Raw genomic sequence first — 115,343 nt, 5'->3', positions numbered from 1 at the left:
GCGGGTTCCGTTGGCCGACAGCCAGTTCACCCAGTCCGACGTGGTGGGCCAGGTGTGCTGACCGGCCGAGGAACCGACCACCAGACCGAAGTGCCCGACGGGCAGGGTGGACTCGTAGACCTCGGCGTCGGGTGCGGCGCGCACGATCCCGCGCACCGCGGCGGGCTGGCCGATGTCGTCGGCCTCACCGACGAAAGCCAGTATCGGGCAGGTGATCTCGGTGAGTGACACGAGGTCACCGTTGATGACGAAGCCACCGGAGACCATGCGGTTGTGCGCGACGAACTGGCGCAGCAGTTCGGCGATCGCCGGACCGGACCAGGCCACCCAGCCGTCGGCCTCGAGGAACCGCCGCTGGTCTTCGCGTGGGAGCAGCGCCTCACGGTCGTGGAGACGACGTAGGAAGTCGATGCGGCTGCGGACCGTCTTGACGGGGTCGAGGAGCTGGAAGCCGGTGCGCGCCATCCAGTCCCGGACCCAGAGGTTCCGCACGAAGGAGCGTTCGGCGAGGAACTCCGCGGCCGGCGCAACCAGCCCCGCCGGCAACCCGAGGGGTAGCGCGGCCAGGACGTCGACCGGGCTACCGAAGGTGATGAGGCTCGCGATCCCCTTCGACCGCCGGTACGCCGCGGTCTGGTAGGCGAACATGCCGCCCTGGGAGTACCCGGCGAGGTGGATGTCGCGGCCGGTGGCCTCGACGATCAGGTCGATCGCGCGGCTGATGGCCACCACGTGGTCGGCGAGATTGCGCTCCATCCCGCCCTCTTGGGTGTCCGGGGACCCGAAGTCGACCACCCACGGGGTGATGCCGTTGCGGTGGAGGATCGACACCGCGCCGTTGTGTTCGGTCACGTCATAGACGTTCGCGGACACCATCATCGGCGGCACGAGCACGATGTTCGGGCCGGTGGACGGCTCGTTCGGGAAGTACCGGCGCAGCCGGAACATCTTGTGGGTCTCGACGATCGCGAAGGGGGCCGGTTCGGTCCCGGTCTCGAGACCGCCGAAGCGGAGCACCTCGAGTCCGTTCTGAGCGGTCGCCACCACCCGGCTGACCACACCGCCCAGATCCGGGAGCCCGTCCAAACCCACCATCGCGTCGATTCCTCCCCGTTGTCAGCGAAACGTCCACCACCGACACGTCGGTGACACATGTCACTCTACCCACTCGGCAGTGGTTCTAGCCTCGTCCTCCGGGACCGACGCCCCAGCGTGTCCGCAGGTCGGCCGACTGCGCCGACACCACGTCTATCTGACGTCGTACCTGATCGGGCGCGGTACCGCCATGCGCGTTGCGCGACTCGACCGAACCGCGCACCGTCAGCACCTCGCGGACCGCGGGGGTGAGCGAGGGGTTGATGCCGGTCAGCGTCTCGTCGTCGAGCTCATCGAGGCCGATGCCCCGCGACTCGGCCTCGCGGACACATGCTCCGGCGACCTCGTGGGCGACGCGGAAGGGCACACCCTGCCGGACCATCCACTCGGCGATGTCGGTGGCGAGGGTGAAGCCGGCCGGGGCCAGCTCCTCCATGCGGTCGGTGTGGAACTCGAGCGTCGCGACCAGTCCGGTGACGGCCGGCAGCAGCATCTCGAGCTGCGCGACCGCGTCGAAGACCGGTTCCTTGTCCTCCTGGAGGTCACGGTTGTACGCCAGCGGCTGCGCCTTGAGCGTCGCGAGGAGACCAGTCAGGTCGCCGATCAGGCGGCCGGCCTTGCCGCGCATCAGCTCCGCGACGTCCGGGTTCTTCTTCTGCGGCATGATCGAGCTTCCCGTCGACCAGGCGTCGGCCAGCGTCACGTACCCGAATTCCGGTGTGCTCCAGATGATCACCTCTTCGGACAACCGGGAGAGGTCGACCGCGATCATCGCGAACACGAACGCCGCCTCGGCCGCGAAGTCGCGGGACGAGGTGGCATCGATGGAGTTCTCGGCCGGGGCGTCGAACCCGAGGTCGGCCGCGATGGCGGCCGGATCGAGGCCCAGCGACGAACCGGCCAGGGCGCCGGAGCCGTACGGCGAGACCGCGGTTCGGCGGTCGGCGTCGGCGAGCCGGTCGATGTCGCGGAGCAACGGCTGCGCATGGGCGAGCAGGTGGTGGCCGAGCAACACCGGCTGGGCCGCCTGCAGGTGCGTCTTACCGGGCATGATCGCGTCGGGATGCGCAGCCGCCTGGGCGGTCAGCGCGTCGACGACGTCGAGCAGTCCGAGGGCGACGCGGCGCATGGCGGCGCGCAGCCACATCCGGAACAGCGTGGCGACCTGGTCGTTGCGCGACCGGCCGGCGCGGAGTCGTCCGCCGAGCTCGGGGCCGACCCGTTCGATGAGACCGCGTTCGAGCGCACCGTGGACGTCCTCGTCGGACTCCGCGGGACCGAACGTCCCGTCGGCCACGTCGGCCGCCAGACGGTCGAGGCCGTCCAGCATGCCGGTCAGGTCGTCGTCGGTGAGCAATCCCGCTTTGTTGAGCACTCGGGCGTGGGCCTTGGATGCCTGGATGTCGAAGGGTGCCAGGGCCCAGTCGAAATGGGTCGACTTGCTCAGGGCGGCCATCGCCGCGGCCGGACCGCCGGCGAAACGGCCGCCCCAGAGCGAACCCTCGTTGGTCGTCCCGCCGGTCTGCTCGCCACTCACAGATTCAGGTCCCGCTTGGCCGAGATCTTGGAGGACAGGCCGTGCAGCTCGACGAAGCCACGGGCCGCCGACTGGTCGAAGCTGTCGCCCTCGTCGTAGGTCGCGAGGTTGAAGTCGTAGAGCGACTCGGAGCTACGACGTCCGGTGGCGGCGATGTTGCCGCCGTGCAGGACCAGGCGGATCTCGCCGGAGACGTGCTGCTGGGTCGAGTCCACGAAGGCGTCGAGCGAACGCTTCAGCGGCGAGAACCAGAGACCGTCGTAGACCAGCTCGGCCCACTTGCGGTCGGTGCCGCGCTTGTAGCGGCCGAGCTCGCGCTCGATGGTGACGTGCTCGAGTTCCTCATGGGCGCGGATCAGCACCATGGCGCCCGGGGCCTCGTAGACCTCGCGGCTCTTGATGCCGACGAGACGGTCCTCGACGACGTCGAGGCGTCCGACACCCTGTGCACCGGCGCGGCGGTTCAGCTCCTCGATGGCCTCCAGCACGGAGACCGGCCGGCCGTCGATGCTGACGGGGCGACCCTTGTCGAAGCCGATGATGACCTCGTCGGGGGTGTTCCAGTTGACGGTCGGGTCCTCGGTGTAGCTGTAGACGTCCTTCGTCGGTGCATTCCACAGGTCCTCGAGGAAGCCGGTCTCGACGGCGCGACCCCACACGTTCTGGTCGATGGAGAACGGCGACTTCTTGGTCACGTTGATCGGGATGTTGTTCTCTTCGGCGAAGGCGATCGCCTTCTCGCGGGTCCACGCGTAGTCGCGAACCGGTGCGATGACCTCCAGATCGGGTGCGAGGGTGGCGAAGCCGACCTCGAAGCGGACCTGGTCGTTGCCCTTGCCGGTGCAGCCGTGGGCGACGACGGTGCCGCCGTGATCGCGGGCGGCGGTCACGAGGTGCTTGGCGATGAGCGGACGCGACAGCGCCGAGACCAGCGGGTAGCGGTCCATGTAGAGGGCGTTCGAGGTGATCGCCGGGAGGCAGTACTCGTCGGCGAATTCGTCACGGGCGTCGACGACGACGGCTTCGACCGCGCCGCAGTCGAGGGCGCGCTGGCGGATGACGTCCATGTCCTCGCCGCCCTGCCCGAGGTCGAGAGCCACGGCGACGACCTCCTTGCCGGTCTCCTTCTGGATCCAGCTGATCGCGACCGAGGTGTCCAGGCCGCCCGAGTATGCGAGTACGACACGTTCTGCCATGAGGTGAAGCTCCTGTTCTAAGCGATGACCCGAGTCCATCATCGGCCCCGGGGTTCCGACCACACCGTCCGGGTCTCGGTTGGCGGTGTGTTCGGTTGCGGTACTTGTGCTGTCCGGCCGTCGGCGGGCGCGGCCGGTGGTTCTGCAGCGGGACGGGGGGTTTACACGAGGCCCTCGATCCGTTTGGCGAGTTCGGCGCCGTCGAGCGGCTCGCGGGCGACGACGAAGATCGTGTCGTCACCGGCGATCGTGCCCACCACGTCGGGGAGCCGGGCGCGGTCGAGGGCGGCCGCCAGGTAGTGAGCGGCGCCCGGCGGCGTGCGCAGCACGGCGAGGTTGCCGCTGCTGTCGGTGGAGACCAGCAGTTCCGACACGAGGCGCGAGAGGCGATCGGTCCCGCCCGACACGCCGCGCACTGGCGAACCGTCCTCCGGCACCACGTACACACCCGCGCCGCCGTCGGCGGCCCGCAGCTTCACGGCCCCGAGCTCGTCGAGATCACGCGACAGCGTGGCCTGCGTGGCATCGATTCCGTGCTGGGCCAGCAACCGCTGCAGCTCCGACTGGCTGCGCACCTGGTGGGTCGACAGGATGTCGATGATCCGCGCATGCCGGCCCGCGCGGGTCGCGGCGAGGCGGTTCTCCGTGGGTTCGGCTCCGGCGGTCACAACTCGTCCTGACTCTCTGGTGTCATCTCACTGGTGCTCCCGCAGCCAGATCAGCAGGGCCTTCTGCGCGTGCAGACGGTTCTCGGCCTCGTCGAAGACGACACTGCGCGGACCGTCGATGACCGACGCCGTGATCTCGTCGCCACGATGAGCCGGCAGGCAGTGCAGCACGATCGCATCGTCGGCGGCGTGGGCGAGCAACTCGTCGTTGATCTGGTACGGCCGGAAAGGTGCCGTGCGGTCCCTGCCGTCCTCCTCCTGACCCATCGACACCCAGGTGTCGGTGACCAGGACGTCGGCACCGGTGACCGCTTCGACGGGATCGGTCACGAGGTGAACCGATCCCCCGGTCTCCGCGGCACGACGCTCGGTGTCGGCGATGATCGCCGGATCGGGCTGGAAACCCTCGGGAGCGCTGATCGTGACGTGCATCCCGGCGGTGACGCCGCCCAGGCCGAGCGAGTGGGCCATGTTGTTGGCGCCGTCGCCCAGATAGGTCATCTTCAGACCGCTGGGCGAGCCCTTCTGCTCGATGATCGTCTGCAGGTCCGCGAGCACCTGGCACGGGTGGAACTCGTCCGACAGCGCGTTCACGACCGGCACGGTTGCCGTCGACGACAACGCCTCGAGGCGGTCCTGCCCGAAGGTGCGCCACACGACGGCGTCGACGAAGCGCGACAGCACGCGTCCGGTGTCCTCGAGGGTCTCCTCGCGGCCGAGCTGGGTGGTGCGACCGTCGACGACCACCGCGTGACCGCCGAGCTGGGCGATGCCCACCTCGAACGAGAAGCGCGTACGAGTCGAGTTCTTGTCGAAGATCACCCCGACCCCGCGGGGTCCCTCGAGCGGGCGGAAGGCGAACGGCTGGGCCTTCACCAGGGCGGCGAGGGCGAGCACCTCGGCCTGTTCGGCGGGGGTGAGGTCGTCGTCGCGTAGGAAGTGACGCGTCATGCCTTGTCTCCCTTGTCGTTCTGGGCAGCGGTGTCGAGGATCGCCGGCAGCGCGCCGACGAAGGACTGTGCCTGTTCCTCGGTGATGATCAGCGGCGGTGCGAGCCGCAGCACGTCGGGTGCCGGTGCGTTGATGAGGAATCCGGCGTCGCGCGCCGCGGCCTCGGCGCGTCCGGACAGCGCCTCGGTCAGTTCGATGCCGAGGAGCAGACCGGCGCCTCGCACGCCGGCGATCAGCGGGTGGTGGAGGTCCTCGATGCTGGTGGCGATCGTCTTTCCCACGGCGGCAACGTGATCGGTGAGGCCTTCGGACTCGATGACCCCGAGCACGGCGAGCGCGGCCGCCGCGGCGACGGGATTGCCACCGAAGGTCGTGCCGTGCTGGCCGGGTTCGAACAGCTCGGCGGCCGGGCCGGTGGCGATGCACGCACCGATCGGCAGTCCGCCGCCGAGGCCCTTGGCCAGTGTCATCACGTCGGGCACCACACCCACCTGTTGGTGGGCGAAGAAGGTCCCGGTCCGTGCGACGCCGGTCTGCACCTCGTCGAGGATCAGCAGCGCGCCGCGCTCGCTGGTGATGCGGCGGGCGGCGGCCAGATAGTCGGCGGGCGGGACGATCACGCCGGCCTCACCGAGGATCGGTTCGAGGATGACAGCGGCGGTCTGGTCGGTGACCGCGGCGTCGAGTGCCTCGGTGTCGCCGTAGGGCACGAACCGCACGCCCGGGGGCATCGGCTCGAACGGCGCACGCTTCGACGGCTGCCCGGTCATGGCGAGCGCACCCATGGTGCGGCCGTGGAAGGCCTTCTCGGCGGCCACGATCTCCGGCCGGCCGGTCCGGCGCGCGAGCTTGAAGGCGGCCTCGTTGGCCTCGGTGCCGGAGTTGCAGAAGAACGCGCGACCCGGGTGGCCGAAGCGGTCGAGCAGCTTCTCCGCGAGTTCGACGACGGGCGGCGAGATGTACAGGTTCGACACGTGCCCGAGCGTCTGCAACTGGGTGGTGACGGCCTCGACGATCGCGGGATGCGCGTGGCCGAGGGAGTTCACCGCGATCCCACCGAGCAGGTCGAGGTATCGCTTGCCGTCGGCATCGGTGACGTACGGTCCCGAACCGCCGACCAGGGCGATCGGCGGGGTGCCGTAGTTCTTCATCAGGGACTGGCCCCAACGCTGTTGCAGCGGTGCGGTCACTGGTCCTCCTCACGCGGGTCGACGACGGTGGTGCCGGTGGAGCTCTCGGTCAGCAATTGGGCCAGCACGGAATGGGCGACGCGGCCGTCGATCACATGGGCGCGTTCGACTCCCCCGGTCACCGCACGCAGGCAGGCCTCCATCTTCGGGACCATGCCGGAATCCAGCGAGGGCAGCAGTTCGGCCAGGGAATCGGTGTCGATCCGGGACACCAGCGACCCGCGGTCGGGCCAATCGGTGTACAGCCCTTCGACATCGGTGAGCATGACCAGCCGCGATGCGCCGAGCGCCTCGGCGAGCGCACCGGCCGCGGTGTCGGCGTTGATGTTGTGGACGACGCCGTCGCGGTCGGGGGCGATGGTCGAGACCACCGGGATGCGCCCTGCCGCAACGAGATCGAGCACCGCGGAGGTGTTCACCGAGGAGATGTCGCCGACGAGTCCGATGTCGGTGGCGACGCCGTCGACGAGAACCGTCCGCCGCGTTGCGGTGAACAGATGGGCGTCCTCACCGGTGATGCCGACGGCGTAAGGGCCGTGGGCGTTGATGAGACCGACCAGTTCACGACCGACCTGACCGAAGAGAACCATCCGGGCGACGTCCATCACCTCGGGTGTGGTGACCCGGAATCCTCCCTTGAATTCTCCTTGCAGGCCGAGCTTTTTCAGCATCGCCGAGATCTGCGGTCCGCCACCGTGCACGACGACGGGGTGCATCCCGCAGGCCCGGAGGAACACCATGTCCGCGGCGAACGCCTTCTTCAGCTCGTCGTCGACCATGGCGTTGCCGCCGTACTTGACGACGATCGTGGCGCCGGCGAGTTCCTGCAGCGCGGGAAGCGCTTCGGCGAGGACCTTCGCCTTCACGAGGCCGGCGGCCGGATCGATCTGGTGGGCACCGGAATCCGGTGTCGTGTCGCTCATGACGAGTACGCCGAGTTCTCTTCGACGTACGCGTGCGAGAGGTCCGTGGTCCGGACCGACGCCGAGGCGTCGCCGAGCTTCAGGTCGACGAGGACGTCGATGTCGGCACCGGAGAGGTCGACGTCGCGCGCTCCTTCGACGCCACAACCGTTCTCGCACACGGGGAATCCGTTGAACGACACGGCGATCACGTCCGGATCGATCCGGACCGGTGACGCGCCGACCGTGGCCAGCACCCGGCCCCAGTTGGGGTCGGAGCCGAACAGAGCGGTCTTGACCAGCGAGTCGCGGGCCACGAACCGGGCGACGACCAGGGCATCGTCCTCGGTCGGTGCGCCCGTGACGGTGATGGTGACCCGCTTGGTGACACCCTCCGCGTCGGCCTGCATCTGGGCGGCCAGGTCGTCGCAGACCGCGAAGACGGCCTCGTCGAGATCGGCCTGGTCGACCGGGATCTGGCTGGCACCCGAACTCAGCAGGAGCACGGTGTCGTTGGTGGACATGGAGCCGTCGATGTCGAGCCGGTCGAAGGTCCGCGCGGTCGCGCGGCGCAGTGCGGTGTCGAGCTGGTCGGTGGTGGCTGCGGCGTCGGTGGTGAGCACCACGAGCATCGTCGCGAGCGACGGCGCCATCATCCCGGCGCCCTTGCCCATGCCGCCGACGTTCCATCCCTGTGGGTGGTGCAGCGCAGCCTGTTTCGGCACGGTGTCGGTGGTCATGATGGCGTGTGCCGCGTCGGTGCCGCCGGTGAGTCCGCCGCCCATCTCCTGGACGATCTCGGTGACGCCGGTGAGGACCTTGTCCATCGGGAGGCGGTCGCCGATGAGGCCGGTCGAGCAGACTGCCACCTCGACGGCGCCGGTGCTGGTCCCCCAGTTGCTCAGGGCCTCCGCGACGGCTTCGGCCGTCTTGTGGGTGTCCTGGAATCCGCCGGGCCCGGTGCATGCGTTGGCGCCGCCCGAGTTGAGGATCACCGCGCGCAGCGTGCCCGTGGTGAGGACCTGCTGGGACCACAGCACCGGTGCCGCCTTGACCTGGTTGCTGGTGAAGACGCCGGCGGCCGAGTGGTCCGGACCCTCGTTGAACACGAGGGCGAGGTCGGGGTTACCGGATTCCTTGATACCGGCCGCGATTCCCGCAGCACGGAAACCCAGCGGCGCGGTGACACCCTGTTCGCGGAGGAGCCGCGGCGTGTCGCCGGGGGCCCCGCCCTCGATGCGCTCCGGATCCGGTTGCGCGTTCGGGATTCCGGTTCCGTCAACGCCTGTCATGGTGCAACTCCCACGGTGCTCAGTCCCTCGTTCTCTGTCCAGCCCAGCGCCAGGTTCATCGACTGGACCGCGGCGCCACCGGTCCCCTTGGTCAGGTTGTCCACGGCGCCGACGACCACGAGGGTCTGCGCGCGCTCGTCGACGGTCACCCCGAGCTGAACGGCGTTGGAACCGATGACCGAACCGGTCGCCGGCAGGCGGCCTTCCGGTAGGACGTGGATGAATTCCTCGTCGGCGTAGGCCTTTTCGTAGACCGCGCGCACTTCGTCACCGGTTGCGGTGGTCCGTGCGGTGCACGTCGCGAGGATGCCCCGGGCCATCGGCGCGAGGATCGGGGTGAACGAGACGGTGACGGGCTGCTGCGCCGCCTCCGACAGTGCCTGCGAGATCTCCGGGGTGTGCCGGTGGACTCCGCCGACACCGTAGGCCCGGGCCGACCCGATGACCTCGGAGGCCAGCAGATCGACCTTCGGCGAACGACCGGCACCCGACGCGCCGCTGACCGCGACCACGGTCACGTGCGGCTCGGCCAGCCCCGCGGCGATCGCCGGGAGCAACGACAGGATCGACACCGTCGGGTAGCAACCCGGAACGGCGATCCGGCTGGCGTCCTTGAGGACCTCCCGATTGCCGGGTAGCTCGGGCAGGCCGTACGGCCAGGTGCCTGCATGATCGCCGCCGTAATACGAGGTCCAGTCACCGGCATCGCGCAGCCGGAAGTCGGCGCCGCAGTCGATGATCAGCGTGGTCGGCGGCAGGGCGTCGGCGATGACGGCCGATGCGCCGTGCGGCAGCCCCAGGAAGACCACGTCGTGGCCGCTCAGGATCTCCGGAGTGGTCTCCTCGAGAACCCGATCTGCCAGCGGCAACAGGTGCGGATGGTGGGATCCGAGCGTGGTGCCGGCGTTGCCGCCGGCAGTCAGCGCACCGATCTCGAGCTCGCCGGATCGCAGACGTGGATGCCCGCACAGGAGTCGGAGGATCTCACCGCCCGCGTAGCCGCTCGCGCCGGCCACCGCGACCTTCACCTTGCTGGTTGAGCTTGTCGAAGCCATGCAATCATTATGCAGCAGCCTGCAAATCAATTCATAGACGGGGTGGAGTGGGTCGGCGGTCCGGCCCTCGTGTCAGCGGAGGCGGGCGCCCACTCGTTCGGCGGCGGCGTCGACCGCGGCCAGCTTCGCGGCGTTGGCCTCGTCCTCCGTGAGCGTGCGATCACTCGCGCGGAAGCGCAGCGAGAACGTCAGCGACTTGTTGCCGTCGCCGACCTGCTCGCCGGTGAAGACGTCGAACAGGGCAATGGCCTCGAGCAGCTCACCCGCGCCGTCGCGCAGCGCCGACCGGACGTCGGCGGCCGGCACGTCGGCCGCGACCACCACGTTGACGTCCTGCAGGACGGCCGGGAACACCGACACCGCCGGAGCGGGCAGCACCTCGCGGAGCGGCAGGGCGTCGATGTCGATCTCGACCGCGCAGGCACGCTTGGGCAGGTGGGCGCGTTCGAGCACCGCCGGATGGAGCTCGCCTGCGTAGCCGACCGTGCGTCCGTCGACGGTCAGTCGGGCACAGCGGCCGGGATGCCACGGCCGGTGATCGGCGGCGGAGAGTTCGACCTCCACTCCCGCAGCACGCGCGATGGTGCGAGCCGCCTCGAAGGCGTCGAGGTAGTCGGCGGCACGTCCCGGACCCCACGGCCCCGCGGGGTCGCGCAGGCCGGTCAGGACGACGCCGACGTGCAGCGGCTGATGCGGCAGCGAGGCGTCGAGCGCCTCGATGTCCTCATCGGTGGGGCGCTGCGTCACGTCGAGCGCGGGGACGGGCGCAACGTGGTCACCGGCGATGACGACCTGACCGATGGTGAACAGCGACAGATCGCGCTGACCACGGGCGATGTTGCGCGCGGCCATCTCGAGCAGGCCCGGCAACAGCGTCGAGTTGAGTTCGGGCCGGTCCGACTCGAGCGGGTTGAGGACCTTGACGGTGCGGCGGCGCTCGTCATCGGCGGGCAGGTCCCAGAGGTCGAAGACCCCGGCCGGCATGAACGGGTACGGCAGAACCTCGACATAACCGTCGAGGGCGAGGGTGCGTCCGACGCTGCGACGGCGCCGCTGCACCGGCGTGAGGCCGGTGCCACCCGGAGCGCGCGGCACGACGGCCGGGATGTCCTCGAGACCTTCGAGCCGCAGCACCTCTTCGACGAGGTCGGCACGCTGCTTGAGGTCGGGACGCCACGACGGCGGGACGACGTCGAGGGTGTCGGTGCCGGTGACCACGCAACCGACCTCGGTGAGGCGCGCGGCGGTGGTGCCCGCCGGGTAGCTGATACCCGCGACACGATCGGGCTCGTCGGCGGCGATGCTGATCGCCGACGGGAGCGGCGTCGCGACGCGCGCCTCGGACAGCGGCGACGAGATGGTGCCACCGGCGATCTCGACGATGAGCTGGGCGGCGCGATCGGACGCGACCGCGGTGATCTCCGGGTCGACGATGCGCTCGAAGCGCTTGCTCGCCTCGGAGGTCAGCTTGTGGCGCTTGCCGGTGCGGAAGACGCGGACGGGGTCGAAGGTCGCCGACTCCAGCAGCACGGTGGTGGTCGAGTCGCCCACCTCGGTCGCGCCGCCGCCCATCACGCCCGCGAGGGCGATGGGTCCGGTCGCGTCGGCGATGACGACATCTTCGGGGTCGAGCACACGGTCGACCTCGTCGAGGGTGCGCAACTTCTCGCCCGGCTTCGCCGAGCGGACGGTGACGGTGCCGGTGATGCGGTCGGCGTCGAAAGCGTGCAGCGGCTGACCGAGTTCGATCATCACGTAGTTGGTGACGTCGACGATCGCCGAGATCGGTCGGATTCCGGCGACCAAGAGTCGCTTCTGCATCCACCACGGCGAGATCGCCTTCGGGTCGACGCCGGTGATCACGCGCGCGGTGTAGCGGGTGGCGCCGGAGCCGTCCTCGATGGCGACGGGCCACGGCGTGCCCTCCGCGGTGACGCCGGCTTCCACGACGCCCGGATCCACGAAGGGCACCTCGAAGCTGCTCGCCAGCTCGCGGCCGAGACCGCGGATCGAGAAGGCATATCCGCGGTCGGGGGTGACGTTGACGTCGATGGCGGCGTCGTCGAGTCCGAGGACCTCGCGGGCGTCGGCGCCGGGCTCGGCGGTTCCGGGGGCCAGCACCAGGATGCCGCTGTGGTCGTTGCCGATGCCCAGTTCCGAGACCGAGCAGATCATGCCGTCGGAGACGCGGCCGTAGGTCTTGCGCGAGGCGATCTCGAACGGGCCGGGCAGCACGGCACCGGGCAGTGCGGCGACGATCAGATCACCCACGGCGAAGTTCCGGGCGCCGCAGACGATGCCGCGCGGCTCGGCCTCACCGACCTCGACGGTGCAGAAGCGGATCGGCTTCTTGAACTCGGTGAGCTCCTCGATCGTCTCCACGCGACCGATCACCAGCGGTCCGGTGATCTCCGGGAACTTCTCGATGTCCTCGATCTCGAAACCGACGCGGACGAATCCCGCGTCGATCTCCTCGGTGGTCGCCGACCACTCCGGGTCGCCCGAGCGCAGGACCTCTGTGTACCAGGACTGTGGTGCACGCACTGTGTATCAACTACTTTCGTCGCGTCGTGGAAGTCTGAGGATGCGTGCCGGGCCGCTCAGGCGGCCGGACCGAACGGGAGGGTGAACCGGATGTCGCCCTCGACCATGTCGCGCATGTCGGAGATGTCGTTGCGGAACTGCAGGGTGCGTTCCAGGCCCATGCCGAAGGCGAAGCCGGAGTAGACGTCCGGGTCGATTCCGCTGGCGCGGAGCACGTTCGGGTTGACCATGCCGCAGCCGCCCCACTCGACCCAGCCGGGTCCGCCCTTCTTGGCGGGGAACCAGACGTCGACCTCGGCCGACGGTTCGGTGAACGGGAAGTACGACGCACGCATCCGCGTGGTGGTCTCCGGCCCGAACAGCGCACGGGCGAATGTCTCGAGGGTGCCGCGCAGGTTCGCCAGGGTCAGACCCTTGTCGACGGCGAGTCCCTCGATCTGGTGGAAGACCGGGGTGTGGGTGGCGTCGAGCTCGTCGGTGCGGAACGTGCGGCCGGGGCAGGCCACGTAGATCGGCAGGTCGCGGTTGAGCATGGAGCGCACCTGGACCGGCGAGGTGTGCGTGCGCAGCACCTGACGCGAGCCCTCGGGCGCGATGTAGAAGGTGTCCTGCATCGACCGTGCCGGGTGATCCGGCAGGAAGTTGAGAGCGTCGAAGTTGTGGTGTTCGGTCTCGACCTCGGGGCCCTCGGCGATCTCCCAGCCCATGCCGACGAAGACGTCGGCGACCTGCTCGGCGATCACGGTGATGGGATGGCGCGCGCCGACCGGGCGGCGGCCGCTGGGCAGGGTGACGTCGACCGACTCGGCGACGAGGACCGCCGCATCGCGTTCGGCTTCGAGGACCGCGGTCCGGAGTTCGAGCGACGCGGTGACCCGCCCGCGAACCTGGTTCACGAGCTTGCCGGCCGCCGAGCGCTCTTCCTTCGGCAGGCTGCCGAGTGCGCGTCGGGCCAGCGCGATCGGTGAGCGGTCGCCGAGGTGCGCGGACTTCGCCGCGGACAGCTGCTCGAGGTCGGCCGCCGCCTCGAAGGCCTCGATGGCCGACGCCGCGGCCGCCTCGAGGTCGTCGGGTCCGGGGAATACCGTTTCGTCGGCGGAAGTGGCCACGGTCGGCGAGCTCCTCATGCGTGGGTCGGTGGATGGACGCGTCCTCGTCACGCGCCAGGGCTGCTCGGGCGCGGAAAACCGGCTCGGGACGACCGTCAACGGCGGCGATGACTCTCATCGAGGGTAGTCGACCGCCGCGACGCACTGACCTGCAGGGAGGCGTCGTCTCCGGGAACCGCGTCTCCCCCGCCTCGCGCAGCGGGTCGAAGAGCGAGGACACGACCCGTCACCGCACATCCGATCCCGGAAATCAGCCACCCGATGCCGTCGCCGAGCAGGCCGTACCGCGACACCATCAGGACCGCGATGCCGAGGCACACCAGCGCGGCCAGCAGGGTCAGGTCCCGCGCGCGTCCCGCTCGCCGGGCGACGGGGCCGTCCCACCACGGCAGCGGCCGGTTCTCCAGCGGAGACAGCATCACGACGACGGGCACCATGAGCGCGAGGAGCAGCATCGTCTGGACGCCGACGACGATCGGGAACGACGCGGACTGCACGTCGGCACGGTCCAGGCCCGTCACCGCGCCCAGGACGATGACCGCGGCGAGCACCGGCAGGTGCCAGAGGTACAGCGTCATCGCGCCGCGATTGCCGAGGACGACCCACCACCAGACCCGCGGACGTCCGGCGATCGTCGCCAGTACCCGGCGGACGGCAACGGCACCTGCGCAGAGCACGATCGCGTGACCGGCGAGGAGCAGGCTGGGCGGACTCATGTTGGACAGCTGCTGCCCCGGCACGGTCACGAGCGAGATCTCGTACGGACCCCGGTGCACGAGCCCGGTGTCGAGGATCAGGGCACCGATGGACACGGCCGCGGCGGTCCCCGGACGCAGGATCTGCTTGGCGTAGGCGACTCCGAGCACGGCGGGGATCGTCCACACGGTGAGGAAGTTCAGATAGCCCAGCCACGACGGGCCGGCGTGGAGCCGGATGGCGTCGATGAGTGCCGTACTCCCCCAGCATGTTCCGAGCGCCAAGAACACGTGGAGAGGCGTGCGGATCCGCTGTAGCAGCGGGACGACGGCCAGCACGAGGAGATACGCACCGAGGAACCACAGCAGTTGAACGCCGAGTCGCGCGACTACGTCGGCCGCGGCGTCCAGGCCGGCGGTCGTCAGCCCGGCCAGCACCACCAGCACCACTCCCAGATACCAGCCGAGCGGTCGGAGAAGACGCTGGGTGCGGGTGAACAGCCAGTGCCCCGCGGCGGGAGGGTCGTCGGATGCCCGCGACATCCAGCCATGCGTCGACGCCGCGGCGCCTGCGAAGAAGAACAGCGGCAGCACCTGGAGCAGCCAGGTGGCCGGCTGCAGGATCGGTACCTCGCCGAGGGTGTTGCCGAGGCGGATCGCACCGTCGGAGGTGTCGACGGTCAGCATGATCGAGTGACCGACGACCACCACGAGCAACGAGCAGATGCGGATGAGGTCGACGACCCGGTCGCGGTCGCCGGTGAGCGCCGCCAGTTCGTGTGGCGTCGGCAGCCTTTCCGCCGGCTTTCCGGCGGTCGGTCGAGCGGAGGTCGTGAGCATTCATCGAGTCTCGCCAGGAGCGTCCCGCCGGGCCTGAGCAGAATTACTCGGTCGGGGGCGGCAATCCCCGCAGCACTCGCGTGTGGCACATGTCACGGGCCGCCGGAAAGCTCTCCGGTTGCCCACGCGCACGGGTAGAGACGAAGAGATGAAGCCCTCCAGCATCACCCAGTTGCGCGGCGACGGTATCCGGCTCGCCGCCGACATCTGGGAACCCTCCGGCCCGCCGACCGGCACCGCACTGCTGCTGCACGGAGGTGGACAGACCCGGCACTCGTGGCAGCGGACCGGTGCCCGCCTCGCCGAGCACGGCTGGCGCGCTCTGACCATCGACGCCCGCGGCCACGGCGACAGCGAATGGCCCGACGACGCCGACTACAGCAACGGTGCGCACGCCCGCGACCTGCGGCAGATCGTCGACGACCTGGGTGAACCGCCGGTACTGATCGGTGCCTCGATGGGCGGGCTGGCGTCCCTGCACGCTGCGGGTCACGACCCGTCCATCGCACGGGCGCTGGTCCTCGTCGACATCACGCCCACCGCCGAACCCGAGGGGATCGCCAAGATCACCGGCTTCATGCGCGACGGACTCACCGGCTTCGACAGTCTCCAGGACGCCCTCGACGCCGTCGTCGCCTACAACCCGCACCGGAGTCGCCCGCCCCGGATCGAGGGGCTCCGCAAGAACCTCCGCGAGCGCGACGGCCGCTGGTACTGGCATTGGGACCCGCGAATGCTCGCGCCGCGCGACCACATGGAGCGGACGGCCGCCGAACGCGAGGAACGTGCACGGGAGGCCGCTCGGGCGGTGCGGGTGCCGACCCTGCTCATCCGGGGCAAACAGTCCGACGTTGTCAGCGACGAGGGCGCACGGGAACTCCTCGAACTGATCCCCGGTGCCCGCTACATCGACGTCACCGGCGCCGGCCACATGGTCAGCGGTGATGACAACGACGTCCTGAGTAGCGGTCTGATCGATTTCCTCGACGATCTCGTGAGCACCGAATCCCGCTGAAACGCAACGGTCCCGGCACGCGAAGCGCCGGGACCGTCGACGTGAGAACTACTTGCCGAAGCCGGCGCGCTTGAGCGCGTCGGCCATCGCACCGCTCGGCGCCGGCCGGCGGTCGTTGCGGTTGTTGCCGCCGCCGCGGTTGCCCTGGTTGCCGCGACCGCCCTGGCCGCCCTGGCCGCCACGCTGATCGTTGCGGCGTCCCTGGCCTCCGCCCCCACCGCGGTTGCCGCGCTCGTTGTCGCTGCGCGGCGCACGAGTGCCGCCCTTGCCGCCGGAGTTGCCGGTCCCCGGCTCGTCGTCGAGGCGAAGCGACAGTCCGATCCGCTTGCGTTCGACGTCGACGTCCATGACCTTCACCTTCACGATGTCGCCGGACTTCACGACCTCGTGCGGGTCGGACACGAAGCGGTGGGCCATCGCCGACACATGGACCAGGCCGTCCTGGTGGACGCCCACGTCGACGAAGGCGCCGAAGGCCGCCACGTTGGTGACCTGACCTTCCAGCACCATGCCGGGCGTGAGGTCGGAGACTTTCTCGATCCCGGCGGCGAAGGTCGCCGTCTTGAACTCGGGGCGCGGGTCGCGACCCGGCTTGTCGAGCTCGGCGATGATGTCGATGACGGTCGGACGACCGAAGGTCTCGTCGACGAAGTCGTCGGGACGCAGCTTGGTGAGGGTGGCGGTGTCACCGATCAGCGAGCGGACGTCGGCGCCGACCTTGTCGAGAATGCGGGTGACGACCGGGTAGGCCTCCGGGTGCACGCTGGACGCGTCGAGCGGGTTGTCGCCGTCGGTGATCCGGAGGAAGCCGGCACACTGCTCGAACGCCTTGGGCCCGAGGCGCGGCACATCGGTGATCTGCTTGCGGCTGCGGAAGGCCCCGTTCGAGTCACGGTGCGCGACAATGGATTCCGCAAGTCCGGCGGTGATGCCGGAGACGCGGGAAAGCAGCGGCACCGATGCGGTGTTCACGTCCACACCCACCGCGTTCACCGCATCCTCGACCACGGCGCCGAGCGACCGGGCGAGCAGCGTCTCGGAGACGTCGTGCTGGTACTGGCCGACGCCGATCGACTTGGGATCGATCTTCACCAGTTCCGCGAGCGGGTCCTGCAGGCGGCGGGCGATCGACACGGCGCCACGGATCGACACGTCGAGGTCGGGCAGTTCCTTCGAGGCGTACGCCGACGCCGAGTACACCGATGCCCCGGCCTCCGAGACCACGACGCTCGTCGGCGGCTTCTTACCGGAGTCCTTGATCGCGGCGATCAGTTCGCCGGCCAGGGCGTCGGTCTCCCGCGACGCGGTGCCGTTGCCGATCGCGATCAGATCGACGCCGTGCTTCTGGACGAGCGCACCCAGCACCGCCAGCGCACCGGCCTTGTCGCGACGCGGCTCGTGCGGATAGATGGTGGCCGTGTCGACGACCTTGCCGGTCTCGTTGACCACGGCCACCTTCACGCCGGTCCGCAGGCCGGGGTCGAGGCCCATCGTGGTGCGGGCGCCGGCCGGGGCGGCCAGGAGCAGGTCCTTGAGGTTGGTGGCGAAGACGGCCACCGCGTCGGCCTCGGCGGCCTGGCGCAGACGCATCCGGACGTCGAGCGAGAGTCCGACGAACAGCTTGGTGCGCCACGCCCAGCGGACGGTGTCGGCGAGCCAGCGGTCGGCGGGACGGCCCTGATCGGAGATCCCGAACCGGGCAGCGATGCGCTGCTCGTAGGGACCGGGTCCGGCCGGACGATCGGCCGCCTCGGGATCGGCGTCGAGGGTGACCGAGAGGATCTCCTCGCGTTCTCCGCGAAGCACCGCGAGCACCCGGTGCGACGGGATCGAGGTGAAGGGTTCGGAGAAGTCGAAGTAGTCGGCGAACTTGGCGCCGGCCGCCTCCTTGCCCTCGCGGACGGCAGTCCGCAGCACGCCGGTCTGCCACATCAGTTCACGCAGTTCACCGACCAGGTCGGCATCCTCGGCGAACCGCTCGACGGCGATCGCGCGGGCGCCGTCGAGCTGTTCGGCGGTGAAGGTCGACGGATCGGTGGTCGGATCCGACAGCAGCGCGTCGGCCACCGGCTCGTGCCCGGCCTCGCGGGCGATCTGGGCCTTGGTGCGGCGCTTGGGCTTGTACGGCAGGTAGATGTCCTCGAGGCGGGCCTTGGTGTCGGCCGCGAGGATTCGTGCGTCGAGTTCGGCGTCGAGCTTGCCCTGTGCGGCGATCGACTCGCGGACCGACTGACGCCGGGCCTCGAGGTCGCGCAGGTATCCGAGACGCTCGTCGAGGGTGCGCAGTTGGGTGTCGTCGAGACCGCCGGTCACCTCTTTGCGGTACCGGGCGACGAACGGGACGGTCGACCCGCCGTCGAGTAGTTCGATCGCGGCCCGGACCTGTCCGACGCCGACGCCGAGTTCGGTGGCGATCGCCGACGCGATGCGGGCGTTCACGACCGCGGGGTCGGGGGTGGGCACCGTCTGCGGGGTCGCGGCATCCGATGGGGCGGGGACTGCGGGAGCGGACTCGGGCTGGGGCACGGACGCGGGTGACACGGTTTCTGACACGATCGCCGACCCTACCGGCCGCCTCGGACAGCTGTCAGCCGCGACCCACCGCATTGTGGACACGCGCACTCTCGTACAGACAGATCGCTGCCGCGGCGGCGACGTTGAGACTCTCCGCGCGACCGCGGATGGGGATGGACACCCGGTGGTCGGCGGCCGCCTGGATGTCGGCGGACAGGCCGTGGGCCTCGTTACCGAAGAGCCAGCCGACCCGGCCGGACAACACCTCGGCGGCGTGATCGAGGTTCACCTCGCCGTCGGCGGCCGTCGCGAGCAGCGAGATGCCGGCGCCGGCGATGGCGTCGAGACCCTCGGTCAGGGCGCGCTGACGCACCACCGGCACGGTGAACACGCTCCCGGCGCTCGCGCGGACGCACTTGCCGTTGTGGGGATCGACGGCGTCACCGAGCAGCACGACCGCATCGGCGCCCATCGCGTCGGCGCATCGGATGAGGGTTCCGGCGTTGCCGGGTTCCCGCGGTTCGACGGCGATCGCGAGGAGCCGCGGCTCGTCGGCGAGGACGGCCTCGAGCGGCACGTCGAGGAGCGGGCAGACAGCGAAGATCCCGGGCGGGGTCGAGGTCTCCGCGAGCTTCGACGCCGCACGGGCGGAGATCACGAGAACCGGGACGCCGGCCGCCTCCGCGGCGGCGGTGATCCCCTGATGCCGGAGCTGGTCCTCGTCGGCGACCAGCACCACCTCGGCGCGGTCGACCGCGAGAGCCGAGGACACCGAGTTGGCCCCCTCGGCGAGGAAACGCCCCTGCTCACGCCGCTCGGCAGCGCGATGGAGCTTCGCATACGACACGACCCGCGAGGATCGCTCGGACAGGATCTCCGTCATCGGATCATCCCTCGGGCGACTCGCGGGTCGTGTGTGGTGTGGCGCAATCAGGCAGCCGGGGCGTTGACGTCGGCCGGCAGGGCCTTGCGGGCGACCTCGACCAGGCCGGTGAAGGCCTCGGGATCGGTCACCGCGATGTCGGCGAGCACCTTGCGGTCGACCTCGACACCAGCGGCCTTGAGGCCCTGGATGAAGCGGTTGTAGGTGATGTCGTTGGCGCGGGCCGCAGCGTTGATACGCGCGATCCACAGCTTCCGGAACTCACCCTTGCGGGCGCGACGGTCCCGGTAGGCATAGGTCATCGAGTGGAGCTGCTGCTCCTTGGCCTTGCGGTAGAGGCGCGACCGCTGGCCGCGGTAGCCCTTCGAGGCCTCGAGGGTGGACCGACGCTTCTTCTGGGCGTTCACTGCCCTTTTCACGCGTGCCATGTGTTAAATCCTTTTGCTTGTCAGAGGTCAGGGTTCGCGCGCGTCAGATGTTCAGCAGGCGCTTGATGCGAGGGGCGTCGTTCTCGCTGACGACGGTGGTGCCGTCGAGACGACGGGTGCGCTTGGAGGGCTTGTGCTCCAGCAGGTGGCGGCGGTTGGCCTTCTGACGGACGATCTTGCCGCTGCCGGTCACCTTGAATCGCTTCGCGGTGCCCTTGTGGGTCTTGCTCTTAGGCATGTCTTTCCTTCTGTCGGGCGAACTCCGGCAGCCGAACCTGATCAGGTCCGGCTGGCATCCGGGTTCACGTCTCGTGATCTCGGCCGGGACGGGGCCTTCGCCTGCGTCCGGCCGAACGGCTCAGCTCTCGTCCGGCGCGTTCTTCGGGCCGCCGGAACGTTCGCGGCTCTCTTGCGCCTTCTGGCGGGTCTTCGCGCCCTTGTGCGGGGCGAGGACCATCGTCATATTGCGACCGTCCTGCTTGGCCGAGGTCTCGACGAAGCCGTAGTCGGCGACATCGTTGCCCAGGCGCTGCAACAGGCGGTAGCCGAGCTCAGGACGGGACTGCTCGCGGCCGCGGAACATGATGGTCACCTTCACCTTTGACCCCGCCTCGAGGAACCGGACGACGTGACCCTTCTTGGTCTCGTAGTCGTGGTCGTCGATCTTGGGTCGGAGCTTCTGCTCCTTGATGACGGTCATCTGCTGATTGCGACGCGATTCGCGCTGCTTCTGGGCCGCTTCGTACTTGAACTTGCCGTAGTCCATGATCTTGCATACCGGCGGACGGGCGTCGGGAGCCACCTCGACGAGGTCGAGGTCGGCTTCATAAGCCAAGCGAAGCGCATCTTCAACACGCACGATGCCCACCTGCTCCGAGTTGGGTCCGACGAGTCGGACCTCAGGGACGCGGATGCGCTCGTTGATGCGGGTCTCAGTGCTGATGGGGCCTCCTAGTTCAATCCTGCAGTGGTAACCGTCGCGTCGTGGCGAGGGTCGTGTGCAGGAGAACAGCGCAAACCTCAGCAAACGAGCCCCGGGACAGTTGTCCGCGGGGCTCCGATACCGACCGATTCTCCTACTGCGCCCAAGGGCACAGCGCGGCCGATGTCGCCGGTCGCATCGACGAGGATGCGATCTGCGACGATCGGCGTGAACCGGACCGTACAACTGCGGTGATCTCGCGGGGCGAGCACTGCGTCGAACGGTGGGAGCGGAACTCCACTTACGACCCCGGCGCATACCAGGGCGGTCGTGCTATGGGAGTCTAACAGCCATGGCCGAGAACCCCAATTCGTCACCAGCACCGACACCCCAGGAGGGTGCGACGGGTAGTGGCGCCGACATCGATGATGCGGCACGCACTGACCGCGACAACGTCCGTGACCTGGGAGATATTCCGGCCATCGAGGTCATCACCCGTTCCGTCGTGATGCTCATGAGTGCCGCCGCCGAGAAGCTCGGCCTGGCCGAGGGCACCTCCGAAGACCGGATCGACCTGCCCGAGGCCCGGACCCTCATCACCGCGCTGGCCGGTCTTGTCGACGCGTCGAAGGCTGACCTGGGCATCCACGCCGCACCCATCCGCGACGGCCTCAAGGGCCTGCAGCTCGCCTTCCGCGAGGCCAGCGCCTACCCCGACGAGCCCGGCGAGGGTCCCGGCGAGAAGTACACCGGTCCGGTCCGCGCCCCGAAGAAGTAGGACCGCGGCCCCGCGCCGCTCTACCCTGGTCACATGACGAATCCCGGAGAATCCGACCCGACGAGCACAGCGTCGGAAAGCGCCTCGTCGGACGACACCATCGACGCCGAGATCGTGTACACCGGGCCGGTGCCGGGAACCCTGCCCGATCCCGACTACACCGACAGCGGTGTCCCGACCTTCGACTTCGTCCGCGACAAGATCGAGAACCGCATCACCACCGCGATCGGCTCCCAGGAGCTCGCCGAGGCGAGTGCCGAGGGGCAGAGCGTCGACGAGATGATGCGCAAGCGCGACGAGGCCGCGAAGAAGCGCCTCGAGGAGATCCGGAAATCGATGGGCAAGTAGGAGTACACCCACTCCCCGACATCGCACATCGCCACCTCCGCCCAGATGCGCTACCTGTAAGTAGCTCCGCTGCAACGGAAGTGGCGATTCTCGTCAGGACGTGGCAGCGCCGGCCTCGTTGCTCAACAGCTCCCGGCACAGCAGGTCGACAACCCATTGCTCGATCCGCTCCGAGTTCCACCCCCTGTTCGCGAGGTGTGTCCAGGTCTCGTGACCGAACGCGAGCGAACACACGTCGCACGCCGTGTCGACGTCGATGCCCCCGCGGAGGGTTCCGGCCGGCCAACCCGTGAAGATCCGACGGCGCCCGTCATCGCCGCGACCCTCGCCGTCGCGGTAAGCGGTGGCGAGCACGTCGTTGGTGAGACTGCCCTCGTAGAGCAGCGCGACGATGTCGCCCGGACCGTCGAACATGCGTCGCCGATGACGGACCATGGCCCCGATCTGCTGCCGCGGCGACACACCGGGCGCCTGCAACTCCGCCACCAGCTGCGGCACGTCGGCCTCCTCGTCGACGAGATCGACGAGCGCGGTCGCGAGACCGGCCTTGTTGCCGAAGACCGCATAGACGGTCGGCTCGGCGACCCCCGCGGCTTTCGCGACCTCCTTGAGAGTGGTCTTGCTCCAACCCTTTTCGGCGAACAGTCGACGAGCCTCGGCCGCGAGTCGCGCACGGGTCTCACGCGCCTGGGCCTCACGACGCGGCGACGAGTATGTGCGTTTCCCTTGTCCCATCGGTGCGACCTCCCCTATATTCAGTGAGTCAGACTCAATCAACCGTGTACGACTCACCCAATCTAGGACCACTGATGAAGAATTCCAAACTCTCCGGATATGGGCTCGCACTCGGCGGATTGCTCGTCTGCGTCGGCGGGGCCTCACATCCGCACGGCCCGATGGACTCTCCCGAGAGTCATGTCATCGGAATGCTGGAAGACCCGACCTGGGTGCCGACCCACACGATCGCCCTGGTCGGAACCGCGATCATCGCGGCGTCGCTGATTGCCCTGGCACGTTCGGGCGTCCGACCGGCGAAGGTCACCCCGTATCTCGTGGTGGCGGCGGTCGGGGCGGCGCTCGCGACCATCGAGTACGTCCCGCACATCGCCGCGAAGCTCGAACTGGACGCCCTGAGAGCCGGCGAGGCGGCGCCCATCACGCGCACCCACGAGGTCCTGGCGGTGTACTCGGGGCCCGTCTTCGGATTCGGATCGGCACTGCTGGCACTCGTGGTCGCGATCACCGCCACCCGACGTCGGTCGCTGTGGGCGCTCGTCGCTATCCCGGGCATCGTCGGCGGGATCGCGGGCGGCCTCGCGGTACCCCTGCTCCTCGTGACCCGGGATGTCCAGATGACGCTCCTGTTCCCCGGCGTCGCGGGCGTCGCGGTCTTCTACATCCTGCTGGGCATCGGCGTGGCGAGGGGCGCGGTGCTCAGCACACCCGAACCCGACGACGCGCGGACCGAGGATCTCCCCGCCCCCAACCGGCCCGCCCGTACCCGCGCCTGCCTGACCCGAACGCAGAATCGCCACCTCCGAGCAGCCTCGCCAACTGTAAATGGCGCTGCCGCACCGGAAGTGGCGACTCTGCGTGAATTCGATCAGCCCGCCGAGGCGACCGTCTCGTCGACCTCGAGGATCTCGGACAGGAACTTGCCGGTGTGGCTTCCGGGCGCGACCGCGATGTCCTCGGGTGTGCCCTCGGCGACGACCGTGCCGCCGCCGCTGCCGCCCTCGGGTCCCATGTCGATGACCCAGTCGGCCGTCTTGATGACGTCGAGGTTGTGCTCGATGGTGATGACCGTGTTGCCCTTGTCGACGAGACCGTTGATCACCGCGAGGAGCTTCTTGATGTCCTCGAAGTGCAGGCCGGTGGTCGGTTCGTCGAGGATGTAGACGGTGCGGCCCATCGAGCGCTTCTGCAGCTCGGCAGCCAGCTTCACGCGCTGCGCCTCACCTCCCGACAGCGTCGGTGCCGGCTGTCCGAGGCGGACATATCCGAGGCCGACATCGTCGAGGGTCTTGAGGTAGCGGTGGATCGAGGTGACCGGCTCGAAGAAGTCCGCGGCCTCCTCGATGGGCATGTCGAGGACCTCGGCGATCGTCTTGCCCTTGTAGTGGACCTCGAGGGTCTCGCGGTTGTAGCGGGCACCGTGGCACACCTCGCACGGTACGTAGACGTCCGGCAGGAAGTTCATCTCGATCTTGATCGTGCCCTCGCCGGCGCAGGCCTCACAGCGGCCACCCTTGACGTTGAACGAGAACCGGCCCGGCTGGTAGCCGCGAACCTTGGCCTCGGTCGTGGCCGCAAAGAGGGTGCGGATCTTGTCGAAGACGCCGGTGTAGGTCGCCGGGTTGGAGCGCGGGGTGCGTCCGATCGGCGACTGGTCGACCTGCACGAGCTTGTCGAGGTTGTCGAGTCCCTTGATCCGCGTGTGGCGGCCGGGCACCTGACGCGCGCCGTTGAGCTTGTTGGCGAGCACGGTCGCGAGGATGTCGTTGACCAGCGTCGACTTGCCGGAACCTGACACACCGGTCACTGCCGTCATCACGCCGAGCGGGAACGACACCTCGATCCCGCGCAGGTTGTGCTCACGCGCACCGACGACGGTCAGCTGACGCTTGCGGTCGATCGGCCGGCGGATCTCCGGGATCGGCAGCGAGTCCCGGCCGGACAGGTACGCACCGGTCAGCGACTTCCGGTTCTTCAGCAGATCCTTGTAGCTGCCGCTGTGCACGACGTGACCGCCGTGTTCACCGGCCCGTGGACCGATGTCGACGATCCAGTCGGCGGACCGGATGGTGTCCTCGTCGTGCTCGACGACGATCAGCGTGTTGCCCAGGTCGCGGAGTCGGGTGAGGGTCTCGATCAGTCGACGGTTGTCGCGCTGGTGCAGACCGATCGACGGCTCGTCGAGGACGTAGAGGACGCCTGCGAGTCCGGAACCGATCTGCGTCGCGAGGCGGATGCGCTGGGCCTCACCACCCGACAGCGACCCGGCCGCACGCGACAGCGACAGGTACTCCAGGCCGACGTCGAGCAGGAATCGGATACGTGCCTGGACCTCTTTGAGCACCCGGCCGGCGATCGCGGCCTGACGCTCGTCGAGGTGGAGGTTGTCGAGGAAGTCCGCGCAGTCGGCCACCGAGAGCGCACAGACCTCGGCGATCGACTTCGGGCCGTACTCGGGATGGTCGAGGGTGACCGCGAGGATCTCCGGACGCAGGCGCGCGCCCTGGCAGGCGGGGCACGGGACGTCACGCATATACCCCTCGTAGCGTTCCTTCATCTGCTCGGACTCGGTCTGGTCCATCCGCCGGGCGAGGAACGACATGACGCCCTCGAACTCGGTGTAGTACGAGCGGGTGCGTCCGTAGCGGTTGCGGAACTTCACATGCACCTGGTGGTCGCTGCCGTTGAGCAACGCGCGACGCGCCTTGACCGGCAGCTTCTTCCACGGGGTGTCGACGTCGAAGCCCATCTGGTCGGCCAGGCCGGACATCAGGCGCAGGAAGTAGTCGGCGTTGTGTCCGGTCGACCACGGCGCGATCGCACCCTCGGAGAGGGTCATCTCGGGGTCGGGCACGACGAGTTCCTCGTCGACCTCCTTGCGCACACCGAGGCCGTCGCATTCGGGGCAGGCACCGTACGGCGAGTTGAACGAGAACGAACGCGGCTCGAGGTCGTCGATGGCGATCGGGTGGGCGTTGGGGCACGCCATCTTCTCGGAGAACCGGCGCTCGCGGTTCGGGTCGTCCTCCTCGAGGTCGACGAAGTCGAGCACGATGATGCCGTCGGCGAGACGCAGACCGGTCTCGACCGAATCGGTGAGGCGCTGCTTGGCACTGGCCTTCACGACGAGGCGGTCGACGACGACCTCGATGTCGTGCTTCTCCTGCTTCTTCAGCTTCGGCGGATCGGTCAGCTGGTGGACGACGCCGTCGATCCGGGCACGGGAGAAGCCCTGCGTCTGGAGTTCGGCGAACAGGTCGACGAACTCGCCCTTGCGGGTGCGGACCACCGGGGCGAGGACCTGGAACCGGGTGCCCTCCTCCATGGCGAGGACCTGGTCGACGATCTGCTGCGGCGTCTGCTTGGCGATCGCCTCGCCACAGATCGGACAGTGCGCCTTACCCGCGCGGGCGTAGAGCAGACGGAGGTAGTCGTAGACCTCGGTGATGGTGCCGACCGTCGACCGCGGGTTGCGGTTGGTCGACTTCTGGTCGATGGACACTGCCGGCGAAAGACCTTCGATGAAGTCGACGTCGGGCTTGTCCATCTGACCGAGGAACTGCCGGGCGTACGCCGAGAGCGACTCGACGTAGCGACGCTGGCCCTCGGCGAAGATCGTGTCGAAGGCGAGGGACGACTTGCCCGATCCCGACAACCCGGTGAACACGATGAGGCTGTCCCGAGGGAGGTCGACATCGATGCCCCGCAGGTTGTGTTCGCGGGCACCTCGGACGATCAGACGATCAACCACTGCAGTCCTAACATTCTTCTCGAGTCAGAGTCTTCTCAAACTCACCGGGGCGCACGGGTGGCGCATGGGCACCGTAACGACAGGCACCGACAATTGTGTTCCGTGAGCGTCGGCCCGGATGGGATTCGAGGCCCGAGCGCCGGACGATCGGTCTCGCCATCCGCACATACACCATCGGACCGATGTTCCACGATACCCGCGCCCCGTCCACGCCCGACCGTCGCGAGCGTCACACACCGGCCGAGCGGTGTCATAGCCTTGTCGCATGACCTCATCGACACCGATCAGCGACTCCTACACCGGCGATCTCTCCGAGTCGAAGACCCCGCAGCGACGCACCCTCGACTCGGCCACCATCGTCAAGCTGTCCGTCGGATCGATGGACAACAATGTGTACGTGGTGACCTCGAAGGCCACCGGCGACCAGCTGATCATCGACGCCGCCAACGACGCGGACACGATCATCGCCACTCTCGACGCCATCGGCGGGAAGCCCGCACTGATCTTCACGACGCACCAGCACTTCGACCATGTGCAGGCACTGGCCGCGGTGAGCGAACACACCGGCGTCCCCACCGCGGCCGGCCGATTCGACGCCCCCGAGTTGCCGGTCACCCCCGACCGTCTCGTCGACGACGGTGACGTGATCGAGGTCGGCGACCTCCGGTTCGAGGCGATCCACCTCGTCGGCCACACCCCCGGTTCCATCGCCCTCGCCCTGACCGACGGCGACACCGTCCACCTGTTCACCGGCGACTGCCTGTTCCCCGGTGGCATCGGCAAGACCTGGAAGTCCGAGGACTTCGAGACCCTCATCGAAGACGTCTCCACCAAGGTGTTCGACCGCTTCGGCGACTCGACGGTCGTCTATCCCGGACACGGCAAGGACACCACCTTGGGCGCCGAGCGTCCGTCGCTGCAGGAGTGGCGCGAACGCGGCTGGTGACGTCCCGCAACCCCACCCTCTTTCCGTAAACGCTCCCCCGCGAGGGCGGGCGGGTCTACGGAAAAGGGGTGGGTTTGCGCAGGTTTGGGCGTGGGCCTCTGCGGATACCTGACATCGGAAACGCTCTACCGATCGTGACCTCGGCAGTCCCGAAGTTCCCGAACGGATCACGAAGAGTCGATTCACCTGCATGTATCCGAAGGGCGGGTAGCGTTGATCAGGCCACAAATGCGCTGTATCCCGACGGATCTCGAACCGCACTCGATCGAAGAAGGTTGTGACCGATGATTCTCCGCCGTATCGCCCGCCCGCTCCTTGCGTCTGCGTTCGTCGCCAGTGGCGTCGACGCCATTCGGAGCCCGAAACCGATCGCGCAGTCCGCGGCGCCGCTCGTCGACAAGGCGCGCACCGCACTGCCGCCGGAGGTCGCAGACAAGGTCCCGGAGAACACCGAGACCTTGGTGCAGATCAACGCCGCGGCACAGATCGGTGGCGGCATCCTGCTGGCGACCGGCAAATTCCCGCGCCTCGCCTCGGTCGTGCTGGCCGGAACCCTGATCCCGACGACGGCCGCCGGCACGGACTTCTGGAACGAGGCCGACCCGGTCCGCAAGGAAGCCCAGCGCGACGCGTTCATCAGGAACATCGGTCTCCTCGGCGGCGTTCTGCTGGCCGCGGTGGACACCGAGGGCAAGCCGTCGCTCGCGTGGCGTGGCAAGCAGAAGGCCAGTGCCGTCGCCGCGGCACTCCCGATCGGCGCCGCCGCCGGCCACTCCACCTGGGACACCCTCGTCGAGCGCGGCCATGAGGGCGCCGAGATCGTCGGCGAGCGGTCAGCTGAAGCCGGTGACCTTCTGAGCAAGGGTGCACACGTCCTGTCGGAGCGTTCCGCGGAGTGGACGGCCGAGGCCGCCGCCAAGTTCCGCGAGCACGCTCCTGAACTGGCCGAGTCCGCGCAGAAGCGGTCGCTCGAGATCGCGGAGCGGGCCGCCGACACCGCGGCCGAGGTCGCCGACCGTCTGCGCGATCGTGCACCTGTGCTCGCCGACGCTGCCCTGGTCCGCTCGTCGACCCTGGCCGACGCCGCACTCGATCGATCGTCGGAACTGGCCGAGACCGCCCGCAAGCGGGGACCGAAGCTGGCCAAGCAGGCGCAGAAGCGCGCGAAGAAGGCCAAGAAGCAGGCGGCGAAGAACGCTCCGAAGTTCGCCGACGTGGCCCGCGACCGTTCGGCCGAGTTCGCCGACATTGCACGGGACCGCTCGGCCGAATTCGCCGAACTCGCGCGCGCCCGGTCGGCCGAGCTCGCCGAGTCCGCCCGCCATCTCGCGGCCGCTGCCGAGGAGACCGCGGCGTACACCGCAGACGAGGGCCGCAAGCGCTGGCGCAAGGCGCGCGGCTGACCGTCCTGCCCGGTAGCCGGATGCGAGTACGACGCTGAGCACCACCGACCACCACACGGACGCGGCACACCCACCAGAGAACTATCCCTGGGTGTCCGCGTCCGTTGTGGTCGAGCGGGACCCGCCGACTGCTCCCCCAGCCGGTACGCGTCTGGTGGTCGCGGTCGGCTCGAACGCGGCGCCGAGCGTGTTGCGCCGCAAGCTCGGTCACCTCGACCCCGCCGGCGTCCTGCATCTGACGCCGGTGCGGGTCGCCAACATCACAGTCGGCCATTCCGCACACGTCGCGGCACGTGGATACGTGCCCGCGGCACCCGTTCACACAGGTCACGGCTCGTTGGAGGCGGTGGCCGCCTGGCTCTCACCCCGGCAGACCGAGGCGCTGGATCTCACCGAACCCAACTACGATCGACGGACAGTGAACACGCACGACCATCCCCTCATTCTCGGTGAACCTCGGCTGCCCGCCGACGGTCCCGCCTCTCCGGACGAGTTCGACATCTACGTGTCGCGTCACGGAGTCCTGGCCGACCCCTCGGCCGGGACGCCATTGCCGTTCGGCAGCCAGGCGGGTGTCTTCGGGTGGCTGGCGCGACATCTCGGCGACCCCGATCTACACGGCTCGGCGGCCGAGGTCTGCGCTCGCCTGGCGATCGCGGATCACGCGACCCGGGTCACTGGACTGATCAGAGCTGCCGGACTGTCACGGTCGGCGTGGCCCGTCAATGCGCGAGGAGTTGTGGCGTGACCGCACTGTCCCCCGACACCGACCCTCGGATCAGCGAGGAACAGGAACATCTCGACCGCGTCTACGGCCGTCTCGACCGGATGCGCCGGACCACGCAGCGTCGCCTGTCCTCGACCCTCAGCGAGCGCGGCGAAACCCCGCAGGCGCTCTCGGAGCGCGAGTCCTACGAGCGGATGTACAACGAGGACCTCGCGAAATTCGATGCCGCCGAACACAATCTGTACTTCGGGCGCCTCGACCTCGACGACGGCGAGATCCGGCGGATCGGCCGTATCGGTGTGCTCGACGACGGCCTGGGCGACGACGGTACTCACGACCACACCGCGACCGACGCGACGCTGCTGCTCGACTGGCGCGCACCACTCGCACGTCCCTTCTACCTGGCCACGCCGGCTGCCCCCGAGGATGTCGCCCGCCGTCGCCACATCCGCACCCGCAGCCGCAAGGTCCGCGGGGTCAGCGACGAATCGCTGACCGCAGGCGACGCCCTGCTCGACGACTTCGGTCACGGCGACGTCGTCAACGAATCCGCTCTCGTCGCCGCCCTCAACGCGGCGCGTACCGGCGAGATGACCGACATCGTCGAGACCATCCAGCGGGAGCAGGACCTCATCATCCGGTCGACGCACCGAGGCGTGACGGTCATCCAGGGCGGGCCGGGAACCGGCAAGACGGCCGTGGCGCTGCACCGCGCCGCGTACCTGCTCTACACGCATCGTGAGATCCTCTCGCGCAGCGGCATTCTCATCATCGGACCGAACGACGACTTCCTCAGCTACATCGGTCAGGTCTTGCCGTCCCTCGGCGAGTCCGGTGTCCTGCTCTCGACGATCGGCGACCTGTTCCCCGGTGTCCGGGCCCGTAGCGAGGACGCGCGGGTCACCACCGGCGTCAAGGGCGGCCTCCGGATGGTCGACGTCCTCAAACGTGCGGTGCGGGCCAAGCAGTCGTTGCCGTCCCGGCCGGAGCCGGTGGATTTCGACAGCTACCGGGTCGAGATCGACTCCGAACTGGTCAAGGCAGCACGGGCCAAGGCCCGTTCGACACGTCGCGCGCACAACCAGTCCCAGAACGCCTTCCTCAAGGCCGGTCTCGCCGAGCTCGCCCGACGTCATGCCTCGACCATCGGTTCCAGCCTGCTCGACGGTTCGCAGCTCCTGAGCCCCGCCGACATCGCCGACATCCGCGACGAGATGAGCCACGATCCCGACATCCGTGCGGCGCTGCTGAAGTTCTGGCCCACGCTGACGCCGCAGGACATGCTGCGCGAGTTGCTCACCGACGAACGGGCGATCCGTAAGACCACACCCGGTTGGTCCGACGCCGACCGTGCGGCGCTGCTGCGGGAACCGCGCACCTACTCGACCACCGGGGACGACTTCTCCCCCGCCGACGTGCCGCTCCTCGACGAGCTGGCCGAACTCATCGGCTACGGCACCGACGACGCCGAACGTGCCGAACGCGCACGCTGGCGTCGCCAGCTCGCCGAGGCGCAGGATGCGCTCGACATCTTGACGGGTTCGGCCCCACAGGATCTCGAGGACGAGCTCGATCCCGAGATCCTGATGGCCTACGACCTGATCGACGCCGAACAGCTGGCGTCGCGTCAGACCGAGACCCGCCGCGCCACCACCGCCGAACGCGCCTACGGCGACCGCACCTGGACCTTCGGGCACGTGATCGTCGACGAGGCCCAGGAACTCTCGCCGATGGCGTGGCGAATGGTGATGCGCCGCATCCCGAACCGGTGGATGACCATCATCGGCGACACCGCGCAGACCTCAGACGAGGCGGGCACCCGGTCGTGGGGTGAGGTGCTCGAGACGTACGTCGCCAAGCGCTGGCAGTTCAAGGAACTGTCGGTGAACTACCGCACGCCCAGCGAGATCATGACGTACGCCGCTCGTGTTCTCGACGAGATCGGCAACGGGGAGACCGCGCCGACGTCGTTGCGCAGCAACGGTATCGAACCGGTGGCGATCGCGGTGGGCGACACCGGTGACGCGGAGGGCATCTCGGCCGGCGTCCTCCGCGCCGTCGACCTCGCCGAACCCCAGGGACTCACGGCCGTCGTGGTCCCGGACACGCTGGTCGATGCGGTGAACGCCGCTCTGGACCCGGACGCATTCGACGCGAAGGGCGTCGATGCCCCGAAGGTCTACACGGTCCGCACCTGCAAGGGTCTGGAGTTCGACACCACGATCGTGGTCGAACCGGCCGCGATCATCGCCCAGTCACCGCGCGGTCTCAGCGACCTGTACGTCGCGTTGACCCGTGCCACCCAGCGACTCGTCATCGTGCACGACGAGGCGCTGCCTGCGGTGCTCGCGGACCTTCCGGCCGTCACCGACGCCGCGACTCCAAGTCGCTGAGCGCCGCGTCGATCCGCGGCCCGAACTCCGACAGCGCATCGCTGCCGACGATGCCGAGATGGTCGGTGTCGATGTCGATCCGGGTGATGCCACCGCCCAGGTAGGGCGCCCAGCGGCGCGGGCCCGCATCCGCCGATTCCTCGGTGACGCTGTCGGCGGCGACGATGAGCATGGTGTCGCCGTCGTACGGCCGCGGCCGGTGCGAGATGGTGCGTTCGGCAGAACTCGTCATACGCTTCAGCATCCGATCGAACGACTCCGCATCGAGCAACCCGAGTCCGGTGACCTTGTCCCGGACCGCGGCGGCGATCGCTTCCGGCGCAACCGATCCCGGATCGTCGGGGTCGACGAGCTCATCGACGCCGACGACCTCACGCCAGCCGCCCAGCAACTCCGAGGCCAACTCCCGGGCGTCGATGTCCATCGACATCTCCCCCTCGTCCGTCCAACTCGTCGCCGGCTCGACGTCGTCGGCCGGATAACTGTCGAGCAGACCCAGGAATCCGACGTCCTCGCCGCGCAACCGCAGTTCGACGGCCATCTCCTGTGCGATCAGGCCACCGATCGACCACCCCAGCAGGTGGTACGGCCCCGCGGGCGCGATGCGTCGGATCTCGTCGACGTAGCGCACGGCGAGATCGTGCACCGTGGCGTCGGGGAGATCGCCGGCCACCACGTACGGGTCCTGGATTCCGTACACCGGCCGGTCGTCGAGATGGGGTGCGAGACCAGCGAACAACCACGCCAACCCGTCGGCGGGATGCACACAGAACACCGGGTTCCGTGAGCCCTCCCGGCGCAGCGGTACGACGACGCCGCCGTTCGTCGGATCGGACGTATCCGCTCCGGCGGCTTCCGATTGGAGGTGTGCAGCCAGCCGCGCACCGAGGTCGCGAGGCGTCGGTCCGGCGAACACCCAGGCGACCTCGACCGAAATACCCGTGCGGCGGCGTAGTTCGGCGACGAGACGGACCGCGGACAGCGACGTCCCGCCGACGTCGAAGAATCCCTGCACTGCGCTCGTGACCGCGACGCCGGTGACCTCGGTCATGCACTCGGCGACGAGCACCTCCCACTTCCCGGCCGGCGCCACCGGCTGATCCGCGACGTGTGCGTCGTGAGCGGTTTCGCCGATCATCGTCGACATCCGCGCATGGTCGGGTCGTCCGTCGTCCCCGACCGGGACCTCGTCGACGATGGTCAGAACCGACGGAACACAATGCGGTGCAATCACTTCGACGGCGGCGCGGCGAAGGTCGTCTGTGGTGATCCCCTCGGAGTCGACGCTCACCCACCCGTGGATCTCGACATCGTCGCCGTTCTGGACAGCGACGACGCCACTCGCTCGCACACCACCGAGTTCGGCGAGTGTCGTCTCGACCAAGTCGAGATCGACGCGCAACCCGCCGACCCGGACCTGACGATCGAGGCGGCCGAGGACCTCGATCCGCGGCTCCCCATCACCATCCAGCCACCGTGCGAGCACGCCGGTCGAGGGATCGTCGGTGCGCAGTTCACCGGGGATTCGAGGCGGCAACGCCCGCCCGGCGGTGTCGACGACGGCCGCGCCCGGTGCGTCCACAGCACCGAGTCGGCGGCGATCGTTCTCGGTCACCAGCTCGATCTCACCCAGCACTGTGGTGGTCGGTTCGTCCGCGGTGATCGCATCGATGATCCGGTGGAAGACATCGCGGAACACGGAAACCGTCTGCGGTTCGAAGAGTGCCGCCGCATAGTCGATCTCACCGGTGATGACGATCCCGTCGGGGGTGGTCGTCTCCACGAGCCCGAGGGTGAGGTCGACCTTGGCCGGCGGAGGCCCGTGGTCCACCGGCTGTACCCGCAGTCCGTTCGCGATCTCCGACGGTGCCGGCGGCTGGTCGACCTGCCCTGCAGAGGCGTCGGCCAGGTAGTTGATCATGACCTGCACGAGCGGGGCGTGCGCGGTGGACCGGACGGGCGCGAGGCGTTCGACGAGCGTCTCGAACGGGATGTCCGCGTGGGCGAATGCGGATGCGTCGGTCTCGCGTACCAGTTCGAGCAGATCGGCGACGGTGTCGTCGGCACCGATCTTCGTGCGCAGGACGACGGTGTTGATGAACATGCCGATCATGCGCGCTGTCGCGGCCTGCCCACGGCCCGACACGGCAGCACCGACACTCACGTCGTCGACGTCGGCGAGTCTGGCCAGCGCGGCGGCGAATGCGGCGTGGCACACCATGAACGGCGTCAGCCCGGACGCCCGTGCGGTGCGGGCGACCGCGACACTGCGTTCGGGTCCGAGTTCGATCGGCAGTCGTCCGCCCCGGTGGTCGATCACGGGTGGTCGCGGCCGGTCCGTCGGAAGGTCGAGTGCCGCGGGGACGCCGTCGAGCACCGTCGACCAGTAGTCGTACTGGGCAGCCATCAGCGAGGTCGGGTCGTCGAGGTCGCCGAGTGTCTCGCGCTGCCAGAGCGTGTGGTCGGCGTAACCCACCGGGAGGGGCTCCGGTGCGGGAAGATCCGTTTCCGCCCTTCGCATCTGGTAGGCAACCAGCAGTTCTTCGGTAAGGATCTGCAGGGAGGCGGCATCACCGGCGATGTGGTGGATCACCACGACGACGCGGTAACCGCCGTCGATGGGTGACATCGCCGCGCGCACCGAGAGGTCGACGGTGACGTCGAATCCCTCGGCGCAGACGGCCATCACGGCATCGGGGTCGGTCGTCTCGTCCCACCGCAGACGGGTCGCGGCATCGGATGGGTCGAGGACGAGCTGTACCGGTGTCCCGTCGGCCGTCATCGGATAGACGCTGCGCAGCGGTTCGTGTCGGGCGATGGCGTCGAGCAAGGCCGCCCGCATCGCGGCGGGATCCGGGTCGCCGAGGACATCGAAGGCGACGGGCATGTTGTACACCGGCGACGCCACGTCGAACTGGTTGATGAACCAGATCCGTTGCTGCGCAAACGACAGCGGAATCCGCTCCGGGCGTCGGCGGCGATTCAACGGCTGCGCGGACAGCCTCCGCTGGGTCAGCGTGCGGGCGAGTTCTCGTACGGTCGGCGCACTGAAGACGTCGCGGATGTCGATGTCCACCCCGAGCCGTTCGGCGACTCCGGCGACGACACGCATCGCGGCCAGCGAGTGCCCGCCGAGGTCGAAGAACGGCACCGTCACCGATACCTCGTCGAGCGCCAGGACGTCGGCGAAGACAGCTGCCAGGGCCCGCTCGATCCCATCGGCGGGCGGGACGAACTCGTCCGACACCGCGGTCGGCGCGGGCAGGGCACGACGATCGAGCTTGCCGGTGGAGGTCAGCGGGACCTCGTCGAGAATCACCCACTGCGTCGGTCGCATGTACTGCGGCAGTGTCTCGGCCACGCGCGCCCGTACTGCATCAAGGTCGACGTCGCCGGCGAGGTAACCGACGAGGACCTCGCCCGACGGTTCGCTGCGCACGGTCGCCGCGGCGTGGGTGATGCCGTCGACCTGCGCGAGGATCGACTCGATCTCCGCCAACTCGATGCGCTGGCCGCGGAGTTTCACCTGGAAGTCCGCGCGGCCGAGGTACTCGAGCTCGCCCGCCGCATTCCATCGGACCAGGTCACCGGTCCGGTACAGCCGGGCACCCCGGCGGCCGGTGGGGTCGGCGACGAATCGTTCGGCGGTGAGATCCGGGCGGGAGGCGTACCCGCGGGCCAGCTGCCCGCCGCCGACATACAGTTCGCCGACCACCCCGATCGGTGCGGGTTGCAGCCGGTCGTCGAGGACCCAGGTCGTGGTGTTCGCGATCGGCCGTCCGATCGGCACCGTCACCTCGTCGGTGCCGAGGCGGTACGCGGTGACCTCGACCGCGGCCTCCGTGGGCCCGTACAGGTTGTCGATGTCCGCATCCGGGACGAGCGCACCCATCGCATGCGCGGTGGCGGCGGGCAGCGCCTCGCCAGAGGCGTGGACGCGCCGCAACGTCGCCAGGGCCGCGCGCCGCTCGGGGTCGTCGCCGACGTACTCGGCGAACGCCGCCATCATCGACGGCACGAAGTGGATCGACGTGATCCGCTGACGCCGGACCTCGTCGAGGACATAGGCGGGATCGATGTGCCGGCCGTCCTCGGCGATCACCAGTCGGGCGCCGGCCATCAGCGGGGCGAACAACTCCGGCACCGACACGTCGAAGGTGGCCGGGGTCTTCAGCATCACCACGTCGTCGGCACCGAGCGGTTCCCGGACGTGCATCCACGCGAGCCGGTTGAGGACTGCCCGGTGACTGACCGTGACTCCCTTGGGAGTTCCCGTCGAGCCCGACGTGAACAACGTGTACAGAGCGTTGTCCGGGTTCACCGCCCGACGGAATGCAGTGCGCGACACGGCAGCGACGTGACCGTCGGCGATCGGGGTGGCCGCGTCCACCACCAGCAGGTCCGACGCGACGCCGACGAGGACCTCGGGCCGGGGGTCGGCGGTCAGGATCACCGAGATCGATGCCGCCTCGATCATCGCCGCGAGTCGTTCCACCGGTGTTGCCGGGTCGATGACCACGTAGCCACCACCGGCGGCGACCACGGCATGGATCGCCAGGACGAGCTCGACGGAACGCGGGATGCACACGCCCACCGCGACATCCGGCCCCACGCCGTGGTCGGCCAGCCGCTGGGCCAAGTCGGACACCCGGGTGGTGAACTCCGCGTACGTCAGCGTTCGGTCCCCCGCCACCAGCGCCACCGCGTCGGGTTCGCGTCGCGCCGCGGCGTCGACCGCTTCGGAGACCGTCGACCAGGGCACGGACAGGTCCGGGCCGGAGACCAGTTCGTCGATCCGCGCGCGCTCGGCATCGTCGGCCAGATCGATCTCACCGACCGGTTGACCGTCGATCTCCGGGTCGGCGAGCGCGTCGAGCACCCGGATCAGCCGCGTGATCATCACCTCGATCGTCGACGCGTCGAACAGGTCGGTGGCGTAGACGATCTCGACCGGCCACGACCCGCCCGGGTCGACGCTGACGGCCACGGTCATGTCCAGCCGGGTGGTGCCGGTGGAGACCGCGATGGGTTCGAGGCGGAGTTCGCCCGGTTCGTCGGCACCGCCGGCCGTCTCGGCAGTGCCGGAACCGTGCAGCACCGACAACATCACCTGACTCAACGGGGCGAAGGCCTCGGATCGCGCCGGGGACAGCCGGTCCACGAGGTAGTCGAACGGGACATCCGCGCGGGCGAGCGCGTTGACGTCGTCGATGCGGACGCGGTCGAGGAAATCCCGGACGTCGATGGCCGGGTCGACCTCGCTCCGCAGGACCAGAGTGTTGACGAACATGCCGACCAGGTCGTCGAGATGAGCGTGGCCACGCCCGGCGACCGGCGTGCTGATCGCGATGTCGCGGCTCGCCGACAGTCGGGCCAGGAGGATTGCGAGGGCCGCATGAATGGTCATGAAGTCGGTGATCCCGCGTTGCCGGGACGAGGCTGAGATCCGTGCGGCCAGGCCGGTCGGGATCTCCGCGGTGACGCGTCCGCCACGCTGCGAGGCGACCGGTGGCCGCGGGCGATCCGTCGGCAGCGGGAGGAGATCGGGCAAGCCCGACAGCCGGTTGACCCAGTACCCGACCTGCTTGCCGAGGACCGAGTCCGGGGCTCCGACGTCGCCGAGCGTCTGCCGTTGCCACAGTGCGTGATCGGCGAACTGGACGGGGAGCTCGGTGAACGCCGGTGGCCGTCCCTCGGCACGCGCGAGGTACGCCGTCCACAGGTCGGACAGCAGCGGTCGCATCGACTCGCCGTCGGCCGCGATGTGGTGGACGAGGACGACGAGGAGGTGATCGTCACCGGTTGTGCCGTCGCCTCCTACTGCCAGTAGTCGCACGCGCAGCGGGATCTCGGTGGTGATGTCGAAACCGGGCTCACCGAGGAGCAGGGGCAGATCGTCGGCGGTGAGTGAATCGGCGGTCAGCGTGTCGGTTTCCCACCGCAGTGCCGCACGGGCATCGTCGACGTCCAGGATCCGTTGGAAGGGTTCACCCGCGTCGGCCGGGAAGACGGTGCGCAGGATCTCTTGCCGCGCGAGCACATCGACGACGGAGTCGCGCAGCGCCGACCCATCGAGCGGACCGCGTAGCCGGACGGCCAACGGGATGGTGTAGGCGGCCGACTCCGGCTCGAAGCGGTTGAGGAACCAGATGCGTTGCTGCGCATACGACAACGGAATACGGTGCGGGCGCTCGACGACCCGGACCAGTGGCGCCCGGGGAGGCTCCGAGTCGTAGGCGGTCTCGATCCGGCGGGCGAGCCGACGCACGGTGGTCGACTCGAAGATGTCGCGGACACCCAGGCGGACGCCGAACTGGTCCCCGGCACGCGCGCTCAGTCGGGTCGCCGACAGTGAGTTCCCGCCGATGGCGAAGAAATCCGCGGTGGCCGAGACTTTCTCGAGGTCGAGGATGTCTGCGACGATCGCGGCGAGGATTCGTTCTGTGTGACCCGACGGCGGTGCGTGGGTGCCGGCCGCGTCGTCGGCGGTGTCGATCTCCGGCAGCTGCCGCCGGTCGATCTTGCCGACCGGGTTGCGCGGGAGTTGTTCGAGGACACAGAGACTCGCGGGAACCATGTACGGCGGCAGCTGTGCGGCGAGATGTTCACGGAGGTCCGCGATGTCGAGGTCGGCACTCGGGTCGAGGGGTTCGACGTACCCCGCCAGCCCGGTGGCGGGGTCGCCCACACCGATGACGACCGCGTTGCGGACGGCCGGATGTGCGGTCAGCGCCGCCTCGATCTCGCCGAGTTCCAGGCGCTGGCCGCGCAGCTTCACCTGGAAGTCGCTGCGCCCCACATAGGTGAGTTCGCCGGTGCGCGAACGGCGGACGAGGTCGCCGGTGCGGTACATGCGGCTGCCCGGTGGTCCGAACGGAGCCGACACGAAACGCTCGGCGGTGAGGGCCGGACGGTCGTGGTAACCCCGGGCGAGCTCGCCGCCGGCGAGATACAGCTCGCCGACGACGCCGGGCGGCACCGGATGGAGTCGGCCGTCGAGGACGTGCGCGGAGGCGCCGGGAACGGGACGTCCCAACCGGACCGGCTCGTCGATGCCGATCGCCGGCGAGGTGACGCTGATGATCGTCGTCTCGGTGGGTCCGTAGCCGTTGTGGAAGGCGGTATGCGCAGCCCAACGGTCCTTCTCGGCGTCGGGGACGGCTTCGCCGCCGACGAGCACGTCGGTGAACGGCAACGACGCAGGGTTCGGTAGTGAGGCGGCCACCGAGGTGACCAGGAAAGCGTGCGTGGTGCGATGCGTCGTGAGGAAGTCCGCCAGTTCACGTCCGCCGTAGATCTCCGGCGGGACGACGACGAGGGTGGCCGCGCTTCCGTAGGCGCCGAGGATCTCGAGGATCGCGGCGTCGAAGGCGGGAGAGCTGATGCCCAGCCATCGGGCCTGCGGTCCCGATCCGTGGCGCTCGCGCAGCGCCGTGACCACTCCCGCCAGGCCGCGGTGGGTCACGAGGACGCCCTTGGGCACGCCGGTCGAACCGGAGGTGAAGATCATGTACGCGCCGTCGTCGGGGTGCACGGGGCGTCGAATCCCGGGGGTGGGCCGACGATCTCGGGACCGGAGTTCGGCGGCCCGGTCCGGATCGAGCCGCAGCCAGCACAGTTCCTCGCCGGCCGTCTGGACCGAGCCGTCGGTGAGCCCCACTCTCGCGCGCGCGGCACCCACCACGCGGGCGATGCGATCCGCTGGATGGCGGGGATCGATGGGGCAGTACACCGCGCCGGTCTTGGCGACCGCCCACAAGGCGAGCTGTGCCCGTGCCGACCGTCCGAACGAGCAGACCACGACATCGTCCGGGCCGACGCCCTGCTCGACCAGTTCGGCGGCGAGATGGGAACTGGCGTTGTCCAGCTCCTCGTACGTCCAGGTGCCGAGGTCGTCGACGACGGCAGGATGGCCGCCGCGCGACCGGACGGCGGCGGCGAACAGATCGGGAAGGACCACGACGGCCGGGTCCGGCTCACCGGAGACCAGCGGCGCCATGTCCTCGTCGCCGGCGAGCAGCTCGAGATCTCCGACCGGCGTGGTCGTGTCGGCGACCGCCCCGACGAGGAGGCCGACGAATCGGTCGGCCAGGCGCCGGGCGTCGGCATCGTCGTAGAGGTCGGTGGCGTAGGTGAGGGTGCCTCGCCACGGAGCACCCGCCGCCCCGTCGGTGCGGACCGCCATCGTGAGGTCGAACTTGGCGGAGTCGTCCACCACCGACACCGGACCGATGTCGAGACCGGCCAGCTCTGTCGACAGGTCCGCGGGCAGTGTTGTGGCCTCGGAGGTCGTCAGCAGGACCTGGACGAGCGGTGCGTACGACGCGGCCCGGGTGACCCCGAGCGTGTCGATCACCTCATCGAAGGGAACGTCGGCGTGCGCGAGGGCGTCGAGGTCGCGGTCGCGGATCTCGGCGAGGAGGTCGGCGAAACCGTCTTCGGCCGCGACCCGGCTGCGCAGGACGACGGTGTTGACGAACATACCGATCAGGTCGTCGGTCTCGCCGTCCCGTCCGGCGGTGGCGGTGCCGATGACGACGTCTTCGCTACCCGAGAGACGGCTCAGAAGCGCCGCGAGAGCGGCGTGCAGCACCATGAACGTGGTGGTCCCGGTGGCCCGGGCGAGGTCGGCGGCAGCCAGCGCGGCCCGACCGGGAATCGTGAAGTCGACCGTGGCACCGCGTGTCTCGCGGTTCGCCGGTCGCGGGTGGGTGGTCGGGAGATCGAGAAGCGCGGGCGCACCGGCGAGGCGGTCCGCCCACCACTGCCGTCGGGTGACCGCGGTGGCGTCGCTGTCACGGAGTTCCAGGACGTGGTCGGCGTACTGGCGGTGCAACGGCGTCCAGTCCGGTGTCCCGCCGTCTCGTCGTGCGAGGTAGGCGGTGAGCAGGTCGCGGGCCAGAACCGGTCCCGACGCACCGTCCGCGGCGATGTGGTGAACCGCGATGACGAGCAGCGCACCGTCGGCCGGGTCGGCGTGCAAGCGTGCCCGCAGCGGCCGGTCCCGGGTGAGGTCGTACGGTATCGAGGGAACTGCCATCGCCTCGGCGTCGGAATCGACCACCTGCCAGTCGAATCCGGCATCATCGGCGACGGCCTGGTGCGGTCTGCCGTCCGGGCCGAGCGGATAGGTGGTCCGGAGGATCTCGTGCCGCGCGATCACGTCGCCGATCGCGCGCCGCACGTCCTCGACGTCGAACTGTCCGCGAATACGGAATCCGAACGGGATGACGTACGACGCGACGTCGGGTTCGAACTGGTTGAGGAACCACATGCGTCGTTGCGCACTCGAGAGCGGCAGGACGTCGGGGCGTGACGACGATCCGGCGGACCTCTCGCCCACCTCGACGCCGGGGGCCGCGGCGTCGACGCCGGATCGCCCGACGAGTGCGGCGAGACCGCGCACGGTCGGTTCGTCGAAGACGTCGCGCACGGTCACCGGCACGCCGAGTGTCCGCCCCAACTGCGACGCGAGACGCGTTGCTGCCAGCGAGTTCCCGCCGGCGTCGAAAAAGCTCGTGCCGGCCGAGATCTCGTCGATGCCGAGCACGTCGGCGAAGATGTCGGCGACGGCGGTCTCGACGGGTGTCGACGGGGCGACATACTCGTCGGCAGCGTACGCCGGATGTGGGAGCGCCTTGCGATCGATCTTGCCCGCGGTGTTCGACGGCATCTCGTCGAGGATCACCCAGGAGGTGGGACGCATGTAGCCGGGCAGCTTCTCGGCCACGGTCCGGACGGCGTCGAGGTCGACATCCGATCCGGTCAGGTGGGCCACCAGCTGCTCTCCGGCGGGCAGTTCCATCACGGACACCACGACCTGGGTAACGCCGGGTGCGGTGTGCAGGACCGACTCGATCTCCCCCAACTCGATCCGCTGCCCACGCAACTTCACCTGAAAATCACTACGCCCCAAATACTCCAACTCACCAACACCAGACCACCGCACCCGATCACCCGTCCGATACAACCGCAACCCAGACCCACCAAACGGATCCGCCACAAACCGCTCCGCAGTCAACCCCGACCGCGACGCATACCCCCGAGCCACCTGCACCCCACCCAGATACAACTCACCAACCACACCCACCGGCACCGGCCGCAACCGCGAATCCAACACCCACACCGACACATTCGGCACCGCACGACCAATCGGCACCACCACCTCACCACCCGAGACCACATACGACGTCACATCCACCGCCGCCTCAGTCGGCCCATACAAATTCACCACCCGCACACCCGGCACCAACCCCCGCAACCCCTCCACACCAGCAACACCCAACGCCTCACCCGAACAAAACACCTGCCGCAACGACCCCAACCCAGCCGACGCCGAATCCCCCCGCCCCACCAAATCCCGCCCCGAACCCTGCAAAGCATCAACAAACACCGACAACATCGACGGCACAAAATGACACACCGACACACCAAACCGCTCCACCACCGACGCCACATACCACGGATCCCGATGCCCACCCGGCTCCGCCACCACCACCGAAGCACCAACCATCAACGGCCAGAACAACTCCCACACCGACACATCAAACGACACCGGCGTCTTCCACAACACCACATCATCACCAGTCACCCCGAACAACGACTGCATCCACCCCAACCGATTCACCACCGCCCCATGCGACACCGTCACACCCTTCGGCCGACCCGTCGACCCAGACGTGAACAACGTGTACACACCCACCAACGGCGACAACACCCCCACCTCATCCACCACCGCACCCAACTCCACACCACCATCAACACCCGAAACACCCGACCCCACACCACAATCCACCACCAACCGCTCCACACCAGAAGGCACCACCACCTCCTCAGACCCCCGCGTCAACACCACACCCACACCCGCCGTCGACAACATGTAACCCACCCGCTCCACCGGCGCATCCACCTCCACCGGCACATACCGCCCACCCACAACCACCACCGCATGCACCGCCACCAACAACTCCAACGACCGCGACATCACCACCCCAACAGCAGAATCCACCCCCACACCCACACCCAACAACCGCCGCGCAACCCCCGCCACCAAACCACCGAACTCCCCATACGACACCACCCGATCCCCACACCACACCGCCACCTGCGACCCCGACAACCCCACCCGCTCAGCCACCACCGAACCCACCGAACGACCACCCCACCCCAACTCCACCACCGCACCCCGCGACCACGTCTCGACCGTGCCGCGCATCTCCGCGGGCATCGGGTCGAGCGCCGCAACGGGCGTGTCGGGGTCGTCGGCGAGCAACTGCAGGAGATCGACCAGCGATGCCGCGATCACCTCGGCGACCTCGGCGTCGACGGCGGTCAGATTGGCCTTCACAGTGAGCGACAGCTCGTCGGCGTCCGGGGCGGCGATGAGCGCCAGCGGATAGTGGGTCGCGTCCGAGGTGGTCACGTCGCGGATCTCGAGCCCTGACGTGCGCGATCCCTCCAGCACGGTTCCCGTGTCGACTGGATAGGACTCGTAGACGACCAGGGTGTCGAAGAGCGCGGGATGCCCGGAGGCGCGGGTGATCTCGCCCAGACCGAGGAACTGGTGGTCGACGAGCCCGGTACGGGAAGCGTGGAGCGTCGTCACCAGATCGGCGACCGTCCGGTTCGGGTCGACGTCCGCGACGACGGGCACCGTGTTGATGAAGAGACCGATCATGGCGTCGGCCCCGTCGAGGTCGGCCGGCCGACCCGACACCGTCTCGCCGAAGACGACGCGTTGTTCTCCGGTCAGTCGCGACAGCAGGATCGACCAGGCCGCGTGGAGTGCGGTGCTCGTGGTGCTGCCGAGTTGCCGGACCCGTTCCTCCAGCCGGGCACGGCCGGCGGCGTCCAGGCGCGCGGCGATCTCGTACGGACGGCGCTCCTCCTGGCGGGCGCGGGCAGCGTGGTGGGGCGCGACCACGGTGGGCGTGACGTCGGCGAGAGTGTTCTGCCACGCAGTGAGGGCAGCGGCACGATCTCGGCGATCCAGCCACTCGAGGTAGGACTCCATGTCGGTGGCCGGGGTGACCGCGGGACGGCCGAGATGTGCGGCGAGGAGATCGGCGACGAGGATCGGCCCGGACCACCCGTCGAGGATGATGTGGTGCGCGGTGATCACGACGGTGTGTGCGGGACCGGCGATGCTGTGGTGCGCGACGGCGGTGAACCTGATCAGCGGCGGCGAATCGAGGTGGAACGGCCTGGTGCGATCCTCTTCGGCGAGTTCGGCGATGCGATCCGCCGCATCCGCGAGCTCTGCTGCCGTGAGGTCGATGCCGCGGAAGTCGGGGTCCGTCACCACCGCGTGATCCGCCGGCGGGATCACGACGACGGGTCGGCCCGACCCGGTCCGGGTGAACGCGGACCGCAGGACCCGTTGGCGCGCCAGCAGTTCGCGGACCGCCGGAAGCAACGCGGTCGGCGCGTGCTCACCGGCGAACTCGATGATCGATTGTGTGACATAGGGGTCGGTCGGATGCCCGGCGCCGTCGAACCCAGGGCCGTCGAACTCAGGGGTACCGGCGAGTCGTTCGGCCTCGTAGATCAACCCCTGTTGCAGCGGGGTCGGCGGCCAGATCGCCGGCGCGGTGTGGGAACGACCCGCCGAGTACCTCTCGACCAGATCGTCGATCTCGGTCTGCGAGACTCCCCCGCCGATGACGTCGGTCTCGCTGGGCCCCGGATCCCCCACCGATTCCACGTATGCGGTCAGCGAGGACAGTGCGGCATCCCATCGAGAGGCGATGTCGTCGAGGACGTCGCGACCGAGTACCGCTTCGGGCGCCGAGAGATCCAGTCGCAACGAGCGCCCGCGCGGGGACGGCACCGTCCCCATGGTTGCGGTGAGCGCGGCGAGAGCCGCCATGTCGCCGGTCACCGACGGCGGGAGCACCGGCGCGTCGCCGACCGGAAGGAACTCGGTGGCCGTCGTGTCGGCGTCGTCCTCCGAACCGGCCAGACTCCCCAGGTAATTGACGGTCACCGGCGGTAACGGGCGGTCACGGAGGGGCGACCCAGGCCGTGACCAGCGCAGCGGACCGAACGCGATGCCGTTGTCGGGCATGCGTTTCTGCCGGTCCTTGAGGGACTTGAGGATCGTCGCCAGGTCGCGTCCGGGTGAGGTCCCGGTCTCGGGGATCTCGACGCCGACCGGGACGAAGGAGGTGAACCAGCCGACGGTCTCGCTCAGGTCGGCGCCCGGGGCGACGGACTCCTCGCGCCCATGGTTCTCCAGGAGCACCGACACCGTGCGGGCGTCGTACCCGAGTCGACCGGCGGCCGTCCCGGTGGCGAGGGCGTAGGCGAGGGCCGCGGCGACCACGGTGTCGGCGCGGGCGCCGAACGCATCCGCGACCCGACCCAGCACGGACTCGGTGCGATCGGGTCCGACGACGTGGGTCGTGGAGACGGTGGTTCGCAACCGATCTCGGACGGGATCGAGCACCGAGTCGGACGACGGTGGCAGCTGTTCGGTCCACCAGTCGATCTCGTGCTCGCGGTCGGCGAGTTCGGACAACACCTGCGCCCACCGGCGGAAAGACGTCCCGTGGGCGGTGACCTGCGGCTGGTCGCCGCTGCGGTACTGCCACCAGGCGCGGGCCAGGCCGGACACGATGGTCGGCCACGACACCGCGTCGACGCCGAGGTGATGGATCGCGATCACCAACCGGCCGACCGTGTCCCGGCCGTCGGCGACCCGCACTCCCACGGCCGCGACGAGTCGTCCCCGTTCGGGTGAGAGGGCGCCGAGAGCACGTCGATGCGCCTCTCGCACCGCCTCACCGAGAGTGGCTGCCGCAGAACCGGTGGCCGGCCGCACCGGGTCGAGGATCTCGACCAGGACGTCGTGGGCGCTTCCGGCTCCGGCGATCACGACGGGATCGCCGTCCTCGCCGATCTGCAACGACGCGGTGAGCATCGGGTGCGCTGCCACCACCGCAGCGGTCACGGCGCGCAGGGCGTCTTCGTCGATGTCGGCCGGCAGGGTCAGCACCGTGCTCTGCGAGAAGTCGGCGATGTCGTCGAGCCCATCGGCGAGGTCGAGCATCCACGCCACGCCCGGCGTCGACGCGACCGGTCCGATGCCGCCGCCGGACAGCTCGTCGAGCACCGCGTCGGGTTCATGCCGGGACAGCTGCGCGAGGTCGCGGATCGTCGCGGCGCCGAACACGTCACGCGGGGTGAGACCGAAACCGGCGGCCCGCAGCATCGAGGTCAGGCGGATCGACGCGATCGAATCGCCGCCGAGAGCGAAGAACGAACTGGTCATCGGGACCTGTTCGACACCGAGGACGGCGGCGACGATCCCGGCGACGACGCGTTCGGTGTCCGTCACCGGCTCCGCATCGGACCCGGTGTGCACCAGCATGTCGAAAAGCGGCGCGGGAAGCGCCTTCCGGTCGAGCTTTCCGGCGCTACTGAGCGGCGCATCGGGCAGCGTGACCCACAGCGTGGGCCGCATGTAGGCGGGCAGCGAAGCCGCCACCGCCTCCCGCGCACGGCGGACGCTGTCGGCGCTCTCGGGTCCGATCACGTACCCGACGAGATGCTCCGCGCCGCCCGGGGACCGCGCCAGGGTCACCGCGGCCTGCCGTACCCCGGAGACGGTCGCGAGCACGGACTCGATCTCGCCCAACTCGATCCGCTGGCCGCGGAGCTTCACCTGGAAGTCGCTGCGGCCCAGGTACTCCAGCTCGCCGGAGCGGTTGCGGCGGACCAGGTCCCCGGTGCGGTAGAGCCTGTCCCCTCGCCCGAACGGGTCGGCGACGAAACGGTCCGCGGTCAGATCGGCGCGCCCGGCATACCCCCGGGCCAGCTGGACACCGCCGAGATACAGTTCGCCGGCGACGCCGGTCGGTACCGGCCGTAGACGGTCGTCGAGGACGAGGCTCTGCGTGTTCCAGATCGGCCGGCCCATCGGCACCACCTCGCGGTGATCGCCGAGGGTGGCGGCGGTGACCTCCACCGCGGCCTCGGTCGGACCGAAGAGATTGTGGACCCGCACCCGGGGCAGGACGGCGCGCACCGCGGCGAGGGTGGCCGGCGCCAGCGCCTCGCCCGAGCAGTAGAGGTGTCGCAGGCTCCGCGGCACCCCGCCCCCCGTGTGGTCGAGGACCTCGACGAAGACCGTCAGCAACGACGGGACGAAGTGCACGGTGGAGACCTGCTCGTCGTCTATCAGCCGGGCGATGGCGTGTGGGTCGAGGTGTGCATCGTCGGGTGCGATGACCATCCGGGCGCCGGTGATCGGCGGGGTGAAGAGCTCGGGCACCGACACGTCGAAGGTCGCCGGCGTCTTCAACAGGACCGCGTCGTCAGGGCCGATGCCGAATTCCTGGATGCCCCAAAGCAATCGGTTCATCACGGCCCGGTGGGTCACGGTCACGCCCTTGGGCCGGCCGGTGGACCCGGAGGTGAACAGGGTGTAGGCGGCGTGGTCGGCCAGGAGCGGCGCCCGCCGTTCGGCGTCGGTGACCGGGGTGGTGTCGAGATCCACCGGGTTGGTGGAATCGACGACGATCACCCGGTTCACGACGCCGCCGATCGTCGTACCGTCCGCTTCATCGGGGCCTGCCGCGCCGGGTGCGACGAGACCGATGTCCGCTCGCGCGGTGTCGATCATGTAGCGCACCCGGTCCACCGGCGCATCGGTGGCCACCGGGACGTACTGGCCGCCCGCGGCGAGGACCGCGTGGATCGCGACCACCAGTTCGACCGATCGCGGTATACACACGGCGACACTGTCTTCCGGGCCGACGCCGGCGGCGATCAGCTCTCGCGCGACCACCGCCACCCGGGCGGCGAACTCCCGATGGGTGATCGACCGGCCGGCGCAGCGCAACGCGACCGCGTCCGGTGAGATCCGGGACCCGGCGACCACGGCATCCGCCAGTGTCTCCGGCAGCAGGGTCACGATGCGGCCGAGTCCGAGCTCGTACTGGGCTTGTTGCTGAGCCTCGGTGAGCAGCGGGATGTCCGCGACCGGCACGTCGAGGTCGTCGGCCAGAACGGTGAGGGTGGACTCCAGCGCGGCGGAGATCGTCTCCGCGGTCTCCTGGTCGAACAGAGCGGTGGCGTACGTGATCGACCCGGCGAGCGTCCCGTCGACACCCTCCCGGGAACCGATGGTGAGGTCGAATTTCGCGGTGGTGTCATCGATCTCGACGAACTCGGCGGCCAGGTCGCCCATGGTCACGCCGGCCATCACCGGTTCGGCACCGGCGGTGTGCACCAGCATCACCTGTGCCAACGGCTCGACGTTCTCCGTGCGCGGCGGATCGACGGCGTCGACGACGCGCTCGAACGGCACCTCTGCGTGATCGAAGGCGGCCACGTCGGCCAGCTTGACCCGGTCGAGGAGGGCCCCGCCGGTGAGCTGCGGGTCCACGTCGACGCGCAACACGACGGTGTTGACGAACATACCGATCAGCTCGTCGAGAACGCGGTGTCCGCGCCCCGCCACCGGTGTCGCGACCGCGATCTCGGCGGTCGACGTCAACCGCGCGAGTACGGCCGCCACCGCGGTGTGCAGGACCATGAACAGCGTCGCGCGCTGTTCGGAGGCGCGGCGTCGAAGACCGGCCACCACGGTCGCCGGCAACGACCACCGCACGGTCGCCGCCCTGGCATCGGGTCTGAGGGTGCGCGGCCGGTCCAGGGGCAGCGGCAGCACGTCCGGCAGCCCGCGGAGCTGCTGCCTCCAGTAGGACAGCTGGCGTGACATCTCCGAGTCCGGGTCGGCCGGCTCCCCCAGGCGATGCCGTTGCCACACCGCGTAATCCGCGTACTGGAGGGTCAGCGGCGTCCAGCGTGGTGCCCGGCCGGAGCGGCGTGCGTCGTAGGCCTCGACCACCTCGCGGGCGAGGATCGGCGCCGACTCGCCGTCGGCGGCGATGTGGTGGAGCGCGATCACGAGCACGTGGTCGGTGTCCGTGGAGCTGAGGATCCGCGCACGCAGAGGGAGATCGCGGGTCACGTCGAACGGTTGTGAGATCGTGGCGGTGATCTCCTCGGCGACCAGGCTGTCCGGCGCGATCCCGGAGATGACGGTGTGTCCGACCGGGACCAGGCCGGGGTGAGACTTGCGCACCACCTGGATGGGTTCGGCTGCGTCTGTTGCTTCCGGATCGGTGGGATAGATCGTGCGGAGCACTTCGTGCCGCTCGGCCACGTCGTTGATCGCCTCGTGCATCGCGTCCACGTCGAGGTCGCCGTGCAGTCGCACGACGATGGGGATCACATATGCGGCAGAGCCCGGGTCGAACTGGTTGAGGAACCACATCCGCCGCTGGGCGTAGGACAACGGGACCGGTTCGGGTCGCGCCATCACGCCGGGCACGGGACCGGTTGCGCGACCATCGATCCCGCCGGTGTCGAGCAGCGTCGCGAGGGCCTCGACGGTCGGGGCCTCGAAGATCACCCGCACCCCGATCTCGACACCGAACTCCGCGCCGAGGCGGGCGACCACTCGGGTCGCGGACAGCGACGTACCGCCGAGATCGAAGAACGAGTCGAGCGCCGAGACGCCCGGGCCGCCGGCCGCGCCCTCCATGCCGAGGACCTCGGCGAAGACCGCCGCGACCGCGCGTTCGGTGTCGGTGCGCGGTTCGAGGTGGACGCCACTCGAGAACTCGGGTGCCGGCAGTGCGGCGCGGTCGAGTTTGCCGGTCGCCGCGAGGGGGATCTCGTCGAGCGGGACGATCGCGGTCGGCACCATGTGCGCAGGCAGATGCCGGGCCGCATGGGCGGTCAGCGCCGGCACGTCGACGGCCGCGCCGTCGCTGCCGTGGACCCAGGACACCAGCACGGTCTCACCCGACGTCGGGTGCGCGATGCCGGCGGTGGTCGAGAAGTCGACCGCGGCAGAGCTTTCCAGGACGGCGTCGATCTCGCCCGTCTCGATCCGGAATCCGCGGATCTTCACCTGGAAGTCGCTGCGGCCGAGGAAGTCGAGTTCCCATCGGCCGTCCCGGCGGCGCCGGCGGACGAGGTCACCGGTCCGGTACATCCGCTCACCCGGCCGCCCGAACGGTGCGGCGACGAACCGCTCGGCGGTCAGCGCGGTCTGGTTCAGGTAGCCGACGGCCAGCGCCGGGCCGACGAGATACAGCTCGCCCGCGACGCCGGGCGGGACCGGATGGAGTCGCGCGTCGAGGACGAGTACACCCACACCCGCGATGGGTCCGCCGATGGTGACGGGTTGTCCCGGACGCATCGCGGCGGAGGCGGTCGACCAGATCGTCGCCTCGGTGGGCCCGTAGAGGTTGTACATCGCACGCCCGTCCGACCAGGCGCGGACGAGCTCGGGTGAGCAGGCGTCGCCGGCGACGCACACCACCCGGAGGTCGGGGAACATCTCGGCGGCGGGCACCGTGGCCAGCGCACTCGGCGTGATCGTCAGGTGCGAGACGGACTCGTCGGCGATGACCGACGCCAGTTCGCGGCCGCCGGTGACCCCCGGCGGCACCACGACCATCGTCGAGGCCCCGGCAACCGCGACGAGGGTCTCGAACACCGAGGCGTCGAATCCCGGTGCGGCAAAACGCAGTACCCGTGACTCCGGGCTCAGGTCGAATCGGGACCGGGCGTCGGCGACCAGATCCGCGAGCCCGCGGTGCGAGACCGCGACGCCCTTGGGTCGCCCGGTCGAGCCCGAGGTGAAGATGATGTAGGCGGTGTCGTCGATCCGATCGTCGGGCACCGGGTTGTCGAGGGCAACCGGCTGCGATGCCCACCGGGTGGGATCGGTCAGGTCGACGAGGTCGTCGACGAGGAGCCAGGTCGTGCCGTCGTCGGCCTCGGCCCGTGCGTCCGAGGAGCCCGGCGCACCGGGCGCCGAACTCGTGACGCCGAGCGTCGCGGCCAGCGTGCCGGTCATGTAGCGGATGCGTTCGGCGGGCTGCGACGGGTCGATGAGACCGACCGCGGCGCCGGTGCGGACGATGGCCCAGAAGGCCACCGTGCCTAACAACGATCGCGGCACGGCCAGCGCGATCACCGCGCCCGGTCGTGCGCCCCGCGACCGCAGTTCCACGGCGACCAGTCGTGTGGCGATGTCGAGTTCGGCGTAGGTCAGCGTGGTGTCACCGTCGGTGACCGCGACACCGTCGGGGTTGCGGGCCGCCGCGGCGTCGAACAGCCCGGGCAGCGTGACCTTCTTCTCGGCCAGGGCCGGTGAGCTCAGGAGAGCCGGGGCGTCGTCGGGCTCCCCGGTCGGGAGGTCACCGATCGGGGTCTGCGGCGATTCGACGACCGCATGCGCGATGGACAGCAGACGACGCGCCAGATCGGCGACGGTGTCGGGGTCGAACAGCGCCGTCGCATAGGTGATCACGACCGGGGTGTCCTCGTCGCGGGGTCGACCGGGCGGGTCGACAACGGTCACCTGCAGGTCGACCTTGGCGCTGGTGACCGGGGCCTCGAGTTCGGAGACGACCAGACCGGGGAGTTCGACCCTCGGCCGGTCGGTGTTCTGGAAGGCGAGCGCCACCTGGAACAGCGGCGGGTGTGCGGTGCTGCGGGCGGTCGTCACCTCCTCCACGACCGTCTCGAAGGGCAGGTCGGCGTGATCGAGTGCGGCGATGTCGGTCTCGCGGCAGGCCGCGAGGACCGTGGCGAAGTCCGCATCGCGGCGCAGGGGCGTGCGCAGCGCGAGGGTGTTCACGAACATCCCGATGAGGCCGTCGAGCCGACGGTCGCCGCGCCCCTCCACCGGTGTGCCGATCACCAGATCGGTGCTGCTTCCCGACCGCAGGAGGGTGACCGCGAGAAGCGCGTGCACGCACATGAACATGGTCGCGTCGTGCCGGTCGGCGAGTTCGCGCAGGCGTGACCAGGTCGACGCATCGATCACCGTCGACAGTTCCGCACCGCTCTCCTCGCGCAGAGCCGCCCGCGGGCGATCCAGCGGCAGATCGGTGAGTTCCGGGGCGTCGGCGAGTTGCGTTCTCCAGTAACCGAGTTGGCGTGCTGCAAGCGACTCGGGGTCGGTGAGATCACCGAGGATCTCGTGATGCCACACCGCATAGTCGGCGTAATGCACCGGCAGCGGGGACCATTCGGGCGCATGACCGGACTGCCGCGCCTGGTAGGCCTCGACGAAATCGGCCACCAGCGGCGCCATCGACCCACCGTCGCCGATGATGTGATGGACGACCAGGACGAGCACCCACTCGTCGTCGGCGACCCGGATGAGGCGCGCGCGCACCGGTGCTCCCCGCTCGAGGTCGAAGCCGCGCGTGACGATGTCGGCGACGGTCGCGGTCACCCCGGCAGACCCGGAGCCGCGCATGTCGATCGGCGGATCCACCCGCGCGTCGTGCCGGGCGGTGTCGGGATCGTCGACGATCTGCTGCGGAACGCCGTCGACGGCGACGAACCGCGTGCGCAACGTTTCATGGCGGGCGATCAGGTCATCGAGCGCCGCGGCCACCGAAGCCGGTTCCAGGCGTGGGCCGGGCAGATCGGCGGTGGTTCGCCCGCGCAGGCGCAAGACGGCCGGGATGAGATAGGCCGGTCCGCCCGGGTTCATGGTCTCCAGGAACCAGATCCGTCGCTGGGCAGGCGACAGCGGAAGCGGACCGGTCCGTTCCACCGGACGCAACGGCGGTCGCGTGGACTCCTGCCGGTCGCCCTCGGCGAGACGCGTGTCGATCGCCGCGGCGAGTGCGCGGACCGTGGGGGTCGTGAACAGATCGCGTGCCGCCACCGTGGTCCCGAAGTCCTCGGCGGCGCGTGCGGCGACGCGAGTCGCGGTGAGCGAGTTGCCGCCGAGGTCGAACAGTGATGCGGTGACACTGATCTCGGTCTCGCCGAGGATCTCCGCGAGGAGGGCGGCGAGCCGTTCCTCGGTGGGTGTGGCCGGTGGTTCGTGGGTTCCGGTGTCGTCGGTGGTGTCCGGTTCGGGCAGGACCGCGCGGTCGAGCTTGCCGTTGACCGTGAGCGGCAGCGCGTCGAGCCACACGAACAGGGTCGGCACCATGTACTCCGGCAGCGCGGCAGCGAGCCGGTCCCGGACGGTCGCCTCGTCCGGGGCTCTGCCGGCCGTGGGAACGAGGTAGCCGACGAGATGCTCGGTGTCGCCGCGCATCCGGATGTCGGCGCCGGCCGCGTCGATGCCGTCGATCGCGGACATCGCCGACTCGACCTCGCCGAGTTCGATGCGGAAACCGCGCAGCTTCACCTGTCCGTCGCGGCGGCCGACGAATTCGATCGATCCGTTGCGGGCGACACCGACGTCACCGGTCCGGTACATCCGACTGCCCGGCGGACCGAACGGGTCGGCGACGTAGCGTGTCGCCGTCAGACCGTGGCGTCGCAGGAAGCCCCGGGTGACCTGGAGGCCCGAGACGTACAGTTCCCCGGGCACGCCGTCGGGCAGCGGCGCGAGCCGGCCGTCGAGGACATGCACACGGGAACCCAGTAGCGGCCCACTGATGTCGGAAGCCGTTGCGGTCTCGACGAATTCGCGCGTCAGATCACGGCGCGTCATGTACACCGTGGTCTCGGTGGGCCCGTACATGTTGTTGAGCTGCGGACCGGGGACGTCGGCTCCCGGTCTGGTCGGCGAACCGTCGGCGATGCGGTCGGCCTGCCACTTGCGCACATGCTCGTAGTCGAGGAGCTCGCCCGAGAAGTGGAGTCGTCGAACCGTTTCCGGCAGTGCAGAGCCGTGGGGCGGGCGTACCGCCGCCGCGAACTGGTAGAAGGACGAGGGGGTGAAGTTGACGATCGTGACGCCTTCGCGGTCGAACACCTCGACCACGTCGTCCGGGGCACGGGTGGTGGCGTGGTCGAGCACGACGAGACGTCCCCCGGCGAGAAGTGCGGCCCAGAGCTCCCCCACCGATACGTCGAAGGCGTAGGAGTGGAACATCGACCACACGTCGTCGGGTGTGCTCTCGACCAGCGCGTCGAGCGCGACGACCAGCGAGATCACGTTGTCGTGGGTGACCACGACCCCCTTGGGCACCCCCGTCGAACCGGAGGTGTACATGACGTAGGCACTCGAGTGAGCCCCCACGCGTTCGGGAAGTCCCGTCACCGGGAGAGGTTCCGCCCAGGCCGTCAGATCGTCGGGTGTCGAGATGCGCGCGGGCATGTCCGACCACGCGGCCGCTGTCTCAGGGTCGGCGAGGACGAGCACCGGCGCGGCGTCGTCGACGATGGTGCGCAATCTCGCGATGGGATGCGTCCGGTCGAGCGGCAGGTATGCCGCACCGGTCTTGAGCACCGCGAGCAGCGCGACGATGAGGTCCGCCGACCTCGGCATCGCCACGCCGACCAGGGTTTCCGGCCCGGCGCCGGCGACGGCGAGCGCGCGGGCCAGTCGCTCCGTCCGGTCGTCGAGGTCGCGGTAGGTGATCGTTGCGCCGTGGAGATCGGTGAGGGCGACGGCGTCGGGGCGCCGGTGTGCCGACACCCGGAACAGGCCCGGGAGCGATTCGACATCGCCCGCGCCGAGGACATCGTCGATCCGCCGTTCCAGGTCGGCGAGGACCTCACCGGCTGTCGCCGCCAACTGTGCCGGAGTGGTCCCCGTCCGCGGCAGCAGAGCCGTGACCGTTGCGCGTAGCGCCGGGGTCGGGTCGACGCCGCGAGCGGCCAGGGTGGTCGCCGCAACCGTGACCCGCCTGTGCAACTCGCGGAAGCTCACCGGTCCGTTGACGCCGACCATCGCCTCGGCGTCGGCGGCGTGGGTCGCGGCGAAGGTGAGCCTGCGCAGCGCCGCCGGCTGATGTGTTGACCCCGCGGACGTGCGCGCCCCGACGCTGCGCGAAACCGAGGTGTCTGACGTCACGCGCGTTTCACCCGATTCCGCCGGGATTCACCGGTCATCGCGTCGGCGCCTCCGGAAAGCGCGGTCGTCGCCGCGGTGCGAATGCACGCGAACACCTCGTCGATGGTCCGGTCCGCGTCGGCGAGGAGCGTGGTGACCGCGACCGTCAAGGCCTCGGACGGGTCCTCGTCCGGCACGGAGAACGCCATGGCCACCGAGGTGGCCTCGAGGTCGGCGAACGTCACCGAGGGCGCCCCGGGGATGCCGATCACCGCATCGGGAGCAGCCGCGGCGACCGTGGACACGAGTTCGTGGAGCGGTTGCTCGTCGTCGACGACCTCCGCGGACTGCCCGTCGGCCCAGACCGAGAGGTCGCCCACCGGCGTCCCCGGGCGGGCGGCGATGTCGATGAGCAGGTTCTGGTATCGCTCGGCGATCCGCTCGGCGCCGGCACGGTCGAAGAGGTCGGTGTCGTAGGCGATCTGGCCACCGAGCGCACCACCCCGGTCCACCCCGTCGAGGTCGTCGGGGTACACCATGACCTCGAGATCGACCTTGGCCGCGAACGAGGACGGTGGCCGCAGCCGGACGGACAGACCGTCGAGACGCATCGCCGGGATGTCGAGGTTCTGGTACGAGAGCATGACCGAGAACAGCGGGTTGTGCCGGCCGCGGCGGGCCGGCCCCTTCTCGGCGCGGTTGAGATGGTCGACGATCTGGTCGAAGGCGACGTCGGCGTGGGCGAGGTCGGTGACGTCCTCGGTCCGGACGCGACGCAGTAGCTCGTCGAAGGGTTCATCGAGACGCAGACGGGTGCGCAGCGGCACCGTGGTCGCGAGCATGCCGACCATGTCGGCGAGGGCGGGATCGTCGCGACCGGCAAAAGGCGTACCGATGACGATGTCCTCGCTGCCGGAAAGCCGACCGATCAGCACGGCGAGCGCTGCGTGCATCACGACGAACTGCGTGGTGTTGTTCACGCGTGCGAGGTGTTTGAGGACCGTCGCGGTCTCGGGTGGGACGCTCACGTCGACGACGCCGCCGCGGTGCCGGGGTTCGACGGGTCGTGGCCGGTCCGTCGGGATCACGGCGGGTTCGCGAACCGTCCCCAGGCGTTGTTCCCAGTACTCGAGTTGAGCCTGCTCCCCGGTGATCCCGCCGGATGCCTCGGCCGACAGTCGCTCGGCGTGCCAGATCGCGTAGTCGGCGTACTGGACCCGGGTCGGGCTCACCGCCGCCGTCCACGGGCCGGCCTGCCCACCGATCCGGGCACGGTAGGCCGTCGTGAGGTCGCGGGCCAACGGCCGCAACGAACCGCCGTCGGCGTTGATGTGGTGCACCACGAACACGAGGAGGTGGTGGTCGGAGGCGAGTCGCAGGATCGCGGCGCGGACCGCGCTGGGTCCGGTCAGGTCGAAGCCCGGTTCGACGACGGCGGCGATCTCCTCTTCGACGCGGTCCGGGGTGGTGTCGACGAGGGCCACCCGGAAACCGCGCAGGGCGTCGACGGCCGGGATGATGACCTGCACCGGACGCCCCTCGTGCAGGGGGTAGCGCGTCCGGAGCGACTCGTGGCGGGCGATGACGTCGCCGAGTGCCCCGGTCAGGGCCGGGATGTCCAGAGGACCGTCGAGTTCGAGGGTGAGTCCCACGTTGTACGCCGACGACGACGACGGGTCGATCTGGTTGAGCGACCACAGTCCCCCGCTGGACACCGGTCAGGTCGACCATGTGCGGCCGCTCCCGGGGTGTCAGAACACGTCCCGCACCGGTGGACTCGACCGTACTCAGCGCGGCGACGAAACTCGCCACCGTCGGATTCTCGAACAGCAGGGCCAACGGCACCCGCCGGTCGATGTGCTGTTCCACCCGGTAGGTCACCTTGGTCGCCGACAGCGAACTGCCACCCAGTTCGAAGAAGCCGTCGTGCACGCTGACCGTCTGGAGTCCGAGCACGTCGGCGAAGACCTGTGCCACGGCCGCCTCGAGACGGCTTCGGGGGGCGACGTATTCGCGGGCGGGAGAGATCTCGACGGCAGGCAGCGCGCGCCGGTCGACCTTGCCGGTGCGGGTCACCGGGAACTCGTCGAGCACCTGGACGGTGTGCGGGACGAGATGCGCAGGCAGATGGGCGACCGCGTGATCGACGATCTGCTCGGGGGCGGGACCACGCCCCGGCACGCCCGTCACATAGGAGACCAGGACCGTGTCGCCGGCCGGCGTCGGCATACCCACACTCACCGAGTGCCCGACGTCGGGATGGGTGACGAGAACGGCGTCGACCTCCCCCGGCTCGACCCGCATGCCGCGGATCTTGATCTGGAAGTCGTTGCGACCGTGATAGATCAGTTCCCCTGCAGAGGTCCACGAGACGAGATCGCCGGTGCGGTACATCCGGGTGCCGGTCCCGAACGGGTCGGCGACGAACCGGCCTGCAGTGAGTCCCGCACGTCCGTGGTAGCCGCGTCCGAGTGCACGCCCTGCGAGATACAGTTCGCCCACGACACCGGGCGGCACCGGGCGCAGCCCCGGGTCGAGAACCCGTGCCCCGACTCCGGAGATCGGCCGGCCGATGGTCACCGGCGCCGTCGTGCACAACGGCGTGGACAGGGTCACCCAGATCGTGGTCTCGGTGGGGCCGTACAGGTTGAGCAGGGCCCGGCCGTCGGCGTACCACCGCGCGACGAGTTCCGGCGGGCAGTCCTCCCCCGCCACCATCATCGTCTCGACGCCGGGGATCTCCGCCGGGTCGACAGTGGCGAGCGCCGTCGGCGTGGCGCAGGCGTGCGTGACCCGGTGCCGGGTGATGACGTCGGCGAGTTCGGGACCGGCGAATACATCGGGCGGACTGATCACCAGTTCCGCACCCGCACAGATCGCCAGGATGATCTCCCAGACCGCGACGTCGAAACCCGGTGCGGCGAGCTGTAGTACGCGGGACTCCCGGGTCACGCCGAGTCGGGCCTGCTGCTCGGCGACCATCTCCGCGAGCCCTGCGTGGGTGACCGCCGCAGCCTTCGGCCGCCCGGTGGAACCGGAGGTGAAGAGCAGGTATGCGAGATCGTCGACGTGGGCGCGTCGGGTCCGGTCCGCGTCGGCGACCGGATGGTCGCGGCGGCCCGCGATGTTCAGCTCCACCTCGAGATCGTCGAGCAGCCACTCCTCGACACCCAGGTCACGCTGCTGCGGTGCGCCATCCGGGTCGGCGGCACGGTCGGCGGCGACCACCGAGTCGACGGTGATCACCAGCGCGGCGCCGCTGTCGGCGAGCATCGCCGCTCGGCGTCGTACCGGCAACCGCGCGTCTATGATGACGAAGGCGGCGCCACTCATCGCCACCCCGAGCACGGTGAGCACCATCCGAGGGGATCGCGGAATGCTCACGGCGACAACGTCTCCCGGACCGATTCCGCGGTCGGCGAGCAGGCGGGCCAGCTGATGGGTCGCGGTCGCCACCTCTGCCCAGGTCAGTCGTCCGGTACCGGCCCCGACATCGCCCGTCAGGGCGACGGCGGAAGGATCGGTGGAGGCGAATCCCCGTGCGATGAGCTCGGCGAGGGTCGTCTCCGGCTGGGCACCGCGAAGCGGTGCGGCGAGCGCGCGCAGCGCGTCGGGTTCGAGCAGGTCGATCGAAGCGAGTGCGCGGTCGGGCGCGGACACCATCTGGGTGAGGACCCGACGCAGCCGGGTTGCCAGGCCACGGACCGTGGTCTCGTCGAACAGGTCGGTGGCATAGGCGAATTCGACCGCGTAGTCGTCCGCACGCTCGGTCACCGAGACGGTGACGTCGTACTTCGCCGCCGGCACGCGCGCATCGAGCAGTTCCGCCGAGCCGGTCCAGTGCGACAGTTCGGTCAACTGGTCGGTCTGTACGCTCAACGCGACCTGGAACAGCGGCGAATGGGACGGCGACCGTTGCGGTGCGATGGCGTCGACGACCCGTTCGAAGGGCACGTCGGCGTGACTCATCGCCCGCGCGCAACGACGATGTGCCGCGGTCACCAGATCCCGCACGGTGTCGTCCGGACGCAACGCGGTGCGCAGGACGACGGTGTTGACGAACATGCCGACCAGTTCGGCGACGGCCGGATCGTCGCGTCCGGCGACCGCGGTGCCGATGCTGACGTCGTCCACCGCGGCGAGCCTGCCGAGGGTGAGGGCCAGGGCGGACTGGAAGACGGCGAACGGGGTGACGGCAAGGGTGGCGGCCAGGCTGCGGAGTCCGGCGGACAGATCGGCGTCCAGCGTGACGTCGAGATGGTCTCCTGCACTGGACATCACCCGGGGGCGCGGGCGGTCGGTGGGCAGTTGGAGCAGGTCGGGCGCGCCCTGCAGTTCGGCGCGCCAGAACTCGAGGCCCTCGACCAGCACGGGTGACGGGCGTTCCGGGGTTCCCAGGATCTCGGCGCGTTCGACGGCGACATCGGCGTACTGCATCGGCAGCGGGGCGAACTCCGGGAGTTCCCCGGCCCGTCTGCTCTCGTAGGCCGTCATCAGATCGCGGAGCAGTGGTCGCAACGAATGCCCGTCGGCGGCGATGTGATGCACGACGAGTACCACGACATCGCCGCGTGGGTCCCCGGTGAGCAGGCGAAAGCGGAACGGGATCTCCTCGGCGAGGTCGAATCCCACCTCGGCGACCGCGGCGATCGCCGCATCGAGACCGCGCTCGCCGACATCGATCGGCTCGGAGTCGAGCACGGCGCCGGCGGTCGCGGTGTCGAGGATGCGCTGTTCCGGTTCACCGTCGACCGCCGGGAACACGGTACGCAGGATTTCGTGCCGGTCGAGGACGTCGAGCGCCGCACGATGCAGCACCCCGGGATCCACCGCGTGGGTGAGTCGGAGCGCGCCGGACATGTTGTAGGTCGACTCGGCCGGCGACATGCGATTGATGAACCACAGCCGGGTCTGCGCCTGGGACAACGGAATCCGCGCCGGACGCGGCAGGCGTCGACGCTCCGGCGGTGCCGGCACGGAGTCTGCGACGACGGCGCGGGACGCCAGATCGGCGAGGTCGTCGCTGTCGAAGACGTCGGTGAGGGCGATCGTCAGGCCGTGTCCGATCCGGGCTCGGGAGACCATGCGGGCCGCGAGGAGGGAGTCGGCGCCCAGGGCGAAGAGATTGTCCGACAGGCTGACCCGTTCCCGGCCCAGTGCCTGGGCAACCAGCGAGACGATCGCCTTCTCCGCCGGTGTCCGCGCCTCACGGAACTCCGCGGTCCTGGCCGAGAGATCCGGGTCGGGCAGCGCCGACTGGTCGAGCTTTCCGGAGCGGTTCGTCGGGAAGGTGTCGAGGAACACCACTGCGAGCGGCACCATGTGGCCGGGCAGCCGCCGGCGACAGAAGGCGCGCACGGCGTCCGCATCGGGAACACCCGATGTTCCGCGGACGTATGCCACGAGTACGGGCGCCGGACCGAGGTCTCGCCGCGCCACGACGACCACGGCGTCGACGCCGGGCATCGAGGCGATCACCGACTCGACCTCGCCGAGTTCCACTCGCTGCCCGCGGATCTTCACCTGATGGTCGCTGCGACCCAGGTACTCGAGTTCCCCGTCCCGCGTCCACCGCACCAGGTCACCGGTCCGATACATCCGGACACCGGGCTCACCCAGCGGATCGGCCACGAAGCGGGCGGCGGTCTGCACCGTCGCGCCGAGATAGCCGTTGGCCAGCTGTGGGCCGACGAGGCACAGCTCGCCGGCCACGCCGACCGGGACCGGCCGCAGGCGGCGATCCAGAACCCGCACGACGGTGCCGGCCACGGGTCGGCCGATGGGCACAACGGGGTCGTCGGCGGTCACCCGATGGGACGTGACGTCGATCGCCGCCTCGGTGGGGCCGTAGAGATTGACCACACCGGCCGACGAGGTCTGGCGCAGGCGACGGGCCAGCTGCGCCGACAGTGCCTCTCCGGAGGTGAAGACCCAGCGCACCCGGTCGGGCAGCGACTTCGGCGCACCCGACTCGTCCTCGGTCTGACCCACTACGTCGAGATAGGCGTCGAGCATGGACGGGACGAAGTGCAGGACGGTGACCTCGGCCTCGTCGATGAGGTTCCGCAGGTAGGCGGGGTCCCGGTGGCCATCCGGTGCGGCGATGACCATCCGCGCACCTGTCTGCAAGGGCCACAGCAGCTCCCACACCGACACGTCGAAGGTCGCGGGGGTCTTGTAGAGCACCGCGTCGTCGGCGCCGATCGGGTGATCTCGCTGCATCCACGCGAGGCGGTGCTCGATCGCCGCGTGGTCGACCTCGACACCCTTGGGTACACCGGTCGAGCCGGACGTGAAGATCACGTACGCGGGCTGATGCGGCAACGGACGCGTGTGGAGGGGTGGCGCCTCGGCCCGGGGACCCGCCCCGGCGTTGATCGCGTCGATCCCACGGGCGGCGAGGAACGCCGCGTCGACGGTGACAGCAGGGCGGACGATCGCGGCGATCGCGCGGCGTCGTTCCTCCGGCTCCGCCGGATCGACGGGCACGTACACCGCCCCGAGGCCGACGGCCGCATAGATCGAGCACACCTGTTCGGGGGAGCGGTCGAGAGCGACGATCACCCGGTCCCCCGCGACGACTCCCTCGTCCGCGAACACGCGCGCGAATTCGCCCACCGCCAGCGACATCTCGCGGTAGGTCAGGCGCGAGTCCCCGAAGACGAGCGCGGTCGAATCCGGCGTTGCGACGACCTGTCGTGCGAAGGGGGCCAGGATGTGCTCCGCGGCGACATCGACCGCCGGGCCGCCGTCACCGAGCAGCTCGACCGCCGCCGGCTCACCGGGGATGAGCAGGTCCAGCGCCGCCACCGGACGATCCGGGGCGTCGACGAACTGCTCGAGCACGTGGAGCAGCCGCGCCCGGTGGGTGCCCAGTTCGTCGGGGTCGTACAGGGCCGGGTTGGCATGGAGGCCCACCTCCAGCGGCGCCTCGGGACCCGCGGCGAAGACGTTCATCACCAGGTCCTCGACCATGCCCGCGGACAGCATGTGATAGCTGACGTGCGCCCCGTCGATCTCGATCGGCTTGTCGAAGAGCAGTAGGTTCACGAGCGGACCGAAGGATGTGCCGGTCGCGTCACCGAAACCGGCTGCGGCGCGAATGTCCTCGGAGCGGTACCGCTGGTGCCGGAGAACCGCGGTGATCTCGGAGGTGACCGCGGCGACGACCTCCGCACAGGTCACCGCGCCCACCCCGTCGACGCGCAGCGGGAGCATGTTGGAGACCATGCCCATCGACTGTTTGATCCGGGCGGTCGTGCGGGCTGTGACCGGCAGGCTCAGCACGATGTCGTCGGCGCCCGACATCCGGGCGAGGAAGGTGGCGAAGGCCGCGGTGAGGACCGCGGCGACGGAGGCGTCGAGCTCTCGGGCGCGACACCGCAGACGGCTGTCGAGGTCGGCGTCGAGCATCCCTGCCGCGACCACCGTCTCGTTGCTGATGCCGGTAGTGGCCGGATGTGTGGCCAGCGACACCCGTTCGGGCAGTCCGGCGGCGCGTTGCGCCCAGAACGCGTGATCCTTCTCGTGGCGCGTGCTCTCGCGATAGGCGGCATCGTCGGCGATCACCTCGGCGAGTGTCGCGCGCCGAGGTGGGACGCGGGTCTCGGCCGCGACCGCTGCGTTGTAGCGCGCCACCGCTTCGTGCAGGCAGACGAGCGCGCCGTAACCGTCGAAGGCGATGTGATGACCGCGCATGTACCAATAGGTACGGTTGTCCGCCACCCGGATGAAGGCCGCGAAGCCGACCTGGTCGTTCAGCAGGTCGACCGGACGCTCATGATCCGCGCGCATCCAGTCGTCGGCCGCCGCGAGGGGATCGGGCCGGTCCCGGAGGTCCAGCTCGACCACGTCGAACGGCAGCGACTCGTCGATGTACTGCATCGGTGTGCCGTCGACCTCGGCGATCCGGGTGTAGGCGGTCTGGAGTTCCCGCGAGCCCTCGATGACGCCACGACGGAACAGCTCCCGGTCGAACGGACGACCGTCGTCGAGGATGTCCAGGTAATGCGCGATGGTGATCGAGTGGTCGTCGTCGAGGTTCTCGGCGAACCACATGGCACGTTGAGCCGCAGTGAGATCCAGCAGGTCGACCCCCCTCGTTCTGCTGCGCCCTCCCCGGCGCCCCTCCCCGTACCCAACTTGTGGGTTCCCCTCACTGAGGGGTGATGTGTCATCCATGCCTCGTCCGAACCAGTCGTCGGCGATTTGGTCGTCCGACGACGCCGCTGACCCGTCCCCCCGAGGCGTTCGTCGAACAGCCACGAATCATACGCTTTACATCTCTTTTGAGATCGAAAGTGATACAGCGCATCTCACGTCTGAGAGCCTCGTCACATCCGGCGCCGCACAGGTGTGGCAGGTGGGACCTCATCAGTCCCTTAGAGACACACGAGCAACTCACGTCACACCGAAGACGTCGGGTTGCGGTTTGGATTCGGTCGTTCGACCGACATCTGCCCGAGGGAAGGAATCTCGTCACACCAGGTGTCCGCGACGGGGCAAGATTGGGGGCATGACGAGCGTGCAACTGGTCGAGGTCGGCCCCCGCGACGGGCTTCAGAACGAGCAGACCCTCCTGTCGATCGACGACAAGGTCGAGTTGATCTCGCGCAGTGTCGACGCCGGCGTCCGACGCATCGAGGCGGTCAGTTTCGTCAATCCGAAGCGGGTTCCGCAGATGGCCGGCGCCGAGGAGGTCATGGCCCAGGTTCCGCGCGTCGACGGCGTCTCCTACATCGGTCTGGTCCTCAACCGCCGGGGTCTCGACCGTGCCCTCACCGCCGCCGTCGACGAGGTCAACGCGGTGGTTGTCGCGACCGAGGAGTTCAGCCGGCGGAATCAGGGCTGCAGCGTCGACGAGGGCATCGCCGCGGCGATCGACGTCGTACATGATGCCCGCGAGGCCGGACTACGGACGACGGTGACCATCGCGGTGTCGTTCGGCTGCCCGTTCTCCGGGGAGGTCGCCCCCGAGTGGATCGGCGAGATCATCGCGCGCCTGACCGACGGCGCGGCACCGGACGAGATCGCCCTCGCCGACACCATCGGCGTCGGCGTCCCGGCACAGGTGCGCACACTCGCCGACCTGGCGGCCGCACACGCACCGGGCATCCCTCAGCGCTGGCATTTCCACAACACCCGCAACACCGGCTACGCCAATGCGCTGACGGCCCTGGAATGCGGGGCCGGCGCTCTGGACGCGTCCATCGGCGGTTTCGGCGGTTGCCCGTTCGCCCCGGCCGCGACGGGCAACATCGCGTCGGAGGACCTGCTCTATGCGCTGGACCGGTCGAACGTCACGACCGGCGTCGACATGTACGGCCTGATCGAGGCCGCGGAATGGCTGGGCAGGTCCCTGGAAAAGAGTGTCCCCGCTCTCCTCGGGCGCGCCGGAGGTTTCCCGGACGCCCGCTGAGGCGGGGACGCTCGTTGCGTTCGTGTGCGGGTGACTAACCCGTGGTGTGCACGATCAGCACGTCACATGCCGACTTGCGTGCCACGTCGGCCGGAACCGATCCGAGCAGGCGCCCGGCGATCGAGTTCAGGCCGCGGTTACCGACGACGAGGAGGTCGGCCTTGACGTCGCTCACGAGCTGGAGCAGCGCGTCGACCGGAGCACCCTTGACGGGGCGCTGCACGACGGTGGCGGCTCCGGCCTTGGACGCACGTTCCTTCGCGGTCCGCAGGATCTCCTCGGTCGGCGTCGAGCCGGTGACCTGGTAGGCCTCGTCCTTGAGGATGTCGGCAGCCTCCCCTGCGCCACGCTCGTTGGGGAAGTATGCGCACGCGATCACCAACTGCGCGCCTTCGCCCGCGAGTGCCCCCGCACGTTCCACCGCCTTCATCGACGACTCCGAGCCGTCGGTCCCGACGACGATGGTCTCGTATGCGCTCATCCCAACCTCCGACATGAATTCGCCTCGCTGCCCATCAGCGAGGCGTCACCTACATCCCCCATATTGCAGGGTTCTTTCACCGGGACATTAGTTTGCCGCGGCGTGTCTGTCCGCCGATCGTGGTGATCGGCACATGGTCGCGCTGTTGTGTCTTCGGCGGGATTGCAGGTCACAGCCCTATTTGATGCCCGCCGCGTCCATTCCGCGGAGCTCCTTCTTCAGGTCGGCGATCTCGTCGCGCAGGCGGCCCGCCAGCTCGAACTGCAGGTCCCGGGCCGCGCTCATCATCTGATCGGTCAGCTGCGACACCAGGTCGGCCAGCTCGGCGCGCGGCATCGCCGAGACATCGCGCTTCTCGATCACGCCCGCACTGCCGGCCTTCGACACCTCACCCTGCGCCCGGCGGCCGCGGCTCGCGTTGCGTCCCGAACCGCCCACCGCGACGGCCTCGTCCTCGGCCTCGCGGTACACCTGGTCGAGGATGTCGGCGATCTTCTTGCGCAACGGCTTCGGGTCGATGCCGCGTTCCTTGTTGTAGGCGATCTGCTTCTCGCGGCGGCGCTCCGTCTCGTCGATCGCGTTGCGCATCGAGTCGGTGATCTTGTCGGCGTACATGTGCACCTCACCCGACACGTTGCGGGCCGCACGGCCGATCGTCTGGATCAGCGACGTGGTGCTGCGCAGGAATCCTTCCTTGTCCGCGTCGAGGATCGCGACCAGCGATACCTCCGGGAGGTCGAGACCCTCGCGGAGGAGGTTGATGCCGACGAGGACGTCGTAGTCACCCGACCGGAGCTGACGCAGCAACTCGACACGACGCAGGGTGTCGACCTCGGAGTGCAGGTACCGCACCCGGATGCCCAGTTCCAACAGATAGTCGGTGAGATCCTCGGCCATCTTCTTGGTGAGCGTCGTGACGAGGACGCGTTCGTCGCGTTCGGTGCGCTGCCGGATCTCGTGGACCAGGTCGTCGATCTGCCCCTTGGTCGGTTTGACCACGACCTGCGGGTCGACCAGGCCGGTCGGGCGGATCACCTGCTCGACGAACTCGCCGTTCGACTGACCGAGCTCGTAGGGTCCGGGCGTCGCCGACAGATAGACGGTCTGACCGATGCGGTCGACGAACTCGTCCCAGGTCAGCGGGCGGTTGTCCACCGCCGACGGAAGCCGGAAGCCGTATTCGACGAGATTGCGCTTGCGGGACATGTCACCCTCGTACATGCCGCCGATCTGCGGCACGGTCACATGCGACTCGTCGATGACCAGGAGGAAGTCCTCCGGGAAGTAGTCGATCAGCGTCGCCGGTGCACTCCCGGCCGAACGGCCGTCGATGTGGCGCGAGTAGTTCTCGATCCCCGAGCAGAATCCGACCTGCCGCATCATCTCGAGGTCGTAGGTGGTCCGCATCCGCAGGCGCTGCGCCTCGAGCAGCTTGCCCTTGCCCTCGAGTTCGGCGAGGCGTTCCTCGAGTTCCTTCTCGATCGACGCCATCGCCCGTTCCATCCGCTCCGGCCCCGCCACGTAGTGGGTGGCGGGAAAGATGCGCAGCGAGGCGACCTGACGGACCACGTCGCCGGTGAGCGGATGCAGGTAGTAGAGCGATTCGACCTCGTCGCCGAAGAACTCGATGCGCACCGCGAGTTCCTCGTAGGACGGGATGATCTCGACGGTGTCACCGCGGACGCGGAAGGACCCGCGGGTGAATGCTGTGTCGTTGCGGGTGTACTGCACGTCGACGAGCAGCCTCAGCAGGGCGTCGCGATCGATCTCCTGCCCCACCTCGAGCTCGACCGAGCGATCGAGGTACGACTGCGGCGTACCGAGGCCGTAGATGCAGGACACCGACGCCACCACCACGACGTCGCGACGGGAGAGCAGACTCGAGGTCGCCGAATGGCGGAGTCGTTCGACGTCGTCGTTGATCGACGAGTCCTTCTCGATGTAGGTGTCGGTCTGCGCGATGTACGCCTCGGGTTGGTAGTAGTCGTAATACGAGACGAAGTACTCGACGGCGTTGTTGGGCAGCATCTCGCGGAGTTCGTTCGCCAGCTGCGCGGCGAGCGTCTTGTTGGGTGCCATCACCAGCGTCGGGCGCTGCACCTGCTCGATGAGCCAGGCAGTCGTCGCCGACTTACCGGTACCGGTGGCACCGAGGAGCACGATGTCCTTCTCCCCCGCCCGGATCCGTGCGGTCAGATCCTTGATCGCGGCGGGCTGGTCACCGGCGGGCTCGTACTCGCTGACCACCTCCAAGCGGGCTTCGGTGCGCTCGATCTCGCCGATCGGACGGAACTCGGAGTGCGCGAGCACCGGGCGTTCTGCTGCAAAAGCCATAGTGCCAGGGTAAACGCGCACTACGACACGAGTGTTCCCGCGCGGTCTGCGGCCCGCCGCCCGACCATGCGCGGCAGACGTCCCGCACATCGGGAACATCTCCGATGTTCACCCAGAGATCGGGTGCCGGCCGAACTACATTCGGGGGATGACGAGCAACAGCGGTCCCGTGACGACCGCGCCGGCCGCACCCCACTCGATGCACCCGCCCAAGCGGGAGGTCTTCGATGTGCCCGCGATGACGAACACCGACAACAAGGGATTCGTCCGGGAGGTCGAGGAATACCGAGTCACCGACTACGGCCTCTACATGTCGCGCCCCGCGCCCGGGCATCCGAGGTTCGACCATCTCGAATCATGGCTTCTCCCCTCATTGGGGTTGCGCGCCAACATTTTCCACTACCAGGGCGGCTTTCGGGCGAATCAGCGCCTCTACCTCGACATCGGGCGGTTCTCCGGCCCCGACGAGCGCGGCCGGTGGTACGCCGAGGACTGGTATCTCGACCTCGTCGACGTTCCGGGATCACCGCTGGAACTCATCGACGTCGACGAGGTCTTCGAAGCGCACCGGTGCGGACTCCTCGACAGCGACCAGTGCGTGCAGGCCGTCGAGATCGCGACCCGCGCGCTCGTCGGGGCAGCCGCGCACGGCAACGACGTACAGGCCTGGCTCGACGACGCGGTCGGCGGCGTGGTGTTCTTCCGAGACCACCGCCCCGATCACGGGTGGTGACCCGGCACGACCGCGCGCCGATGTGCCGGCCGGCCCGACGTCGGACTCAATAGGTGGGCAGCACGAAGCACGCACCGTTCCGGATGAACTGCGGCAGTTGCACTCCCGTGCCCACGTTGACGGTCCGCGTCTTGACCACCCCATCGAGGTTCGCGGCGAGCACGTAGCGTCCGGGGGCGGACGGTCGCCAGGTCGGCGTGACCTCGACAGCGGTGGGCTTGGCGTTGTGGATCGTCACGGTGCGGCCCGCCCGGGTGGACGTGACCTTGAGTGTCGACTTGGCCGACTTCGGATCGCCGACGATCACGGACAACTTGTAGGCGCATCCCGCACCGTAGAGGCCGTAATTCGACGAGCCGTTCGCCGAGGAGCCGTAACCGGGCAGCGTGTCGACGGCGATCCCCTGCAGGGCCGCGTTCGCCGGGGCGGCACTCACCGCGGCGGCCGTGAGTGCCGCCCCGACGGCGATACCGCCGACGACCGCACGCACGCGTTTCGAACTACCAGGACCCCACATATGTGCTCTTCGCAACGCTTTGCCGACTTGGTGGTCCGCACCGGCATCGGTGCGTCGTCGCAAAGCTAACAGCGCGGAGCACACGATGTGGCCAATTCAGGCAACATTCGTAGTCAGTTTGTCGAGCCCCTCAGGCGATCTCGATCCGCACGGTCGCGGGTCGCCCAGGATCGCAGGAACCGTGAACGCCGGGGCCGACGGGCGCGAACCCACCGTCGGCGAGGAGGTCGACGAGTTCTGCGGACGCGGTCTCGTCGCGGGCGGCGATCCGCAGCTCGACGTTTGCCGGATCGGTGATCTCGACGGCGGCCGCGCGCTCACCCGCGATCGCCCACAGCCGGTTGACCAGACGTGTCGCGGGACCATCCGGATTCGGTTCCGCGGCAACGAGTTCGGGGACCGGATCGGCGACCCGACGCGCCCGGACGTTGGCCTCGAACGGTACGAGCCGATCGTCCCAGACCCGCGCGGCGGCAGCGGCGAGGTCATCGGCCGATCCGGAGTTGTCGAGCCAGACGTCGGCGACCGCACGGCGCTGCTCGTCGGTGGCCTGCGCCGCGATTCGAGCACGCGCGTCTGCTTCGTCGACCCCGCGCATCGTCGTGAGGCGATGCAGTCGGACGTCGGCGTCGGCGAACACGATCACCACGAGGTGGAAGAACGGCGCGGTGTGGTTCTCCACCAGCAGCGGGATGTCCTGGACGACGACGGCGTCGTCCGGCGCCGCCGCGAGCAGTTCCTGGGTGCGCGCGCCGATCAACGGGTGGGTGATCCCGTTGAGCGCCTTCCGCGACCCCTCGTCGACGAAGGCCTTTGCCGCGAGAGCCGGACGGTCGAGGCTGCCGTCGGCGGCCAGGATGTCCGAGCCGAAGGCCTCGACGAGCCCGGCGAGACCTTCCGAACCGGGTTCCACCACCTCGCGGGCGATCTTGTCCGCGTCGATGATGTACGCGCCTCGTTCGACGAAGGTCTTCGCCACGGTCGATTTGCCGGCGCCGATGCCACCGGTGAGTCCAAGCCTGATCACGCCACCAGTCTGGCAAACAGGCTCCTGCCCGGTGCACACCGGCGCCCCGTGTGTCGTGCCGGCTCAGCCGGTGACCGCGACGAGTTCGATGGTCTCGTGCGGCAGGGTGGCCTCGCCGACCTTCTCGCCCATGTTCAGATCGACCGCGACGATCTTCTTCGACACGGGTTCACTGACATACGCGATGCGGTCCTGCACCACGACATTGGGCATCGGCGACTGCCATTCGTCGGGTTCGGCCCACTCCCCGATCACCGGGATGCGGGCGGTGCGGTTCCCGGATCGCGCGTCGAAGACGTGTAGCGCGCCGTCGGTCCCGAGGATCACCGCGGACCCGCCGGGGCCACGTTCGAGCGACCGGAAGCTGTAGGAGGCGCCGAGGTCGACCAGTCGGAGGTCGCCCGTTCGGGTGTCGGTGAGCGAGAAGCGTGTCGGCCGTTCGAGTTCGGCGCCCTCGTCGCTCTTGTAATCCCCCAGCACAACCGGGGAACCGTGGTCGCCGGCCTGGTTCCCGATGCGGCCGTATGGATCCGGGCTGGCCACCTTGCGGATGTTGTTGCCGTCGACGATCAGGATGCCGTCTTCGCAGCCGAAGGTCAGGCGACCGTCGGACGCGGCGGCCTCGCCGTGGACGCCGGGACACTCGTCATTGCGGGCGATCTCGTTCCGCTGCTTGTCCAGGATCGCAATGCCGCTCCGCGATTCCTCGTCGCCGCGTGTGACGACAACCGAACCGTCGCCGCGGAACACCGCCACACCGTGATGGGGTTGCGGGACGGTGAACGTGGTGGCCACCGGATTGCCGCGGAGCAGTTCGGCGGGTTCGACGATGTCGACCTGTCCGGTGCCGTCGCTGAACAGGCTGATGCGTGAGTCGTGGACCACGACATGCCCGGGTTCCGCTCCACCGAAACGCATCTCGGTGAGCGAGGGCTTGGTCGTGTAGTGATGCCCGTGGTCGCCCTGCGCCTTCGTCCAGGTCCCGGCGTCGAGGACCCGGAACCCGTCGGAGTCGGAGACGAAGACGTGCCGCCCGTTGCCCGCACTGTTCAGCCGGACGAATCCGTCGAGGGGAAGGTCGGCGACCTGATCGAGCGTCTTCGCGTCGAGCACGAGGATTCCGCCGTCGTAGCTGAGTGCGAGTCGTGGTGTCGCGCTTTGCTGTTCCGCGGGTCCGCGCGACGATTCGGCGGGCGGGGTCGCCTGCTCGGGGTCGCCGCACGCGACGAGCGCGATGGAGGAGGCAGCGAGCAGCGCGAGGGAACGGGTCAGAGTTGTCCGTGGTGATAGCACTCGGACAGTCAACCGTCTAATGAAAATGATTGTCAACAACGCATGGTTGTCGAGCTCGCGGGTGAGTTCAGACGTCCCCGATGAGCGGCACCAACCCGTCGAGCAGTCGCGTCAGGCCGAAATCGAACACCTCGTCAGGGGACCCTGGCGCCTGATGATGTTCGCCTGCAACGGTTCCCACGCGATCCGCGAGAGGGAACCCGCCTTTGGGGATCACCGCGTCGAGCTCGGGTGCGACGACCTCCCACCACTCGACGTCGGTCATGCCGCTGTCGGTCACCGCGGCGTCGGCAGCCAGGGCCTCCCGGGCGTTGCCGGTCACGAAGGCGGACAGGAGACCGAGGATGTGGTCACGGTCGAGGTCCGAGATGTCAAGCGGCTCGAGCAATTCGAGCTGCCGTTCGTAGCGGGCTAGACGACGCGGACCGAGAACCTGCCGCCACGGATTGGCGTCGATCAACCAGGGATGCGCCAGGTACTCCGCGCGCAGATGACGTGCGACCTGCGCGAGCGACTCCCGGACCGTCGATCCCGGCTCCGGCACCGGGTCGCCGGCGACATGGTCCACCATGAGCGCGACCAGGACGTCTCGGGTGGGCACGTAGGTGTAGAGAGTCATCGGACCGACGCCGAGCTCGGCGGCGAGTGCCCGCATCGACACCGCGGTCAGTCCACGCTCGTCGGCGAGGGTGACCGCCTTGCCGACGATCTCGTCGACGGTGACCCGTTGTCGCGGACCGCGTCTGGGTGTCTCCGGCTCCCCACGTCCACGCCATAGCAGCCGAACGAGGGTTCGGGCATCATCAGCGGTCGACACGTTGCACCCTTTCCGTACAGCGTACGAGATCAATACCGTACCCACGGGATCGCGGCTGATGTGGCAGGGACACGAAAAGCCCTCCCGGGCAGTTTCCCGGGAGGGCTTTTCGTGTGCTCAGTGCAGATCTACTGCGGGAGCAGAGCTATCAGGCGTTGCCCGAGAGCTTCTCGCGCAGAGCGGCGAGCTGCTCGTCGCTGGCCAGCGAACCACCGGTGGACGAAGCACCACTGGTGTTCGCCGAGCCACCACGGCTCTCCGAAGCCGACGAGTAGTCGGTCGGGGCGTTGGCGGTCTCGGCTGCGGCAGCGGCGAACTTCTCCATCTGGGCGGTGTGCATCTTGTGGCGACGCTCGGCCTCGGCGTACCGGGCCTCCCATGCCTCACGCTGCTTCTCGAAGCCTTCGAGCCATTCGTTGGTCTCGGCGTCGAAGCCCTCGGGGAAGATGTAGTTGCCCTGCTCGTCGTAGCTGTCGGCCATACCGTACTTCGAGGGGTCGAACTCCTCGGTGTAGTCCTCGTTGGCCTGCTTGAGGCTCAGCGAGATACGACGACGCTCGAGGTCGATGTCGATGACCTTGACCATCGCATCGTCGTTGACGGCGACAACCTGATCCGGCACCTCGACGTGGCGCTCGGCCAGCTCGGAGATGTGGACCAGGCCCTCGATGCCCTCGTCGACGCGGACGAACGCACCGAACGGCACCAGCTTGGTGACCTTGCCCGGGACGATCTGACCGATCGCATGGGTACGGGCGAACTGACGCCACGGGTCTTCCTGAGTGGCCTTGAGCGACAGCGAAACACGCTCGCGGTCCAGATCGACGTCGAGGACCTCGACGGTGACCTCGTCGCCCACGGCGACGACCTCGGACGGGTGATCGATGTGCTTCCAGGACAGCTCGGAGACGTGGACCAGACCGTCGACGCCGCCGAGATCGACGAACGCACCGAAGTTGACGATCGAGGACACGACGCCCTTGCGGACCTGGCCCTTCTGCAGCTGGTGCAGGAACTCGCTGCGGACCTCGGACTGGGTCTGCTCGAGCCACGCGCGACGCGACAGGACCACGTTGTTGCGGTTCTTGTCGAGCTCGATGATCTTGGCCTCGATCTCCTTGCCGATGTACGGCTGGAGGTCGCGGACGCGACGCATCTCCACGAGCGATGCCGGGAGGAAGCCGCGCAGGCCGATGTCCAGGATCAGGCCGCCCTTGACGACCTCGATGACGGTGCCCTTGACGGCCTCGTCCTTCTCCTTGAGCTCCTCGATGGTGCCCCAAGCCCGCTCGTACTGCGCACGCTTCTTGGAGAGGATCAGACGGCCTTCTTTGTCCTCTTTGGTGAGGACCAGGGCCTCGACCTCGTCACCGACGTTGACGACCTCGTTGGGGTCAACATCGTGCTTGATCGACAGTTCGCGAGAGGGAATGACGCCTTCGGTCTTGTAACCGATGTCGAGCAGAACCTCGTCCCGATCGACCTTGACGATGGTTCCTTCCACGATGTCACCATCGTTGAAGTACTTGATCGTGGAGTCGATGGCGGCGAGAAAGTCCTCGGCAGTGCCAATGTCATTGATGGCTACTTGCGGCGAGGTGATCGTGGGGGACGACATATGTTGAGTTGCTCCGGACAGGTGTGTAGTAGGTACAGTTCTGGACGTAATGCGCGGCACAAAACCCCTGATCAGAAGCATTTCGACCGGGGCGTGTGCCTGTCGCGCGTCATCAAGCGCACGCGCGTTCTCAAAGCCTACTCCAGCGGCATTGTGCTGGGCAAATGCCCTTGAGACGGCCCTCCGAGAGTCCCCTGCGTTGCCCCTCCGCCGTGCCGCGGCGCGCTTCGCGATCCACGACCGCAGCGATTCGACGGCGTCGTCCCGGTCGCCGGCCGACAGCCTGTCGGTGGCCGGCACGGCCGCCGTGGATCTACCCGTTCGGACGACTCGCCCACTTCATCGAATGAACCCAGGGAAACCGTGCGGTGAAACTGGAAGAAATCACTGTAAGCCTGAACTGCGCAAACGAAGCGACAGCCGAAAGCACCACCGACGCGGAGGGCAGACTCGTCATTCACCTGTTGGCGATCGTGGGCTGAACCACCGGGTGCTGCACGCGTGCTCTGGTTGACTGCATCCGTGGCACATTCGATCGAGTTGTTACCCGACAACGACACCGACGCCTGGGTGCGGCGCCGCTGGTCAGCGCTCGCCGACGTCGGTCTTCCCAGTGCGCAGCGCGTGCGGTCGGACACCAACCGTCCGCACGTCACCCTGTTGGCGGCGCGCCACATCGCGTCCGCCGCCGACGCCGCCCTCGGTCCCGCCGGCCAACGTCTACCGATGAAGTGCATCATCGGGGCGCCCGTCGTGTTCGGTCACGGCTCCCGTCACACCCTTGCACTGCTCGTCGTACCCAGCACCGAGTTGCTGTCGCTCCACGCCCAGGTGGCCCGCACGGTTCGCGGCCACACCGTCGACCCTGACGACACCGAGGCGGGCGCGGAGAATCCGAGCACCTTCGCGCACGTCGATCCCGGCGCCTGGACCCCGCACATCACCCTCGCCCGGCGCCTGACGTCCGCGCAGGTCGGCGAAGCGCTCGTCGCGCTCGAATCGCTCGGCAAACCGGATCGGATGTGCACCTTCACCGCGTTGCGACGCTGGGACCCCGATGCCCGGACCGAACACGTTGTGGCCGGACGGGCGTGCTGAGCTGCACCGGAGCTGTGAGTCGAGTCGAAACCGCTCCGTGACCGGCTCGAGAGCCAACGCTGCCATCGTCACACCATGACGATCACATCCGACAGCACCACACCACCCGGTCACGGCACGCACAACCCGACCGTCGCCTCCTCGTCACCGAGCGCCGACGAGTTCGCCGAACGATTCCTCAACTCCACCCTGGCCACCGCAGAGACCATGAGCGTCTATCTCGGGGAGCGACTCGGCTGGTACCGGTGCCTCGTCGACCACGGTCCGCTGACCGCCGACGACCTCGCTTCCCGCACGGCCACCGATGCACGGTACGCCCGGGAATGGCTCGAGATGCAGGCGGCCTTCGGCATTCTCGACGCCGACCTGTCCGGCAGACCAACGACATTCGGTATCCCACCCGGCGTCGCCGAGGTCCTCACCGACACCTCCAGTCGTTCGTATCTGGGTGCGCTCCCCCGGATGTTCGCCGCCTCGTTCGGCCGGCTATCCGAACTACTCGACGCCTACCGCACCGGCGGCGGTGTCAGCTGGGAACAGCTCGGGGCCGACGCGCGCGAATGCCAGGCCGCACTCAACAAGCCGTGGTTCGACGCCGATCTCGCACCCGCTCTCGCCGCCATCGACCATCTCCATCAGCGACTGTCCCGACCGGGCGCGAAGATCGCCGACATCGGTTTCGGCGCCGGGCATTCGACGATCGCCCTCGCCCACGCCTACCCGGACGCGACATTCGTCGGTCTCGACGTCGACGCCGCATCGGTGCAGATGGCGCGGGACAACGCCGAGGCCGAAGGTCTCGGCGACCGGGTGCAGTTCCATCTCGCCGGCGGAGAAGAGGCCGTGGCACACGGACCGTTCGACGCCGCCTTCGCCTTCGAATGCCTCCACGACATGCCGCGGCCCGTCGAGGTTCTCGCCGCGACGCGGCAGGCCCTCGCACCCGGGGCGCCGATGATCGTCATGGACGAAGCGGTATCCGACGAATTCTCGGGCCCGGCAGACGAACTCGACAAACTCATGTACGGGTTCTCACTGTTCGTGTGTCTGCCCGACTCGATGAGTTCGCCGCCCTCGGTCGCCACCGGCACGGTGATGCGACCCGCCACCCTACGGTCCTACGCCGAGCAAGCCGGTTTCCGGAGCGTCGAGGTGCTGCCGATCGAGGACTTCGCCTTCTTCCGGTTCTACGAGCTCCGCACCGGCTGAAGAGTCGGCCGACGCCGGGCAATATCATCACTAGATGCCCACGAAGGACGACGACCGCGAGAACTCGGAGACCACCGAGCAGGAGCCCTCTGTGCGGCCTCCACGCGTCCTGGGCGACGTCGACTCCGCGACGAGTGACCGGGCGAGTCGCTGGTGGTGGGACCACGACGCGGAGAACTACCACGACGAACACGGCGACTTCCTCGGCACGTACACCGGAGGCGGCGACTTTGTCTGGTGCCCAGAGGGCGTCCGCGAATCCGAGGCCGGACTCCTCGGCGAGATCGAGGATCGCACGATCCTTGAAATCGGTTGCGGCTCAGCGCCCTGCGCCCGCTGGCTCGCTGCTCACGGTGCACACGCCGTCGGTGTCGACCTGTCCCGGCGCATGCTCGGGATCGGTCTCGACGCCATGGAGGCCGACGAGGTGCGCGTGCCGCTGATCCAGGCGACCGCGGAGACCCTGCCCTTCGCCGACGAGTCCTTCGACACCGTGTGCTCGGCGTTCGGCGCGATCCCCTTCGTCGCGGACTCCGCCGGCGTCATGGCCGAGGTTGCTCGTGTCCTGAAGCCCGGCGGCCGTTGGGTTTTCGCGGTCAACCATCCGATGCGCTGGATGTTCCTCGATGATCCGGGACCCGAGGGCCTGACCGTACGAATCCCCTACTTCAACCGCACGCCTTACACCGAAACCGACCCGAGCGGGCAGATCACCTACGTCGAGCACCACCGCACCATCGGCGACCGGGTCCGCGAGCTACGTGCCGCCGGGTTCATCCTCGACGACATCATCGAACCCGAGTGGCCCGACGACCACGACCGTGAGTGGGGCCAGTGGAGCCCTTTCCGCGGACGCTACTTCCCCGGCACCGCGATCTTCTGCAGCCACAAGCCCGGATAGCCGCGGGTACGCCCGGCGTCTCAGAGCAACTTCGACAGGAACTCCCGTGTCCGCTCCTCCTGCGGGTTGGCGAGGAGTTCGCGTGGGTCGCCCTTCTCCACGACGACGCCGCCGTCCATGAAGACCAACTGGTCGGCGACCTCGCGCGCGAAGCCCATCTCGTGGGTCACGACCATCATGGTCATGCCGGATGCGGCGAGTTCACGCATCACCTTGAGGACGTCGCCGACGAGTTCGGGATCGAGTGCCGACGTCGGCTCGTCGAACAGCATGAGCTTCGGTTCCATCGCGAGGGCGCGCGCGATGGCGACGCGCTGCTGCTGACCGCCGGACAGCTGCGCCGGGTAGGCGTCGGCCCGGTCGGACAGGCCTACCCGCTCGAGCAGGTATTCGGCACGTTCGACGGCGGCGGCCCGCTGCTGCTTCTTCACCTGGATGGGCGCCTCGATCACGTTCTCGAGAGCGGTGCGGTGCGGGAACAGATTGAAGTGCTGGAACACCATGCCGATGTCACGGCGTTGCGTCGCAGCGTCTTTGGCACTCATCTCGTAGAGCTTGCCGTTGCGTTCGCGGTAGCCGATGAGGTCGCCGTCGACGTAGAGGCGGCCGGCGTTGACCACGTCGAGGTGGTTGACGCACCGGAGGAACGTCGACTTACCCGAACCGGACGGGCCGATGAGGCAGGTCACCTCGCCTCGCGCGACCTCGAGCGAGATCCCCTTGAGGACCGGGACCGATCCGAAGCTCTTGCACACCCGGTCGGCGAGGACCATCGGCGTCTCGGCGGAACTCATGCGTTCTCTCCCCCGGTCGTGCGGCCGGCTCCCGGTCCGTCCGGGATGTCGTCGGCCGCGGCGGTCTGTCCGTCGGCCATCGCCTTGAGCTGGCGTGCGGTCAACGCCCTGGTGGCGCCCCGCGAGTAATGACGCTCCACGTAGTACTGGCCGACCATCAGGATGCTGGTGACGGCGAGGTACCAGGTCGAGGCGACGAGCAGCAGCGGGATCGGTTCGAAGTTGACGCCCGAGATGTCGCGCACGCGACCGTAGAGATCGAGGGTCAGCGGCACCGCCGCCACCAGACTCGTCGTCTTGAGCATGGAGATCAGCTCGTTGCCGGTGGGCGGGATGATCACCCGCATCGCCTGCGGCAGCACGGTGCGACGCATGGTCTGCGACCACGACATGCCCAGAGCGATCGACGCCTCGGACTGACCCTCACCGACCGACGACACGCCTGCGCGCACGATCTCGGCCATGTAGGCGGCCTCGTTGAGCCCGAGGCCGATGACCGCGAACAGGAATGCGGCATTGAGGGTTTGGATGTCGAAGGACGCGAACTGGTGGACGAATGGGATGCCGACGTCGATCTGCTTGTAGATCGCCGGGAACAGTCCCCAGAAAACGAGCTGCACGTAGACCGGCGTCCCGCGGAAGATCCACAGGTACACCCAGGCGGTGCCGCGCAACACCGGGTTCGGTGAGAGCCGCATGATGGCGAGCGCGACGCCGAGGACGATCGCGATGGTCATCGCCAGCACCGTCAGCGCCAGGGTGTATCCGACGCCGGACAGCACGCGCTGGTCGAACAGGTAATCGGCGTAGGTGCCCCACGCGTAGGCCTTGTTGGTGGCGGCTCCGTAGACGAAGAGCCCCGCCAGCACGAGGATGATGACCGCGGCGATCCACTGGCCCGGTCTGCGGAGCGGTACTGCCTTGATCGGTTCGGGCTCGCCGGCCGTGGTGGTGGTGTCGGTCTGCGGTGAGGTCATCTCAACTCACCGCCCCGTTGATGACGGAGACATCGATCATGCCCTCCTGCAGGCCCCAGTTGGCCGCGATCTCTTCGTACTGCCCGTTGTCCATCAGGTACTGGACCGCCTTCTGCATCGCGGGTCCCAGCGGTGAGCCCTTGCGCACCGCCCATCCGTACGGCGCCGAGTCGAACAATTCGCCGGCGGCCTTCAGCTTTCCGTTGGTGCGTTTGATGGCGTACGCGGTGACCGGCGAGTCGGCCGACATCGCCTCGACCCGGCCGAGGATCAGGGCGTTGACCGCCTCGTCCTGGCTGTCGAACTTCACCTTGTCGATCGGTGGGAGACCCCTCGCGACGCATTCCGCGCTCTTGGCCGGGATCTCGTCGGTGTCCTCGTAGGTGGTGGTCTGTACCGCGACCCGCTTACCGCAGGCGTTCGACGGGTCGATGTCCTCGTCGGAGTCGGCGGCCTGCGCCCATTGCACGCCGGCGCTGTAATAGGTCACGAAGTCGACCTGCTTCTCGCGTTCGAGGGTGTCGGTGAACGACGACATCCCGACGTTGTACGTCCCGGCCTGCACCGACGGGATGATGGTGTCGAACTGCGATTCCTTGTACACCGGAGTCAGGCCGAGGACCTTGCCGACCGCATTCATGAGGTCGACGTCGTAGCCGATGATCTTGCCGTCCGGCCCCTTGAACTCGTTGGGCTGGTAGGGCACGTTGACTCCGACCACCAGGCGTCCGGTTCGTGCGATCTCGGGCGGGACGAGTGCCGCGATCTCCGGGACCTTCTCCACGTCCACGTTGATCGGGGTCACCTGGTTGGCGCGTTCCCGTTCCTCGTTGTTCACGCACCCGGTGAGCACGACCGCGAGCGCAAGGAACACGCCGAGCAGCCGGGCCACGCGCGACCGGACACGGCGTCGGTCAACCCGCGTCGAGGCCCGTTCCACAACACATCCCTTCGATGACGAACAGATCACCTGATCAGACCAACTCACTGTAGTTTGCGCCCGCCTCGCCGGCTGGCTACCGGATGTTCACGCACGTCTTCGCGCGCGTCATGCAGCCACGGTTCGCCGCGCCACCTCGTCGGCGAACTCGCTGGTCGATGACGTCCCACCCAGGTCAGCGGTCGCGATGGAGACCGCGAGGGTGTCGGCGACGGCGGAATCCATCCGGTCGGCCGCCGCGACGAGCGCCGGATCGTCGGTCATCAGCCCGTACCGCCGGAACCCCATCGACACCGACGCGATCATCGCGACCGGGTTCGCGACGCCCCGCCCGGCGATGTCGGGAGCTGCTCCATGAGTTGCCTGCGCCATCACCTGGGTCGCCGAGCAGTTCACCGAACCCGCGATGCCGAGCGAGCCGGCGAGTTCCCCGGCGAGGTCCGACAGGATGTCGCCGAAGAGGTTCTCGGTGACGACGACGTCGAAGTCGGCGGGGCGTCGGACGAGCAGCGCCGCCATGGCGTCGACGTGCTGTTCGGTGACCTCCACGTCGGGGAACTCCTCGCCGACCTCCCGGCATGCGTCGCGGAACAGGCCGGTCGTCAGGCGCAGCACGTTCGCCTTGTGCACGATGGTCACCCGGGCCGGGCGTCCCGAGACCGCGCGGTCGCGGGCGGCTTCGAAGGCGACCCGCGCGATGCGCTCACTGGCCGCGCGGGTCACGAGCCCCACTGCCAGCGCGACGTCGGGAGTCGGCATGAACTCACCGCTCCCGACCGCCATGTTGCGGTCGGCGTACAGGCCCTCGGAGTTCTCGCGGACGATCAGCACATCGATGTCGGGTGCGGTGGCGGGTACCCCCGAAAAGGCCTTGGCGGGACGGAGATTGGCGAACAGCCCGTACCGGGTGCGCAAAACCGCGCCCGGGGTGCGGCTGCTGTGCTCGGGCGGATACGACGCGGAATCGTGCGGTCCGACGATCCAGAGTCCCAGATCGTCGAGCGCCGACAATGTCGCGTCCGGCACCGGTTCGCCGTGGGACGCGATGGCGGCGGCGCCGAACGGGAGTTCGTCCCAGTCGAACCGCAAGTCCTCCGCCGCCGCAGCCGCGTCGGCGACCGTGATGGCGGCGGGCACGACTTCCAGACCGATGCCGTCGCCGGTGAGAACGCCGACCCGCCTGGGCGAGGAGACCATCAGTGGGCCGCGTCGTCCCAGGACCGACCGAACCCGACCGACACCTCGAGCGGGACCGACAGCGTGATGGCGTTGCCCATCTCCCCGCGCACCGCGGCTTCGACCGCGTCGCGCTCGCCGGCGGCCACCTCGACCACGAGTTCGTCGTGGACCTGCAGCAGCACCCGCGACGTCAGCTTCTCGGCGAGGAAACGCTTGTGCACGTTGATCATCGCGACCTTGATGATGTCGGCGGCGGTGCCCTGGATGGGTGCGTTGAGCGCCATCCGCTCCGCGGACTGGCGTCGTTGCCAGTTGTCGCTGTTCAGGTCGGGCAGGTAACGCCGGCGGCCGAACAGGGTCGCCGTGTACTCGTTGCGCCGGGCTTCGGCGACCACGTCGTGCAGGTAGTCCCGCACACCGCCGAACCGCGCGAAGTACGCCTCCATCTGGTCCTTGGCCTCCTCACGGCTGATCTTCAGCTGGGCCGCGAGCCCGAAGGCACTGAGGCCGTAGGCGAGTCCGTACGACATCGCCTTCACGCGGTGGCGCATCTCGGTGGTCACCTCGTCGATCGGCACCCCGAAGGCGCGCGATCCGACGAAGTTGTGCAGGTCCTCCCCGGTGTTGAAGGCCTCGATCAGCCCTTCGTCCTCCGACAGGTGCGCCATGATCCGCATCTCGATCTGGCTGTAGTCGGCGGTCATCAGGCAGTCGTAGTTCACGCCCGAATCCTGATCCGTGCCCACGATGAAGCCGCGACGGATCTCGCGTCCGGCCTCGGTGCGGACCGGGATGTTCTGCAGGTTCGGTTCGGTCGACGACAGGCGGCCGGTCGCGGCGATGGTCTGGTTGAACGTCGTGTGGATGCGCCCGTCGACGGCCACCGACTTCAGCAGACCGTCGACGGTGACCTTCAACCGCGTGGCGTCGCGATGCTCGAGAAGGTGTGCGAGGAAAGGATGTTCGGTCTTCTCGTACAACGACTGCAGCGCGTCTGCGTCGGTGGTGTAGCCGGTCTTGGTCTTCTTGGTCTTCGGCATGTCGAGCTTGTCGAAGAGCACGGTCTGCAGCTGCTTCGGCGAACCGAGGTTGATCTGTTCACCGATGACCTCGTAGGCCGACTCGGCGGCCGCTCGGATCCGGTCGTTGAACATCTGTGCCAGCGCATTGAAGTGATCGACGTCGACAGCTATGCCGGCGGCCTCGAGGTCGGCGAGGACGAACGACAGCGGCAACTCCATCTCGGTCAGCAGCGGCTTGGAGTCGATGCGGTCGAGTTCGGTGTCGAGGGTGTCGGCGAGCTCCTGCACTGCACGCGCCTCGAGCATGTGCTGTTCGGCGACCTTGCCCTCGGTGTCGTCGTCGAGCAGCGACATCTGGCCGTCGCCCGCCCCGGTGTCGGCGCGTAGCTCACGGCGCAGGTACCGCAGGGCGAGGTCGTCGAGATTGAAGGTCCGCTGCCCGGGGCGGACGAGGTACGCGGCCAGCGAGGTGTCGCTGGTGACGCCGTCGAGCTTCCACCCGCGCGAACGCAGCGCGTGTACCGCCCACTTGGCCTCGTGCACAGCCTTGAGCGCCTGCGGGTCGGCGAGCCAGTTGGCCAGGGCCGCATCGTCTTCCGGCGTCAGGGTGGTCACGTCGACATACGCCGACGAACCGTCGGCGGCCGCGATCGCCAGTCCGGTCGGGTCGGAGCCCACGACGACGTGCGGCGCGGTCACCGCGAGACCGGTCCGGCCCGTACGGGCGTGTTCGGTGAGCCATCCCGCGACCTCGCCGGCGCCGAGGACCGAGCCGTCGAGATCGAAGCCCGCCTCGGCCTCGGGCTCGACCGAGCTGAGGGTGGAGAACAGGCGGTCGCGCAGGACGCGGAACTCGAGGTCGTCGAAGAGCTGGTGGATGCGGTCGCGATCCCAGCCGACCATCGCGAGATCTTCGGGGCCCGCGGGCAGCTGCATGTCGCGGATGAGTTCGGTGAGCTGACGGTTGGTCTGCACCGAGGCGAGATTGGCGCGCAGCGCATCGCCGACCTTGCCCTTCACCTCGTCGACGTGATCGACGAGCGAGGCCAGCGATCCGTACTCGCGAATCCACTTCGACGCGGTCTTCTCCCCCACACCCGGAATGCCTGGGAGATTGTCGCTGGGGTCGCCGCGCAGGGCGGCGTAGTCGGGGTACTGGGCGGGGGTCAGACCGTACTTCTTCTCAACCTCTTCGGGGGTGAAGCGGGTGAGGTCCGAGACACCCTTGCGCGGGTAGAGCACGGTGGTCGACGGGTCGACCAGCTGCAGCGAGTCGCGGTCGCCGGTGACGATCAGGACCTTGAAGTCCTGTTCGCGCGCCTGGGTCGCGAGGGTCGCGATGATGTCGTCGGCCTCGAAGCCCTCGATCGCCATGACCGTGACACCCAGCGCGTCGAGGACCTCCTTGGTGAGGTCGACCTGCCCGTTGAACTCGTCGGGCGACTTGGAGCGCTGCGCCTTGTACTCCGGGAACATCTCCGAGCGGAACGTCTTCCGCGAGACGTCGAAGGCGGCGGCGATGTGGGTGGGTTCCTCGTCGCGCAGCAGATTGATCAGCATCGAGGTGAAGCCGTAGACCGCGTTGGTGGTCTGTCCGGTGGCCGTCTTGAAGTTCTCGGCCGGGAGCGCGAAGAACGCCCGATATGCCAGGGAATGCCCGTCGAGGAGCATGAGGACCGGTTGCTTGGTCTTGCCCTTGCTGCCGGTACGGGTAGCTGCCGGGGAACTCTGCGCTGGACTCACAGTCGCTGAGTCTAGTGATCCGTCCCGACACCCGGACCCGCCCCGCCCGGGGCGGTCGGACGGGTGGACGGTCAGGGGTCACATCGGCCGGTACATGGCCCAGACCTTGGGGCCGTCGAGAGGGAGTTCGAATTCCGCGGTGACCTGGAAACCGAACCGCTCGTACAGCGGGACATTGAGAGCGTTCGAGCTCTCGAGGTAGGCCGGTCCGTCGATCTGCTCGAGCCGGTGCTGCAACAGCGCCGTGCCGACGCCGGCCCCCTTGACCGGGGCGCCGATCTGTCCCAGATACCAATGCGGCTCTTTCGGACGATGCTTGGCGAACTCGGCCTCCAGCTTGATCCCGCGGCCGATCCGGGGCCCGAGAGTCCGAAGGAACTCCCAGGACGACACCAGCTGTGCCCTCGTCGAGATCTTGTGCCCGGGCGGATCCCAGGCGGCCGCGCCGACCGGCTGCCCGTCGCGCATCGCGAGATCGATCGTCGATCCCTTCCCGTGGATGTGGACGAGCAGAGTCCGGAACACCGCGCGGTGACGAGCGGTGTCCGGGTCCATCCACAGCGTCACCGGGTCGTCGGCGAACGCCTGCGCGAGCAGCGCACTCGCGAGTTCGACGTCTCTGGTCTGTGTGATGGTCACCGGCAGCATCCGACCAGGGTACGGCCCTGATGGGTACGCCAGCACCACATCGCATCGATCGAGCCCACCCTGCGTCGCCGCAGATGTAACTTCCGGGAAACGTCGTTGTCGTCACGTGGCGACGAAGCTGCGGCTAATGTCCCGCAGGGTGACCGGCCGCGCAGTGATCGGCCAGGTCATGGCCGATGGATGTCACTGGCGTACAGGTCCGCAAGGGAGGTACCACCCTCGATGACAGAGCCTGACCGGCAGGCCGCACTCGTGCCCGACGACCACACCGAACGGACTCACGCGCATCGCCCCGAGTGTCGGCCCGCCCGCCAGACCCGATCACCGTCCTGCCGCCCGCCATCCCGTCGGCGCCCATCGGCGTCGACGCGGCGCACCGCGCTGGCCGTCCTGCTGTTCGTCGCGGCGTCGATGCTGTGCGGGCTCTTCGGGACCCCGTCCGCCGACGCCGCCCCCGACGAGGTGCGGGTGTTCGGTGTCCTGCGGAACGGCGCCGAGAAGGTCGAGGGGGTGAAACTCGAGGCGAAGGACGCGTCAGGCACCGTCGTCGGGACGGCCACGTCGTCGGCGACCGGAGCCTGGTCGATCATGGTGCCGCCCGGGAGGTACACCGTCGTCGTCGACACCGACTCTCTCCCAGACGATGTGGAGGTCCAGAAGCCCGAGCTACCGGTCGATGTCAGTGGCGGAACGGCGCGGCCGGTCATCTTCTCGTTCGGTGAGGTGCGGACCGGTACGGAGGTCTCGGCGGTCGCCGAACTCACCCGTCTGGCCATCGACGGCATCCGTTTCGGTCTCATCATCGCCATCACCGGCGTCGGCCTCAGCCTGATCTTCGGGACGACCGGCCTCACCAACTTCTCGCACGGCGAGCTGGTGACCCTGGGAGCGGTGGTCGCGTGGGTGTTCAACGTGAAGGTCGGCCTACAGCTGATACCGGCGACGATCCTCGCGGTCATCGTCGGCGTCGGCATCGGCATCCTGAACGAGCTCGGTCTCTGGAGACCGCTGAGACGGCGACGAACCGGGCTGATCGCCATGCTCGTCGTGTCGATCGGCCTCGCCCTGGTGATGCGGTATCTGATCCTGATCTTCTTCTCCGACCGGGCCGAACCGTTCAACGACTACCAGGCACAGACGCAGATCGGCTCGGGTCCGTTCGCGATCACGCCGGTGAATCTGGCCTGCATCGTCATCTGTGTCGTGGTGCTCCTCGGCGTCGCTCTGTTGTTGCAGCGGACCAGGATCGGCAAGGCCATGCGTGCCGTCGCCGACAACAGGGACCTCGCCGAGTCGTCGGGGATCGACGTCGACCGCGTCATCCTGTTCGTGTGGGCGCTCGCCGGCGGCCTGGCGACACTCGGCGGCGTGATGTTCGCGCTCTCCGAACTCGGCGGCCGGGTGCAATGGGAGATGGGATTCAAGCTCCTGCTGCTGATGTTCGCGGGCATCACGCTCGGCGGACTCGGCACCGCCTACGGCGCCCTGCTCGGCTGCCTCATCGTCGGATTGCTCGTTCAGCTGTCGACCTACATCCTCAGCCCCGACCTGAAGTACATCGGCGGCCTGTTGATCCTGATCATCATCCTGACCATCCGGCCCCAGGGCATTCTCGGATCGCGAGCGAGGATCGGCTGACCCATGGACATCATCTCAGCGCTACAGATTGCGTTCGCACAGCTCATCGGCCCGTCGGCGATCTTCTACGCTCTACTGGCCATCGGCCTCAACCTGCACTTCGGCTATGCCGGGCTGCTCAACTTCGGCCAGATCGCCTTCGCCCTCCTCGGCGGATACGGCGTGGGCATCATGGCCGTCAACTACGACCAGCCGCTCTGGCTCGGCGCCATCGTGGGTATCGCCGCAGCCGGCATGCTCGCGGTGGTCCTCGGCATCCCGACACTTCGTCTGCGAGCGGACTATCTGGCGATCGTCACCATCGCCGCGTCGGAGATCCTCCGACTGGTGTTCCGGTCGACGTCGTCGGACGATTTCACCCACTCCACCAACGGGATCTACGGCTACGCGAGCGGTTTTTTCTCGATCAGCCCGTTCGACAACGGCAAGCAGTACTCGTTCTTCGGGGTCAAGTTCCTCGGCGGCGACCTGTGGTCGATGGTGGTGGGCTGGTCCGTCGTCCTGCTCCTGTGCCTCATGGTCTACCTGCTCGTCCACTCCCCCTGGGGTCGCGTGCTGAAGGCGGTGCGCGAGGACGAGGACGCCGCCCGATCGCTCGGCAAGAACGCCTATTCCTTCAAGATGCAGGCACTCATCCTTGGTGGCTGTATCGGTGGCCTCGCAGGCGTGTTCAACGCACTCGCGACGCAGTCGATCAACCCGGACTTCTACTCCACCGCCCAGACCTTCTTCGCCTACGGCGCACTCATTCTCGGCGGTGCGGCGACGGTGTTCGGACCGGTCCTCGGCGCGATGCTGTTCTGGTTCCTGCTGGCCATCCCCGACGCGCTGTTGCGCCAGGCCACGTCCGGCGACAACCCGATGCTGGACCTCTCGGCGCAGCAGGTCGGCGCGATCCGCTACGTGCTGCTGGGTCTGGCGATCATCCTGATGATGGTGTTCCGACCACAGGGACTCCTCGGCAACAAGAGGGAGGTGCAGCTCGATGCCTGATGACGGACGCCATTCGGCACACGACGACGAGCCCTCGACGCCGTTGGGCGACACCGGGATCGTCGTCGACGAGACCGGTCCCGACATCGCCGGTACGCGGGCGACGCGCCGCGATCTGACGACCCTGTCGGCGCCCGAGCGCTCGCGACTGTTCGCGGAGGTGTCACCCGAACCGGGATCGGCAAAGCCCGACCCGATCATCGTGGTGGACAACATCTCCCGCACCTTCGGCGGCATCAGGGCGGTCCAGGTCGACCACCTCGAGGTGCAACGCGGCGCGATCACCGGCCTCATCGGACCCAACGGTGCCGGCAAGACCACGTTCTTCAACCTGATCACCGGTTTCGACAAACCGGATTCGGGTACGTGGTCGCTCAACGGCGAATCCCTCGGCCGGATGGTCCCGCACCAGGTCGCACGCCGCGGCATGGTGCGCACCTTCCAGCTGACCAAGGCGCTGTCGAAGATGTCGGTGCTCGACAACGTCAAGCTCGGTGCCACCGGCCAGCGCGGCGAACACTTCCTCGCCGCCCTGGCCCCGTGGACCTGGCGCAAACAGGAAGCCGAGATCACCGAGCGCGCACACGAACTGCTGCGGCGGTTCAAGCTCGACGCCAAGGCCGACGACTTCGCCGGCTCGCTGTCCGGTGGTCAGCGCAAGTTGCTGGAAATGGCACGCGCGCTGATGACCGATCCCGAGATCGTGATGCTCGACGAGCCGATGGCCGGTGTGAACCCGGCCCTCACGCAGAGCTTGCTCGAACACATCAAGTCGCTGCGCGACGAGGGCGTGACGGTGGTCTTCGTCGAACACGACATGGACGTCATCCGCGACATCAGTGACTGGGTGGTGGTGATGGCCCAGGGCCAGATCATCGCCGAATCCCTGCCGGATCGCCTGGGCGACAACGAGGCCGTCGTCGACGCCTATCTCGGCGGTCACCACGACCAGGCACTGGAGTTCGACGACCAGGGTCAGCCCGTCGGTGCGACCGCGGTGCTCGCCGAGCAGGTCGAGGCAGCCATCGAGGCCACCCTCGAAGAAGGCGGCGACCTCTCCGAGCCGGTCGAGTTGCCGCCCGCCGATCCGGCCGGCGTCGATACGGACAAGAAGGAGACCGAGCGATGAGCCTGGGATCGGACGGCGGGTCGCTGACACCGGCACAGCGCGCGGCCACCCCCGACGAGCACCGCAAGCTCGCGACGAATGCGTTGCTGCGCGCCGACGACATCACCGCCGGCTATCTGCCGGGGATCAACATCCTCGAGGAGTGCAACTTCTTCCTGAACGACGGGGAGATCGTGGGCATCATCGGTCCGAACGGCGCCGGCAAGTCGACGCTGCTCAAGACCCTGTTCGGGCTGATCCCGGTCCGTAAGGGTTCGGTCACCCTGCGCGGCGACGACATCACCTCGGCCAAGGCACACGTCCTCGTCGACAAGGGTGTCGGATACGTCCCGCAGACACAGAATGTGTTCCCCGCGCTGACGATCGAGGAGAACCTCGAGATGGGCGTCTACCTGCGGCCGAAGACGTTCGCCAAGCGGTTCGAGTTCGTCTCCGAGCTGTTCCCGCTCCTGTCGGAGCGTCGGAAGATCAAGGCGGGCGCGCTGTCCGGCGGCGAACGGCAGATGGTCGCGATGGGCCGGGCCCTGATGATGGACCCGGCGGTCTTGCTGCTCGACGAGCCGTCGGCAGGCCTGTCCCCCATGTTCCAGGACGAGGTGTTCATCCGCTGCAAGGCGATCAACGCAACCGGCGTCTCGATCATCATGGTCGAGCAGAACGCCCGCCGCTGCCTCCAGATCTGCGACCGCGGTTACGTTCTCGACCAGGGTCGCAACGCCTACACCGACACCGGCAGCAACCTCGCCAAGGATCCCAAGATCATCGAGCTCTACCTGGGCACGCTGGCGGGCAGCTCGGAGAAGAAGACGTAGGCTTCGCTCACGGGATCCGTTGCCGCTCACGCGGGGACGGTGAGCGGCAACGGATTTCGTGCGCGGACACACAGAGACCCTCGGCTCGTAAGCCGAGGGTCTCTGGTCTTGTGTGACTACTGCGCGGCCACCGACACGTACTTGCGGGTCGGGGTCAGCAGCTTGTTGTCCCCGTCGAACTCGAGGACGCCGTAGGAGCCGACGCTGGGCTCACCGGCGGCGTTGAACGCCAGGTTCCCGGTCTTGCCGACGTAGGCGATCGTCTTGCCGCTCTTCAGCGCATCCAGGCACGCCTGGTACGAGTCGCAGTTCTCGTCGCCGTTGGTGACGCCGATGATGTTGGCGGCGATCGTGCGGCCGTCGGTCGACTTGGCTGCGGTCGCGGCGAGCGCACTCAGCACCGCGGCGTCGTAGCTCTCGCCCGAGTAGTTGAAGTCGATCAGCTTCGGATCGAGATCCTTGAGCGCGGACTGGAACTCACCGCTGGTCTGGGTGAGCGGAGTCGTGCCCTTCATACCCTTGAGCAGGCCGGAACCGACCGACTCGCCGAGTGCGTTACCCATGTTGCCGTCGACGCCGTAGACGAGCTTGCCGTCGCTCGGTCCGATGCCCACCTCGTGCATACGGGTGAGGATCTTGGCGCTCTCCTCGAACCCGATGAGCGCAACGCCGTCCGGGTTGAAGTTCTTCACCTGGTCGACCTCGGCGTTGAACGACTGGGCATTCGGGTCGTAAATGATCTTCTGGATCTGGTCGGCGGGCACACCGGCGGCCTCGAGGTCGCGAACGGTGTTGTCGGCCAGGCCCGTTCCGTACGGGTCGTTGAGGGCGAGGATGGACACACGCTGAACGCCGTCCTCGGCCATCGTCTGCGAGAGTGCCTGGGCCTGCAGGACATCGGCGGGAGCGGTACGGAAGTACTGTCCCTTGTCCTGGTAGCAGGTGAACTCGTCGGAGGTGTTGGCCGGCGAGAACATGACGGCGCCCGCGTTGGCGATCTTGTCGATGACCTTCAGCGACACCGACGACGACGCCGCACCGATGATCACCTGGGTGCCGGCGCTGAGCTCGCGGTCGACGGTGGCGTTGGCGGTGTCGGTGGTGGTGTCGCCGGAGTCACCGGTGACCAGCTCGACGGGCTTGTCGAGCACACCGCCGGCGGCGTTGATGTCCTTGATGGCCAGGTTGACACCGGCCACCATGGGCGGCCCCAGGAAGGCGAGGGAGCCGGTCTCGGGGAGCAGCGTGCCGATCTTCAGCGGAGCGGTGCTCTCGGGGCCCGGCGTGGCCTTCGGCGGGTTACAGGCCAGCTTCTGCGCGAGGCCCATGCCGGGGGGTGCGGGAGTGGACTCTACGGCCGCGCTGGCCGAGCCTCCGGAGCCTTCGTCGGAACCAGAGTCAGAGCTGCTGCAGCCGGCGACGACGAGCGCTGCCGCCGCAGTTATGACCACTGCCCCGCTCGTCAAAGAACGAAAGGACATCAATGCTCTCCTTGCGATTGGAGTTGTCACACGAGAGCGGTGCATCGAGATCGACGCATCCAACCGCGCCTCGCTGGGGAAAAGCTAGCGCGATCTTGTTGCCCCTGCGTAAAGACAGTGAAACTGACTTGCGCGCAGACGCATTGCGTCAAATCGACCTGTCCTTCGTCAGTTCGTCCCGAGGGTCTCCACGACGACCTGGGCCACGGCTTTCATCGTTGTCCGACGGTCCATCGCGGCACGCTGAATCCACTTGAACGCCTCGGGCTCGGAAAGGCCCTGTTTCTGCATGAGCAGACCTTTGGCGCGTTCGACGAGCTTGCGGGTCTCGAGCCGCTCGTTCATCGTCGCGACCTCGCGCTCCAGCAGTTTGAGCTCGTGATAGCGACTGACGGCCACCTCGATGGCCGGCACCAGATCGGCCTTGGTGAACGGTTTGACCAGGTAAGCCATCGCGCCGGCGTCGCGCGCCTTCTCGATGAAGTCCCGCTGGCTGAACGCGGTGAGCATGACGACCGGCGCCAGCCGCTTCTCCGCGATCTCCGTCGCCGCGTCGATGCCGTCGCGGATGGGCATCTTGATGTCCATGATGACCAGGTCGGGTTTCAGGGACTCCGTGAGCTCGACGGCGACCTGACCGTTGGGAGCCTCCCCCACGACGTCATAGCCCTCTTCGCGGAGCATCTCGATCAGATCCATACGGATCAGCGAGTCGTCCTCGGCCACCAGCACACGATGCGTCTTCGTCGTCTCACCAGTTGTCGTGGTCGCACTGTCGGTCACTGTCACCATCCCCTCCTCCACGCCATAGTCGAACAGAAGAGTACCGGTTGCCGGGCCGGTCGGCCGATCATCTAGAGTTGGCTCCTGCACGGGGCAACCCGCGCACTGGCCCCCGTAGCCCAATTGGCAGAGGCAACGGATTCAAAACCCGTCCAGTGTGAGTTCGAGTCTCACCGGGGGCACCAATAAATCGCAGGTCTGTGGAGTTCCACTCCGGTGACCGGTCGACGTCATCCCTGACACGCAGAACTCGATCGAAGTCTGCCGGTCGAGGTGAGGTTCGGGAGTGCCGATCACCTGCGGACCACACTCACCAGGACAACGCCGGTTCCTCGTCGCCGAGGACGATCTCGACCTCGCTGTGATGCACTGTTCGGACCCCGAACAACCGGTCGAGAAGCTCGCCAGGGCCCACGTCGGTGTGCGCTGCCCAGCGTCGGACACGGTGCCGTGCGCGCGACGACGTGACCGTTACCGAGGCCGGTGATCCGTCGAAGTCCACCGTCACCTGGCCGCATTCCCCCGGCCCGACCTGGGCCGTGAGCAGCGCGAGCGAATCAACGGAGAAGACCACGGTACCGGCGACCTCGACGACGAACCTGCACCGCGACAGCGTCGATGCGTCCGGACCACCGACCCGGATTCGCGAATCGTCCACGCCCAGTTGGATGAGCAAAGCGTCGGCATGTTCGCCGACAAGCCAGACAGCAGCATCCATCCCTCGCAACGCGCCGGCGACAGTACGCATCAGCGATGCCGCGGTGTGCCCCGCCGTCGACACGAGCACCACGATGTCCGGGATCGCGTACATTAGGCCGGCAGTACGGGCCGCCGGATCGGTGATGAGCGGGGCGAGCGCGAGGGCTTCGGCGTTCTTCTCCGAGATCCGTTCCGGCACCGAACGTTCGGCCCAGTCGGGACCATCGTGCCAGGCCAGTGCGTCGGGTTCGTGCGCGAACACCGCGCCCATCATGAAGGCCCGGTTCGCGAATTCCCAGTCCTCACCGCCGTAGTGGACGAACGACGGGTCGAAGCCTCCGACGTCGTCGAACAATTGACGGCTGCAGGTCATCACCGCACTGATCAGATACTTGTAACCGTCCCAGCCCGGGTTCAGGAGGTTGGACGTGCGGTCGTACGCATCGACCAGCCATCCGGGTTCGCAGTCGTGCGAGGATTCGAGCGGCCGTTGTTCGGACAACCACCCCACCACCGAGTCCGGGGCGACCCGGCTCAGGTCGGCGTGCTTACGCCGCCCGACCACGAGTGCGTCGGGCGCCGCGGCGGGCAATCTGATCGACTGCCGGATGTAGTCGGGTGTCGGCACCGTGTCCGCGTCGAGGAAACACAGGACCGTACCGCTCGACGCCGCGACACCCAGATTGCGGGCGGCTGCCGCTCGGAAGCCGTTGTCCTCCTGCGTCACCACGGTGATGTCGAGTCGCGATGTCCACGCTCTCACGTCCGGCGAACATGTCGAGCCATCGTCGGCGACGACCACTTCGAGACGATCCGGCGGGTGGGTCTGGGCCGTCAACGCCTCGAGGACCAACGCGAGTTGGTGGGGTTGGTTGTAGTACGGGATCACGACACTCACCAGCGGCGTCGTCGAAGCCTCACCGACCAGGTCCCAGCGATTGTCGGCCACCACGGTTCGGCCGTCGCCGAGCCTCATGACGGTCATGCACTCCACCGCCGGACCAGTCGCTCGTGAGCCCGGCCGACGTCGGCGGCGGTGGGCGACGGCGTCACCGCCGGATCGATCCAGGTGCTCGCGGGATTCGCGAACGCGCTCTCGAGAGCGGTCCGCAGAGCAGCATCGTTGTTGGCGTGCATCGTCAGGACGCCCGGGGAACGAGCGGCGAGTTCATCGGTGTAGGCGGTGCTCGGGACCAGCGGTCGGCGCCCGGCGGAGATCCAGGAGTTGATCGACCCGGAGGCCGACATGTGCCGGTGATAGGCGGCCGGAACCGTGACCTCGGCCGACGCCCGGATCAGTTCGTCGTCGGTCAGGAACCCCGTGACCGTGCACCGCCGTCCCATCTCCGCGGCGACCTTGGCGAGTTCATCGGCCAGGTCTTCGTGGCCGGGTGACGGGGTGCCGAGCGCGACGAAACCGATGGACGGGTCGAGGCCGGACATAGCCTGCAGTGTCTCCAGGTGCCCCTTCCCGGGGTACAGGTAGCCGAGGACACCGACCGTCAGTTCCGCTGATTCCGAGGGCTTGTCGACGCGGACGGTGTCGAACATCAGCGGTATGACCTCGACGCCGATCGTCGCGTCGACGTACTCGGCGAAGAGCGACGCCTCGTGGTGACTCGACACGATCACTCCTGTCGCGGCCCGCGCCACCGCGCGATAGAAATCGGCACGTGCCTGCATCGCCGGTCCGTCCGAGGGCTGGGGCAGATCATGCAGGGTCACCGAGACCGGCCGGTCCAGTGCCGCGAACAGGGCGAGCACGCTGTCCCGGGCTTGCCGTGGCGTACGTCCGAACAGGCGATCGGTCACGTGCACGTGCACGAGCGCACACTCGTCCAGTCCTGATACGACACCGGCGCCGAGCGTGAGCACGTGCGCCAAACGATGATCCGCGCTCTCGGCGCGTACCGCATCGAAGACCGACTGCGCATATCGGACCACACCGTGTGAGCGGGGTCCGACCAGGAGATGTCCGATCGGCCCCGTCACGACAGGCCCAGGATCTCGATGAGGTCGGTGTAACGGTCCAACACTGCTCCGATGAACTCGGGATGGTCTGCGTACCAGTGCATCTGGCGACGGCGAACGTCGTCCTCGGTCAGTGCCACACCGTCGACGTCCCACGACGTCCGCGGGCACGCGTCGATCCCCAGCGCGTCGATCACCCGTCGCTCCAAGGGGGCTCGGATGTTGCCGAGCAGGTCGCGTGAGGGTGGGACCGGCGCCGACGCCCCGAGCGAGTCGAGGATCCGGCCGCCGAGGGCGAGCAACACTCGATTTCCAGGGTGGTTGATCGTGTGGGCGGCATCGGCCCCGAGGTCGAGCAGGGTGTCGGAGATCCCGACGTCACAGTGCCGCCGCTCGCGGACGGCGAGCTGATCCACACTCCATTGCGCTGCTTCCCGGATGCGTTCGGCGGCGACGTCGACGTCCCATTCGTCGAAGCGGTCGCGACCGGCCACCACGGCGAGGACCGTTCGCAGATCGTGGTACGGAACCGCCGCGGGTACTGCGGACGGCTGCGCTGGGTGTCGGGCGATGACCTGGAACGGAAACAATCCGCCGTAGCGGATGACCGGCCAGACGATGACGGACGCCGATGGCGCCAGGTCGGCCAGGTCCGAGGTTCCGATCTGAAATCCCCGGTACCCGGTACGCACCGGTTGGGAGACGATGATCGCTGCTCTGCTCATGAGGTCCTCGACCCGCGCCATGTCGGCGGACTCGAGTTCGTGGACCGGCGGGACGCGAACGGTACGGAACGGGAGGTCGGGAGAGCTGGACAGGACAATCCGCAAGGCCTCGGCCTGGCAGTTTCCCCAGACGACGAGTATCTTCCGGTCATCGTTCCGCGGAGCCTCGACGACGCCGTAGAACTCGCCGTAGTGCCGGGTCCGACCGTCGACCAGCTCTTCGTCACTCGTCCTCATACGAGCTCCGGAGTACGTCTGACGACGCGATGGGTCCCTGTCATCGAAGTACCGACTCCCCTCCTGATGGGCCCCTGGTCGGTACCCCTGCACCGCTCGTGTATCCGTTTCGCCCGTTGCCGAATCATCGACCAGGTCACACCAGGGGCACGACGACTGCGACGGGCTCGTCGAGAGCCGTCGGCGGTGTCACCCGATCAGTGCCGGGGACGTGACGCCCGGGGTCGCCGGGTGAGCGCGAGAAGTGGCGCTAGCGTCGGAAGAGCTTGTTACCCAGCCATACCAGCGGGTCGTATTTGCGGTCGACGACGCGCTCCTTCATCGGGATGAGGGCGTTGTCGGTGATCTTGATGTGTTCCGGGCAGACGTCGGAGCAGCACTTGGTGATGTTGCAGAACCCGAGACCGTGCTCGTTCTGCGCGGTGTCGCGACGTTCGGCGACGTCGAGCGGGTGCATGTCGAGCTCGGCGATCCGCATCAGGTAGCGGGGGCCGGCGAAGGCTTCTTTGTTCTCCTCGTGGTCGCGGACGACGTGGCAGGTGTTCTGGCACAGGAAGCACTCGATGCACTTGCGGAACTCCTGCGACCGTTGCACGTCGACCTGCTTCATCCGGTACTCCCCCGGCCCAAGCCCGGGCGGCGGCGTGAACGACTGGATCTCGCGGGCCTTCGTGTAGTTGAACGAGACATCGGTGACGAGGTCACGGATGACCGGGAACGTGCGCATCGGGGTGACCGTGATGACCTCGTCCTCGGTGAACGTCGACATCCGGGTCATGCACAACAGCTTCGGACGTCCGTTCACCTCAGCGGAACACGACCCACATTTGCCCGCCTTGCAGTTCCAGCGCACGGCCAGGTCGGGAGCTTGGGTCGCCTGGAGGCGGTGGATGATGTCGAGCACCACCTCGCCGTCGTTGGCCTGCACCGTGTAATCCTCGAGACCACCGCCTTCGATGTCGCCTCGCCACACTCGGAACTTCGCGTCGTAACCCATGTCAGTCCTCCGACTGTCCCTCGGCTCGCTCGCCCCCGGCGCCGGGATGACCAGCGATTTCGGCTGCGGTGTAGTACTTTTCGATCTCTTCGAACTCGAAGAGCTCCAGCAGGTCCGGCCGCATCGGTTCCTGTTCTTCCTCGACGACCTCGACCTCCGGGACCGGTGAGTCGGTGCTCGTTTCTGCCGTGCAGACCAGCAGGGTGTTGCGCCAGGCCGAATCCATCGACGGGTGATCGTCGCGGGTGTGTCCGCCGCGACTCTCGGTGCGCATCAGTGCCGCCTTGGCGACACATTCGCTGACCAGGAGCATGTTCCGGAGATCGATCGCGAGATGCCACCCCGGATTGAACTGCCGATGCCCCTCGACCTGCATGCTGCCGAGCCGGTTCCGGAGGTCGGAGAGCACGCGGAGCGCCTCCTGCATCTCCGCTTCTTTGCGGATGATGCCGACGAGGTCGTTCATCGCCTGCTGCAGATCCATGTGCAGCGTGTACGGGTTCTCCGGCTTGCCGTCGGCGGGCGGATCGAACGGAGAGAGCGCGTATTCGGCCGCCCGGTCGATGTCGTCTTGCGCGATCTCGGGCCGGTTACCCAGCGACTCGACATACGACGCCGCGCCGAGCCCTGCTCGTCGACCGAACACGAGCAGATCGGACAGCGAGTTGCCGCCCAGTCGGTTCGACCCGTGCATACCGCCGGAACACTCGCCGGCGGCGAACAGTCCAGGCACGCGCGACGCCGCGGTGTCGGGATCGACCTCGATCCCACCCATCACGTAGTGGCAGGTCGGGCCGACCTCCATTGGCTCCTTCGTGATGTCCACGTCGGCAAGCTCTTTGAACTGGTGATGCATCGACGGAAGCCGCCGGATGATCTCCTCCGCCGGCATGCGGGACGCGATGTCGAGATAGACGCCACCGTGCTCGGTGCCGCGACCGGCCTTGACCTCCTCGTTGATCGCGCGGGCGACCTCGTCGCGCGGGAGGAGATCCGGTGTGCGGCGGGCGGAGTCGTTGTCCGCGAGCCACTCGTCGGCTTCCTTCTCCGTCTCCGCGTACTGACCCTTGAACACCGGCGGGATGTAGTCGAACATGAACCGCTTGCCGTCGGTGTTCTTGAGGACGCCGCCGTCACCGCGGACGCCTTCGGTCACGAGGATGCCCTTCACGCTGGGCGGCCACACCATCCCCGTCGGGTGGAACTGGACGAACTCCATGTTGATCAGGCTCGCGCCTGCGCGCAGGGCGAGCGCGTGCCCGTCGCCGGTGTACTCCCAGGAGTTCGACGTCACCTTGAACGACTTGCCGATACCGCCAGTAGCGACCACCACCGCAGGTGCCTCGAACACGATGAACCGGCCGGACTCGCGCCAGTACCCGAACGCACCGGCGATGGCGTCGCCGTCTTTCAGCAGCTCGGTGATGGTGCACTCGGCAAAGACCTTGATGCGGGACTCGTAGTCACCGGTGGCCGCGAAGTCCTCCTGCTGCAGCGAGACGATCTTCTGCTGCATGGTTCGGATGAGTTCCAGTCCGGTCCGGTCTCCGACGTGAGCCAGGCGCGGGTAGGTGTGGCCGCCGAAGTTGCGCTGTGCGATCCGGCCGTCAGCGGTCCGGTCGAACAGCGCCCCATAGGTTTCCAGTTCCCACACCCGGTCGGGCGCTTCCTTGGCATGCAGTTCGGCCATGCGCCAGTTGTTCAGGAACTTCCCGCCACGCATCGTGTCCTGGAAGTGCGTCGCCCAGTTGTCCTTCGCGTTCGCGTTACCCATCGACGCCGCGCAGCCACCTTCGGCCATCACGGTGTGTGCCTTGCCGAACAGCGACTTGCACACGACTGCGACCGAATAGCCCTTCTCACGAGCTTCGATGACCGCTCGCAGGCCGGCACCACCCGCACCGATCACAACGACGTCGTACTGGTAGCGTTCCGGTTCGGTCATCTAGCGCGACTCCCAACGTTGAAAACGGTTGCACAACAGTCGTTGCGACCTCGATCGATCAACCCACGAACCTCAGATCAGAGATGGTGTTGCTGGCCACCAGCATGATGTAGAAGTCGGTGAGCACGAGTGTGCCGAGCGTGATCCAGGCGAACTGCATGTGCCGGGTGTTCAACTTGGAGACCTGGGTCCAGATCCAGTACCGCACCGGATGATTCGAGAAATGCTTGAGCCGGCCGCCGGTCACGTGCCGACACGAATGGCAGGACACCGTATAGACCCAGAGCAGAACCACGTTGACCACGAGGATCACATTGCCCAGCCCCAGACCGAATCCGCCGTCCTTGGCGTGGAACGAGACGATGACGTCGTAACTGTTGATCACCGAGATGACCACGGCCGCATAGAAGAAGTACCGGTGCGAGTTCTGGATGATCAGCGGCAGCCGCGTCTCCCCCGTGTACTTGGTGTGGGGTTCGGCGACGGCGCATGCCGGCGGGGACAACCAGATCGACCGATAGTAGGCCTTGCGGTAGTAGTAGCAGGTCAACCGGAACCCGAGGAGGAACGGCAACGTGAGGAACGCCAGCGGAATCCACATCGGGAGTTCCGGGAACGGCGTCCCGAAATGACTCGATCCGGGCACGCACGACTCGCTCAGACACGGCGAGTAGAACGGCGTGAGGTAGTGATAATCCGCGACGTAGTAGGCACTCCGGACGAACGATCGCACGGTCGCATAGATGACGAACGCCGAGAGACCGATGACCGTCAGCAACGGCGACAGCCACCATCGGTCTGTCCGGAGGGTGCGCGCCGTCAGGCGCGCCCGTCTCGGGGAGAAGACCCCGGGTGATTCCCGCTCAGCCGCGGGCGCGCTCACTTCGTCCGCTCGCGCGAGTGGAACCCGAGCCCTTCGTCCTGGGCACCGAGCCACGCCGACTCGTCGGACTTGCTGTCCGGCACGTAGACCCGGGCCTGGCCCGGCTTCTGCTGCGGCTTCACCTTCGGCGGATGCTGCTCGAAGTCGTGCAGATCGATGTCGAGACGGTCGAGATCGTTGACCATCCGGCGGACACTGTCGGCGTCACCGTAGCGAGCCTTCAGGGTCACCAGCTGATGGCGCAGCGCCTGGATACTGTGATGGATTGCGTTGATCTCTGCATTTATCATGGCGATCCCTCCGGCCACTATGTGATGTTCCACACAGTACCGCCAGAGTATGGATCGTCAACGGTTTTCGTCGAACGTGTCGCGGGGCCGCTTTCGTGAGGCACTCCTGCCGCCCACCGGTGGCAGCACATCGCGATGTGGTCCCGACACGTTGCCCGGCACCGCCGAACTCTCGTTCTCGAAAGTGTTCGGGGACCGGGCGAAGCCCTGGTCGTCCATCGGCCACACCGCCGGTACGAACACCCTGCCGGTGACGCTGTCGGCGGAAGCGCACAACCAGCCACACAGGGAATGGGAGCCTTGATCCGTCCCATCCATGCTCGGGCCACGCGAGGAAGACACGGACGATGAGCGATGACGAAAACGCTCCGTCGGGCGAGCGTCCGCGCGCCGAACGACGCTGGACAGCCTCGGCATTCGTGCTCCTCTCGATGCTCATACCGTTCCTGCTGCCCTCACGCTATGCAGCGGGTACCAGCTGGCTCCTGCCCGCCATCGAAGGTGCGGTCCTGCTGGCCTTGGTCATCGTCGACCCGGGCCGCATAGACCGACCCGGACGCTGGGTGCGGGCACTGTCGATCGCGTTGGTCGTCGTGATCGCCGCGGGGGCAGCTTGGGCGGCCGGCCGGTTGGTGTGGGATCTGCTGCACGGCAATCCGGACACGACGGTGGCCAACGAGCTGCTTCTCTCGGGTGCGCTCGTGTGGATGCAGACCGTTCTGGCCTTCGGGTTCCTGTACTGGGAGCTCGACGGCGGCGGCCCCGTCAACAGGCATCTGCACCCACGACGGCATCCGGATCTCGCCTTTCCTCAACAGATCGAGCCGACTCTCGCACCAGCAGGGTGGCGACCCGTGTTCTTCGACTATCTGTACCTCGCTCTCACCAACGCGACGGCATTCAGCCCCACCGACGTGCTGCCACTCGCCCGGTGGATGAAGCTCGCGATGGCCGCGCAGTCGATCCTGTCGATCGTCGTGCTGAGCCTCGTCGTCGCCAATGCGGTCAATCTGCTCGGGTCGACCTAGTGTCCTGAGTCATTAATTGTCGTTCGGTTGTTAGGCTAGGGAATGGCAACCCGGGGTCCGCGAGCAGTGGATATCGTTCTGACCGATGACGAGCGCCGTGAGCTCGAAGGGTGGGCGCGTCGACGAACGACAGCCTCGGGTTTGGCGATGCGATCACGAATCGTTCTCGCCGCCGCCGAGGGTGGTTCTAATACCGAAGTGGCACAACGACTCGGACTCAATCGAAGTACCGTGCGGCGGTGGCGAGGCCGGTTCGTCGAGCAACGCTGTGATGGGTTGCTCGACGAACCCAGGCCCGGTCGACCACGAACCGTCGACGACGAGCAGATCAAAGACTTGATCACCGCAACTCTCGAGACCACTCCGAAGAATGCGACACACTGGTCGACCCGGTCGATGGCTGAGCATCTCGACATGTCGCAGTCAACGGTGTCGCGTGTCTGGCGAGCGTTCGGATTGGCTCCGCACAAACAGGATTCGTGGAAGCTGTCGAAGGATCCTCTGTTTACCGAGAAGGTCCGCGACGTCGTCGGGCTCTACATGAACCCACCCGAACGTGCCTTGGTGCTCTGCGTTGACGAGAAAACCCAAATTCAAGCGCTCGATCGCACCCAGCCGATCTTTCCCATGCTCCCGGGCACCCCGCAACGGGCCAGCCACGACTACGTGCGCAACGGCACCTCCAGCCTGTACGCGGCGTTGGACATAGCGTCGGGAAAAGTCATCGGCTCGCTTCACTCACGCCATCGCGCAACAGAATTCATCGGATTCCTACGCAAGATCGACGCCGAGGTGCCCGACGAGCTCGACGTCCACCTGGTCATGGACAACGCCTCTACCCACAAGACACCCGCAGTGAAGCGATGGCTGACCTCGCACCCACGGTTTGTTGTCCACTTCACCCCGACCAGCTCATCCTGGATGAACCTCGTTGAACGCTGGTTCGCTGAACTGACCACCAAGAAGCTCCAACGTTCCACCCACCGCACCGTAAGAGCGCTCAACGCCGACATCAGAGCGTGGATCGACACCTGGAACGACAACCCCCGCCCCTACGTGTGGGTGAAGACCGCTGATCAAATCCTCGACTCCATCGCCCACTACTGCACACGAATTAATGACTCAGGACACTAGGCGGGCTCCCGGATCACCCCGAAGTGGCGGACCGATCCGGAGAGCCCGGGCAGTTCTTTCGCCGAACTCCACGACGACAGCCCGTCGCTGCTGTCGGAGTAGAAGTACCGGCGCTGCTTGTACGCGTCGACGTACATGCGCCAGTTGCCGTTCGGGAGTTTGACCAGCGCCATGCCTTCGACGAAGCGACCGAAACTCCGCATCGGGACGAACCGGTAGGGACCGGTCAGCGACTTCGCGACCGCGTGTTCGATGACCTTCTTCGTCTCGTTTTTCGTGAACGCGTGGCACGTGGAGCCGACCTTCACCACGGTCGTGTCGATGTGGTCCGCACCGAGGCCGAGGATCGGCACCGGCGGACTCCACAGTCGCAGGCCGGGTTCGAGCGCCGTCATCACGTAGGGCACGAACCCTCCGCCCGTCGACATCGACAGGATGATGTTGACGCGACCACCCTCGACGAAGAACTCCGGCGCCCACGCCTTGGTGGTGAAGGGCGACAGCGACGGTCCGTCGCTCGAACCGGCCGACCCGAACGACAGCGACCCCGACGAGGAGCCGAACACTCCCTTGCCATCGCCCGTGCCGGGCAGGAAAGCGCAACACAATGGAACCGGGTAGTCGTGCATGAACGCCCAGTTCACACGATCCCGGCTCCGCGCGAACCCGATGGTGTTCCGGCCGGTCGTATAGGCGACGTAGTACCAGCCGTCCGCACCGTGGAAGATGCTTGGATCGCGCACCACGCCTGATGGCGGACGGTAAGCACCAAAGCGGAGCAGCCGAAACCGGCTCGCATCCGTGGACTGGTACACGTCCATGTGACGGGAACTGGTGTTGGAGAACGCCACCATTGTGTATCGCCAGTTCGGCGCCGCCTCGGCGGTGCCCGCAGTTGCGACGAGCAGGCCCGCGAATACCAGCATCGCGACACAGACAGCACCGATGCGCCTCGACCGAGTGCGAATTCGCTGAGACAGCATCATCTGAGCAGTATCCGCGAAAGTGACTGTGGCGCGCGCAAATTTCCCCGATACAACTATCGAGACCCTTGGTGCCCCGAGATACGATCGCCGGGCGGAGCCGCTCTACACCATGACTCCGACTCCTCGCCGCGGCGTACCCGCGCGGGTGACATGCGTATGACGTTGTGCCCGGAAACCGGGCACAACGTCATACGGATCCAGTCCGGAGGCGGGGTCGACGCCGACGTAGGTCGCCTCCGAGGTCGGAAGTCCGCCCCAACCCGCGGCGCACCCGATGAGGTGGCGCACCGGGTCGACCTCCTCGCGGGTGCCGAAGGTGCGGTCGAACGAGTCGAGCCCCTTGGCCAGCTCCAACAGGGCGTTGCGGGTCGCGTCGAGGCTGGCGGTGTCGTAGTCCGGCGAGACGAACGCCTCCGCAGACCCCGACGTGATGGTCACCTGATTCTGCAGCTCGCCCACCACGGCAACGTCGGCAGCATCGGTCGGATCGACCAGGATCCGCACGGCGACGAGGACATACCGCGATCCGTACTGTTCCTGCGTCAGCGTGTGCTCGCCCGCAGCGTGGAGAACACCGCCGACATAGTGGTCCTCGTTCACGATCATCGCGGAGACATAGCGCTCGCCCGCGTCGGGCAGCGTGAGGACGGCAGGCTCGGCGAGGTCGACGACGGCGAAACTGTAGAGGGTGTCGCGGTTGAGCCGGATCACCGTCTGCTCGTCACTCGACGCCCGGATTCGCGCCATCGAAGCCTAGCTGGCGAGCTCGCCGGCCTCGGGTGTCGACACGGCGGCACGTCGCATTCCCGTGACGAACAGCACCAGACCGACGACGATCCAGGTGACAAGGGTCAGACCGGCGGTGAGACCGCCGGCTCCGCCGAAGTAGGCGGCCGAGCGGACCAGGGTTCCGGCCGCACCCGGCGGCAGGATCTGGCCGACGGTACCCAACCCGGACGGCAGCCATGCAGCCGAACCGGCAATACCGGCCAGCGGATTGCCGAGGAACATCATGACCATCGCACCGATGGTGAAACCTTTGACGCCGAACGCATTCTGCAGGCCGGCCAGAGGGATGGCCAGGGCGGCGACACCGAGCGCGATCGAACCGGCGACCGCCCAGAAGCCCGTCGACCACAATCCCGCGTCGATACTGCCGAACCCGAAGGTGAGCATGGACGCCACGATGACGCCACCGACGGCCGAGAAGGTGATCAGACCTGTCAGGTACCAGCCGTTGCTTCGCGGGAAGATCTTCCGGAACGCGACGACCGGCATGATACCGCCGAACACGAGCGGGAACGCGAGACCGCCGATGCCGATGCCGGTGGGGTCGCCCTCGGGCAGCGGGACGACGTCCTCGACCGTCACCTTCTCACCAGTTGCCTGCCCGACCGCCTGCGCGGTACCGGTGAGGCTCCCGCTGATCGACGCCGAGCCTGCGCTGGCAACCAGGGTGTGGACACCCGCCTCGTCGACCACGAAACCGCCGACCACCTCACGGTGCTCGATCGCGTCTCGCAACCCGGCCTCCGAGTCGTAGCGCTGTGGCTCGTACGCGTCGGGAGCCGCCGTGGCCAGGCTTCGCTCGAACGAACTGACCGCGGCCGGCGCACCGACCACACCGACCCGCAGATCGTGGGCACCGCTCTTCAGCTACGGCAGGATGAAGACCATCAGCAGGAGGATGAGGATGACGCCTAAACCGGCGGTCAGGCCCACCAGCATCACCATGGCCGGCGGCGTCTTCTTTCCCGAGGCAACCTTCTCCTCATTCGCCGTGATTCCCATCTCCGTGGATGTCATCGAACGTCCTCCAGACCTAAACCGGATGCTTTTCCTCCGCTATCTAGTGGATGATAGTCCTCCGGTTAGACTGGGGCTGTCAACACCGATGTGACGGACGAGTCACGGGGTCGAGAGGACGTGGACATGCGAGCAGATGCAGCGCGCCGTCGTCAGGCGATCGTCAAAGAGGCCCGTCGACTGTTCGCGGCACAGGGCGGCGGTGTCGCACTCGAGACCCTCGCCGAGGCTGCCGGGGTGGGGATCGCCACGCTCTATCGCAACTTCGAGTCCCGGCATGCGCTCGCTGACGAAGTGGCGCTCGCGATCCTGAACGACATCGGGCGCGCCGCCGACGAGGGTCTCACCCAGATCACCACCGCACCCGACGCCGCGTGGACGGCGTTCGTGAATCGGCTCGTCGAGTTGGATCTCGGCGCCCTGTCTGCAGCGTTGGCCGAGTACGTGACCGCTGCGGTCCGCACCACCCAGACCCAGACCCTGGCCCGCGTCGACGAACTGCTCGGTTCGGCCAAGAACGCAGAACTGGTCCGCGACGACCTCGACGCACTCGAGCTGATCGTCGGGATCGGCCTCATCACACGCCCTCAGCCCGAGGCCGTCGCGGCAGTGACCCCGAACCTCGTGCCGCGCCTGGTGTCCATCCTGTTGGCGGGTATGCGCCCGTCGTCCGACGACTGACCCGCCTCGCGCTCAGACCGTCCCGCGTGCGGCCCACGCAGTGGCCGAGACGATGAACCGCCCGTCGCCGAGACGCTTCCGCGCCACCGCCTCGAGTTCGCTTCGATCGGTGGCGTCGAGCGACTGCACATACTCGCCCGCCGGACCGATGCCGAAAGTGTAGGGCTCCCACCACTCCTCGAAACTCGGATGGACAACGTCGACGGTGATCGGCTCCTCGACGACGCTCCGCAGTCCGGCCATCGCGAAGAGTTCCGTGAGATGACCACGGTGCGCGCCGGACAGCAGCGCCTCATCCCGGGCGTCCGGCTCGAGCACGTGTACCGCATCCCAGAACGGGGCGAGCGCTCCGGTCGGCCCGTCCCACACGCAGGCCGCGACGGTCCCGCCCGGACGTGTCACGCGTGCCATCTGCGCGAGACCGCGAACCGGGTCCGTCATGAAATGAACCACCAACTGCGCGAGTACGTGGGTGAATTCGCCTGTGTCGTAGGGTAATTGCTCGGCAGTACCACGGCGCACGTCAACGTCGGGAAATCGTTCGCGACAGGCATCGACGAAGGGCGGGGACGGATCGATCGCGCTCACAGCAGCACCCAGTGTCAGCACATGGGAGGTCAGCGCCCCGGGGCCACACCCGACGTCGAGGACATCCGAATCGGCACCGACCCCCGCGAAGGCGGTGAAGACCTCGGCGAGCGGATCGGCGTAGCGGCCCATGAAGCGTCCGTACGCCTCGGGCGGGACGGCGAAACCCACTCCTCAATGCTACGACTCACCGACCATTCGAACCTCATGCCAATCGATCTCGACCGGCCCGGGTCAGTACAGCTGGTCCTCGCGCCATCCTCGGGACGCTTCCCTCGATCACATGGTCCACATGTTTGGACGTCATCCGTTCATACCAAATGGAATCGGACATGCACATGCGCGATCGGAACGGTGCAACAATCACACCGCTCGAACCCGACAAAGCGCTCGGAGCCCACTAGGTGGCCGGGTGTGGTCATCGCGGCGACGGCAACGACCACATGCAGACGACGAAGTGGAGAGCGACCGATGAAGCGTTTCCGCCTGTTCGGCATCACGGCGTCGGCCATCGCCGTGCTCACGATCTCGTTCGGCACTGCCCATGGCGCGCCGGCACCTGCAGCGCCCTCACACTTGTCGATCGCCTCCGCGGACGGCACCTCCATCACGTCGAGCCTGCGGAACGCCACCTTCGTATCGGCCGGGAGCGAGCTGCGGGTCGTCGACCCGAACGGGCGGCTGCTCGAACGCGTCGCCCTGACCCTGCCCCTCAACGGGGCGACGGTGCCGCTGCGCACGCAGGTCAGCGCCGATCGCACCCAGGCGACCTTCACCCCGATCCTCACGCCGGAGGCTCGCACCGCGATCGCGGCGGGCGTTCGTCCCGCGTCGGCGAAGAAGGATCGCGCGTATCAACAGATGATCTGGCACATCAACAACGGCTGGAACCGCGGCGGCAACGTGACCACTGCAATCGGTGCGCTCACCGGCCTGATCATCGGCTGCCTCGTCATCGTCGGTTGCATCTGGGGCGCCGGGGTCGGCGCTGCCATCGGTGCGGCAATCGGCATCAGCAACGGCGATCCCGCCACCGCACAGTCGATCCTGAACTGGATCAACACCCCATGACAGAGGGGTAGCTCCCCTCGATTCCGGACGCGGCCCTTTCCCCCGCCGCCCCGGAGTTCCCCCAGGAAGATCCCTCGCGCCCTCCCCCGACAGAAACGCGCGAGGGATCTTCTTTGCAGAAGGGTACTTTACAAACCGAAACTTTTGTATAGACAACGCCCATTGTCTTGATCAGTGCCTGGCCCGGCGACCGTCCGTCCCGGTGAGCCGACAGGTGCCGGGCAGTGGCCCACCACCACCGAGCACGGCAAACTGGTGGCCATGACCATCGCCACCGACCTCGGACTCGCTCCTGGTCCCGCGACCCCACTCCCGCGCGTCCCGCTTGCGTGGTCCATGCAGCACAGCCGCAACATCCAGATGAACGGGTGGCCGGCGACGGCCGTGCGCTTCGACGTTGATGTCGACACCGGTAGCGCCGTTGACGCCGGGGGCGGGAGTGCACTGCGCGCCGAGATCTCGAACGCGCGGGTGCCGGTCGGCGCGGCAGGATGACGACACGTAATCACGGGCAGGACAGCGAGTCGCTGCTGCGCAGCTCGTTACTCGACGGGTTGCATGACCTTCTGACTGAGCGCGACTGGTCGGCGATCCGCATGTCGGATGTCGCCGCCGCCACCGGTGTGAGCCGACAAACCGTCTACAACGAGTTCGGGTCGAGATACGGCCTGGCACAGGGATATGCGGTCAGGTTGGCGAACCGCTTCGCAGGGCATGTCGCCGAATCTCTCGCCGACCACGTCGGCGATGTCACCGGCGCGCTGCGCACTGCGTTCACCGAGTACTTCACCGGCGTGGCCACCGATCCCCTGATCGCGTCACTGCTGTCCGGCGAGGCCAAGCCGGATCTGATGAAACTCATCACGACCGACGTGGCGCCGATCATCGCCACTGCGAGCGAGCGACTGTCGCAGGCATTTCGCGAGTCGACATGGTTGACCATGCCTGATTCCGACATCGAGCGGATCTCGCGCGCGATCACCCGCATGGCGCTGAGCTTCGTCGCGATGCCGCCGGAAGGCAACCGCGACGTCGCGGCCGACCTCGCCGAGATCATCGCCCCGGCCATCGAAGCCGCGCGAATCCGGGAGTGAGCCAGGGCCTGCAACGCACCGTCACCAGCCCTTCGTGGCTCGTCGCTGGCGCTCCTCACGCCTCAGGGAGCGGTGGCGCCTGGCCGCTGGCGCTCCTCACACCTCAGGGAGCGGTGGTGACCGGTCGCTGGCGCTCCTCGCACCTCAGGGAGCGGTGGTGACCGGCCGCTGGCGCTCCTCACGCCTCAGGGAGCGGTGGCGCCTGGCCGCTGGCGCTCCTCACACCTCAGGGAGCGGTGGTGACCGGTCGCTGGCGCTCCTCGCACCTCAGGGAGCGGTGGTGACCGGCCGCTGGCGCTCCTCGCACCTCAGGGAGCGGTGGTGCCTGGCCGCTGGCGCTCCTCGCACGTCGGCAGCGTCGGCGTCTCGTCGCAGGGACGGATTTCAGCGCGTGGAAGTCAAGCGCGTCAGACGTTTTCCGGCTCCCCGCCGGAGCACACTGCGGTAGACCCGTTCGACCAGCGGGGTGCTCGCGTCCTCCGGGTCGACGAGCTCGTTCTCGGCGATGATCGAGGCCTCGTCATCGATGACCTCACGGTCGAAAAGTTCGAGTGTGCGGCCCGGGGTGGCCAGCGCCTCGATCGCGCCGACCAGCGAATCCTTCTCTCGCACAGCGTCGTCGAAGACCTCGGCATCGACGCCGAGGTGTTCCGACAGCAGCCGGGTCCGCATCGACGTGATGTTGTCGCGGATGCGCGCATCGTCGGGGTGGTCGCGGCGGGCCTCGATCGCCACGTCGCATTCACTGTCGAAACCCAGCGATCGATTGTTGAGATTGGACGAACCGACGCGCAGCAGGATGTCGTCGATGACGAGCACCTTGGCGTGCACGTAGATCTCGTCGCCTTCCGAGGTCACCGGGTAGTAGGCGCGGAACCGGTCGTGGACGTCGGCACGCCACAGCATCCGGAGCAGTTTGTGCCGTGCGCCGTCCATGGCCAGCCGTTCGACCGGGCTGTCGGCATGCCGCGGGAGAACGACGACGATCTCCGGACCGTCTGGTTCGACGAGCCGTTCGGCCAGCGCATCCGCGATCTCGCGGGCGGCCAGGTACTGGCTCTCGATGTAGATCGTGCGCCGGGCAGCCGCGAAGGCCGCCTTGTAGAGCCGCCGGATCTCGTCGACCTCGTCACGATCGTTGTAGTGCGGGATGGTGCGGGCGACCCCGACCTCGCACTCGGTGAACGTGACCCCGAGGTCCTCGGGCCAGATGTCGGGACCGTCGGTGTCGACGAGGAGCGCCAGACGTTCACCGGTCGCCGATTCCCACCGGTCGACGGCGACACCCGCGACGACACGTGCCGCATCCCCGTCGAGCGCGACCGTCACGTCATGCCAGGGACCATGTGGCTCACCGTCGGGATCACGACGGAAGTCGTTGTGCGAGAGGTGCTCCGAAGTATCCCAGCGGTCGACGGTCATGTCGATGCCGCCGCAGAACGCGAACTGGTCGTCGATGACGGCGATCTTCTGGTGATGCGCGGCCGACACCGGATGTGCGGCATCGATCCGAAAATGCAGTCGACGCCCCGTCAACAGATCCTGGACGAACGGCGGCGCGACACCGCGCAGCATCCCGGTGAAGGCACCCGTGCTCCAGCGCAGCACATAGATCTCGAGGCCCGGCCGGTTCGCGCCGAGCCACTTGAGGAACTCACCGAGTCGGTCGGGAACGTCTCCCTCCGGCGACCGCGGGTCCAGACTGATCCTCGTGTCGACATCCCAGCCGATCAGGATGACGCGGCGTCGCGCCTGCAGGAGCGCCGACTTGGCGTGCAGGAAGTAGTCCGCCGCATCGACGATGCAGGCGACGCGGTCGGCGGTGGCGATCTCCCGACAGGTGTCCCCCGCACGCAGTATCGGCTCGTGCCCCGGTTTGTCCGTCATGTCGTGTTCCGCCCCGTTCTTCTCACGGTCGTGATTCGCAGCCCCCGCCGGCCCGTCATTCTGCCAACACCCCCGGCGCAGCGCGGCACCGCACCGCGTGGCATTCCTTACACTCGTCGAGGTGAGATCCGACTCGGCCAGTGACCTTAGGAAACAGAGGGACCTCGCGGACGGGAGGGACCTCCTCGAACGCCCGCCCCGTCGTCGACGCCGACCGATCGCCGTCGCCGCAGCGGTCGTCGTGGCCCTGCTGCTGGGCGCCGGTGCGATCGCCTGGCGCACCGTCCCCGAGCGGTGGCTACCGTGGGACACCGCGGAATTTCCCCAGGTCGACGCCACCCAACTGACGCCGACGCAGAACCAGATCGTCGAGTTGCTCCGCGCCGAGCACGCCGCGCAGCGTCCGGGGCCGTTCTACTCCGAAGGCGTCGACGAACCGTGGTGCGCGAACTTCGTCAGCTGGATCATGCGCGAGGCCGGGACACCGTTCGCCAACCCCCACTCGGGGCACTGGCGGATTCCGGGAGTGTTCACCCTGCAGGAGTATTTCGAGGACACCCGACGTTTCGAGCCGGTCGGTGACTACACGCCCCGCGTGGGCGACGTCGTGCTCTACGACCGGTCGTCGGCCCTGGGCCAACACACCAACATCGTGGTCGGGGTCGACGGCGACGAGGCCACGACGGTCGGGGGCAACGAGATGCGCAAGATCCGGGTACATGAACTGGACTGGCGGTCGGATGGCGGCGTCGTCGGGTTCGGACGCCTCGACCCGGGACCGGACGGCCGGTGATGAACGGCGACAGTCGGCACGTGTACCGCTCGCGCCCTCCGGCCGCTGTGCGACCAGCGCTGGCGGTGGCCCGCCACTTCACCGACGCCGCGCACCGCGCGTCACAGAAACCGTTCGACGGATCGCTCGATCTCCTGCCGCACACCGAGCTGCCGGGCCGCTTCGGGTGGAGCCACTACGGCCTCATGTTGCCGTCCTTGCCCCACCCACACCGGTACCTGAGCCTGATGGTGATGGCCGGCATGACCGGCCTCCACGCCTTCGACTTCCCGCAGGAGGCCACCCCCGACGACCCGCAGGACATCGTCGTCGCCTCCGCGTCGAGCGGGGCGGACAGCGCCTACACACGGGAGGTGCTCTCCATCCGACGCGAGGGGCGGTTCGCCCCGGACCGTGCGGAGTTCGGCTCTCTGGCCTCGATCACCGGAACGCATCCGGAGTTCGACATCCGGATCCATGCCGGCGACCTGGACGCAACGCTGACGATGACATGCCGACCCAATCCCACCTGGTTCGTCAAATCACCTGTCTGGCAACACATCGGACACGTGGGCCGCTACCGGGGCGAGGTGACGCACCGCGGTGTGACGACGGAGATCTCGGGCGTGAGGAACCTCGAGTACGCGCGATCCATCAGTCCCTACGTGGCGCTCCGCCGGGCCACGCACCGACAGATCCCGCTGGAGTGGTTCAGCTATCACGTAGTCGATCTGCCAGGTGAGCGCCAGATCCTGTTCACCCAACTGGGGGTCGCCGGCAGCATCGTCGAGACCAACGTCATCCGCCGATCACTCGACGGCACAGCCGATCACAAGGTGCACGAGGGATACCACCGCATCCTCGAAACGGACGACGCCCCCGCCGTGGACACGCATGGAAGCGAGCGATTTCTCCCCCGTGTCTTCGAGTTCGGTTGCGACGGAGTCTCGGTCGTCGGAACCTACGATTGCCCGCAACGATTCGCGATCGGACGGGGCCACATCTCCGGCTACGAGGCCCGGGTGCGCGTCGACGGCGAGGAGTTCACCACGCGAGGATACGCCGAGCACATCGACGAACGACCTCACCGCCGCCGGAACGGGTCCGGCGCCGCGACGACAGGAATGCCATGAGCTTCGACGGATTCCCCGAAGCCGCTCTCGACTTCTACGACGATCTCGAGATCGACAACTCGAAGTTCTTCTGGGAGCAGCACAAAGAGATCTATCGCACCGCGGTCGCGGAACCGATGACGGCCCTTGCCGAAGAACTCGCCGACGAGTTCGGCACCGCCAAGCTGTTCCGCCCGTACCGCGATGTGCGCTTCTCCAAGGACAAGTCTCCGTACAAGACGCACCAGGGTGCATTCGTCGCGGTGGCACCGGCCACCGGGTACTACATCCAGATCGGCGCACCCGGAGTCCGGGTCGGCGCGGGTTTCTACGAGGCCGCGCCGGCGCGCCTCGCCGAAGTGCGGAAGGCCATCGACCACGACCGGCACGGCCCCGAACTCGAGCGCATCGTCGGCAGACTCGCCAAAGCCGGATGGGAGATCGGCGGCGACCGCCTGAAGACCGCTCCCCGCGGCTACGACGCCGATCACCCGCGCATCGAACTCCTGCGCCACAAGTCGCTCTTCGCCGGCCGCGACTACGGCTTCGACGAGGTCATCCACACTCCGACACTCGTCGACCGCGTCCGTAAGGACTGGCGTGAGACCAACACGCTCGTCGACTGGATCGTCCGCCACGCCGCCACCTGAACGGTGAGCCACACGAACGACTTTCGCGCGACGCCGCGGCGCGTCGGGTGGGAGGGCCCGACGGACACGAATCGGTAGCGGTTCGCGATCTCGCCCCTGCCGCTCGGGTAGGGCTGTTCATACTGGCTGCGAGCCTGTGACGACGACGACGTCCACCGCGCCACGACCATATCGTTCTGCACCACCGTGACGAGCGTGAAATTCTTGTGCGGTGATGCCCGATTACGTGATGTCAGCTCGTGAGCGGAGGAGCTTTCGATGACCGATCATGTCCACCACGGTCACATCTTCCATCTGGCCGGCAGCCCCTTGATCACCGAAGCGTCCGACGCGCTCGTGGAGATCCCCGACGGCGCCCTGGCGATCGGGGCCGACGGCATGATCAAGTACTGCGGTGAGAAGTCCGGGCTACCAGCGGAGTTCGCCTCCGCTCGACGGCACGAGCATTCCGGCGGTTACCTGATCCCCGGTTTCGTCGACACCCACATCCACTTCCCGCAGACGTACGCGGGCGACTCCTACGGTGGCGGGCAACTCCTGGAATGGCTGAACCTCTGCATCTTCCCGTCCGAGTCGAGGTTCGCCGACCCCGAGTTCGCGCAGGCCGCAGCCGTCGAGTTCACCAAGCGACGGGTCGCGGCCGGCACCACCGCGATGATGGCATTCGGTTCGGCGTTTCCCCACGCCCAGGACGCGCTGTTCGAGGAGACCCGAAGGACGGGTCTGCGCCTCGTCTCCGGGCGCGGAATCCAGACGGTCGGCGGTGACACCGCGAAACCGCTACTCACCTCTGAAGACGACGCGATCCGCCTGACGAGGGACGAGATCGAGAAGTGGCACGCCGCCGACACCGGCGACTACCGGACCGCGCTCCTACATGTGGCGATCGTCCCGAGGTTCTCGTTGTCGGTGACCACCCAGACACTGCAGAACCTCGGCGAGCTCTACGACGAGTACCGCGACCGGGGCGTCTACGTGCACACCCATCTCAACGAGAACGGCCGGCCCGGAACCGGCGAGATCGACACGACCAAGAACGTCTATCAGGTCGACTCGTATCTCGACACCTACGACGGGAAGTTCCTGCCGGGATCACAGGTCGGCGGCAAGAGCCTGCTCGGTCCGCGCACCATCCTCGCGCACTCCGTGCACTGCCAGGACTCCGAACTGGCGCGCATGGCCGAGACCGGGACGTCGATCTCGCATTGCCCGGTGTCGCAGCTGTTCCTCGGTTCCGGGACGATGCCGTGGAAACGCACGGTCGCGTCCGGGGTGAACATCTCCGCGGGAACCGATTTCGGGGGCGGTGACGAGTGGCTCATCCCCCGCGTACTCGGCGACGCCTTCAAGCAACACATCACCGAACCCGGCGAGGCGGGGGTGTCGATGCATCCGGCGGAAATGCTGTTCATCGGAACACTCGGCGGAGCGCGCGCACTCGACATGGAGAGTCGCTTCGGCAACTTCGACGAGGGCAAGGAGGCGGACTTCCTCGTCATCGAGCCGGCCGACGGCCTGAAAGCCACGCTGGAGAATGCGGTCCGCTCCGACGATCCCATGCTCGCCCGCGATCAGACCCTCTTCGGGCTGCTGATGGGTATTCGCGAATCCTCGGTCGCCGAGGTCTACGTCCAGGGCCGACGAGTGGTGGTGTAGCCGGCGCGATGGTTGTCACCCTGTCCGTCTTTCATCCCGCTTCGCAGGCGGGATTCGCCGACTGGGCGGCATTGCTCGCCGCGTCGGCGGCCGACACCGAGGGCTGCCTCGGCACCGACATCTCGACGGTGACCGATGGCCATTTCGAACCGGCGGTGGCGGCGACCTTCGTCGACGAGATGGCATGTGACCGGTGGGTCGACAGCGCCCGGCGCGCGGAAATCCTGCGCAAGGGACGCGATCTCGGTTGGCTGCCGTCGGCGCCGACGCTCGAACTCGTCGACGGGGAGGCTCCTCCACCGGGCGTCGGCGCCTTCCGACACGAGATCGTGCCCGGCAGATCCGCGGAGTTCCTCGACGCCCAGCGCGAGCTGACCGGTGCGGCAAGCGGTTTCAGCGGCTATGAGGGAACCGCGCTCTTCGTCGACGACGAGACGAACACCGCGTTGTCCGTACTGAGGTTCCGCACCGACCGGCAACTGTCGGCCTGGGTATCGTCGCGGGAACGCGGTGAGGCACTCGACGTGTTGCGGTCGAGCCTGACCCACGACTTCGAGACGATGTCGGCCACCACCGCCTTCGGCACCACGGTGCGCACCGACCACGGCCGCATCCGTCAGACGCCGAACTGGAAGTCGGCGATGATGGTGCTGCTTGTTCTGTACCCGACGGTGATGATCCTGTCCCGTTTCCTCGGACCGGTCCTCGACGACGCCGGGGCGGAGCCGTGGCTCGCATTGTGGCTCAGTCAGGTCGTGAGCGTCGGGTTGATGCAGTGGTGGCTCATGCCGTGGGCAGCCAAACCGTTCCGCCGCTGGCTCGATCCGGTCGACGGCGACGGTTGGCGCAGCAATCTCGCAGGCGCAATCGCGATCCTGGCGATCTACAGCGCCTGTCTCGCCCTCTTCGCCAATGTCACGTGGCTTCAGTTCTGGGACTACATGGACGCCTGAGACCGGCGGACACGTTTCAGCCGACGATCCCGTCGAGGTAGACCCATCGCCCGTCGTACCGGGTGAAACGGCTGCGCTCGTGGAGAGACCCCCGCTCGGAGCCGGACTTGTAGTACGCGGTGAAGGTGACCTCCCCCTCGGTGTCGAACGGCGATCCACCGTTCGTCGACTCGACGTCGAGGCGGTACCAGCGCATCGCGTCGTCGAGTTCGAGGTCGTCCGGGCGGGTGTCGGGATGCCAGGTGACCCGCAGGTGGTTGAGATCACCGAGGGCGAAAGCGGTGAAGCGCGACCGCATCAGCGCCTCGGCGGTCGGCGCGGCGCGCTCACCGGCGAGGACCGGTCCGCAGCATTCGCCGAAGGGAAAGCCGGACAGACACGGACACCGCGCGCCGGGATCACGGTTTGCCGATTCGGTGTTCATTCCCCGCATCTTAGGGGTAGACAGAAACGAGGTCACCCAAGAGGCGGTCCGGTTGCCCGTGAGGTGAGCGGACCGACGCCAATGGAGGGAGAATCCTTGTCCGACAATGTTTATCGGGTCATCGAAGTGGTCGGTTCGGCCGCGACCGGCACCGACGACGCGATCCGGAACGCCATCGCCCGCGCGTCCCAGACGGTCAACCATCTGGACTGGTTCGAGGTGACCGAGACCCGCGGACACATCGAAGACGGTCAGATCGCACACTTCCAGGTCACCCTGAAAGTCGGTTTCAAGATCGAAGGCGCCTGACCCGGGGCCGAGACGTTCTAGTCGCCTGGCGCGGCGGTGAGGAACGCGCCGATCTCGCGCGCGACGGCCTGCGGTTCGTCGAGCATGGACAGCACCGCCGCCCCGGGGATCTCGGCATAGCGGCCCCGAGGCACGAGTTCGGCGAGTCGAGGTCCGTGCGCCGGTGGCATCACCCGGTTGTCGGGCGACCACAGCACGAGCACCTCGCCGTCGAAACTCTTGAGCGCCTCGGTCTTCCGGACCAGCTCGGCGGGCTCAAAGGACGTCGTCGCGTATTTGGTGACGTCGCGCCGGATACGAGGGTCACGCAGGACCGGATCGGTCCATCGGCGCATTCGTTCGTCGTCGACGGGCTTGTTGATCATCCATCCCCACAGCATCGGCAGTCGCCGAAGCCACCCGATCCGTAGCTGGCGCGCCGCGAGGGTGATACCCCCGGGCAGCCGCACCGCCAGGGTGGCCATCTTGCCGGGCAATCCGGGCGGGAAGTTCTCGAAGGCCTCGCACGGGAGGATCACCATTCTCGCGACACGCTCGTCCCGCCCGAGAGCGGTGAGGAACAGCGAACCGCCCCAATCGGAATGGACGAGGGTCACGTCGCGCAGGTCGAGGGCCTCGAGAATGTCCGCGACCAGTCCGACCATCCCGTCCATCGACAGGTCCGCATCCGCGCTGAGCGGGACCCGGTGCGACCCGAGGGGAAGGATCGGCCGGATGTAGCGAAAGCCACTCGGCAGCAACGGGATCACCTCATCCCACACCGTGTGGTCCATGAGCAGCCCATGCAGGAACACCACCGGCGGCCCCGCTCCGTCCTCCGCGTACTCGACGGTGCCGGCGGGCGTCTCGATGCGCTTGAGAGCGCCTTCCTCGGCGCTTGTCGTCTGGTTGAGCTCGGTCATGACGCGTGCTCCTCGCCTTGAACGGACGAGACCGATCAGGCCTCTAGAATGATCATTCTAGAATAGTTGTTCTAGAATGGCCAGGGTGAAGACCGATGAACGCATCGTGATGGCGATGACCGAACTCCTGCGCCGGCAGGGGTATGCCGCGACCGGGATCAAACAGGTCGTCGAGTTGTCCGATGCCCCCATCGGATCGATCTACCACCACTTCAAGGGCGGCAAGCGCGACATCGCGGCGGCCGCACTCCGACAGTCCGG

79 protein-coding genes, 1 tRNA gene and 1 pseudogene (2 of these 81 only partly in view) are annotated in these 115,343 nt (G+C 68.0%); 30 read left to right on the top strand and 51 right to left on the bottom strand.

Annotated elements, in window-relative coordinates:
- The 12 genes from PWF70_RS09840 to PWF70_RS09785 all read right to left on the bottom strand — a co-directional run.
- A protein-coding gene (locus tag PWF70_RS09840) for an AMP-binding protein (protein ID WP_286352945.1) crosses the window boundary here: on the bottom strand, window positions 1–1,095 show its beginning. The gene continues 1,902 nt to the left of window position 1, outside the view; only the first 1,095 of its 2,997 coding nucleotides appear in the window; its start codon is at window positions 1,093–1,095; its stop codon lies beyond the left edge, outside the window.
- An 85-nt stretch (window positions 1,096–1,180) separates the two neighbouring features.
- Window positions 1,181–2,632: an argininosuccinate lyase gene (argH, locus tag PWF70_RS09835; protein WP_286352944.1), complete on the bottom strand. Its 1,452-nt coding sequence runs from the start codon at window positions 2,630–2,632 to the stop codon at window positions 1,181–1,183.
- A complete protein-coding gene (locus PWF70_RS09830; protein ID WP_006360745.1) occupies window positions 2,629–3,828 on the bottom strand; it encodes an argininosuccinate synthase in 1,200 nt (399 codons plus the stop codon). The genes argH and PWF70_RS09830 overlap by 4 nt, the downstream gene beginning before the upstream one ends.
- Before the next feature lie 161 nt (window positions 3,829–3,989).
- Entirely contained in the window at window positions 3,990–4,496 is a 507-nt protein-coding gene (locus PWF70_RS09825; protein WP_006360746.1) for an arginine repressor, read from the bottom strand.
- Window positions 4,497–4,523: 27 nt separating this feature from the next.
- Complete coding sequence (gene argF, locus PWF70_RS09820) at window positions 4,524–5,447, bottom strand: ornithine carbamoyltransferase (RefSeq protein ID WP_280089067.1); 924 nt, start codon at window positions 5,445–5,447, stop codon at window positions 4,524–4,526.
- Window positions 5,444–6,637, bottom strand: coding sequence for an acetylornithine transaminase (locus PWF70_RS09815; protein ID WP_279939373.1), 1,194 nt, complete (start codon window positions 6,635–6,637; stop codon window positions 5,444–5,446). The genes argF and PWF70_RS09815 overlap by 4 nt, the downstream gene beginning before the upstream one ends.
- Complete coding sequence (gene argB / locus PWF70_RS09810; RefSeq protein WP_006360749.1) at window positions 6,634–7,560, bottom strand: acetylglutamate kinase; 927 nt, start codon at window positions 7,558–7,560, stop codon at window positions 6,634–6,636. The genes PWF70_RS09815 and argB overlap by 4 nt, the downstream gene beginning before the upstream one ends.
- Window positions 7,557–8,831 (bottom strand): bifunctional glutamate N-acetyltransferase/amino-acid acetyltransferase ArgJ, encoded by a 1,275-nt coding sequence (argJ, locus tag PWF70_RS09805; protein ID WP_035752221.1) that lies wholly within the window; start codon window positions 8,829–8,831, stop codon window positions 7,557–7,559. The genes argB and argJ overlap by 4 nt, the downstream gene beginning before the upstream one ends.
- Entirely contained in the window at window positions 8,828–9,886 is a 1,059-nt protein-coding gene (gene argC / locus PWF70_RS09800; protein ID WP_035752218.1) for an N-acetyl-gamma-glutamyl-phosphate reductase, read from the bottom strand. The genes argJ and argC overlap by 4 nt, the downstream gene beginning before the upstream one ends.
- Window positions 9,887–9,958: 72 nt before the next feature.
- A complete protein-coding gene (gene pheT, locus PWF70_RS09795; RefSeq protein WP_035752215.1) occupies window positions 9,959–12,430 on the bottom strand; it encodes a phenylalanine--tRNA ligase subunit beta in 2,472 nt (823 codons plus the stop codon).
- Window positions 12,431–12,486: 56 nt separating this feature from the next.
- The gene (pheS, locus tag PWF70_RS09790) at window positions 12,487–13,539 is read right to left on the bottom strand and encodes a phenylalanine--tRNA ligase subunit alpha (protein ID WP_035752522.1); all 1,053 of its coding nucleotides are present in this window, start codon (window positions 13,537–13,539) and stop codon (window positions 12,487–12,489) included.
- A 95-nt stretch (window positions 13,540–13,634) separates the two neighbouring features.
- Window positions 13,635–15,074: an acyltransferase family protein gene (locus PWF70_RS09785; RefSeq protein WP_035752213.1), complete on the bottom strand. Its 1,440-nt coding sequence runs from the start codon at window positions 15,072–15,074 to the stop codon at window positions 13,635–13,637.
- A 148-nt stretch (window positions 15,075–15,222) separates the two neighbouring features.
- Between PWF70_RS09785 and PWF70_RS09780 the strand changes: the two genes are divergently transcribed.
- A complete protein-coding gene (locus PWF70_RS09780) occupies window positions 15,223–16,089 on the top strand; it encodes an alpha/beta fold hydrolase (protein WP_035752211.1) in 867 nt (288 codons plus the stop codon).
- Between the two features lie 48 nt (window positions 16,090–16,137).
- On the opposite strand, the gene PWF70_RS09775 is transcribed toward PWF70_RS09780, so the two are convergent.
- From PWF70_RS09775 to infC, 5 genes are all read right to left on the bottom strand, one after another.
- Complete coding sequence (locus PWF70_RS09775; protein ID WP_035752210.1) at window positions 16,138–18,630, bottom strand: Tex family protein; 2,493 nt, start codon at window positions 18,628–18,630, stop codon at window positions 16,138–16,140.
- A gap of 46 nt (window positions 18,631–18,676) precedes the next feature.
- Window positions 18,677–19,486 carry a TrmH family RNA methyltransferase gene (locus PWF70_RS09770; protein ID WP_006360757.1) on the bottom strand — a complete coding sequence of 270 codons (810 nt, stop codon included), beginning with the start codon at window positions 19,484–19,486 and terminating at the stop codon, window positions 18,677–18,679.
- A gap of 47 nt (window positions 19,487–19,533) precedes the next feature.
- Window positions 19,534–19,914 carry a 50S ribosomal protein L20 gene (rplT, locus tag PWF70_RS09765; protein WP_005178731.1) on the bottom strand — a complete coding sequence of 127 codons (381 nt, stop codon included), beginning with the start codon at window positions 19,912–19,914 and terminating at the stop codon, window positions 19,534–19,536.
- A 43-nt stretch (window positions 19,915–19,957) separates the two neighbouring features.
- Window positions 19,958–20,152, bottom strand: coding sequence for a 50S ribosomal protein L35 (rpmI, locus tag PWF70_RS09760; protein WP_006360758.1), 195 nt, complete (start codon window positions 20,150–20,152; stop codon window positions 19,958–19,960).
- A 120-nt stretch (window positions 20,153–20,272) separates the two neighbouring features.
- Entirely contained in the window at window positions 20,273–20,926 is a 654-nt protein-coding gene (gene infC, locus PWF70_RS09755) for a translation initiation factor IF-3 (RefSeq protein WP_075864103.1), read from the bottom strand.
- A 262-nt stretch (window positions 20,927–21,188) separates the two neighbouring features.
- On the opposite strand from infC, the gene PWF70_RS09750 reads away from it, so the two are divergent.
- Together PWF70_RS09750 and PWF70_RS09745 are read left to right on the top strand one after the other, a co-directional pair.
- Entirely contained in the window at window positions 21,189–21,614 is a 426-nt protein-coding gene (locus PWF70_RS09750; RefSeq protein WP_035752206.1) for a DUF1844 domain-containing protein, read from the top strand.
- Between the two features lie 33 nt (window positions 21,615–21,647).
- The gene (locus tag PWF70_RS09745; protein ID WP_035752203.1) at window positions 21,648–21,962 is read left to right on the top strand and encodes a hypothetical protein; all 315 of its coding nucleotides are present in this window, start codon (window positions 21,648–21,650) and stop codon (window positions 21,960–21,962) included.
- A 93-nt stretch (window positions 21,963–22,055) separates the two neighbouring features.
- On the opposite strand, the gene PWF70_RS09740 is transcribed toward PWF70_RS09745, so the two are convergent.
- On the bottom strand, window positions 22,056–22,697 hold the full coding sequence (locus PWF70_RS09740; RefSeq protein WP_035752200.1) for a TetR/AcrR family transcriptional regulator: 642 nt from the start codon (window positions 22,695–22,697) through the stop codon (window positions 22,056–22,058).
- An 868-nt stretch (window positions 22,698–23,565) separates the two neighbouring features.
- Entirely contained in the window at window positions 23,566–26,448 is a 2,883-nt protein-coding gene (uvrA, locus tag PWF70_RS09735; RefSeq protein WP_035752194.1) for an excinuclease ABC subunit UvrA, read from the bottom strand.
- Between the two features lie 265 nt (window positions 26,449–26,713).
- On the opposite strand from uvrA, the gene PWF70_RS09730 reads away from it, so the two are divergent.
- The 4 genes from PWF70_RS09730 to PWF70_RS09715 all read left to right on the top strand — a co-directional run bounded on the left by PWF70_RS09730 (window position 26,714) and on the right by PWF70_RS09715 (window position 31,917).
- Window positions 26,714–27,394 (top strand): MBL fold metallo-hydrolase, encoded by a 681-nt coding sequence (locus PWF70_RS09730; protein ID WP_035752191.1) that lies wholly within the window; start codon window positions 26,714–26,716, stop codon window positions 27,392–27,394.
- Between the two features lie 284 nt (window positions 27,395–27,678).
- Window positions 27,679–28,797: a DoxX family protein gene (locus tag PWF70_RS09725; protein WP_035752189.1), complete on the top strand. Its 1,119-nt coding sequence runs from the start codon at window positions 27,679–27,681 to the stop codon at window positions 28,795–28,797.
- Window positions 28,798–28,888: 91 nt separating this feature from the next.
- Window positions 28,889–29,545 carry a hypothetical protein gene (locus PWF70_RS09720; RefSeq protein ID WP_035752188.1) on the top strand — a complete coding sequence of 219 codons (657 nt, stop codon included), beginning with the start codon at window positions 28,889–28,891 and terminating at the stop codon, window positions 29,543–29,545.
- Window positions 29,542–31,917, top strand: a complete 2,376-nt coding sequence (locus PWF70_RS09715; RefSeq protein ID WP_035752186.1) for a HelD family protein — start codon at window positions 29,542–29,544, stop codon at window positions 31,915–31,917. Before PWF70_RS09720 ends, PWF70_RS09715 begins: the two co-directional genes overlap by 4 nt.
- On the opposite strand, the gene PWF70_RS09710 is transcribed toward PWF70_RS09715, so the two are convergent.
- Both PWF70_RS09710 and PWF70_RS09705 read right to left on the bottom strand, forming a co-directional pair.
- A complete protein-coding gene (locus PWF70_RS09710) occupies window positions 31,889–54,718 on the bottom strand; it encodes a non-ribosomal peptide synthase/polyketide synthase (protein ID WP_286352943.1) in 22,830 nt (7,609 codons plus the stop codon). The genes PWF70_RS09715 and PWF70_RS09710 overlap by 29 nt on opposite strands.
- Window positions 54,715–62,878: pseudogene (locus tag PWF70_RS09705) on the bottom strand (non-ribosomal peptide synthetase). Before PWF70_RS09705 ends, PWF70_RS09710 begins: the two are co-directional and overlap by 4 nt.
- Before the next feature lie 334 nt (window positions 62,879–63,212).
- Here PWF70_RS09705 and PWF70_RS09700 point away from each other — a divergent pair.
- Window positions 63,213–64,115 (top strand): hydroxymethylglutaryl-CoA lyase, encoded by a 903-nt coding sequence (locus PWF70_RS09700; protein ID WP_286352942.1) that lies wholly within the window; start codon window positions 63,213–63,215, stop codon window positions 64,113–64,115.
- 34 nt (window positions 64,116–64,149) lie between these two features.
- On the opposite strand, the gene PWF70_RS09695 is transcribed toward PWF70_RS09700, so the two are convergent.
- Together PWF70_RS09695 and uvrB are read right to left on the bottom strand one after the other, a co-directional pair.
- Window positions 64,150–64,596: a universal stress protein gene (locus PWF70_RS09695; protein ID WP_006358695.1), complete on the bottom strand. Its 447-nt coding sequence runs from the start codon at window positions 64,594–64,596 to the stop codon at window positions 64,150–64,152.
- 177 nt (window positions 64,597–64,773) lie between these two features.
- Window positions 64,774–66,930 carry an excinuclease ABC subunit UvrB gene (gene uvrB / locus PWF70_RS09690; protein WP_286352941.1) on the bottom strand — a complete coding sequence of 719 codons (2,157 nt, stop codon included), beginning with the start codon at window positions 66,928–66,930 and terminating at the stop codon, window positions 64,774–64,776.
- Between the two features lie 148 nt (window positions 66,931–67,078).
- Between uvrB and PWF70_RS09685 the strand changes: the two genes are divergently transcribed.
- Complete coding sequence (locus tag PWF70_RS09685) at window positions 67,079–67,663, top strand: ribonuclease FAU-1 family protein (RefSeq protein ID WP_040004263.1); 585 nt, start codon at window positions 67,079–67,081, stop codon at window positions 67,661–67,663.
- A gap of 46 nt (window positions 67,664–67,709) precedes the next feature.
- Here the strand turns inward: PWF70_RS09685 and PWF70_RS09680 are convergent, their stop codons facing one another.
- From PWF70_RS09680 to rpsA, 5 genes are all read right to left on the bottom strand, one after another.
- Window positions 67,710–68,180, bottom strand: coding sequence for a hypothetical protein (locus PWF70_RS09680; protein ID WP_040004262.1), 471 nt, complete (start codon window positions 68,178–68,180; stop codon window positions 67,710–67,712).
- A 130-nt stretch (window positions 68,181–68,310) separates the two neighbouring features.
- Window positions 68,311–69,207 carry a dephospho-CoA kinase gene (gene coaE / locus PWF70_RS09675; protein WP_074849942.1) on the bottom strand — a complete coding sequence of 299 codons (897 nt, stop codon included), beginning with the start codon at window positions 69,205–69,207 and terminating at the stop codon, window positions 68,311–68,313.
- Window positions 69,208–69,270: 63 nt separating this feature from the next.
- On the bottom strand, window positions 69,271–70,500 hold the full coding sequence (gene aztD / locus PWF70_RS09670) for a zinc metallochaperone AztD (protein WP_286352940.1): 1,230 nt from the start codon (window positions 70,498–70,500) through the stop codon (window positions 69,271–69,273).
- Between the two features lie 67 nt (window positions 70,501–70,567).
- On the bottom strand, window positions 70,568–71,317 hold the full coding sequence (locus tag PWF70_RS09665; protein WP_006359829.1) for a TetR/AcrR family transcriptional regulator: 750 nt from the start codon (window positions 71,315–71,317) through the stop codon (window positions 70,568–70,570).
- Between the two features lie 148 nt (window positions 71,318–71,465).
- Entirely contained in the window at window positions 71,466–72,935 is a 1,470-nt protein-coding gene (rpsA, locus tag PWF70_RS09660) for a 30S ribosomal protein S1 (RefSeq protein ID WP_286352939.1), read from the bottom strand.
- Window positions 72,936–73,457: 522 nt separating this feature from the next.
- On the opposite strand from rpsA, the gene PWF70_RS09655 reads away from it, so the two are divergent.
- The 3 genes from PWF70_RS09655 to PWF70_RS09645 all read left to right on the top strand — a co-directional run bounded on the left by PWF70_RS09655 (window position 73,458) and on the right by PWF70_RS09645 (window position 76,143).
- A complete protein-coding gene (locus tag PWF70_RS09655) occupies window positions 73,458–74,033 on the top strand; it encodes a 2'-5' RNA ligase family protein (protein WP_006359827.1) in 576 nt (191 codons plus the stop codon).
- A gap of 75 nt (window positions 74,034–74,108) precedes the next feature.
- On the top strand, window positions 74,109–75,242 hold the full coding sequence (locus PWF70_RS09650; protein WP_155225223.1) for a class I SAM-dependent methyltransferase: 1,134 nt from the start codon (window positions 74,109–74,111) through the stop codon (window positions 75,240–75,242).
- Window positions 75,243–75,276: 34 nt separating this feature from the next.
- On the top strand, window positions 75,277–76,143 hold the full coding sequence (locus tag PWF70_RS09645; RefSeq protein WP_127963257.1) for a class I SAM-dependent methyltransferase: 867 nt from the start codon (window positions 75,277–75,279) through the stop codon (window positions 76,141–76,143).
- Between the two features lie 20 nt (window positions 76,144–76,163).
- Here PWF70_RS09645 and PWF70_RS09640 read toward each other — a convergent pair whose 3' ends face one another.
- The 6 genes from PWF70_RS09640 to PWF70_RS09615 form a co-directional block, all read right to left on the bottom strand.
- Entirely contained in the window at window positions 76,164–76,937 is a 774-nt protein-coding gene (locus PWF70_RS09640) for an amino acid ABC transporter ATP-binding protein (RefSeq protein ID WP_280141531.1), read from the bottom strand.
- A complete protein-coding gene (locus PWF70_RS09635) occupies window positions 76,934–77,914 on the bottom strand; it encodes an amino acid ABC transporter permease (RefSeq protein ID WP_035755389.1) in 981 nt (326 codons plus the stop codon). Before PWF70_RS09635 ends, PWF70_RS09640 begins: the two co-directional genes overlap by 4 nt.
- A 1-nt stretch (window position 77,915) precedes the next feature.
- Entirely contained in the window at window positions 77,916–78,854 is a 939-nt protein-coding gene (locus PWF70_RS09630) for an ABC transporter substrate-binding protein (RefSeq protein WP_035755388.1), read from the bottom strand.
- 108 nt (window positions 78,855–78,962) lie between these two features.
- A complete protein-coding gene (locus tag PWF70_RS09625; RefSeq protein ID WP_286352938.1) occupies window positions 78,963–80,051 on the bottom strand; it encodes an isocitrate/isopropylmalate dehydrogenase family protein in 1,089 nt (362 codons plus the stop codon).
- The gene (polA, locus tag PWF70_RS09620; RefSeq protein ID WP_286352937.1) at window positions 80,051–82,798 is read right to left on the bottom strand and encodes a DNA polymerase I; all 2,748 of its coding nucleotides are present in this window, start codon (window positions 82,796–82,798) and stop codon (window positions 80,051–80,053) included. Before polA ends, PWF70_RS09625 begins: the two co-directional genes overlap by 1 nt.
- A gap of 78 nt (window positions 82,799–82,876) precedes the next feature.
- Window positions 82,877–83,446, bottom strand: coding sequence for a GNAT family N-acetyltransferase (locus tag PWF70_RS09615; RefSeq protein WP_286352936.1), 570 nt, complete (start codon window positions 83,444–83,446; stop codon window positions 82,877–82,879).
- A 222-nt stretch (window positions 83,447–83,668) separates the two neighbouring features.
- Between PWF70_RS09615 and PWF70_RS09610 the strand changes: the two genes are divergently transcribed.
- The 4 genes from PWF70_RS09610 to PWF70_RS09595 are packed head-to-tail and all read left to right on the top strand — an operon-like array spanning window position 83,669 to window position 88,018.
- Complete coding sequence (locus tag PWF70_RS09610; protein WP_006359995.1) at window positions 83,669–85,084, top strand: ABC transporter permease subunit; 1,416 nt, start codon at window positions 83,669–83,671, stop codon at window positions 85,082–85,084.
- 3 nt (window positions 85,085–85,087) lie between these two features.
- Window positions 85,088–86,077 carry a branched-chain amino acid ABC transporter permease gene (locus PWF70_RS09605; protein ID WP_005201095.1) on the top strand — a complete coding sequence of 330 codons (990 nt, stop codon included), beginning with the start codon at window positions 85,088–85,090 and terminating at the stop codon, window positions 86,075–86,077.
- Complete coding sequence (locus PWF70_RS09600) at window positions 86,070–87,206, top strand: ABC transporter ATP-binding protein (RefSeq protein ID WP_006359996.1); 1,137 nt, start codon at window positions 86,070–86,072, stop codon at window positions 87,204–87,206. The genes PWF70_RS09605 and PWF70_RS09600 overlap by 8 nt, the downstream gene beginning before the upstream one ends.
- A complete protein-coding gene (locus PWF70_RS09595; RefSeq protein ID WP_006359997.1) occupies window positions 87,203–88,018 on the top strand; it encodes an ABC transporter ATP-binding protein in 816 nt (271 codons plus the stop codon). The genes PWF70_RS09600 and PWF70_RS09595 overlap by 4 nt, the downstream gene beginning before the upstream one ends.
- Window positions 88,019–88,134: 116 nt before the next feature.
- On the opposite strand, the gene PWF70_RS09590 is transcribed toward PWF70_RS09595, so the two are convergent.
- Both PWF70_RS09590 and PWF70_RS09585 read right to left on the bottom strand, forming a co-directional pair.
- Complete coding sequence (locus tag PWF70_RS09590; protein WP_286352935.1) at window positions 88,135–89,499, bottom strand: ABC transporter substrate-binding protein; 1,365 nt, start codon at window positions 89,497–89,499, stop codon at window positions 88,135–88,137.
- A gap of 168 nt (window positions 89,500–89,667) precedes the next feature.
- Window positions 89,668–90,291 (bottom strand): ANTAR domain-containing response regulator, encoded by a 624-nt coding sequence (locus PWF70_RS09585; protein WP_006360000.1) that lies wholly within the window; start codon window positions 90,289–90,291, stop codon window positions 89,668–89,670.
- A 99-nt stretch (window positions 90,292–90,390) separates the two neighbouring features.
- Here PWF70_RS09585 and PWF70_RS09580 point away from each other — a divergent pair.
- Window positions 90,391–90,467 (top strand) — tRNA-Leu (locus PWF70_RS09580).
- Window positions 90,468–90,592: 125 nt separating this feature from the next.
- Here the strand turns inward: PWF70_RS09580 and PWF70_RS09575 are convergent.
- The 7 genes from PWF70_RS09575 to PWF70_RS09545 all read right to left on the bottom strand — a co-directional run bounded on the left by PWF70_RS09575 (window position 90,593) and on the right by PWF70_RS09545 (window position 98,029).
- Window positions 90,593–91,966, bottom strand: a complete 1,374-nt coding sequence (locus PWF70_RS09575; protein ID WP_286352934.1) for a glycosyltransferase — start codon at window positions 91,964–91,966, stop codon at window positions 90,593–90,595.
- Window positions 91,963–92,973 carry a glycosyltransferase family protein gene (locus PWF70_RS09570; RefSeq protein WP_074849950.1) on the bottom strand — a complete coding sequence of 337 codons (1,011 nt, stop codon included), beginning with the start codon at window positions 92,971–92,973 and terminating at the stop codon, window positions 91,963–91,965. Before PWF70_RS09570 ends, PWF70_RS09575 begins: the two co-directional genes overlap by 4 nt.
- On the bottom strand, window positions 92,970–93,914 hold the full coding sequence (locus PWF70_RS09565; RefSeq protein WP_042376117.1) for a WcbI family polysaccharide biosynthesis putative acetyltransferase: 945 nt from the start codon (window positions 93,912–93,914) through the stop codon (window positions 92,970–92,972). Before PWF70_RS09565 ends, PWF70_RS09570 begins: the two co-directional genes overlap by 4 nt.
- A gap of 250 nt (window positions 93,915–94,164) precedes the next feature.
- On the bottom strand, window positions 94,165–94,911 hold the full coding sequence (locus PWF70_RS09560) for a succinate dehydrogenase/fumarate reductase iron-sulfur subunit (protein ID WP_006360005.1): 747 nt from the start codon (window positions 94,909–94,911) through the stop codon (window positions 94,165–94,167).
- A gap of 1 nt (window position 94,912) precedes the next feature.
- Entirely contained in the window at window positions 94,913–96,856 is a 1,944-nt protein-coding gene (locus PWF70_RS09555; RefSeq protein WP_006360006.1) for a fumarate reductase/succinate dehydrogenase flavoprotein subunit, read from the bottom strand.
- Window positions 96,857–96,914: 58 nt separating this feature from the next.
- A complete protein-coding gene (gene sdhC, locus PWF70_RS09550; protein ID WP_040004307.1) occupies window positions 96,915–97,739 on the bottom strand; it encodes a succinate dehydrogenase subunit SdhC in 825 nt (274 codons plus the stop codon).
- A complete protein-coding gene (locus tag PWF70_RS09545) occupies window positions 97,736–98,029 on the bottom strand; it encodes an Rv0250c family protein (RefSeq protein ID WP_006360008.1) in 294 nt (97 codons plus the stop codon). Before PWF70_RS09545 ends, sdhC begins: the two co-directional genes overlap by 4 nt.
- Window positions 98,030–98,376: 347 nt before the next feature.
- Here PWF70_RS09545 and PWF70_RS09540 point away from each other — a divergent pair, with 347 nt between their 5' ends.
- Together PWF70_RS09540 and PWF70_RS09535 are read left to right on the top strand one after the other, a co-directional pair.
- Window positions 98,377–99,057, top strand: coding sequence for a DUF1345 domain-containing protein (locus PWF70_RS09540; RefSeq protein ID WP_127963262.1), 681 nt, complete (start codon window positions 98,377–98,379; stop codon window positions 99,055–99,057).
- Window positions 99,058–99,099: 42 nt separating this feature from the next.
- Window positions 99,100–100,191: an IS630 family transposase gene (locus PWF70_RS09535; RefSeq protein ID WP_006356718.1), complete on the top strand. Its 1,092-nt coding sequence runs from the start codon at window positions 99,100–99,102 to the stop codon at window positions 100,189–100,191.
- Here PWF70_RS09535 and PWF70_RS09530 read toward each other — a convergent pair.
- From PWF70_RS09530 to PWF70_RS09515, 4 genes are all read right to left on the bottom strand, one after another.
- Window positions 100,188–101,177, bottom strand: a complete 990-nt coding sequence (locus PWF70_RS09530; RefSeq protein WP_286352933.1) for a glycoside hydrolase family protein — start codon at window positions 101,175–101,177, stop codon at window positions 100,188–100,190. The two genes, PWF70_RS09535 and PWF70_RS09530, sit on opposite strands and share 4 nt — an antisense overlap.
- A 102-nt stretch (window positions 101,178–101,279) precedes the next feature.
- Window positions 101,280–101,924, bottom strand: a complete 645-nt coding sequence (locus PWF70_RS09525) for a DUF1254 domain-containing protein (RefSeq protein ID WP_425269574.1) — start codon at window positions 101,922–101,924, stop codon at window positions 101,280–101,282.
- A gap of 6 nt (window positions 101,925–101,930) precedes the next feature.
- Entirely contained in the window at window positions 101,931–102,800 is an 870-nt protein-coding gene (locus tag PWF70_RS09520) for an ABC transporter permease (RefSeq protein ID WP_286352932.1), read from the bottom strand.
- A gap of 33 nt (window positions 102,801–102,833) precedes the next feature.
- Window positions 102,834–102,983, bottom strand: a complete 150-nt coding sequence (locus PWF70_RS09515) for a hypothetical protein (RefSeq protein ID WP_286352931.1) — start codon at window positions 102,981–102,983, stop codon at window positions 102,834–102,836.
- Between the two features lie 126 nt (window positions 102,984–103,109).
- On the opposite strand from PWF70_RS09515, the gene PWF70_RS09510 reads away from it, so the two are divergent.
- Window positions 103,110–103,664, top strand: a complete 555-nt coding sequence (locus PWF70_RS09510; protein WP_040003981.1) for a TetR/AcrR family transcriptional regulator — start codon at window positions 103,110–103,112, stop codon at window positions 103,662–103,664.
- Window positions 103,665–103,676: 12 nt separating this feature from the next.
- On the opposite strand, the gene PWF70_RS09505 is transcribed toward PWF70_RS09510, so the two are convergent.
- On the bottom strand, window positions 103,677–104,423 hold the full coding sequence (locus PWF70_RS09505; RefSeq protein ID WP_006357487.1) for a class I SAM-dependent methyltransferase: 747 nt from the start codon (window positions 104,421–104,423) through the stop codon (window positions 103,677–103,679).
- A gap of 300 nt (window positions 104,424–104,723) precedes the next feature.
- Between PWF70_RS09505 and PWF70_RS09500 the strand changes: the two genes are divergently transcribed.
- The 3 genes from PWF70_RS09500 (at window position 104,724) to PWF70_RS09490 (ending at window position 106,417) form a co-directional block, all read left to right on the top strand.
- Window positions 104,724–105,323, top strand: coding sequence for a DUF8020 domain-containing protein (locus PWF70_RS09500; RefSeq protein WP_006357488.1), 600 nt, complete (start codon window positions 104,724–104,726; stop codon window positions 105,321–105,323).
- Between the two features lie 174 nt (window positions 105,324–105,497).
- On the top strand, window positions 105,498–105,818 hold the full coding sequence (locus PWF70_RS09495; RefSeq protein ID WP_006357489.1) for a hypothetical protein: 321 nt from the start codon (window positions 105,498–105,500) through the stop codon (window positions 105,816–105,818).
- Entirely contained in the window at window positions 105,815–106,417 is a 603-nt protein-coding gene (locus PWF70_RS09490) for a TetR family transcriptional regulator (RefSeq protein ID WP_127963265.1), read from the top strand. The genes PWF70_RS09495 and PWF70_RS09490 overlap by 4 nt, the downstream gene beginning before the upstream one ends.
- Window positions 106,418–106,801: 384 nt before the next feature.
- Here PWF70_RS09490 and PWF70_RS09485 read toward each other — a convergent pair whose 3' ends face one another.
- Window positions 106,802–108,304, bottom strand: a complete 1,503-nt coding sequence (locus PWF70_RS09485) for a phospholipase D-like domain-containing protein (protein WP_286352930.1) — start codon at window positions 108,302–108,304, stop codon at window positions 106,802–106,804.
- A gap of 217 nt (window positions 108,305–108,521) precedes the next feature.
- Between PWF70_RS09485 and PWF70_RS09480 the strand changes: the two genes are divergently transcribed.
- The 5 genes from PWF70_RS09480 to PWF70_RS09460 all read left to right on the top strand — a co-directional run bounded on the left by PWF70_RS09480 (window position 108,522) and on the right by PWF70_RS09460 (window position 113,447).
- On the top strand, window positions 108,522–109,097 hold the full coding sequence (locus tag PWF70_RS09480; RefSeq protein ID WP_127963871.1) for a CHAP domain-containing protein: 576 nt from the start codon (window positions 108,522–108,524) through the stop codon (window positions 109,095–109,097).
- A gap of 20 nt (window positions 109,098–109,117) precedes the next feature.
- Window positions 109,118–110,209, top strand: a complete 1,092-nt coding sequence (locus PWF70_RS09475; RefSeq protein ID WP_286352929.1) for a DUF6670 family protein — start codon at window positions 109,118–109,120, stop codon at window positions 110,207–110,209.
- The gene (locus PWF70_RS09470; protein WP_286352928.1) at window positions 110,206–110,838 is read left to right on the top strand and encodes a DUF2461 domain-containing protein; all 633 of its coding nucleotides are present in this window, start codon (window positions 110,206–110,208) and stop codon (window positions 110,836–110,838) included. Before PWF70_RS09475 ends, PWF70_RS09470 begins: the two co-directional genes overlap by 4 nt.
- 258 nt (window positions 110,839–111,096) lie before the next feature.
- Window positions 111,097–112,494: an amidohydrolase family protein gene (locus PWF70_RS09465; RefSeq protein WP_006360598.1), complete on the top strand. Its 1,398-nt coding sequence runs from the start codon at window positions 111,097–111,099 to the stop codon at window positions 112,492–112,494.
- Between the two features lie 8 nt (window positions 112,495–112,502).
- Window positions 112,503–113,447, top strand: a complete 945-nt coding sequence (locus PWF70_RS09460) for a putative antibiotic biosynthesis monooxygenase (RefSeq protein WP_139319595.1) — start codon at window positions 112,503–112,505, stop codon at window positions 113,445–113,447.
- 16 nt (window positions 113,448–113,463) lie between these two features.
- Here PWF70_RS09460 and PWF70_RS09455 read toward each other — a convergent pair whose 3' ends face one another.
- Window positions 113,464–113,871, bottom strand: coding sequence for a YchJ family protein (locus PWF70_RS09455; protein WP_006360596.1), 408 nt, complete (start codon window positions 113,869–113,871; stop codon window positions 113,464–113,466).
- Window positions 113,872–113,967: 96 nt separating this feature from the next.
- Between PWF70_RS09455 and PWF70_RS09450 the strand changes: the two genes are divergently transcribed.
- Window positions 113,968–114,180: a dodecin gene (locus PWF70_RS09450; RefSeq protein WP_006360595.1), complete on the top strand. Its 213-nt coding sequence runs from the start codon at window positions 113,968–113,970 to the stop codon at window positions 114,178–114,180.
- Between the two features lie 17 nt (window positions 114,181–114,197).
- On the opposite strand, the gene PWF70_RS09445 is transcribed toward PWF70_RS09450, so the two are convergent.
- A complete protein-coding gene (locus tag PWF70_RS09445) occupies window positions 114,198–115,082 on the bottom strand; it encodes an alpha/beta fold hydrolase (protein ID WP_006360594.1) in 885 nt (294 codons plus the stop codon).
- Window positions 115,083–115,158: 76 nt separating this feature from the next.
- Between PWF70_RS09445 and PWF70_RS09440 the strand changes: the two genes are divergently transcribed.
- A protein-coding gene (locus tag PWF70_RS09440) for a TetR/AcrR family transcriptional regulator (protein WP_006360593.1) crosses the window boundary here: on the top strand, window positions 115,159–115,343 show its 5' end (the start). Its footprint extends 436 nt past the window's final position; only the first 185 of its 621 coding nucleotides appear in the window; its start codon is at window positions 115,159–115,161; the stop codon falls past the right edge of the window.

The sequence above is a fragment of the Gordonia sp. Swx-4 genome (genome assembly GCF_030316175.1).
Lineage (GTDB): Bacteria > Actinomycetota > Actinomycetes > Mycobacteriales > Mycobacteriaceae > Gordonia > Gordonia alkanivorans.
The sequence above is the reverse complement of the archived record's forward strand: the minus strand, read 5'-3'. Positions and strand labels throughout refer to the sequence as shown.

Coding starts and splice junctions, on each gene's coding strand:
- PWF70_RS09575 (WP_286352934.1), bottom strand. CDS start 91,966: ATGACCGTCATGAGGCTCGGCGACGGCCGAACCGTGGTGGCCGACAAT.
- PWF70_RS09725 (WP_035752189.1), top strand. CDS start 27,679: ATGATTCTCCGCCGTATCGCCCGCCCGCTCCTTGCGTCTGCGTTCGTC.
- PWF70_RS09635 (WP_035755389.1), bottom strand. CDS start 77,914: ATGACCTCACCGCAGACCGACACCACCACCACGGCCGGCGAGCCCGAA.
- rpsA (WP_286352939.1), bottom strand. CDS start 72,935: ATGTCGTCCCCCACGATCACCTCGCCGCAAGTAGCCATCAATGACATT.
- PWF70_RS09525 (WP_425269574.1), bottom strand. CDS start 101,924: ATGGCGCGAATCCGGGCGTCGAGTGACGAGCAGACGGTGATCCGGCTC.
- argJ (WP_035752221.1), bottom strand. CDS start 8,831: ATGACAGGCGTTGACGGAACCGGAATCCCGAACGCGCAACCGGATCCG.
- PWF70_RS09535 (WP_006356718.1), top strand. CDS start 99,100: ATGGCAACCCGGGGTCCGCGAGCAGTGGATATCGTTCTGACCGATGAC.
- rplT (WP_005178731.1), bottom strand. CDS start 19,914: ATGGCACGCGTGAAAAGGGCAGTGAACGCCCAGAAGAAGCGTCGGTCC.
- PWF70_RS09595 (WP_006359997.1), top strand. CDS start 87,203: ATGAGCCTGGGATCGGACGGCGGGTCGCTGACACCGGCACAGCGCGCG.
- PWF70_RS09510 (WP_040003981.1), top strand. CDS start 103,110: ATGCGAGCAGATGCAGCGCGCCGTCGTCAGGCGATCGTCAAAGAGGCC.
- PWF70_RS09600 (WP_006359996.1), top strand. CDS start 86,070: ATGCCTGATGACGGACGCCATTCGGCACACGACGACGAGCCCTCGACG.
- PWF70_RS09490 (WP_127963265.1), top strand. CDS start 105,815: ATGACGACACGTAATCACGGGCAGGACAGCGAGTCGCTGCTGCGCAGC.
- PWF70_RS09680 (WP_040004262.1), bottom strand. CDS start 68,180: ATGTGGGGTCCTGGTAGTTCGAAACGCGTGCGTGCGGTCGTCGGCGGT.
- PWF70_RS09445 (WP_006360594.1), bottom strand. CDS start 115,082: ATGACCGAGCTCAACCAGACGACAAGCGCCGAGGAAGGCGCTCTCAAG.
- PWF70_RS09455 (WP_006360596.1), bottom strand. CDS start 113,871: ATGAACACCGAATCGGCAAACCGTGATCCCGGCGCGCGGTGTCCGTGT.
- PWF70_RS09700 (WP_286352942.1), top strand. CDS start 63,213: ATGACGAGCGTGCAACTGGTCGAGGTCGGCCCCCGCGACGGGCTTCAG.
- argB (WP_006360749.1), bottom strand. CDS start 7,560: ATGAGCGACACGACACCGGATTCCGGTGCCCACCAGATCGATCCGGCC.
- PWF70_RS09565 (WP_042376117.1), bottom strand. CDS start 93,914: ATGAGGACGAGTGACGAAGAGCTGGTCGACGGTCGGACCCGGCACTAC.
- PWF70_RS09470 (WP_286352928.1), top strand. CDS start 110,206: ATGAGCTTCGACGGATTCCCCGAAGCCGCTCTCGACTTCTACGACGAT.
- PWF70_RS09830 (WP_006360745.1), bottom strand. CDS start 3,828: ATGGCAGAACGTGTCGTACTCGCATACTCGGGCGGCCTGGACACCTCG.
- uvrB (WP_286352941.1), bottom strand. CDS start 66,930: ATGGCTTTTGCAGCAGAACGCCCGGTGCTCGCGCACTCCGAGTTCCGT.
- PWF70_RS09625 (WP_286352938.1), bottom strand. CDS start 80,051: ATGGTCTCCTCGCCCAGGCGGGTCGGCGTTCTCACCGGCGACGGCATC.
- PWF70_RS09540 (WP_127963262.1), top strand. CDS start 98,377: ATGAGCGATGACGAAAACGCTCCGTCGGGCGAGCGTCCGCGCGCCGAA.
- PWF70_RS09645 (WP_127963257.1), top strand. CDS start 75,277: ATGCCCACGAAGGACGACGACCGCGAGAACTCGGAGACCACCGAGCAG.
- PWF70_RS09650 (WP_155225223.1), top strand. CDS start 74,109: ATGACGATCACATCCGACAGCACCACACCACCCGGTCACGGCACGCAC.
- PWF70_RS09745 (WP_035752203.1), top strand. CDS start 21,648: ATGACGAATCCCGGAGAATCCGACCCGACGAGCACAGCGTCGGAAAGC.
- argC (WP_035752218.1), bottom strand. CDS start 9,886: ATGGCTTCGACAAGCTCAACCAGCAAGGTGAAGGTCGCGGTGGCCGGC.
- PWF70_RS09585 (WP_006360000.1), bottom strand. CDS start 90,291: ATGGTGACAGTGACCGACAGTGCGACCACGACAACTGGTGAGACGACG.
- PWF70_RS09555 (WP_006360006.1), bottom strand. CDS start 96,856: ATGACCGAACCGGAACGCTACCAGTACGACGTCGTTGTGATCGGTGCG.
- PWF70_RS09515 (WP_286352931.1), bottom strand. CDS start 102,983: ATGACATCCACGGAGATGGGAATCACGGCGAATGAGGAGAAGGTTGCC.
- PWF70_RS09640 (WP_280141531.1), bottom strand. CDS start 76,937: ATGAGTTCCGCCGAGACGCCGATGGTCCTCGCCGACCGGGTGTGCAAG.
- PWF70_RS09465 (WP_006360598.1), top strand. CDS start 111,097: ATGACCGATCATGTCCACCACGGTCACATCTTCCATCTGGCCGGCAGC.
- PWF70_RS09500 (WP_006357488.1), top strand. CDS start 104,724: ATGAAGCGTTTCCGCCTGTTCGGCATCACGGCGTCGGCCATCGCCGTG.
- PWF70_RS09545 (WP_006360008.1), bottom strand. CDS start 98,029: ATGATAAATGCAGAGATCAACGCAATCCATCACAGTATCCAGGCGCTG.
- PWF70_RS09730 (WP_035752191.1), top strand. CDS start 26,714: ATGACCTCATCGACACCGATCAGCGACTCCTACACCGGCGATCTCTCC.
- PWF70_RS09615 (WP_286352936.1), bottom strand. CDS start 83,446: ATGCTGCCGGTGACCATCACACAGACCAGAGACGTCGAACTCGCGAGT.
- argF (WP_280089067.1), bottom strand. CDS start 5,447: ATGACGCGTCACTTCCTACGCGACGACGACCTCACCCCCGCCGAACAG.
- PWF70_RS09770 (WP_006360757.1), bottom strand. CDS start 19,486: ATGACGGAGATCCTGTCCGAGCGATCCTCGCGGGTCGTGTCGTATGCG.
- PWF70_RS09740 (WP_035752200.1), bottom strand. CDS start 22,697: ATGGGACAAGGGAAACGCACATACTCGTCGCCGCGTCGTGAGGCCCAG.
- PWF70_RS09530 (WP_286352933.1), bottom strand. CDS start 101,177: ATGATGCTGTCTCAGCGAATTCGCACTCGGTCGAGGCGCATCGGTGCT.
- PWF70_RS09460 (WP_139319595.1), top strand. CDS start 112,503: ATGGTTGTCACCCTGTCCGTCTTTCATCCCGCTTCGCAGGCGGGATTC.
- rpmI (WP_006360758.1), bottom strand. CDS start 20,152: ATGCCTAAGAGCAAGACCCACAAGGGCACCGCGAAGCGATTCAAGGTG.
- PWF70_RS09785 (WP_035752213.1), bottom strand. CDS start 15,074: ATGCTCACGACCTCCGCTCGACCGACCGCCGGAAAGCCGGCGGAAAGG.
- PWF70_RS09605 (WP_005201095.1), top strand. CDS start 85,088: ATGGACATCATCTCAGCGCTACAGATTGCGTTCGCACAGCTCATCGGC.
- PWF70_RS09695 (WP_006358695.1), bottom strand. CDS start 64,596: ATGAGCGCATACGAGACCATCGTCGTCGGGACCGACGGCTCGGAGTCG.
- PWF70_RS09780 (WP_035752211.1), top strand. CDS start 15,223: ATGAAGCCCTCCAGCATCACCCAGTTGCGCGGCGACGGTATCCGGCTC.
- PWF70_RS09590 (WP_286352935.1), bottom strand. CDS start 89,499: ATGTCCTTTCGTTCTTTGACGAGCGGGGCAGTGGTCATAACTGCGGCG.
- PWF70_RS09750 (WP_035752206.1), top strand. CDS start 21,189: ATGGCCGAGAACCCCAATTCGTCACCAGCACCGACACCCCAGGAGGGT.
- PWF70_RS09485 (WP_286352930.1), bottom strand. CDS start 108,304: ATGACGGACAAACCGGGGCACGAGCCGATACTGCGTGCGGGGGACACC.
- PWF70_RS09685 (WP_040004263.1), top strand. CDS start 67,079: ATGACGAGCAACAGCGGTCCCGTGACGACCGCGCCGGCCGCACCCCAC.
- PWF70_RS09560 (WP_006360005.1), bottom strand. CDS start 94,911: ATGGGTTACGACGCGAAGTTCCGAGTGTGGCGAGGCGACATCGAAGGC.
- PWF70_RS09610 (WP_006359995.1), top strand. CDS start 83,669: ATGACAGAGCCTGACCGGCAGGCCGCACTCGTGCCCGACGACCACACC.